Raw genomic sequence first — 113,562 nt, 5'->3', positions numbered from 1 at the left:
TTTTCCTGCTCCGGGATCACCTAATAAAACAATGTTGTCATAGTTGGCAAAGTCATCAAAGGTGAAGCTTTGGTCACTTTTCTTGGGTTGTGGCGCAATTTGAGGTACAAGCCTGTTTATCATTTTTGATGGCTTCCTAGCTAGGTGAGCAACTCCTTGATGATAAACATAAAGCTCGACTAAAAATAGGTGTTTTAGTAACCATCTTGCACAAGAGATATTTGAGTTACGGTGTTGAAGAGGCTGGCCGACTTCAACCAGCCCCAAACCACCTACAGCTTCACAATCTGCACCAGATTGGTGTGTTGCGGGTTGCCCTTGGCCAGCGGGGAAGGGCGATGGTGGGTCAGAATATTCACGCTGCCGCCGTGATCGACCTTATCGCCAAACATATCCGCCGCCAGCCAGGCGCCTTGGCCCATCGCCGTAACGCCGGGCATAATGCGTGGCGTTACCTTCGCCTGGATCTGCGTTTCGCCCCGGCCGTTAAAGACCTTCACCCGATCGCCGTTCTTGATGCCGCGCGCCTGCGCATCCAGCGTGTTGATCCACACCTCCTGCGGGCAAGCCTGCTGCAACACGTCAATGTTGCCGTAACTGGAGTGGGTTCTGGCCTTGTAGTGGTAACCAAACAGCTGCAGCGGATATTGGCTGCTCAGCGGATCTTCCCAACCTTCGAACCCGGCGGCATAGACTGGTAACGGGTGGATCACATCTTCTGGCGCCAACTCCCAGGTAGCAGCGATCTCCGCCAGCCGTTCGGAGTAAATTTCAATCTTGCCTGAGGGTGTTTTCAGCGGGTTGGCCTGCGGATCTTCTCTGAACTCCTTGAAGGCTACCACGTGCTCTTCCGGGCATTTGCGTTTATAAATGCCTGCGCTCTTCATCTCTTGATAACTTGGCATTTCCGGGTTGCGTTCGCGGGTTTTCTCACACAGGTATTCGATCCACTGCTGCTGGTTGCGCCCCTCGGTGAAGGTCGCTTCGGCCTGTGGCCCAACCCGCTTGGCAACCTCGGAAAGGATCTCGTAAATCGGGCGGCGTTCAAACTTGCGCGTGGTGGCGGGCTGGCCCAGGATCACGTAGCCCATATTGCCCGCGGACTCATGAGAGATCAGGTCTTCCTGCTCGGTTGGCATCAGGTCGGGCAGCAGAATGTCGCAATATTTGGCCGATGAGGTCATAAAGTGCTCGATGCCGACGGTCATTTCACACTTGCTGTCGTCTTGCAGGATCTGGTGGGTACGGCTGATATCACCATGCTGATTGATCAGCGTATTACTGGCATAGCACCAGATAAATTTGATCGGTACGTCCAGCTTATCTTTGCCACGGATGCCGTCACGCTTGGCGGTCATTTCTGGGCCGCGCATGATGGCATCGGTCCAGGTAAACACCGAAATCTTGGTCTGTACCGGGTTGGTCAGCATATCGAACCATTCCACGCCCAGATCGAAGCTGCCTTCGCGGCAGCCGGTATTTCCGCCGTTGATACCGACGTTACCGGTCAGGATCGGTAACATGGCAATGGCCCTGGCGGTTTGTTCACCGTTGGCGTGACGCTGTGGCCCCCAGCCCTGGCAGATATAGGCCGGTTTGGTCATGCCGATTTCGCGGGCCAGTTGGATAATGGTGTTGGCCGGTATCCCGGTGATACGAGCCGCCCACTCTGGCGTTTTGGTGATGCCATCGTCACCCTGGCCGAGGATATAGGCTTTGTAATGGCCGTTTTTTGGCGCGCTGCTGGGCAGGGTGGTTTCATCATAGCCTACGCAGTATTTATCCAGGAACGGCTGGTCCACCAGGTTTTCGCTGATCAACACATGGGCTATGCCTGCAACCAACGCCGCATCGGTGCCCGGGCGAATCGGCACCCACTGATCTTCACGGCCACCGGCGGTATCGGTATAGCGCGGATCGATGACAATCATCTTGGCGTTAGAGATTGCCCTGGCTTGCTCCAGATAATAGGTTACTCCGCCACCGCTCATGCGGGTTTCCGCCGGGTTATTGCCAAACAGCACCACCAGCTTGCTGTTGGCGATATCATCCGGGCTGTTGCCCTGCTGTGCGCCGTACAGATAGGGCATGGCGGCGGTGATCTGCGCTGTGCTGTAGCTGCCATAGCGGCTGAGGAAGCCACCGCAGGAGTTCATCAGGCGATAAGGCACGTTGGAGTTGGTGATATTGCCGCCGTCGACCCCGGTACCGTACAGCACGTGCACCGCCTCATTACCGTATTCCGCCAGGGTGTGCTTCAACTGGCCGCTGATGGTATCCAGCGCTTCTTCCCAACTGATGCGTTTGAATTTGCCTTCGCCGCGTTTGCCGACGCGTTTCATCGGGTATTTCAGCCGGTCCGGGTGGTTCATGCGGCGGCGGATAGAGCGCCCACGCAGGCAGGCACGCACCTGATGGTTGCCATAGTGATCGTTGCCGGTGTTGTCGGTTTCCACCCAGTATACTTCGTCATCCCGCACGTGCAGGCGCAGCGCACAGCGGCTACCGCAGTTTACGGTGCAAGAACTCCAGACCACCTTGTCTTCCGGCAGTTGGGCATTTGGCAACGGCTCGGCGGCAGCGATTTTACGGAAGGGCAACACCAGCCCGGAGGTGGCGGCCAGTAAACAGCCGGTAGCCGAGCCGGTTTTGATTAGCTTACGACGGCTGAACGGGTGATGAAGCAGGTCCGGGTTGTTGTTATCGTTCATGATAGTGCTCCCTGTGCTGGCCTATTTCGTTGCCGACGACGCCTGATGTCTAGTTTGCTATTAACCCATGATGTCTCGTGGCAAGATGTTTTAAGCCAGGCAACCGTAGTGTGATCTATTAAAAATGCTAACCTGTAGCGAATAAAGCTGTCTGCACTAATGAATTTGAATTGGTAATATTAGTCATGCAAATTCATCTCTCAGCCTGATAATTAAATTACCTCTTAATAAGTATACCCATGCGCGCGGCAGATGAAGTTTGCTTGAGGTCAAGTTTTAGCTTGTCGCAAGCGAATAAAGCGGGCTGGTTGCCTTTTCTCCACAGCAGCAAGCGTTGTTTTCAGGCTTGCGTCTCATTCTATAGCATATTTGGTTGGCAGAATTAGGGGATACTGATGAATTAAATCCAGCATCGATACAATATTGTTACGGCCTCGTGCAACATAAGCCCCCCATTACACGCGTGTTCGAGGGATTAGCAAAGTCATTCATTGGCTAATTCCCGATGGATTGCATGATGACCAATCCCCGTGAGCCGTCGCAGGGATAGGAAAAAACCGGTAAAAGGTCGACATCCTGCAACACCATTACCAAGCACTGCCCCGCTGATGACTCTGCAATAAAATTATAAACTAAAACGGCATATTACGTGTTTTCCTGCCCCCGCCTTTCCTATACTCACCACGCTTGATTGTGTCGTAAAGCTTATGCTGAGGCAGGGGGGATATTAATTGTTACAAAACTATGCGAGAGAATACATAATTATTCTTGTTGTTTGGTTGGTGTATTATTTAACGGCATTAGGATTTTTATTTAAAAGATAATGAGAGTTATTGTTATTTAAATACGTGCGCGAATAAATCCAGCAAGATAAATATGCAAGAAAAATATTTTTTGCTGAAGCGATTTTTCTCATGTTACGCAAATATTAACTGTTACCTCAGCAAAGGTTGATAAAGATCAACTCAGGGCAGCCGGAAAATAACAATATATTAACCACCCGCACACTGTGTTTACGGGCTTGCATGTCGGTCATCAACAGGGGATAGATAATAATGATAAGGGAAAATCAAACATTTTTCCGGGATGGCGTGAATCGCCGCGATTTTATGAAGTTATGTGCGGCACTGGCCGCCACCATGGGGCTCAGCACCAAAGCCGCCGCCGAAATAGCCCACTCGGTAGGTTCGCCACAGCGGCCACCGGTCATCTGGATCGGGGCTCAGGAATGTACCGGCTGTACGGAGTCCTTGTTACGGGCCACTCACCCAACGATCGAGAACCTGTTGCTTGACGTGGTTTCCATGGAATATCACGAAGTCCTCTCTGCTGCGTTCGGTGAACAGGCGGAAGAAAACAAGCACCGCGCGATTGAGCAATACAAAGGGAAATACGTGCTGGTGGTCGACGGCTCCATTCCGATGAAGGATGGCGGCGTCTACTGCATGGTGGCGGGTAAGCCGATCGTTGAGCATATCCGTAATGCGGCAGAGCACGCCGCTGCGGTGATCGCCATCGGCTCCTGTGCTGCCTGGGGCGGCGTCGCGGCTAGCGGACCTAACCCGACCGGCGCGGTCAGCCTGCAGGATATTTTACCCGGCAAAACCGTGATCAACATTCCCGGCTGCCCACCTAACCCGCACAACTTCCTGGCGACGGTGGCCCATATCATCACCTATCAACGGCCACCGGCTCTGGATGCTAAAAATCGCCCTGAGTTCGCCTATGCCCGTCTGATCCATGAAAACTGCGAGCGCCGTCCGCACTTTGACGCCGGGCGTTTTGCCAAACAGTTTGGTGATGAAGGTCATCGGCAGGGCTGGTGCCTGTATCACCTTGGTTGCAAGGGGCCAGAAACCTACGGCAACTGCTCAACGCTGGAGTTCTGCGACGTGGGCGGTGGCATCTGGCCGGTCGGGATCGGCCACCCCTGCTACGGCTGTAACGAGGAGGGTATCGGCTTTACCAAAGGGATCGCCCAGTTGGCTAGCGTCGAAAATCCTACCCCACGAAACGCCAAACCCGAAGTGGGTATCGTCGAAGGCGGGCATGTCAGCCCAACGGCGATGGGATTGCTTGGCGGTGTCGTCGGCCTGGTTGCCGGGGTCAGCCTGATGGCGGTGAAAGAGCTGGGGCGGCAGCAAAAAACGCAGCGTAAAGACGACGAGCAGCCGCCAAGCAAGGAGTAAGCCGTGAATCGACGTAACTTTCTAAAACTGACCTGCGGTGGCGCGATGTTGGCAGGGGTTGCCCCTGTGGCGCAGGCCGGGCCGGAGAACAAGCAGCCCATCCCCAACTCGCTGGGCATGCTGTATGACTCGACCCTGTGCGTGGGTTGCCAGGCCTGTGTCAGCAAATGCCAACGTATTAACCATACCGATGAACCGCATGGCGAAACCTATGCCTACGCGGGTACCGAAGCGACCTGGTCGAACAACGACAAGCTCAGCCCTTACACCAACAACATTATTCAGGTGTGGACCAGCGGAGACGGCAAGCACAAAGACCAGGTGGACAATGGCTACGCCTATATCAAAAAGCAGTGCATGCACTGTGTCGATCCTAACTGCGTATCCGTCTGCCCGGTCCAGGCGCTGCACAAAGATGCCAAAACCGGCATCGTGCATTACAACCCGGATGTCTGTACCGGTTGCCGCTACTGCATGGTGGGCTGCCCGTTCAACGTGCCGAAATACGACTACGACAACCCGTTCGGCAAGATCCACAAATGCGAACTCTGTAACCAGAAAGGCGTTGCCCGGCTGGATCAGGGCGGGCTGCCAGGCTGTGTCGAAGTCTGCCCAACCGGGGCGGTGATCTTTGGCACTCGCGAGCAGTTAATGGCCGAAGCCAAGCAGCGTCTGGCCAGTAAGCCCGGTGAAAATTACCGTTACCCGCGCCAAACCCTGCAGGGCAACGATCATTACGAACACCCGGTGCCGCATTACCAACCGCACCTGTATGGCGAGCACGAGGGCGGCGGAACGCAGGTGCTGGTGCTGACCGGCGTGCCTTTCGAGGATCTCGGCTTGCCAGCGCTGGAGGAGTTGTCAACCGGTGCGCGTTCCGAGCATATCCAGCACACGCTGTACAAAGGCATGGTGTTGCCGTTTGCCGCTCTGGCCGGGATCACCTTCCTGGTGCAGCGCAACCAGCGTAACGAGCGTCAGGACAAGAAGGAAGATAAACATGACGACGCATAAAACGCAGCCACTCGGCGGGCGGCTGGTGAGCTGGCCGGTGATGATGCTGGCACCGTTTGTGGTGCTGTGCCTGTTGCTGATCCTAAAACGTCTGGTGTTGGGGTTGGGCGATGTTTCCGATCTGAACGGTGGCTACCCATGGGGTATCTGGATCGCATTCGATCTGCTGGTGGGCACCGGTTTGGCCTGCGGCGGCTGGGCGTTGGCCTGGGCGGTGTATGTGTTCAACCGGGGGGAATATCACCCGCTGGTGCGGCCTGCGCTGTTGGCCAGCCTGTTCGGCTATTCGCTGGGCGGGCTGTCGATCACCATCGACGTCGGCCGTTACTGGAACCTGCCTTACTTCTATATCCCCGGCCATTTCAACACCTCGTCGGTGCTGTTTGAAACTGCGGTCTGTATGACGATCTACGTGGGTATCGTGGCGCTGGAGTTTGCCCCGGCGCTGCTGGAACGGCTGGGCTGGAAGGTGTCGCTCAAACGGCTCAACAAGGTGATGTTCCTGGTGATCGCCCTGGGCGCATTGCTGCCAACCATGCACCAATCCTCGATGGGTTCGCTGATGATTGCGGCGGGGATCAAAATCCACCCGCTGTGGCAAAGCTACGAAATGCTACCGCTGTTCTCGCTGTTGACGGCGGGGATCCTGGGCTTCTCGATAGTGATATTTGAAGGCTCGCTGGTGCAGGCCGGGCTGCGGGGGAAAGGGCCCGAGGAAACGCCGCTGTTTGCCCGCATGACCTACATCATCGATGGGTTCTTACTGCTGTTTATTGTGCTGCGCTTTGGGGAGCTGATCTGGCGCGGCAAAACGGACTATCTGTGGCATCTCGATCGCTTTGCCATCTCATTCTGGGTGGAAACGCTGTTGATGTTGGTGCCGCTGGTGATGTTCCGCTGGAAGCGTAACCGCCGCAACTCACGCCTGCTGTTTCTCGGTGCGCTGAGCATGGTCTGCGGGGCCTCATTCTGGCGGCTGAATTACGCGTTGCTGGCCTACGACCCTGGCAATGGCTACCACTATTTCCCGACGGCCAGCGAACTGCTGATCTCCATCGGCTTTGTGGCAATTGAAGTTTGTGCGTACATCCTGTTGATCCGGTTGTTACCGGTGCTGCCTGCGCATCAACATAATAATGAAAACAACCAGTTAGAGGTAGAGCATGAGCCAACGCATCACCATTGATCCCGTCACCCGTATTGAGGGCCACCTGCGCATCGACTGTGAAATCGAAGACGGCAAGGTGGTTAAAGCCTGGTCCTCCGGCACCATGTGGCGCGGAATGGAAGAGATCCTGCAAGGTAACGACCCGCGCGACGCGTGGATGATCGTCCAGCGGATCTGCGGCGTGTGCACCACCATTCACGCGTTAGCCTCCGTACGGACGGTGGAAAATGCGCTGGGGATGGAGATCCCGGTCAATGCCCAGTACATCCGCAATATCATTGCCGCCGCCCACAGCATTCACGACCATATCGTGCATTTCTATCAGCTCTCGGCGCTGGACTGGGTGGACGTCACCTCGGCGCTGAAGGCCGATCCGCAGAAGGCTGCCGATTTGCTCAGTGGCCTGTCTAGCTGGCCGTTGAACAGCGCTGCCGAATTCACCCGAGTGCAGCAGAAGATCAAGGATCTGGTCGCCAGCGGCCAACTGGGCATCTTCGCCAATGGCTACTGGGGGCACCCGGCTATGGCGTTACCGCCGGAGATAAACCTGATCGCCGTCGCCCACTATCTTCAGGCGCTGGAATGCCAGCGTGATGCCAACCGCGTAGTGGCAATACTGGGGGGTAAAACGCCGCATATCCAGAACCTGGCGGTGGGCGGGGTGGCTAACCCGATCAACCTCGATGCGCCTAGCGTGCTGAACCTCGAGCGCCTGATGTACCTGAAAACCTTTATCGATCGCCTGGGCGACTTTATCGAGCAGGTGTACTTGGTGGACAGCGCGGTGATCGCGGCGCATTACCCTGAGTGGCTAACCCTTGGCAAAGGCTCAGACTGCTATCTCTGCGTACCGGAGTTGCCGATCGATCGTAAAGGCGACCAGTTCCTGATGCCGGGGGGCTATCTGGAGAACGGCAAGTTCCGACCGATCGCCAACCAGCGCGATGAGTATCTGATCAAGGGTATTCAGGAGAGCGGCAAGCACGCCTGGTATCAGGACGATGAACCGCTGGCGCCGTGGGAAGGGCTGACGCGGCCTAAATATACCGGCTGGCAGGAAGATGGCAAATACTCCTGGGTAAAAGCGCCTACCTTCTACGGTAAAGCGGTAGAGATGGGGCCGTTGGCCTGGCTGATGTGTACCTTGCAAGCCGAGCACCCGCCAACCCAGAAATATTTTGCCAAGGTCAACAGCAATTACCAGGCCCTGACCGGCAAAGTGTTAACCGCCGATCAGTTGCCGTCGACCCTGGGCCGCATTGTCGGGCGTACGGTACATGCCTGCGTGCTGCATGAAACCCTGGGCCAGCAGTGGCAGGCGTTGGTGAGCAACATTGGCAGCGGCGACCACGAAACCTTTATCCCACCGAATATTCCGTTGACCGGTGAGATCCGGGGCGTGGGCTTTATCGAAGCCCCGCGCGGCGCGTTGTCGCACTGGGTGGTCATCAAGGACGGCAAGATCGCCAACTATCAGGCGGTAGTGCCCTCAACCTGGAACGCCGGGCCACGCAACTTTAACGATGAGCCCGGTCCTTACGAGCGCTCGCTGGTTGGCACGCCGGTGGCCGATCCTAGCAAACCGCTGGAGGTGGTGCGAACTATCCACTCGTTCGACCCGTGCATGTCCTGTGCGGTACATATTGTAGACACCACTGGCAATGAAGTGACCAGGGTCAAGGTGCTGTAATGAGAATCTTGGTATTAGGCATAGGTAATCTGTTGTTGGGCGATGAAGCGGTGGGCGTGCGCATCGTCGAAGCCCTTGAGCAGCGCTATCGCTTACCGGCCCATGTTGAGGTGCTGGACGGCGGCACCTCGGGGATGGAATTGATGGAAATGATGGCCGATCGCGATCATCTGATTGTGGCGGACGCGGTGTTGACCGGTGCTACTCCGGGCAGCGTCGCCGTGCTGTATGACGAAGAGATCCCGGCGCTGTTTACCCGTAAGGTTTCGCCCCATCAACTGGGGCTTTCCGACGTGCTGATGGCGCTGCGGCTGACGGATGAGTTTCCCCGTCGGCTCACCTTGGTGGGCGTGGTGCCAGAGTCGCTGGAGCCCGGAATTGGACTGAGCGCCGTGGTCAGCCAGGCGATTGAGCCAGCGTTGGCCCAGGTGTTGCTGGCGCTGCAAGAGAACGGTGTGGTGGCGGAGCCAAAAGAGGTGGCCAATGCAGACTGTGACTAACGGTTTTCAGCTCAACCCCAGCGCGCTGTTGGAAGCCGCCTTTCAGGCGATTGCCGACGGTGAGATGCAGGATTTGCCGTTTTTCCAACCGCAAATCCCGGTGCGTGCCTGTGGCTTTCAGCTGTTTGAACGGCAGTGGGTCGGCACCATTCTCACGCCGTGGATGCTTAGCTTGCTGGTGTTGCCCGGTCCTGAACAGGTTTGGCAACCCCATGCAGTGGGAGACAAGTTGGCGTTAAGCCTGCCTTGCGGCAGCGTGCGGTTCATCGTCGGTGAGATTGCGGGTTGCGGGCAATACCTGGCCTGTTCACTGATGTCTCTGTTGGATCGCCATCTGGGGGCCGAGCAGGCGCTGGCGTTGGCACAACAGAGCGCGCGGATGGCGCTTTCGCTACCGGTGGTGGATGGCAACATCCCCAGTAATCCGGGGCGCAGGGCGCTATTTGGCCTGTCACAGAGAACGGCATAGATGCATGAAATCAGCCTGTGCCTGAGCACGATGGAGTTGATTGAACAGCAGGCTCGGCAGCACGGAGCAAAACGGGTGACGGCGGTGTGGCTGGAAATTGGGGCGCTCTCCTGTATTGAAGAGCACGCGCTGCGTTTCAGCTTCGCCTCGGCATCCCGCCATACGCTGGCAGAGGGGTGCCAGTTATTGCTGGACTACCAGCCTGCACGCGCCTGGTGCTGGAGTTGCAGCATGAGCGTGCAGATTGAAAAACATGATGAAGGTTGCCCACAGTGCGGCAGCCACCAGTTGCGCGTTGAGAGCGGTGACAGCCTGCGGTTAAAGCAGCTGGAAGTGGAATAATTTTGAGGAGTGAATAACGATGTGTACGACTTGCGGTTGCGCCAGTGGCGAAAAAACCATCGAAGGTGACGAACATCATCACCACGACGACCACCATCATCACGACCATCATGATGCTCACCACCATCATCCTGATCATCATCATCACGACGGGGAACATCAAGCACCGGCAGGCATAGTGATCCATCACCATCATCACTATCACCATCAAGGCGATGTACATCACCATTACGCGGGTGTCGCTGCGGCGGAACGTTTTACGCCAGAGGTGCAACCGCATTCGCAAGACCTACACTATGGGCACGGCGAGGCGGGGAGTCACGCACCGGGTATCGGGCAGCGCCGTCTGGTGCAGATTGAACAGGACGTACTGAGCAAGAATAACCATCTGGCGGCCCACAACCGCGAACACTTTTCCGCGCAACATATTCTGGTGCTGAACCTGGTTTCCAGCCCAGGTTCGGGCAAAACTACCTTGCTAACGGCCACGCTGGAACGATTGGCGGGCAAATTACCCTGCGCGGTGATTGAGGGCGACCAGCAAACCAGTAACGATGCCGAGCGTATTCGCGCCACCGGCGTACCGGCCATTCAGGTTAATACCGGCAAGGGCTGTCATCTGGACGCGCAGATGGTACACGACGCGGCACACCGCCTGGATTTGCAGGATCACAGCCTGCTGTTTATCGAGAACGTCGGCAACCTGGTCTGCCCGGCCAGCTTCGATCTGGGCGAACGGCACAAGGTCGCGGTGCTGTCGGTGACGGAAGGGGAAGACAAGCCGTTGAAATACCCCCATATGTTTGCCGCCGCTACGCTGATGATCATCAACAAGATTGATCTGCTGCCCTATGTAAACTTCTCGGTGGAAAACTGCATCGCCTTTGCCCGTCAGGTTAATCCGTCCATCCAGGTGATCGCGTTGTCGGCCACCAGCGGTGAGGGAATGGATCTCTGGCTGAACTGGCTGGGAGAACAATAATGTGCCTCGGTGTGCCCGGTAAGGTGACCGCAGTCGGGGAGGATATCCACCAACTGGCCTGGGCCGACGTGTGCGGTGTGGCGGTCAGGATCAATATTGCGCTGGTCTGTGAAGGATCACCGCAGGAACTGATCGGCCAGTGGGTGTTGGTGCACGTCGGCTTTGCCATGAGCCTGCTCGATGAACAGGAAGCGCTGGAAACGCTGGCAGCATTGCAGCATATGCGCGCCGTCGGGCTGGCACGGGATGACGAGGATGCCAATGCGCTACGTTGATGAATTCCGCGATCCGGCGCTATGTCAGGCGTTGTTACGGCGCATCGAAACGCTGATGCTAGCCATTCCCCAGTCGCAGCGCCTGCCGTTACAGGTGATGGAAGTCTGCGGTGGCCACACCCACGCTATCTTCAAGTTTGGTCTTGACCAACTGTTGCCGGAAAGCCTGGAATTTGTCCACGGCCCCGGCTGCCCGGTTTGCGTATTGCCGATGGGGCGTATTGATAGCTGCCTGGAGATTGCCGCCCATCCGGAGGTGATTTTCTGCACCTACGGTGATGCGATGCGGGTTCCTGGCCGCAATGGGTCGTTGCTGGATGCTCGCCGCCGTGGTGCCGATATCCGGGTGGTGTATTCGCCGCTGGATGCGCTACAGCTGGCGGCGGATAACCCCCAGCGCGAAGTGGTGTTTTTTGGCCTGGGCTTTGAAACTACCATGCCCGCCAGCGCCTTAACGTTGCAGCAAGCCCGCCAGCGTCAGTTGAGCAATTTCACCCTGTTTTGCCAGCATATTACCCTGATCCCAACCTTACGCAGCCTGTTGCAGCAGCCCGATGTGCGCATCGACGGCTTCCTGGCACCGGGCCACGTGAGCATGGTGATCGGCAACGCACCCTATCAGTTCATCGCTGCGGATTATCATAAGCCGCTGGTGGTGACCGGCTTTGAGCCGTTGGACATTCTGCAAGGTTTGGTGATGCTGCTGGAGCAACTGCGTGATGGCCGCTGCGCGGTAGAAAACCAATACCGGCGCATCGTGCCCGAACAGGGCAATCTTCTGGCTCAGCGGGCGATGGCAGAGGTGTTTGGCCTGAAAGAGAGCAGCGAATGGCGCGGGCTGGGCGAGATTGCCCACTCTGGTGTGCAGATCAAACCGGAGTATGCGGATTTTGATGCCGAACTGCGGTTTAAGCCGCAGGCGCAGCGGGTAGCGGACGATCCGCGCTCGCGCTGTGGTGAAGTGTTGACCGGGCGCTGCAAACCGGATGCCTGCCCGCTGTTTGGCAACCAATGTACGCCAGAGAACGCCTTTGGTGCCTTGATGGTGTCCTCAGAAGGGGCCTGTTCGGCTTACTATCAGTATCGTAGGGAGACCGCGTAATGCGTGAAGTGAACAACGGGCGAGAAATTACCCTGGCCCATGGCAGCGGTGGCCGCGCCATGCAATCCCTGATTGAAGAACTCATGTTGCCCGCCTTTGCCAATCCGGCGTTAAATGCCCGGGAAGATCAGGCACGAATCTCACTGGATGAGCTCGCCATCTCGGGCGATCGTTTGGCCGTATCGACCGACAGTTACGTTATCGATCCTATTTTCTTCCCCGGTGGTGATATCGGCAAACTGGCGGTTTGCGGCACTGCTAACGACGTAGCCGTCAGTGGTGCCCAGCCGCGTTATCTGAGCTGCGCCATGATCCTGGAGGAAGGGTTGTCGTATGCCACGCTGGAACGCATCGTCCAGTCGATGGCCAGCTCGGCGCAGCAGGCCGGGATCCAGATTGTGACCGGCGATACCAAAGTGGTACCCCGCGGTGCGGCAGACAAAATCTTTATCAATACCACCGGGTTAGGAACCATCCCGGCTGGCGTCCACTGGGGGGCCGCTAACATCCGCCTGGGTGACAGCATTATCGTCAGCGGCACCTTGGGCGATCACGGCGCAACCATTCTGAATCTGCGTGAAGGGCTGGGCCTGGAGAGTGAATTAAGCAGCGATTGCGCGCTGCTGGCTCCGCTGATTGCTCCATTGTTACCGATTGCCGGAGTGCGCGCTTTGCGCGATGCGACGCGCGGCGGCGTGACGGCGGTGCTGCATGAGTTTGCCGCTGCTAGCGGCTGTGGCATGGCGATTTCGGAGGCGGCACTGCCGTTGAAACCGGCGGTGCGGGGGATTTGCGAACTGCTGGGGCTGGATGCGCTCAACTTTGCCAACGAAGGCAAGCTGGTGTTGGTGGTGGCATCCGAGGCTGAGGCTGAAGTGTTGGCTGCTCTGCATCAGCATCCGCTGGGGCGCGATGCGGCGGTGATTGGCCATACCACCGAGCGCCAGCAGGTGAGCCTCACCGGGTTGTTCGGGGTTTCCCGTCGGCTGGATCTGCCGTTGGATGAGCCTCTGCCACGGATCTGTTAGTGATTCGGTTGGCGGAAGCGTGTGGGTATTCCTAACCCTCCTACAGGGAGAGGGGACCGATCGAGTTTTCGTTTGTGGCAGAGGATCACTTGACCACAGCCGATGGTGAGGGATAACAGGACCCGCTAACGACACCAAAGCAGCTCCCTCTCCTTAGGGAGAGGGTTGGGGTGAGGGAGATACAGATTGATCACGATAACTGACCGAGGCTCCGAATCACCTTCTTCCCTTTTAGGAAGCGCGGAAAAGATCGCCAGGGCAACAGGAGAGTTAACACAACATGGCAGATTTTGAGCCGGAGAATATCGCCAGCAGCAATGGCCTTCGCCTGCGGATCAAGGGCAAGGTGCAAGGGGTCGGGTTTCGTCCCTATGTTTGGCTGCTGGCGCAGCGCTTTAACCTGCGCGGCGAGGTCAGCAATGACGGCGCCGGGGTGATCGTTAAGCTATGGCAATCACCCGCCATAACGGATTTTTTGCGTGTACTGCCGCAAGAGTGTCCACCCCTGGCGCGGATCGATAGCGTCACCTCTACACCTTTTAACTGGCCGCAGCAGCCAGCGAGTTTCACCATTGCCAGCAGCGGCGCGGGGCAAGTGGATACCCATATCGTGGCGGATGCGGCCACCTGCGATGCCTGTCTGGCAGAGCTGAACATGCCGCATAACCGGCGCTATCACTATCCGTTTATCAACTGCACCCACTGTGGCCCACGGTTTACCATTATCCGCCGGATGCCCTACGATCGGCCCAATACTTCGATGCAGCCTTTTCCGCTGTGCCCGCAGTGCCTGGCGGAGTATCAGGATCCTGCCGACCGTCGTTTTCATGCACAACCTACCGCCTGCCCGGAGTGTGGCCCGCACCTGTGGCTCAGCGATGCCACAGGCCAAACTACCGCCAGCGCCGATGACGCGCTGCAACTGGCCGCGCAGGCGCTGATTGCCGGGCAGATCGTGGCGGTGAAGGGGATCGGCGGTTTTCATCTGGCCTGTGACGCTACCAATCCTGCTGCGGTCCAGCGTCTGCGAGCTCGAAAACATCGCCCGGCCAAGCCCCTGGCGGTGATGATGCCGGATACCTGCTGGCTGCAACAATGTGTTCAGGTCGCGGAACCGACGGCACTGTTAAAGCTGTTGCGTAGCCCACCAGCCCCGATAGTGCTGGTAATGGCTCACCCGCAAAGTCCCTTGTGCGACGAGATTGCGCCGGGGCTCAATGAGATAGGGGTGATGTTACCGGCTAATCCGCTGCAACATCTGCTGTTGCAACAGGTTGCGCGGCCACTGGTGATGACCTCCGGCAACCCGGCAGGTAAACCACCAGCGCTGAGCAACCAGCAGGCACTGGAAGAACTCGCTGACGTGGCCGACGTCTGGCTGCTGCATAACCGCGAGATCGTCCAGCGAGCCGATGACTCTTTAGTCCGCTTGACCGATCAGGGCAGTGAGATGCTGCGTCGGGCACGTGGCTATGTCCCGGATGCGATGCCTCTCCCCCCTGGCTTTACCGCCCAACCGGCCATTCTGGCGCTGGGGGCCGACAGCAAGAACACCTTTTGCCTGCTGTGGGGTGACAAGGCGGTGGTCAGCCAGCATTTAGGCTCGCTGGGGGATGAAGCCACCCGGCAACAGCAGCAGCAACTGCTTGCGCTGTTTGGTGAAATCTACGGCGTGGTGCCGCAGGCGATCGCCATCGATGCCCACCCCGGTTATCTCAGCCATCAGCAGGGCCAGGTGTTGGCGGCAGAGCTGGCGATCCCTTGCGTCACCACGTTGCATCATCATGCCCATCTTGTTGCCTGCCTGGCAGAACATGGCTGGCCTCGCGACGGCGGTAAGGTGATTGGTCTGGCTTTGGATGGGCTGGGATATGGCCTTGACGGGCAACTGTGGGGCGGAGAATGTCTGCTGGTGGATTATCAGCATTGTGAGCATCTGGGCGGCTTGCCCGCAGTGGCATTGCCGGGGGGCGATGTTGCCGCCCGCCAGCCATGGCGCAACCTGTTGGCCCAGTTACAGCGTTTTGTCCCCGATTGGCAGACGTTGCCAGAGGCCGCGGCGATCCCTCAACCGCAGGCGACGATCTTACTGCGGGCGGTAGAGCGGCAAATCAACTCGCCGCTGGCCTCTTCGGCCGGGCGCTTGTTTGATGCGGTGGCCGCAGCATTGCAGATCGTGCCGCAACAACTTTCCTGGGAGGGTGAGGCCGCCTGTCAGTTGGAAGCTTTGGCATGGCAAAGTCCGCCTCATCAACCGCCGGTTTCGTTGCCGCTGCTCGATAATCAGCTGGATCTGGCCACCTTCTGGCGGCAATGGCTGGCCTATCAGGCCCCCGCGGCGCAGCGCGCTTATGCGTTTCATGTTGCCTTGGCCCAAGGGTTTGCCGCACTGGCCCGTAGAGCCATGCAGCAATACGGCATCAATACCGTCGTGCTGTCGGGTGGAGTCATGCATAACGTTCTGTTGCGGCAACTCTTGCTTCAGCAGTTGGACGGAACACAGGTCTTACTGCCATCCCGCCTACCAGCAGGAGATGGTGGGGTGGCCTTGGGACAGGCGCTGATTGCCGCCAACCGACTTATTTCAGGCAGGCATAAGGATGAATTTATAACGTAATCAACTGTTTTCACGAGTAAAACCACCACCTTCATTCACTAGAAAATTTAGGTATTCATTATGCGTATTAATGTCAAAGCTGTGGCTGTATCCCTACTGGCGCTGTTCCCCATGCTGGCCTTTGCCCATGTGGGCCATGACGGTGGCGCGCATCACGTATTAAGCTTTACCGAAGGCTTTATCCACCCGCTGACCGGGATGGACCATCTGGTCGCCATGGTTCTGGTGGGCATCTGGAGTGCCATGAACACCAAACGGTGGTGGCTGGCTCCGCTGGTGTTTGCCGGTTTATTGCTGACCGGTGCGCTGGTTGGCATGGCAGGTGTGACCGTGCCAGGCACTGAGTTTATTGTTGCCGCCTCGCTGCTGGGCATAGGGGTGATGGTTGCCTTACAGCTGAAACTGTCGGCGATAACGGGCGCGTTGATTATTGGCGCTTTTGCCATCTTCCACGGTCTGGCCCACGGCGCGGAGCTTTCTCATTCGGTGGCGGCGCTTTCCGGTATGGTGATTGCAACGGTGTTGCTGCACGTGGCTGGGTTGGGTATCGGCTATCTGCTGGCGTCTTCGTCTACGCATAGCGGCTGGGCGCGGGTGATTGGTGGCGGTTCATCGCTGCTGGGGATCGGCCTGCTCAGTGGAGTGATCTGAGTTTATCAATTTACTCACCACGGTTTGCTGGCAGTGACTTTGCAATAGCTGCCAGCAGTCACCCTGTTTATCTCAAAAAATAACAAGCGGCTGGATTTGTGCCTATTTTATAGTTAGATTCCCTGCACACCAAGTGCGCTTGGTACTGCGCTATCTTCCGCACAACTTTTAACTGCATGAGTTAATTCAAGAGTTACAGGGAACGTTGCTATGAACAGGGTTATAGGTTTACTTTCGTTATGCTTGGTTTCTTTTTCTTCTCTGGCCGATTGCCAGCCTTTCCTTGCCGATCTGGCTAAGCCCTTTGCCGCCAAAACCACCATGAATACCGAACTCTCCACCTGCAAGGTGTGGCCCTATGCTCCGGAAAAAACCATTGCGGTGCTGATGCTGGAGCCCAAGGAGGAGGCCCAACCCGATTTTACCGACTATGACGTCGCCGTTTTGGTGGTCGATAGCCAGTCCGGCAAGGTGCTGGCCAGCAAATATCATCCCAGGGCGATTATGGATGACGCCATCTATACCAGCAGCGTGACCATCGACACTGCGCGCTACCAATTATCTCCGGCGATACGCGCCTTCGGGGTGCGTTTTATCCACCGCGGCTCCTCCTCGGTCAATCCCATCAGCATCGAACGGCTTAACCTCTATACCCTGCAAGATCAGCAAGTCACTTTGGTGCTTAATAATCTGACCATGAATGAATATAGCGGTGAGTGGGATGGCCAGTGTGCCGGGGATTTCGCCGCGACCAATCGCGCATTGGCGCTTGGCAAGAGCGCACATAACGGCTTCCAGGATCTGCAGCTACAGACCATAGCGACGCACAAGGGGGCGAGCAGAAAAGGGGAGGATTGCGTGGAAAGCAACAAAGTCGTTGCCAAGACCCGCGTCGAGCTCAAGTTCGATGGTAAAGCCTATCCCGTAGAGCAGGATAAGTTGCTCGAACATCGTTTTTAGCAAAAATCCACCGTAAACCCTCGCCCAAAATAGCGCCCGTTAAGATAATAAACAGGTTAACGTTTGGCGCCTAAAAACGCCTCAGTCCTCCACCAGCACCTGTTGCAGCGCGGCTATCAGCTTGCGGTTGGCCGCTTCGCTCTTGATCGCTACCCGATAATAGTCGGTGGACAAGCCAGGGTAGTTGGCACAGTGGCGGATCAGGATGCGGTGCTGCAACAACGCCTGTTGCAGATCGTAGCCGGGGCGCAGGCAGCGTAGGAAAATATAGTTCGCCGCCCCTGGCCAGATACGCAAGTGCGGCAAGGCTGTCAGCGCGTCAAACAACCAAGCACGTTGCTCTGCCAGCCATTGGTGGGTTTGCTGGATGTAATCGAGATCGTCGAGGATCACTTCGCCGGCCAGTGCCGCATAGGCATTGATGGTCCAGGGTTCGCGCAGTTGTTTCATCTGTTCCAGGCCAACGCGATCGCTGCTGACCAGATAGCCAAGTCGCAGACCGGGAATGGCGAAGAATTTGGTCAGCGAACGCAGGATATAAAGGCGGGAATACTCTGCCATCTGCGGGATCAGGCCCGGTGTATCCGGCAGAAAATCGATAAAGGCTTCATCAACGATCAACGCAATATTGTGCTGGCGACAACAGGCGACAATGGCCTGCAACAGCGAGGGGTCAGGCATCAGCCCGGTCGGATTGTTGGGGGTGGCCAGGAACAGGCAGTCCGGTTGGCGCTCGGCCAGCACCTGCAGCAGCCGCTCATCGGGTTGAAAACCACCGGTTTCATCCAGCGGAAAGTCCTCGATCTGGCAGTCAATCCGCTGCAATGCCCGGCGGTATTCGGCAAACCCAGGCGTTAGGAGCAGCGCCGTGCGGGGGCGTAGCCGGTTCACTATGGCGTAAATCAGCTCGGTGGCCCCGTTGCCCGCCATGATATTTTCCGCCGGGCAGTGATGAACCCGTGCCAATGCCGCATGCAAACGCCGGTATTCGACGTCGGGATAGCATTCGGCGCTGGTCAGATGCTCGATAATCGCCGCCTTCAGGCTGGCGGGCATGCCCAATGGATTGATATTGGCGCTGAAATCAATCATCTCGGCCGGATCCAGACCGTTTTTCAACGCCATTTCCAGTACGTTACCACCATGTTCACTCACGGTTTTGCTATTCCCCTGTCAAATTTGCATGCAGGATAACACAGCGTAATCGCCGTTAATCCTGTGCAAACCAAGGTGAATGCCGGATCTAATGGCGTGTATTCGCGATATCAACAGGTTATTATGGCAAGGCCATTGTCGAGGCTATCGAGATGAAAACTAAGTGATAAATTGAAGCGTTGAGTTCATTGAACTGATAACGTTGTGATTAACCGTATTATTGCCAACTGGATATCCCACACCCTGCACGATGACAGGTTGTGGTTGGGAAGGGGGTGTAACTCCCCCGCAGCCCCCGCTGCTGTGATGCCGACGAGTCCGCTGCGCCACTGATCTGAGGATTGGGAAGGGAGTGGACGAGGATGACGCTAAGCCAGAAGACCGGCCAGTTGGTCACACGTTCAACACCTTCGGTGGGAAGGGGGTTGTCATGAGATACGTGCAGCTATATTGCACTGCTTGGTCGTATCCTTTTGACTCCCAAATCCCGCCCGAGAGGTCGGGATTTTTTTATGCCAGTAACCCACCATCAGGCTTTATCGTTCGTGGCTATAAGGTGCGTGCCATGACGCTGCTAGCCTGGTTCGCGGCCTTTCTGCTCGATAGCCTGTTAGGCGACCCGCCGCACTGGCCGCATCCGGTGCGCTGGATCGGTAACCTGATCACGGTGCTTCAACGCGCGATCCGCCGGATTTGCCATAGCGAGAGAGCGCTAAAACTTGGCGGCGGGCTGCTGTGGCTGGGCGTCGTCGGGTTGGTTTGGCTGGTCAGTTGGGGCTTGTTATCACTGATGCAGTATATCCACCCGTGGTTGGGCTGGCTGGCGGAAGTCTGGCTGATTTATACCCTGCTCGCCGGGCGTTGTCTGGAACAGGCTGCCATGGAAGTTCACCGGGCACTGCAAAGTGCCGATCTTGAGGAGAGCCGCCGCAAGCTGTCGTGGATTGTCGGGCGGGATACCTCACAACTGGAAGAACCGCAAATCACCCGGGCGGTGGTGGAGACGGTGGCAGAAAACAGTGTGGATGGCGTCATTTCGCCGCTGTTCTTTTTGCTGATAGGCGGAGCGCCGTTGGCGATGGCGTATAAAGCGGTTAACACCCTCGATTCAATGGTGGGCTACAAAACGCCGAAATACCGCGCTATTGGCTATGTGTCGGCGCGGATGGATGACTTCGCCAACTGGTTACCGGCGCGGCTTAGCTGGCTACTGCTGAGCTGTGCGGCTTGGCTGAATGGTTTGGACTTTCGCCAGGCGTTTCGCATTGGCTGGCGCGATCGCTATCAGCACACCAGCCCAAACTGCGCCTGGTCGGAAGCCACCGTGGCTGGAGCGCTGGGAGTGCGGCTTGGCGGTCCTAACAACTACTTTGGTCAGCGGGTCGACAAGCCGTGGATCGGTGAGGCTCGCAGGGAGATCGAGCTGGCAGATATTCCCCGCAGCACGCGTCTGATGATGACGGCCTCGCTGTTGGCTCTGCTGCTGTTTGCAGCGTTGCGCCTGCTATGGCTTGATGCTTGAAATAATAATTGTTTGCGCGGCTCAGCCAGCGCGACGTGGAGAATAAGTGATGAAACGGTGTGTGATGGTGCAGGGAACCGCATCCGATGTGGGTAAAAGTGTGCTGGTGGCTGGTCTGTGCCGGATCTTCATGCAGGATGGCTATCGCTGTGCGCCGTTCAAATCGCAGAATATGGCGCTTAACTCTGGCATTACCGCCCGTGGCGAAGAGATGGGCCGTGCGCAGATCTTTCAGGCCGAAGCCGCCAGTATCGCACCCGATGTGCGGATGAACCCGGTACTGCTCAAACCGACCAGCGATTGCCAGGCGCAGGTGGTGCTGATGGGCAAAGTGGCCTGCAATATGGACGCGGTCAGCTATCACGAGTACAAGCCGCAGTTACAGCAACAAATCAGCGAGGTGTATCACAGCCTGGCCAGCGGCTACGACATCATGGTGCTAGAGGGGGCAGGTAGCCCGGCGGAAATCAACCTGCGCGACCGCGACATCGTCAACATGGGCATGGCGGCGATTGCCGATGCGCCAGTGTTGTTGGTGGCGGATATCGACCGTGGCGGGGTGTTTGCCGCTATTTACGGCACACTGGCCCTGCTAGAGCCAGAAGAGAAAGCCCGAGTGAAAGGGGTAATCATCAATAAATTCCGTGGCGATATTGCCTTACTCTACTCGGGGCTGGAGCAGATTGAGGCGCTGACTGGCGTGCCGGTGCTGGGTGTGATGCCCTGGTTGAATATCGATCTGGAAGATGAGGATGGTGTGGCGTTGCAAAATGGTAAGTATGCCCCGACAGGCAGTAGCCATGAGCTGGACATCGCGGTGGTACAGCTGCCCTATATGTCCAACTTTACCGATTTTAATGCCTTGGCGGCCCAGCCGGACGTAGGGCTGCGCTATGTTTCGCACCCGGCGGCGCTGGCCGGTGCCGATCTGATCATCCTGCCGGGTAGCAAAAACACCCTCGGGGACCTGCAGTGGCTACAACAAAGCGGGTTGGCGGCGGCGTTGCAGGATCGGCATCAGGCCGGAGTGCAGATCGTGGGTATTTGCGGCGGCTACCAAATGCTCGGCAAGCACATTGTTGATGGCGTGGAATCCGGTTTGGAACAGATGGCGGGTTTGGGATTGCTGGATGTCACCACCCGCTTCGCACCGCAAAAAGTCACTACACAGGTGACAGCACAATGTGAGCCTGGGTTGCCCGGCCTCTGGTCTGGCTGTGGCGAGCAGGATATCGTTGGTTATGAAATCCATATGGGCACCACCCAGCTTGGCTCAGAGGCTACGCCTTTCTCCCGCCTTTCCCTACGTAACGGCCAACCGGACAGCGCTTTTGACGGGGCTGTTAACTCCACCGGTAACGTGCTGGGCAGCTATATTCATGGCCTATTCGACAGCGCACCTTTTTGCCGGGCGCTGCTAAACCAACTGCGCCAGCGTAAAGGGTTGCCGGTTTATGACGGCCCGGCTTTCGATTATGCCGATTATAAGCAGCAACAGTTTGATCTCTTGGCCGATAAGATGCGGGAACATATTGATATGAATAAAATTTACCGCTTGATGACCGAGCACCAACAAACGGGGCCCCAATGATCCTGATCACCGGCGGAGCACGCAGCGGCAAAAGCTCGCTGGCCGAAAGGTTAGCGAGCGGTGTCAGTGACAGGGTGTTGTATATCGCCACCTCGGTGGTCACCGATGAGGAAATGGCCGAACGGGTTAAGCTGCACCGCCAGGCCCGGCCTGCGCATTGGCGTACCTGGGAGGGGAGCCAGCAACTGGCCAGCGTGATCGACCAACAGGCGGCGGCGGGAGAGGCGGTGATCCTGGAGTGTATTACCACACTGATCGCCAACCTGATGTTTGACCTGACCGGGGAGACGCCGGTGGAAAGCATCGATTTTGCCGTGGTTGAAACGGCAATCCAACGGCAGATCGACGATCTGCTGGCCGCCTGCGCTCGCAGCCCGGCGGCGATCTATCTGGTCACCAACGAACTGGGGATGGGCATCGTGCCCGAAAACCGTCTGGCACGACACTTCCGTGATATTGCCGGGCGTGTTAACCAGCGTTTGGCCGCCGCTGCCGAGTCGGTGCTTTTGGTAATTTCTGGTATTGAGGTCAAGATCAAATGAGTTTGCGACTGTTTTGGGCCACCCTGCAATTGATGACGCGTATCCCGCTGCCTGCCAGTTGGACACAGGGATTAGCGATGGATAATTACCAGCGTGGCATCATCGGTTTCCCCTTGATTGGCCTGATCGTCGGTGCAATTGGCGGCGCCGTCTTCGCCCTGTTGGCTCCCTGGTGTGGGGTGCCGCTGGCGGCGTTGGGCTACGTGCTGGCGTTGGCTCTGGTAACCGGTGCCTTCCATCTCGACGGATTGGCCGATACCTGTGACGGCGTATTCTCGGCCCGCACTCGGGAAAAAATGTTGGAGATCATGCGCGACAGCCGCCTAGGTACCAATGGTGGGCTGGCGCTGATCTTTATCGTCGTGGCCAAGGTGTTGGTGATCAGCGAACTGGCACTGCGTGGTGTACCGATGTTGGCCACGTTGGCGGCAGCAGGAGTGGCTTGCCGGAGCCTGGTGGTATTGATGATGTATCGCCAGCCCTATGCCCGTGAGGGTAACGGGCTGGGGAACCTTTATATTGGCAAGATCAGCGGCGGACAAACGCTGTTCACTCTGGTACTAGGGGCCGCTTTGGTCACCTTGTTAGCGCATGGGCAGGGGCTGTTTGCGCTTGGCTGTGCGCTGATCGCCGTGCTGTTGCTGCGGGTCTATTTGCGCCGCCGTCTGGGTGGGCAAACGGGTGACACCCTGGGTGCGGCGATAGAAATTGCCGAGTTGATCTTCTTACTGGCACTGCTGTGAGTGGGCGCTATGCGGCTATTTTTGGTACGACACGGGCAAACGGCGGCGAATCGGCAGGGCGTATTTTGCGGCATGACCGACTTGCCGTTGACCGAACAAGGTGAGCAGCAGGCGAGGCAGATCGCACAATGGCTGGCCGAGGTGCCTTTTACCCAGGCGATCAGCAGTGAGTTAAGACGCGCCCGACATACCGCCGAGATCGTGCTTGGGCAGCGGGAACTGGTGATCCAACCCGACGGCGGCTTTAACGAAATGAATTTTGGTGACTGGGAGATGCGCCATCACCAGGATTTACAGCGGGAGGATAGTGCTGCCTGGGCCGACTGGGTGGCGGATTGGCAACTAGCCTGCCCGCCAGCGGGGGAGTCCTTTCCACTGTTTTCACATAGGATCGGCCAACAGGCCCAACGTCTGCTGAACGAACCGGGCGATGGCGATCGTCTGCTGGTGGCGCACCAAGGCTCTCTGAGCCTGCTGCTGGCCGGGCTGCTAAAGCTGCCTGCCGCTGGGATGTGGCATTTCCCGTTTATCCAGGGAGCCTACAGCGTGCTGGAGCTCAACCAGGGTTTTGTCACGCTAAAAGTATTTAACAGCCAGGCTCAATGGCAGCCTGCAAGCAGAGAATAAAGTTATGCAAACATTGTCATCGTTAATCGACCTGATTAAGCCGTTGGACGCGGCCGCCATGCAACAGGCAGCGGCAAAGATTGATGGCCTGCTTAAGCCACCGGGCAGCCTTGGCCGCCTGGAGCAGTTGGCAACCCAGTTAGCCGGGATGCGCGGTTTTAGTGGGATGGCCGCCAGCCGCAAACAAATCATCGTCATGATGGCCGATCACGGTGTTTATGCCGAAGGGGTGGCGGTGTCACCGCGTGAAGTGACGGTGATCCAGGCGCTGAATATGGTGAAAGGCAATACCGGCGTCTGCGTATTGGCCGCCAATGCTGGTGCCGAGGTAAAGCTGGTGGATGTTGGCATCGACAGCGAACCCTTGCCGGGCCTGATCGACATGAAAGTCGGACGCGGCAGCGCCAACATTGCGCGCGGTGCGGCGATGACGCGCCAGCAGGCGGAGGAGTTGCTGTTGGCCACGGCTCAACTGACGCTGGAACAGGCGGCGCTTGGGGTGAAACTGTTTGGCGTTGGCGAGTTGGGGATGGCTAATACGACGCCGGCCGCGGCGTTAGTCAGCGTCTTTACCGGCCGCGATCCGCAGGAAGTGGTCGGCATTGGAGCCAACTTCCCCAGCGATCGTTTGCACCACAAGGTGGATGTGGTGCGTCGGGCTATTGAGGTAAATCAGCCGGATACCCAAGATGCGCTGGACGTACTGGCGAAGCTGGGTGGATACGATTTGGTGGGAATGGCTGGAGTGATGCTGGGGGCTGCTGCGGCCGGTCTGCCGGTGATCCTCGATGGTTTTCTCTCTTATGCTTCTGCGCTGGCGGCCTGCGGCATTGCGCCTCAGGCTCGGGATTATCTGCTGCCGTCCCATTTCTCTGCGGAGAAGGGCGCAGCTGCGGCTCTTGAGCACCTGCAATTGGCACCTTATCTGCATCTGGATATGCGGCTGGGGGAGGGCAGCGGTGCCGCCATTGCCATGCATATCGTGGATGCGGCCTGCGTGATGTTTAATCAGATGGGATCCTTGGCGGACAGTAATATCGTAATTCCCGGTAGCGCGACCTGACCGGTTGATTAACTGAGCGAGCGCAGAATGCTGCGCCCGCTTGTTTCGCGTTCTTGGAACTAGGCGGTTTACAGGCTGGTTGCCCGGCCAAACAGGCGTTTAAACAGCCAGTAAATCACGCTGGCTGCCAGCAGTGAGTTAATGGTTGGCACGCCCCATTCCGTCACCAGGCCAATCACGCTACCGACGATGCTGGCGATAATCGCTGCCCAACCGATGAGCGGCGTTTCCTGCGGCAGTTGTCCAAGCTGACGGCTGGCGTCCAAGGCTGCCCGGTGGCTGCGCAGCAGGAAATAGTCTACCAGCATGACGCCGAGGATCGGTGGGAATACCACGCCCAGCACGGTCAGGAAATCCACAAACCGATCCAGGATCCCCAGAACCGAAAGCAGCGTGCCCAACAGACCGATAATCACCGTGGTTGCGGTGTATTTCAGCTTTTTACCGGTAATCCCTTCAACCGCATTCACCACGCCCAAGGACGACGAATAGAGGTTCAGATCGTTAACGCGCAGGGTGGAGAATACCACCACCAGCAAACCGATGCCGCCCGCACTCTGGGCCATGATCGTTACCACGTCTGCGGTGCCGAGCGTTTTGGCAATAAAAATCGCCAGGCCGTTAACCACGAATTCACCGGCAATAATGGTCAGCAGCGTAATGCCAAACACGTGACGTTTGTTTTTGGAGTAACGGGTCAGGTCCGGAGTCATCAGGCTGGCAACAATGGCGCCGCCGACCACGATGGTGATGCCCGCGCTGATGGTCAACGCTTCCCCCATCGGTGCCAGCAGAATGGCCTCATGCAGTTTCTGCCCAGAGAGGACGTTATAGGAAATAAAGAACACCAGCAGGATAAACAGCGGCACCGCAATACGAGCTGTGATGCGCAGCGCTTTAAAACCAAAAGCGACCAGCACCGTCAAAAACAGGCCGGAGAGTGAGGCTGACAGCGGGAAGCCCAGGCGATCGCCCAAGGCGAAGTTAAGCGATTTGGCAAAGATGGCGTTCTGAATGCCAAACCAGCCCAACAGGCTGACGGCCACTACCAGGCCGATAAGCACCGAGCCTATGCGGCCAAAGCCACACCAGCGAGCCAGCAGGCTGCCGGAAATGCCTTCTCTCATCCCGGCCAAACCTAGCCCGAACGTCACGACTCCAAAAATCAAGCTGCCAATAGAGATGGCGATAAAGGCATCGGTCAGGGTCATTGAGTTGCCCAATACGGCACCCAACATAAACTGGTCCAAGGCCGTTAGCATACCCATATGCACGATGGCGACGCTGAGGAAGGAGACCCTCTTATCCTGCGGTACCCGGCTCAATGGGTAGTCTTCAATTTTAATCACGATAATCTCTCGTTAACGTTTAAATAAATTGGATACCTTTTTCAATCAGGCGTCCTGGAATGTAGCTGTCTAAATTCACCTGTTTGCAATACTCTTCGAACTGCTGGAGCGTATGCACATCGGCTTTTTGGTAGATGTTGTAGATTCTATTTTCTATGGTTTTATTGCTGACGTCATATAACCTGGCAATCTCTTTGTTGGTGTAGCGTTGCAGCATCAAAAATATGATATCCAGCTCCGACTGGGTAAAAATCTGGATGCTGACTTCGGTGGTTAATATGCTGGGTTTTTGCTGGTTGATATATTTTAGTGGTGAAAAACTGTCCAGCGGACGGGCGTTCCACATGGTGCCAACCAGCTCTTCCTTGTCATTATAAATAGGCAATTTTTCGCTGATAAAGGGGACCAGGCTGTCGCTGCCGTACCAGAAGTGCGTCTCGATGACGGCTACGCGATCCCGCGTTCCTTCGGTTTTTCTATCGTGTTCTTGCAGGTCGGGGGCGAACTCTGCCCAATCGGCAGGGAATTCGGCATCAAGCTTGCCCGCAATATCGAAATTGAGAGGTGTGTTGGTATAAAGATAGGCCGCCTTATTCATATAAATATGGCGTGAAGATAAATCTTTAATGCCCCAAGGCTCATTTAAATGTTCCATCATGGTGATGAGACCTTTTAAATATAATTCATTGCTCTGCCAAAATGAATCCATTTGAACCCCTCATACTTCAGCGCTATCAGATGTTTTTCGCTAAATAGATGCGAGTATGGCGGTGCGCATAGCCCGCTAAGTTGCCATAAGGTTGGTACCCCAGTTTTTCGTAAAACGCCTGCGCCTGAAAACTGAAGGTATCGACATAGGCCATATGACAACCGCGCTTGACGGCTTCCTGTTCTGCCCGCAGCATCAGGTCACGGCCGTAGCCTTTTTTGCGATATTCGTCACCTACCCACAGGTACTGGACTTCTAATCCACCCCACCAGGTTCTGGCAACCAGCCCGGCTACGATCTGCCCGCTATCGTCGGTGACTGTCAGGAATAACGGATGAATATCTACCGCATCATACTGATGATTGTGCGCCCAGAGGCTATCAATCACAAACTCTTCGTCCTGCGGATTTGGAGTGTCCGTTACGTTAATCTTCATGGCTAATCCTTCCTTTTCATGCTAATAATTCAAATGTTCATTAAAGTGTCTGTATTGATTAGCTTTTGTTAACATTTATTGGTAATGATTACAAGGGTGTTTTTCACCTGTTTTCCTGGTGGCAAAAAATGGGTATGTTGTTGGCAAGAGACGGGAATAATTGACCTTTCTCAAGAGTATACCGAATAGAAAATATTGTGCTTCACCAGGGATACGCCCTTAAGGGCAGAGGGTAGTGACAAGAGCAAGCTAACTTGCCAACAGCACTATGCCTCACTGAACATGTAGTAAGATTTACCATCACTTCGCAGTAATGCATTGCGCAAAGTAGCGGATTAAACTCCGCTACTTTGCCGCAAAATCCGTGCCGTTATCGTATAATTACCTGTTAAGCACCGCGTTTCGTGGTGCTCCTCGCTTCAAGTGGCTCCACTGAGGTATTATGGCCGAGCGGCCCATTTCGCGGCCAGCTTGCAACAGGTGAGAAAGTATTGATGGCATTATGAAAACACTTAAGCCACGCCGCCCTCATGGGAGGTGGATCTATTACATTCTGCACGAAGATATTCTGTGGCCATGCCCAGTCAAATGGGAGTGGGAAGAGAATTTCGAGGCATGGTTGCCTTTTTACTATTCGCCCACCCTGGAGTTTGTGGCAGGCGATCCGGCGAAAGCCGTCAAGGTGACGAAGCCCCAAACGCCCGGCTTGCAGCCGAAACGCCTGGAGTGCGCTTGATTCGGGTATACCCGATGATTATTCAACCATTCCCTGAATGCCGATACTCGCCAAGCCATGCTATCCGGGCTGACACAACCCATCCCCAACGCACAACCGCTTTTCTGGCGGAACTCAATTGAGTAAATCGTGAACGGTACGGCGCACGTAGTGGGTCATCTGTGCCAGGTCTTCGGGCGCAACCGGGCCACCGCCAGCCAAGACGACCTGTTGCTCGATCTGAGTGATCTCTTGCTCAACCCGGTTGGCGATTTGCACCTTGACGATCTTGTCTACCGATGACAGCAGAACCTTCAATACCACTTTCAGCGCAATGTTTTCGCAGAATGAATCGTAGGAGTGGGCTGTTGGCGGCGCTTCTACCGCCGGCGGCGGCATGCGTGGGGCCATAGCCTTGAAACTGTCTACATTTTCAATAATAAGATCCATGTCTCTTATTAGTTCATCAAAATCTTTAGACACTGACTTATTTCCCTTTGCAGTACGCAAAAAATAGAACGCCTGGCTTTGGTTGGTGGACAGGCGGACACAGCTTGAATCGACCGGACGTTCAACGGGTGAGCGGTAGGCTGGTCGGCATTTTAACCCTGCTCGGGTTCCGCAAACAAGATAGGGATGATTGATGTTTTACCTTCTATGTATAACTACCAGTGATGATTTTTCGCTGACCATACAAAGTGTATTGCCGCGCGGAGCTCTGATAACCGGGGGGGATATGATAAAAAATGCGAAGGGTATTCAGATAAACGCTTAGACCGCAACCCGACAAGCGCCGCACAGGCTAAACTTGAGGGGCAGACATTCACACAGGGAGGAGATATGGAACCCGAACGCGGCATTAAGCGAGTGATACTTTCTGATGGTGCTATCAAACATGTGGTGGTTGAAGACGCTATGGGCAACGAGCGCACCCTGGCTGCCGTAGATTACATCTCTGAGGGGATACAGCCGCCGTTGGAAACGCTGCCGGAAGTTCCGGCCCAGGAAGAGTAAAAAGGTCCAGGAGGATTGGCTGTCAGCCCTCGGCACAGGACGGTGATTGCTGCTGCCAATCCGGCACGATATTGCCCATTGCTAGCCTTTTCCCCATACTGGCAGAAATTGTGTATTTTATTGCACCCAGCAGGAAGGGCAAGTCAGTGTCAACGGTCAAGCAAAACTCTACTCCCACGCTGTTTCTGAAGATCAAACCCCAAGAAGCCGTGCTGGTCTTTATCACCATGCTCTGGGGCGGCACTTTTTTGGCCGTGCATCAGGCCATGCTGGTCAGTGGGCCATTCTTTTTTGTCGGGCTACGTTTTGGCACCGCGACGTTGGCGCTAGTGCTGTTCTCTCTACGTTCGCTGCGGGGGATGACCTGGTACGAAATCAAGGCCGGAGTGTTTATCGGCACCTCGATCATGTTCGGCTATGGCCTGCAAACCATGGGGCTGCAAACCATCACCAGCAGCCAGTCGGCGTTTATCACCGCCATGTACGTGCCGATTGTCCCGCTATTGCAGTGGCTGGTTCTTGGCCGTATGCCGGGGATCATGTCCTGGATTGGCATTCTGCTGGCCTTCGTCGGGTTGATGCTGTTGAGTGGGCCAAGCAGTTCCAGCCTGGCATTCAGTGGTGGTGAATTCCTGACGTTGGTCAGTGCGCTGGCGATCGCCATCGAGGTGATTTTAATCGGTGCTTTTGCGGGCAAGGTTAACGTGCGGCGGGTGACCATTGTGCAGTTGGCTACTGCGTCGTTGTTATCATTTTTGATGATGGCTCCCACCGGGGAGTCGGTTCCGGCGTTTTCCAACTATCTGCTTTACAGCGCGGTAGGGCTGGGGATCGCCAGTGCGGTGATCCAACTGACGATGAACTGGGCACAACGCAGCGTTTCACCTACCCGTGCCACGGTTATTTATGCCGGTGAACCAGTATGGGCTGGGATAGTCGGCCGTATCGCCGGTGAGCGTTTGCCTGGGTTGGCGTTGATTGGCGCAGGGTTGATTGTGCTGGGGGTGATTGTCAGTGAGTTGCGTATTCGGCGTAAACCAAAGCCAGTAGAGTTGACATAGGTGCGGGCGCTGCATGCTGCACCTGTAAAAACGCCGCGTGAGAACGCGGCGTTGCAATAGCTAAGGTCAGGCCGCCTTTTTACGGCGCACAAACTGATAACCGATCCCCAGAATGATAAACCACAGCGGCGTGACGACCAGCGCCTGGCGTGTGTCCTCGCGCAGCGTCAGCAGCACCAACACGAATGCGAAGAACGCCATACATACCCAGCACATCAACTTACCGGCAGGCATCTTGTAGATCGATTTCTGGTGCAGTGCCGGGCGTTGCTTACGGTAGACCAGATACGAGCACAGAATGATGGTCCAGACGAACATGAACAGAATGGCCGACACGGTGGTGACCAGCGTGAATACGGTCATGACGTTCGGGATCAGATAGATCAGCACCACGCCGCCCAGCAGACAGATACAAGAGAAGGTCAGGCCGTTCGCCGGTACCGCACGTTTGGACAGGTTGGCAAAGGATTTAGGCGCATCGCCTTCCTGTGCCAGGCCGAACAGCATACGGCTGGTGGAGAACACGCCGCTGTTGGCGGAAGAGGCGGCAGAGGTCAACACCACGAAGTTGATCACGCTGGCTGCGGCTGGCAGACCAATCAGTACGAACAACTCCACGAACGGGCTCTTATCGGCCACCACCGAGTTCCAAGGCGTTACCGACATGATCACGATCAGCGCGAAGACGTAGAACATGATGATGCGGATCGGAATGGAGTTGATGGCGCGCGGCAGTACTTTTTCCGGATCTTTGGTTTCGGCCGCGGTGGTTCCCACCAGTTCGATACCCACAAAGGCAAACACCGCAATCTGGAAGCCAGCAAAGAAGCCGCTAATGCCTTTCGGGAACATGCCGCCGTCATTCCATAAGTGGGAGAAGGAGGCCACGCTGCCGGTTGGGGATTCGAAGTGCATCGCCACCATGACCAGACCAGCGATGATCAGGCCCACTATCGCGACGATTTTGATCATCGCAAACCAGAACTCCATCTCACCGAACATTTTCACCGTTGCCAGGTTCAGGCTGAGCAGCAGCAACACGCACAGTAAAGAGGCGATCCATTGGGAGAGATCGGGGAACCAGAACTGCGCGTAGGCGGTAATGGCCACCACGTCGGCAATGCCGGTGACCACCCAACAGAACCAGTAAGTCCAACCGGTGAAGAACCCTGCCCAGGGGCCGAGCAGATCGGCGGCAAAGTCGCTGAAAGATTTGTACTGCAGATTGGAGAGCAGCAGCTCGCCCATCGCGCGCATCACGAAGAACAGCATAAAGCCGATGATCATGTACACGAAGATGATGGAAGGCCCGGCCAGGCTGATGGTCTTACCGGAACCCATAAACAAACCTGTACCAATGGCACCGCCGATAGCGATCAGCTGGATATGTCGGTTTGAGAGGTTTCGCCTTAGGTGATCTTCTGATCCGGGCGTGGCGTCCACTGCTATTTTAGAATGATCTACCATCGTATGCTGTCCTGTTTTTACCTGTCATGAGTGGAATGGCGAGCTCTGAAGTGGCTCTTTTTTATCTGTATTAGCCGGTTTTTCCGACAAAAGTTAAGGTAACTCAATATCACCACCTTTGTGCAACATATTTACAACATAATGAGGTGGGATAAAAGCCGATTATTCTTTACTCAGGGGAGGCAAATCGGACGTCTAGGGAGCGGAAGATTACTCTTTACCACGGCAAATGAACAGTGCCGCTAGTGGTTATCTCCTTGATTAAACAGGGGCTTATAAAAGTCGCATGAAAAAAACTAATGCTAAGAGACGATTACACTAATCCTGATGCCTACCGGTGCTTGAGGGGCGTTAATAGTGGGTGTTGCACGGGGAGCAGTTGAGTTCTAATCAGTTTATTGCTGCAGCTGGCGCGGCTTGGCAGAGGATCGCCGGACGAGCAGCGTACATTTGGTTGGTTTTGCGGTTCAAATCACAAAAGTATAAATCATCGGTTGAGTAAAGGTGGCCAAAAGGTCGAGAAGCCACCAGCTACACCTGTTGATCACAAAAGCATCATAAATAGGTACAAGCTCCCATTGGCCAGCGGTAAGCTGTGTTCATCACGGTAATACAGAGAGGGGATTGAATATGTACAAGACCATTTTAGTACCGGTAGATCTTGCAGAAGACGTATTGACTGAACATGCGCTCGAACATGTGGAGTATCTGGCCAAGATGTCTGGAGCCAAGGTGCATTTCTTCCATGCCTTGCCGGATGCTTCGGCGTTTGTGACCGCCTATTCGTTTGGTATCAAAGAGTTTGAAAATCAGGCTGAAGTGAAGGCGGTGGAGGGGTTGAAGAAGCTCATGGCGGGGATCGATCTGCCGTTGGAGCGTCTTTCCTATACCATCAGCTTCGGTTCGCCACGTGACGAGGTGTTACAACTTGCCGAGGAAATCTCAGCCGATCTGATCGTGATTGGCTCTCGCCGTCCTAGTGTCAAAACCTACCTGCTCGGCTCAAATGCGGCCGCCATTGTCCGCCACGCCAAGATCTCGGTGATGGTAGTCCGATAATCAGTAGTTAGTCTTCATCAAACCCGGCCCGCGCCCTGCGGGCCAATGACCCCAAAGAAAACGGTGCTTGCCAGCAAGCCTGTGCAGATACTGCGCGAAAGGTCAGTTAATTCCTAATCTATAGGGCTATTTATTCGCGTCACGAACAATAACGAGGTAATAAAAATCCCACAACATTATTAATGATTAAATGGGACTAATCCTATTGTTGTTTTTTCAACTAATGATTAATGCGCTAGAATGAATGTTGGTTTGGTTAATGATAGAAAATATTCTGTTACGAAACTTATCATTCAACCGCTAAGGAGGGGCTCTAATTACATGCCAAACCGTTATCAGACCCCAAACGGGGGCCTGACAGCGCACCGATTATTGGCGGTAGGCGTGCTTGATCTGCTGAATACTATTCTTGAAGATTTCAGCCTGATCCGGGTCATCCACCTGAGCGGCAAAACGTTCCAGATTGATGATCACTTTACCGGCATCAGCCTGGCCAATTGCCTTTAATATCAACGTCAAAGTCGCTTTGAGGCAGGCAACTTCGGTGGCCAGCGCTTGCGGGTTTGCAGACGTAGTGAAGTCAACGTTGCTCATTTTATCTCCTGAATTTTAAGGCATAAGCCTGAAGTGAAATGTGAAATGTGGTTTGATGCACAACAACCCGCTGCCGACTCACCCAGGCAGACCCCGTGCCTCATTTAGGGCGCGGAGTATACCACAGCAACGGCGGTTCGTATCGCTGAGGCCGCGTGGCGAGGGCACGATGCCCGTGAGGGCAGGGTGGCAGGGCATTTTTTTGCGCTAGTGGTGTAATTCCTTTGCATACTCATTTATAGTTAGCGGCGGGCTGTGTGCTTTCGGATAACGTGGATTTTATAAAGTAATACTGGCTTAATTCGACGTGATGAATAACTATTTCATCTGCAAGCTATTGACATTTAGGCCGGTTATTTTCTATTGAAATGTCACCTTTTTCGCTGTCTACAACGGTTATGTATTCTGAATAAGGGTTTCCCTATAGCGGTTTGTACGTGATTAAAAATGGCGTAATTTTGTTATTTTTTTGTAATTCATATAGTTACGAGTGATAATTGGTGGGGTAGTTATTATCTGGTTTTGTGAAAACAGCGATTAATTTTCCCGCCAGAAGGCGTAAAATGGCGTATCATGGTGGTAATGTATTGAGCCTAATAGGCTTGATGATTTTTTATCCGCTAACCAGTGGTTTAATCGTAACAAAGGTGGCTCAGGGGTCGACAAACCTGGCCATAGTTAACCGAGAGTAAGTATTAATCTGTATTCATTCTTTGCTGAAAACCAAGTAATATCTGTTTAGATGACAGAGGCTGATTGATTGCGTTACTCCCTTATTTTGGAGAATTTTCCTTGATTAGCGTTCTTCTTGTTGATGACCACGAACTGGTGCGCGCAGGGATACGACGCATTCTTGAAGATATCAAAGGCATTAAAGTTGTTGGCGAAGCACAATGCGGTGAAGATGCCGTAAAATGGTGCCGCGGCAACTCTGTCGATATCGTTTTGATGGATATGAATATGCCGGGTATTGGGGGGCTGGAAGCCACCCGTAAGATTGTACGTTACACGCCCGATATCAAGGTCATCATGTTGACTATTCATACTGAAAACCCGTTGCCTGCCAAGGTGATGCAGGCGGGTGCGGCTGGCTATCTGAGCAAAGGTGCAGCACCCCAAGAGGTGGTTAACGCGATCCGTTCGGTACATGCCGGCCAGCGCTACATCGCTTCGGACATCGCCCAGCAAATGGCATTAAGCCAGTTGGAGCCGCAGGCGGAAAACCCGTTCAGTACCTTGTCTGAGCGTGAATTACAAATTATGTTGATGATCACTAAAGGGAAGAAAGTGAATGAGATTTCAGAACAGCTGAATCTCAGCCCTAAAACAGTGAATAGTTATCGTTATCGTATGTTCACCAAGCTGAATATCAGCGGGGATGTTGAATTGACCCATCTGGCGATCAGACACGGGCTGTTCAACGCGGAGACATTGTTAAGCAGTGAATGATCGTTTTGATGCACCGGCATTTCTTAAAACCGTAACCAGTCAGCCTGGCGTTTATCGCATGTATGATCTGACGGGGACGGTGATCTATGTGGGTAAAGCCAAGGACCTGAAAAAACGTCTCGCGAGCTATTTCCGCACCCAGGTCAGTAGCCGCAAGACGGAAACGCTGGTCAAAAATATCGCACAAATTGACGTTACCGTTACCCATACGGAAACCGAGGCGTTACTGCTGGAACATAATTATATCAAGCTGTATCAGCCCCGATATAATGTTCTGTTGCGCGACGATAAATCCTATCCGCTGATTTTTTTGAGTGCCGATAGCCACCCACGGCTGACGGTACACCGTGGTGCCAAGCATGCCAAAGGCGAATACTTTGGCCCGTTCCCCAATTCTTACGCCGTGCGTGAAACGCTGGCGCTGCTGCAAAAACTGTTCCCCGTGCGTCAATGCGATAACAGCGTCTACCGCAATCGCTCCCGTCCTTGCCTGCAGTATCAGATTGGCCGTTGTCTGGGGCCATGCGTTGCCGGTTTGGTGAGTGAGGAAGATTACCGCCAGCAAGTAGACTATGTACGCCTGTTTTTGTCCGGTAAGGATCAGCAGGTATTGCACCAGTTGATAGCACGGATGGAAAACGCCAGCAAACTGCTCAATTTTGAAGAAGCTGCGCGCATCCGCGATCAGATCCAGGCGGTACGGCGAGTGACAGAAAAGCAGTTTGTCTCGGGAGACAGCGACGATCTGGATGTGATCGGCGTGGCTTTCGATGCGGGTATGGCCTGCGTACATGTGCTATTTATTCGCCAGGGCAAGGTGTTAGGCAGCCGCAGCTACTTCCCGAAAGTACCGGGTGGTACAGAACTGAGTGAAGTGGTGCAAACCTTTGTGGGCCAGTTCTATTTACAAGGCAGCCAGGCGCGCACTTTACCAGCCGAGATCCTGCTGGACTTTACGTTACCGGAAAAAGATCTGCTGGCTAGCTCGCTAAGCGAACTGGCTGGGCGCAAGATCCAGATCCAGAGCAAGCCGCGTGGCGACCGTGCCCGTTACTTGAAGCTGGCGCGTACCAACGCTTCGACGGCGCTGGTCACCAAGCTTTCTCAGCAATCGACTATCCATCAGCGGCTGGCGGAACTGGCGAAAACGCTGAATCTGACCGAAATAAATCGGATGGAGTGTTTCGATATCAGCCACACGATGGGGGAGCAGACCGTTGCTTCTTGCGTGGTGTTCGACAGTAACGGCCCGTTGCGCTCGGAGTATCGGCGCTACAATATTACCGGTATCACGCCGGGTGATGACTATGCCGCGATGGCGCAAGTGCTGAAACGGCGCTATGGTAAAGCTCTGGAAGAGAGCAAGATCCCGGACGTCATCTTTATTGATGGTGGGAAAGGGCAGCTGGGTATGGCGATTGACGTGTTCAATTCGCTGAACGTGACCTGGGACAAGCACAAACCGTTGCTGATCGGTATTGCCAAAGGCAGCGATCGTAAAGCCGGGCTGGAGACGTTGTTCTTCGTCCCTGAGGGGGAGGGGATTTCGCTACCTTCGGACTCGCCGGCACTGCACGTGATCCAGCATATTCGTGATGACTCACACAACCATGCGATCACCGGCCATCGCCAGAAACGGGCGAAAGTCAAAAACACCAGCGCTTTGGAACTGATCGACGGCGTTGGGCCAAAACGGCGTCAGGTGCTGTTGAAGTATATGGGTGGACTTCAACCATTATTGAACGCCAGCGTTGAGGAAATTGCAAAAGTGCCGGGTATTTCACAAGCATTGGCAGAAAAGATCTACAATGCATTGAAACACTGAGGGCAATGTAGCAACATACTCTTAATTTCCACTCCAGCCAGATAGTTACCAGCATTATGCAATTGAATATACCGACTTGGCTTACCCTGTTCCGCGTAGTTTTGATCCCATTCTTCGTACTGGCGTTTTACCTGCCGTTCGTCTGGGCTCCGATGCTCTGTGCGGTCATTTTCGTGTTTGCTGCTGTAACCGATTGGTTTGACGGCTTTTTAGCCCGTCGCTGGAAGCAGACAACCCGCTTTGGTGCGTTCCTCGATCCGGTTGCCGATAAGGTGATGGTGGCGGTGGCCCTGGTGCTGGTAGCGGAGCATTATCACACCTGGTGGATCACTCTGCCTGCGGCAACCATGATCGCCCGCGAGATCATAATCTCGTCGTTACGCGAATGGATGGCGGAAATCGGCAAGCGCAGCAGTGTGGCGGTTTCGTGGATTGGCAAGGTGAAAACCATGGCGCAGATGATGTCATTGGTTGGCCTGTTGTGGCGGCCAGAGCCTACGGTGGAGTATCTGTCGTTCGGCTTGCTGTACATCGCCGCCGTGCTGACCTTCTGGTCGATGTTCCAATATTTGAACGCGGCACGCCGCGATTTGCTGGAACCTTGATCGAAGCGATGTAAAAATCGGCAAATGAACCTGGTGAGACAACAATTTTATTGACTCACCACGCCAGATAAGTAGAATGCATCGCATCAGACGGCAGCGGTGAGTTGCCAAAAGAGTTAAAAAAATCAGCAAGTTCTGATTAATGCGGGAATAGCTCAGTTGGTAGAGCACGACCTTGCCAAGGTCGGGGTCGCGAGTTCGAGTCTCGTTTCCCGCTCCAAATTTAGTAAAGCTGGTGATTACGAGCTTTAGCCTGCAAAGGCAAACAGAATTAAGGCGCGTTAACAAAGCGGTTATGTAGCGGATTGCAAATCCGTCTAGTCCGGTTCGACTCCGGAACGCGCCTCCAATTTTCCCGAGCCCGGGTGGTGAAATCGGTAGACACAAGGGATTTAAAATCCCTCGGCTTATGGCTGTGCGGGTTCAAGTCCCGCCCCGGGTACCAGGAAAATAAACTAAGAATAATCAAAGCAATATGTAGTAATGTCGTACCGCCGAGAGGCGGTTTTTTTGTGCCTGAAATCCGCTTGTCAGCTAAAAATAGCGCAATTATTACCTTCTATTTGGCGTTAATCACTCCTTTGCTGCCTGCATCATTATCCACCCAGACATCTTCCCCCTTGAGGCGGCGATCCCCTTGAATGGTATAAGTGATGGTGCCACTTCTGAACACCAGCGCGCCATCAGATTTCTTTGCTTTGACCTGCTTACCGTTGACCAAGACATGATCCTTGGCATCGATACTGATTGTCGCTACCGTGGCACCTGTCTGTGGGAATGTGGCAACCCACTCACCGGTATATGGGCTGGCACTGGTGTCAGCAGCGGGGGCGGTTCCAAAACCGGCCTTGGCATTCTCGGCCTTGGTTTTGTGAATGTCACAGCCTTGTGCCTCGGTCACTTGGGTGCAGCCGGAACGCTCAAGCTGCTGGGCAAATTTTGCGTTGATGGCGTGGGCCGGGGCGATACCAAATAGCGTAAGTGTCAGCATAACAGCTGCATTTTTTGACATTGTAGTTCCTCCTAAAATAAGCCGATCTATTGCCACGGAAACGGACTTGGTATCTCAGTGGCTGAGGGGCATATCTAAATCTAGCACTCAATAGCCCTTAACGCGATTCGACAAACAACGAGGCATTTTCTCAGTCGATGGTCGAATTCAATCACGGAGCGCTATGGCTTCTCTATCGTCGATTTATAAATTGAATGGATTCAGCCCGATTTCGTTGCCAGCGGTAACTGGTATGCTACAAGACTCGGCTATTCAATCAGGAGATGACGATGGAATTTGAAATTGAGATTATTAATCCGGCGAAACATCCAGAGCTAGCGGCCCAGCAGGTGGTTATCGAGTTGATCCGCGCTGGGAAAATTGACAACTCCTTTAATGGCGCCAAAGCGTTAAATACTTACCAAAATCTGGTGGAAAAGTATAAGGCATTAGCTGCTGAGCCCGGTACTGTTCAGGCTAAGGACAACGCTATAGAGCCTCCAGCCTCGGAGGCCAAGGTGGTTACAACGCAGAGTAAACCTGCAGTGGTTGCGGCCAAAGCAAAAAGCAATGCTTCCAAGCCCTCCGTAGAGACAAAAGTGAGAACCAAGGTATCGGCTCCAGCGGTTAAAGAGTCAACCGTTGCTGCAGAAGTCGTTGCCAAGCCAAAGAAAGCCAAACCAAATCCGACTACTGCCAAGAAAAAATAATTCTTCTATGCGCGGAGGTTCCAACGTTCGCGCAGCTTACTCAAGATTGGGCGCGGCAGCGCCCCTATGTATTGAATCGGTTGGATCAAACGACTATTGCGTAGGGACTATGCTGATGCCTTCTGCCGGTAGCGGCAGCGCCGTTTTATAGCGCACCTGCTTGAGGGCAAAGCTGGAGCGGATGTTGGCTACGCCCGGGATCTTGGTCAGATGATCCAGAATAAAACGCTCTAGCGCGCGAATATCGGGTACCAATACCCGCAACAGATAATCGGCATCGCCCGTCATCAGGTAACACTCCATCACTTCTGGGCGCTGATCAATGGCCTGTTCAAAGTTGCTGAGCGCACCTTCCACCTGCTTTTCCAAACTCACCTGAATAAATACGTTCACATGGAGCCCAAGCACCGCCGGTTCCAGCAAGGTCACTTGCCCCCTGATGATGCCCAACTCTTCCATGGCTTTTACACGGTTGAAGCAGGGGGTTGGGGATAGATTGACCGAGCGGGCAAGCTCCGCATTGGTGATCCGCGAGTTCGTCTGCATCGAGTTCAGAATGGCGACGTCTGTGCGATCAAGCTTCTTCATGTGAGAAAATTTACCCTTAAAATGTAATTTATGAGGTTAAAATGACTCATAAAAACCGATTTGATAGACATAATAAGAGAAAGTTTCCCCGGTTATCCAGATAAAATTAGCAGATTGAATGAATGGATGAGAAACCGCTGTGGATACTGAGGGTAAATACTTAACAGGCTCGCCAAACGTATCGAGCTACGCGCCCGATAGCGTGAAAATCAAGGGTGTCCTGCTGTTGGTTGGGGCCATTGTGATTTGGGGGGCGAATTGGCCGGTGATGAAGGCTGGGCTTTCTCATATGACGCCGATTTGGCTTTCTACTGCCCGATTTGTCAGTGGCGCGCTGTGCCTGTTTGCTCTGCAGATATTGACCAAGAAGCTGAGATTCCCGCCACGCAAGGATTGGCCGTTGGTGGTGAGCGTAGGGCTGCTGCAAATGCTGACATTTACCGTGCTTGGTGCCTTTGCCATGACCGAAGTGCCTGCTGGCCGATCCGCTATCCTGGCTTACACCACGCCGCTCTGGGTCACGCCTATCGCAGTGTTGTTTTTCCGTCAGTCGCTTTCACGTCGGCAATTGATGGGCTCATTGCTCGGTGGTGTAGGGGTCATTGTGTTGTTCAACCCGTTCACGTTTAACTGGGGCGATAAGGTTCTCATCGTGGCGAACCTGATGTTGCTTACGGCCTCCTTTGCCTGGGCGATGTGCATTTTGCACCTGCGTTATCATAAAGGGGTATGCAGCGCGTATGAGCTTGCTCCCTGGCAGATGCTGCTGGCCAGTGTACCGTTGGCGTTGATGGCTCGGGTATTCGAAGGGCCGTATACCGGCGATGGTTCTACATCATTAATCGAAATACTGCTGTTTATGGGGCCGCTGGCGACAGCGTTCTGCTTTGTTGCGGTGAATGCCGCCAGCATGTGGTTGTCGAGCACCAGCATGTCGACGGCGATGCTTGGGGTGCCGGTAATAGGCTTACTGATGTCCGTTATCTTTCTGGGGGAGCAATTGACTCTCACGCTGGGTATTGGCCTGCTGGTCATCATGTCCGGTATTTTTATTGTGACGGTAAAGCCATCGGCAAGTGGCATTAAGACTAGGTAGCGTTATCAGTATGGCCAAGTTACCTTGGCCAGCTTACGTCAGTGAGTTAGGCCTGTTCTAATCATTTCTCGCCCACCTTTCTCTGCTGGGCCGAAAGGGCTACTAACATCAGCCCCGTAAGCAATGAGATACCAATGATTAATTTCCATGCATCCGTGTAACCATAGCTTTGTATATACGCCCCCATCAAGATATACGTGGGCATTAAGCCAAGGCTCCGAATGGTGGTGATTATCCCGCTGATGCGCCCACGATGGCTGCGAGGAGAGTTATTGGCTAAATAAATCCCCTCCTTGGTGACGAGCAAGATCTCGCCGATGGTAAGGAAAAGCCAGGCAATAAACTGCATGGCAACCAGAGGGGATAGCAGGGTAATGCCATACCCCAATGCTAACGCAAACGCGGAAATGGCCAGACTTTTAATGTCGCAGATGTTGATGGTCATTCTGATAATCAACGGTGTCATCACCACCACCAAAATGCTGGCGAAAGTCATTAACTGGCCAAACAAGACAGGCCCTTGTTGGCCAAAAATATGGCTAAGGTAGAGCGGGGTAGTCATGGTCATTTGGTTTAACGAAAACCACAGCAGCATACATAACACGCCGAATACCAGCAACCGAGGCCTTTGCTTGAACACCTGCCATACAGAAGCCTCAGTGGCTTTTTCCAGTTCGGAGTGTTCCCGATGGTTTGTTGCCCGATTGTCGGCGGGATTATCGACATAGAATAAAACGATGACTACGCCTATTAGGCCAGCGAGACCATTGCCCCAAAAAATCCAGGCCGTGTAGTTCCAGAAAAGATAGCCAGCCAGAACCGGGCCAACCCCAGAGCCCAGATTGTAGGCAAGATAGCTTAACGACATCACCGCATTGCGATTGGCAGGGGTAGATAGATCGGCGACAAGGGCATTACTTGCCGGGAGGGCTACACCAAAAAAGAAGTAGCTGACAAAAAGCAACGCGGGTAGCAGGCTGTGCCAATCGGTAAAGAAACCACTCACGACCAAGATTATCGAACCGATGATCTCTCCCCAAATCATCATGTTCTTATGGCCGAAACTATCGGACATCTTGCCGCCGACCAGATTCCCCAAAAGATAGAATGCGGTGACTCCCATCGCCAGGCCGCCTGCCATGGTTGTTGAATAGCCTAGTTTTTGCGTTAGCAGCAGTACCATGAAAGGTATGATGAAATTGCCAAGACCAAGAACAAATCTGGCTAAGGCAATAAAATAGACGTCGTTTGGTAACCCTTGGTACATAGCGACGGGATTGAAAAGTCGGGCGGGCAAGGGCACCCCCTTAATCATTACTGTTGAAGTTAGGGGCGCAAAGCAATGAGGTATCCGAACCTGATAACTGCGGCCTTCCTGAAAAGTCATGGCAAGTTAGCATGTTCGAGGGGGGAAGCAAACAGAGCGAGGCGGCTGGCAAAATCTTGACCGGCTTCATGCTGCACCCATTGAGAGTAATAAAAAGGCCAGAGTCGTTACGCTAACGAGCTCTGGCCTGTTTGTTCACCGGGGAGAATTAATCCAGTTTTGGATGCTGGTCGATCAGCGTTTGCTTTTTCTTCTCCAAATCGGCGATTTGCTGGCTGATATCTTCGACTTTCTGCTCGATATTATCGTAAGTTTCCTGCAGCAGTTCTTTGGCTTCTGAGCGGTCAGAGGCGGCTGGAGCAGCACCGCGCAGCGGCTTGTTAGCCGTTTCTTTCATATACAAGCCGGTCACCAGACCAATCGCTGCCACCACCATCAGATAATAGGCTGGCATATACAGGTTACCGGTGCTCTCGACCAGCCATGCGGCCAGCGTTGGCGTGACGCCCGCAATCAGTACCGAGATATTGAATGAAATCGCCAGCGCGCTGTAACGGATGTGGGTTGGGAACATCGCAGGCAGAATGGAGGCCATCACCCCGATAAAGGAGTTGAGCAACACGGCCAGTATCAAGAGGCCAACAAAAATCAGGCCAATAACGTTACTGTTGATCAAGATAAAGCTAGGGATGGCCAGCAACAGCAGACCGACGCTACCGCCAATGATGAAGGGTCTACGGCCAATGCGGTCGCTGGTCATGCCGACCAGTGGCTGGACGAACAACATACCTAGCATGATGGCAATGATAATCAGCACGCCGTGGTCTTCGGAATAGTGCAGGTTATGCGACAGGTAGCTTGGCATGTAGGTCAGCAGCATGTAGTAGGTCACGTTGGTCGAGATCACGATACCTACGCACACCAGCAGGCTTCTCCAGTGCTTGGTGGCGATCTCTTTGAACGAGGTCTTCGGCGGGTTCTCAATTGCCGCACGGTCGTTCTGTTCCATTTTGTCCATATGCTGCTGGAACGCTGGCGTCTCTTCCAAGGCGTGGCGCAAATACAGGCCAATCACACCCAGCGGTGCTGCCAGGAAGAATGGAATACGCCAGCCCCAGTCGAGGAAGTTGGCCTCACCCACTATGCTGGAGATGAGCACCACCACACCTGCCCCTAATACGAAGCCGGCGATGGAGCCAAAGTCGAGCCAGCTGCCCATAAATCCGCGTTTACGGTCTGGCGAATACTCGGCCACAAAGATGGCTGCGCCAGAATACTCCCCGCCGACGGAGAAGCCCTGTGCCAGTTTGGCCAGCAACAGCAGGATAGGGGCCCAGATGCCAATCGAGGCGTGGGACGGGATCAGGCCGATACAGAAGGTACTGATCGCCATAATAATGATGGTGATGGATAACACTTTCTGGCGGCCGAATTTATCGCCCATGGCACCGAAGAAGACACCGCCCAAAGGACGTACCAGGAAAGGAACCGAGAAGGTGGCCAGAGCGGCAATCATCTGCACGCCAGGCGTGGCACCAGGGAAGAACACCTGGCCAAGTGCGTAGGCGACAAAGCCGTAAACACCGAAGTCAAACCATTCCATGGCGTTGCCTAATGCGGCGGCGGTAATGGCTTTCTTTAACTTGCTGTCATCAATAATCGTGATGTCATTAATCTGTAGTGGTTTATGCTTTTTTTTTCTTAGCTTCATAAATCATCCCATGCAAAATTGATCGTCGGCGAGTTCGTCGGCCCGCTCATTTTTATTGGTCAAGATATCAGTCAGGCTAATGTCACCTCTGTTTTGCAGATTGTCCTCGTGGTTTTTTTCTGAGAGTCTCATCACAATAAATAGGGTTTTAAACAAAAAATGTCATCCTTAGGATTAGTTTTTCTTGTCATATAGCTTAGCGTTATCTGGGATTTGAATCAAATCGAGTAAAAAATGTTATGTTTTTCAGTAGCTTTTACAGCAGGATTATCTGAGGGATGGGCCAATTTTCATCAATAAAGGGTGTTAAAACGTGTTCAGTATGTCTCCGAACACCTGTCTACAATGTCCCCGAACAGTACAGGAATGATACAGGGTTAAGGCCCCCTCACGAAGGAAAAATCAGGGGGCGGTGCTGCTAGCAGGTCGTCCGGTTAAGGCTTGCCGTCATAGCCATCCCAGTAAGTGGCGATAGCATTTTCGAGCAGGATCTCACGCTGTTTTTTCGGCGAGTCAGCAGTATAGGATTGATTAAACATCGTCGCCTTTTGCTCTGACTCAGGTAAAAAATCAGGGCTGCGGAACCCATTCACCCTTTGCTGTGCCTGTTCGCGGGTCAGCCCATCCTGGCGATCTTTTTTGCCTATCTGATAAAACTGCTCAAAGAATGGGATGGCGGCTTTCGTCGATTTTGAGATATCGGTGCGCGTGTCGGGGCCGAAATGTGCCTCCGCCAACTGGAAGGTGGCATGGCGGGCGTGTCTTTCAACGCTGTTTTGTGAGGCGGTGCAGGCGCAAAGCAATAACGTGGCTAACAACGGGATCGAGCGGTAATGTTTCGATAGCATGTGAAGCTCCTTGTTATAGGTATTGAAGGTTCCAGAGGATGTCCCGCTATTCTATCCCAGTAGCAACATATTGAAACCCATCATGATAGCGCAACCCTTGCTACACTTATTACAGGCAGCGTTGCCTGGTGAGTGGAGGTGGATATGTCTGATACCGAACTGCTTCAAGTGCTTTTGCAGCGTATAGAGGCATTGGAAGCCCGTGAACAGGCACTCACTGCGGCCTCCAATGCCTACCAAGCAATCATCACCACCCTATTAGGTAATATGGATAAAACAGCGTGCGACAAGGTGATTTCGATGATCGATCAGGCACATGAAATCGCCTATGTACGCGCTGCGCATCGCTGTGACGAACTGCAGAAACGTAAAATCAAGCAGGCGGATGATGTTGCACAGCGTATGTTTATGGTCGCGCAGGGGCAGGGAAGGGCATCACAGTCACGCTGATCCTATAACAGTTTGCGGTGAATAATGCAGGAATTGATCTACCTCAATAAACTGTCATTGTGATAGCTTGGGCTGAGATTGGTGATAGTCACGATGCACTGAGGCATTAAGGTATGGCGATGGATACGATTAAGAACATCCTGGTTGCAGAAATAGAACAGATTAACCGGCGGGAAGGGCGTGACGGTAAGCCACGTTTTAACAGCGAGTTTGCGCGTACCCACCGTTGGCTGTGTTTTGCCATGTTCGCTGGCTATTTTGCCGTGATCGCGGTGATGTACCCGGTGCCCTATATGGGGCTGTATTCGTTCCTGGGTTTTACTGCCTTTGTGCTGTTTATGTTTGCCATGCTGCTGATTGAAATCAAACCGGTTTACCGCTTTGAGGACATCGGCGTGCTGGATCTGCGTGTTTGTTACAATGGGGAATGGTACTTTACGCGCGCACTGTCGCCGCAGGCCATCCAGGCACTGTTGAACGAACCTACGGTGAGCAAGGTGTTGAAAACCCGTATGCAGGAAATCATCGCCAACAAGGGCGAGATTGATTTCTATGACGTTTACGATCTGGCCTATGCCAAAAGGTTAGCTACCCCGTCAGCGCCGCAGGCTGCGCTGAGCTGAATAGGTTGCACCGGTGTCGAGGTTGGTTATAATAGTTGTTGGTTATGAGACTATTCTTAGGAAATAGCGATGAGTGATGATATTTTTGATTTTGACATTGACGATGAATTAGCCAAAGCGGAAAAAAATGCGGCGCAGAAAGCCAGGGAAGTTCCTGAAATTCTTGAGGATGAAGAAGACTGCGAAGGCTGCAAAATCTGATTGAATTGCCAAAAAAACCGCTGCGGCGGTTTTTTTATGCCCGCTCGCCAGACATTGCCTCAATCCAGCAAAAAACCCCAGATCAACAGCCCGGCCACGGTGACGAGGCACAGGGCAGAAACGGTCAGCAGCACTTTTCCCAGTAAATCTTTCTCTTGTTGTTTTTGCATCAGGTGACATCATCCAAGTAGTATTCGATGGACCAAATCGGCGATACCCAAATCCAGTAAGGCAACGCTTAAAGCGATGACGGTCAAGGCTGAAAAGAACTTCGCTTTATTGCTCAAGATCTTATCCGACGGTAGATGTACCGCAAACGGCCCACCTCAACGCTGGGGTGGGCATTAATGACTGTCATTAAGAGTTATCCGGGCCGGATTAGTTCCCGCAACGGCATGGTTAATGGCGATTAACGGGTTAATCGGTAACGATCTTGACGCCTATTTTGCTGATTTGATTAGCATCCATTTCCGCGATAGTCCAGGTCAAACCATCCCATTCCACCTGATCCCCCACCACGGCTTCCCCCCCGATTAACCGGGTGATGAACTGGCCGAGCGTTTGCTGATCGTCCACGCCGTCTTGCAGATTCAGGCCGTAGACCTGAGAGATATCACTCAGGCGCGCATCGGATTGCAGAATGAAATCACCGAAGAACCGTTCATCCAGCGTAACCGTAGGCGCCTGGCTGAACAGTTTACCCAACGCAGGCAGATCGTGTTCATGGCCAATAACGCACAGGGTATCGCCTTCCAGCAAGCGGGTGCTGCCGCTAGGGTGTAACAGTTCTTTGCCACGGAACAGCGCGGCAATGTGCGTTCCCGGCGGCATCTTGAGTTCGCGCAGCGCCGCGCCAACGCACCAGTTTTCTGCACTTAGCTGATAGACAAACTGCTCCCATTGGTTTTCCTGATGAACATCCAGCCCCACGCGGGAGATCGGGGCTAATGCCGGTGGCACCACCACCTTGGCCTTTTTGGCGGCAAAGGACAGCGAAGTGCCCTGCAGCAGCAGTGAAACCAACACTACAAAGAACGCGACGTTAAAGAACAGATTGGCATTGGGTAGCCCGGCCATCATCGGGAACACCGCCAGGATCACCGGCACCGCGCCGCGTAACCCCACCCAGGAGATAAACATGCGCTCGCGCAGGTTGAAGTTGCGAAACGGCAGCAGGCCGATAAACACCGAAATCGGGCGGGCAAACAGGATCATCCACAGCGAGAGCAGCAGGGCAGGGATGGCGATAGGCAACAGGTCGTGCGGGTTAAGCAACAGCCCGAGCACCAGGAACATGCCGATCTGGCTCAGCCAGGCCAGGCCGTCGAAGGTTTGCACAATGCCGTGGTAGTTACGGATTGGACGGTTACCCAGCAGCAGGCCGCACAGATAGACCGCCAGAATGCCGCTGCCATCCAGAGCGGTAGTCAGGGCAAAGATCAATATGCCGCCGCTCACCGCCAGCAGCGGATATAACCCTTCCGCCAGCTTGATGTGGTTGATCAGCGTTATCAGCAACCAGCCTCCGCCCAGGCCAATCACGATACCCATGCCGAACTGTTGCAAGAGATGGACGATGAACATCCAGCTTAGCGAGGTTTCGCCAGCGGAAATCATGGCAATCAGGGTGATGGTTAAAAACACCGCCATCGGGTCGTTGCTGCCGGACTCAATTTCCAGCGTCGCGCTGACACGCTCGTTCAGCCCTTTGCCACCCAACAGTGAAAACACCGCGGCCGCATCGGTCGAGCCAATAATGGCGCCGATCAGCAGCCCCTGGATCAAATCGAGGTTAAACAGCCAGGCGGCGGCCAGGCCCGTCAGACCGGCGGTGATCAGTACGCCGATGGTGGCCAGTGACAATGCGGGCCACAGCGCGACACGAAAGGAGCTGACGCGGGTACGCATACCGCCGTCGAGCAGGATCACTGCCAGAGCCAGGTTACTGACCAGATAGGCGGCGGGATAGTTATCGAAGGCGATGCCACCAGGGCCGTCAACACCGGCCAGCATGCCTATCGCCAGGAAGATCACCAGAATGGGGATCCCCAGGCGTGAAGAGAAAGAACTGAGCAGAATACTTGCTCCCACCAACACGGCACCGATGATGAACAAGCTATTGATCGTGCTGGCATCCAAAATAATGTTCTCCTGCGAGTTGAGCTGAAAGGGGGGGCGCCAAAGCAAAGACACCGGGTCATAATAGCCTGTTTTTCCTGTGCAACGCCAAGGCTGATTGCCAAAAAACGGTGTCATTATGGCTGCTTGCCGCAAAATTTGATGAAATGAGAGTTGAAATGTGGGTATTGCTGCTTTTGTGCCTATTTATCAGCTCATTGAGGACGGCAGGAAACAGGTTATCGAGGAAAAACCATTAACCCCCCAGCAGGAGGCTTAATGGTTTACAGGCGGGAGGTTAGTGATCGAGTGATTGCAGGGCACGCTTGATTAATTCGGCTGCCAGTTTCCTTTCGGCCTCGGAGATCCCGTCCAGGTTGAGGCTGGAAAGCTCGGTTACCAATACGCTGCGATCTTTGCCGCTGATGGAAGAATCCAGTGCGGACAGCAGTCTACCCAAGATTTTCAGTAGTGTGGCGTTTTCTGCTACGGCTTCGGTTGCCGCGGTCGGTTTATCGGTCATTAAAAATCCTCTCTGTCGTGACGGAAGGGAAATGTTACCGGCGCACGCGATGGTGATGCGCCATCCCTTAGGGTTCGTGAGCCCAATCGCTACCGTAAGGCAGGGATGTGGATTTTTTCTTATGCACTGTAGTTATAACAACTCACCGCAATATGCTCCAGCACAACTTTGCATCAACGGGTCGCGATAGGTTGAGCAATAGGTGCGCTGACCACCGATCAATTATAGCTAAGCGGGCACAGCATGCGGCGTTCCTACGAGGGTGAAGGGTGTCATGTTAGCAGGGCGCTGCAAGCAACGCCCTTACACGGGAGATTAGGCTTTACCAGAGAACAGGAAGCGTAACAGCGGGATACGCTTGTGCACCTCATATAACAGGAAGGCACAGGCAAAGACGAACACCAGACCCAGCAGGAAACCCAGCAGATTATTATCGATCAGCGGAGTCACAAAGGCGCCGTATATCAGCGTCAGCGGATGGTGAACCAGATAGATAAACAGCGAAGCGTTGACCAGATAGGTAATGCGAGGAGAATGGAAATCGAGCAGCGCATGGCCAAATGCGAACACCACGTTGGCCATCAGGATCCCGAGCACGGCTTTGATCATGATTTCCAGTTCAAACCCAAAGCTGCTGTGCGCCAGCAGTTTCTGGTTGAGCATGTAGGCTACCAACAGCAGCAGTGAGCCCAGTACGGCTGGCCACGAGGGCGTGAGGAACACCGCTTTCAGCCATGAATACTTAAACGCGTAGGCTCCCACAATGAAGAAAGGCAAGTAGAACAGGGTTTCCATCACCACGAAGTTGAACAGGCCGTTAGACAGTAAATGCGGGGCGGTGATTAAAATAATGCGATGAAACACGCCGTATATAAAGGCATACAATAAAAACCACAATGAGATATTGCTGAGAGTGGTCATTTTATTTATTGGCCGCGGTGCCATCGGCGTTTTTATCGCCTTAATTTTTTTAAACAGATAAAAACAGGCGCAGGTCAATAAGCACAAGGTTAATAAAAACCATAGATGGGAGACCAACTCCCAAACCGCCACGTTTATTTTTTGTTCAGGGGTGAAATCATCCCAGCCGGTTAATTTATCGGTGTAGTTCTTGAGTAAAAAAAACTGTGGCAAGGTAATCAATGGGATAGAACTCAACAGCGGAATGGCAACCCGCTCCAGGCGTACCTTCAACCAGCGGTGACTGTCATAGCGTTCGTACAGCATGTAGGAGAAGTAGCCGGAGATAATGAAGAACACCTGCATGCGAAAGGCGTGAATAAAGTCGTTCAACACCGTTAGCGAAAACGACGGGGTCGCGCTGTTTACCGCCCACGAGTGGCTGGAGTAAATCAGAGAAAGATGAAAAGGAATGCCCAGCAGCATCAAATAGGCCCGGATCGAATCCAGGAAAAACTCGCGCTGGTTAGTGCTGTTAGTCATAGGTTACCGCTGGTGGTTGCATCAGGGGAGTGTAAACCCGCTTAATAAGTCGGCAATGAGGGAATCGCAAACTCAAACCCTACTATAGCGACCGACATTTTTCCATAGCGTCTTGGAGCACGGCTTGCTACGCTGCACAACTGCTTAAACTCTAAGCCGTAAACATCAGCACACGTTTATCATGTTGTCGGCGAGCAGAATAATCCATTAATATGGATTTTGAATATTTTGAGCACACGAATAGGGGGGGATGTGCTAGTAAATCTATTATCAAAAAAACCACGCGCCACGAGCGTACGTTGGTTAGGTGCTACCGTTTTATGCACGTTGTTGAGTTCGCAGGCATGGGCTTTTTCTATCGACGATGTGGCCAAACAGGCACAGGATCTGGCAGGAAAAGGCTTTGAAGCCCCGAAGAGCAACCTTCCTTCTCAGTTTCGCGATATGAAGTTCGCGGACTATCAGCAGATCCAGTTCAATCACGATAAAGCCGTGTGGAGTAAGCTGAAAACCCCTTTCAAGCTTGAGTTCTACCATCAAGGGATGTACTTCGACACGCCGGTTACCATCAACGAGGTCACGGCCACCTCCGTCAAAGAGATCAAATACAGCCCTGACTATTTCAACTTTGGCCCCGTCAAGCACGATCCTGACTCGGTGAAGAAACTCGGTTTCGCCGGGTTTAAAGTGCTCTATCCGGTCAACAGTGCGGATAAGAACGACGAAATCATGAGCATGCTGGGTGCCAGCTATTTCCGCGTGGTGGGTAAAGGGCAGGTTTATGGGCTTTCTGCTCGTGGGCTGGCTATCGATACCGCCTTGCCATCTGGCGAAGAGTTCCCGCGTTTTCGCGAGTTCTGGATCGAACGTCCTAAGCAGGGCGACAAGCATCTGGTGATTTATGCCTTGCTGGATTCTCCACGTGCTACCGGCGCTTACCGTTTTGTGGTTTACCCCGGCCGCGATACCACGGTAGATGTCCAGTCCAAAGTGTTCCTGCGCGACAAGGTGGGCAAGTTGGGTATGGCACCGTTGACCAGCATGTTCCTGTTCGGGCCGAGCCAGCCTTCGCCAACGCTGAACTACCGCCCGGCGCTGCACGACTCCAACGGTCTGTCTATCCATGCCGGTAACGGCGAGTGGATCTGGCGTCCGCTGAACAATCCTAAGCACCTGTCGGTCAGCACTTACAGCATCGAAAATCCGAAAGGTTTTGGTCTGCTGCAGCGTGGTCGCGATTTCCGTGATTACCAGGACCTGGACGACCGTTACGATCTGCGTCCAAGCGCTTGGGTTGAGCCGCGCGGCGATTGGGGCAAGGGCAAGGTTGAGCTGGTAGAGATCCCAACCGCGGATGAAACCAACGATAACATCGTGGCGTTCTGGACGCCGGATGTGTTGCCTGATGCAAAAACGCCGTTGGCCTTGAATTACCGCCTGTACTTCACTCGCGACGAAGAGAAGCTGCATTCACAGGATATCGGCTACGTGGGTAAAACCATGCGTTCAACCGGTGATGTGAAGCAGTCAAACCTGATCCGCGAGCCGGACGGCAGCGTGGCGTTCCTGGTTGACTTCGTCGGCCCAGCACTGAAAGCGCTGGATGCCAATACGCCGGTGGCTTCTCAGATCAGCATTGGTGACAACGGCGAAATGGTGGAAAACAGCGTTCGCTATAATCCGGTCACCAAAGGCTGGCGTTTGACGGTGCGTTTGAAAGTGAAAGACGAGAAAAAGCCGGTAGAAATGCGTGCTGCGTTGGTCAACGGTGACAAGACCCTGTCGGAAACCTGGAGCTATCAGCTACCTGCCAATGAATAAGTCTACTGAAACTGCCCAGGAATATCTTGCGGCAATGCCCCTGACCGATGAGCGGTCAGGGGTGCTCAAACAACAAGTGATGGCGGGTGATACCTCGGCACTGGAGGCTTTGCATCGTCAGATGGGAGCCTCTGATGTCAATGTGGCGTCGCTGCCTGCCGATGACATTGCCCTGGCTTCGGTCAAGTCGCGCATCATCCAGGCTTGGCCAGATGCTGTCGATGACGACGATTTTGATTGTGACCCGGAAGGGCGCACCATCCTGAAAGCCACGCCGCCGGTAAAACGTACCACCATGTTCCCCGAAGCCTGGCGCACCAACCCGGTGGGGCGTTTCTGGGATACTCTGCTGGGCCGTAAGACGCACAATCGTCATGCCAGCAAAGAAGAAGCCGAGGCGGAAAACCGCTGGCGTATTGTCGGTTCAATGCGCCGTTACGTGCTGTTGATCCTGATGTTGGTGCAAACCGGCATTGCCACCTGGTACATGAAAACCATCCTGCCTTATCAAGGTTGGGCGCTGATCGATCCTATCGCCATGTTCGATCAAGATCTGATGCAGTCGATGTTGCAAATATTACCTTATCTTTTGCAGACCGGTATTCTGATCCTGTTTGCCATTCTGTTCTGCTGGGTCTCTGCGGGTTTCTGGACTGCGCTGATGGGGTTCCTGCAACTGCTGATTGGCAAAGATAAATACAGCATCTCTTCGACTATCAAAGGGGATGAGCCGATCGATCCAACGCACCGTACCGCGTTGATCATGCCGATCTGTAACGAAGACGTTGAACGGGTATTTGCCGGGTTGCGGGCAACCTACGAGTCGGTGAAGACGACCGGTCAGCTTGAGCATTTCGATATCTATGTGCTGAGCGACAGTTACGATCCCGATATCTGCGTCGCCGAACAGAAAGCCTGGATGGAGCTGTGCCGCGATGTTGAGGGCCACGGACGTATCTTCTACCGCCGTCGCCGCCGTCGTGTGAAACGTAAAAGCGGCAACATCGACGACTTCTGCCGTCGTTGGGGTGGTGAGTACAGTTACATGGTGATCCTGGATGCGGACAGCGTGATGAGCGGCGAGTGCCTCACTGGTCTGGTACGCTTGATGGAAGCTAACCCGAACGCCGGTATCATCCAGTCTGCACCAAAAGCCTCAGGCATGGATACGCTGTATGCCCGTGTGCAGCAGTTCGCCACGCGCCTCTATGGCCCGTTGTTCACCGCTGGTCTGCACTTCTGGCAGTTGGGCGAATCCCATTACTGGGGTCATAACGCCATCATCCGGGTGAAACCCTTCATCGAGCACTGCGCGTTGGCACCGTTGCCGGGTGAAGGCTCGTTTGCCGGTTCCATCCTCTCCCATGACTTTGTGGAAGCCGCATTGATGCGTCGTGCTGGCTGGGGCGTGTGGATCGCCTACGATCTGCCGGGCAGTTATGAAGAGTTACCGCCGAACCTGCTGGACGAGCTGAAACGCGACCGCCGCTGGTGTCATGGTAACCTGATGAACTTCCGCCTGTTCCTGGTAAAAGGCATGCATCCGGTACACCGCGCGGTGTTCCTGACCGGGGTCATGTCCTACCTGTCGGCACCGTTGTGGTTTATGTTCCTGGCGCTGTCCACCGCGTTGCAGATAGTGCATACGCTGGTGGAACCGCAATACTTCCTGCAACCCCGGCAGTTGTTCCCGGTGTGGCCACAGTGGAAGCCAGAACTGGCGATTGCGCTGTTCTCCACCACCATGGTGCTGCTGTTCTTACCAAAGTTGCTGAGTATCGTGCTGGTCTGGGCAAAAGGCTCGAAGCAGTACGGCGGGCCGATCCGGCTGCTGATTTCCATGCTGATGGAAGTGATGTTCTCAGTGCTGTTGGCACCGGTGCGCATGTTGTTCCATACCGTGTTTGTGGTCAGCGCGTTCCTGGGCTGGGAAGTGGTGTGGAACTCGCCGCAGCGTGATGATGATGACACCCCTTGGGGCGAAGCCTTCAAGCGTCACGGTTCGCAAATGCTGTTGGGGCTGGTTTGGGGCGGCGGCATGGCATTGCTGGATCTGAACTTCCTGTGGTGGCTGTCACCGATCGTCTTCTCGCTGATCCTGTCACCGTTTGTTTCGGCGTTGTCGAGCCGCGCTACGCTCGGTCTCAAGAGCAAGCGAGCCAAGCTGTTCCTGATCCCGGAAGAGTACGATCCGCCGCGTGAACTGGTTGCCACAGATACCTATCTGCAACTTAATCGCCAGCGTGCCTTGCGCAATGGCTTTATGCATGCGGCGGTGGACCCGTCCTACAATGCCTTGGCTGCCGCGCTGGCAACGGCTCGTCACCATCTGCGAACCATTATCGATCGGGCGCGGGAAGAGCGGGTGAACGAGGCGCTGGAAGTAGGGCCAGAGAAGTTGGCAAAAGCCAAACGCCTTGAGCTGTTAAGCGATCCGGTGGCGTTGTCACGCCTGCATCAGCGCATTTGGCTGCTGCCGCAGGGCGAGGCCTGGCGCGAACATTATCGGCAGTTACCGCATAATGAACTGGCTCACCCCGTCGGCCAACGCTAACGGTTAGTATTAATTAAAGGGGAATGCGCACTGCGTGTTCCCCTTTTTCGTTTCAATCTCAATAAAGCTTGGATGTTGAAAATGGCTTCACTAGTCCGTCTGGCACTGTTGGCCGCTATGGCGACGGCATTATCTGGCTGCGGTAGCATTATCAGCCGCACGGTGCCTGGTGCAGGCCACGGGCACCAATATTATCCAGGGGTGCAGTGGGATTTGCGTGATACTCCCTGGCGCAGCGTTATGGTGATTGATGTACCGCTCTCGCTGGTGGTGGACACCTTTATGCTGCCGTTTGATGCGCAGCACGGGCCTTACGAATAGGTCTTAGCCTCTGGTTGCAAAGACCACCAACTGATAGCTTTGGTGATTGCAGTGGAAAGTGGTCAACGCCGTCATTCCCATGCCAGCGACATGGGCGGCGAGCGAATGCGGGTTATCCTCACTAACAAACAGCGCGCCAACGTCAAAATCCTGCTGAGTTCGCGCTTTCACCGCGGCAAACAACTGGCGTAGCACGCCTTTTCCCCGCCAATCGGCACTCAGGCATACCGGGCCGTACAGAAATACCCGCTGTTGATCCAATGCCTGGTCTTGAAAGCGCTGCGTGGCCAACGTGTTTAGCATGGCATCCACTACTGGTGGCCGTGGTTGGGCGTCGGTTGGCATCAGGCAGACAAAACCAGCCAACTGTTCCTCTTCGATAGCGATCAAAATACCCAGGCCGTTATTGATGCTTGCCAGCTGTTTTTCGTTCATCTGCGAGACGATAAAACCCTGTTGCCGCTGCTGGGCGTTGAGGTTCTCTGGGGTGTTTTGCGCCTGTAGAGCCAGAATTGCGGGATAATCACCGGGAACCGCTTGCCTGATGAGCATGATACCTGCCTGTGTTAAGGGGAGAATGTAGCAGCATGCAATGCGTAGCCAGGGTCGTCAAGGCGAGGGTGGGCAACCAGGTGCCCACCCAACGGGCTCAACGTTCATCCCATTCGTCGGCAGCGCTCTGGCCCTCTTCGGTATCCAGCGGCGGATCGAGCTGAAAATCCCCTTCCTCCCACTCATGCAGCGTATTTTCGTTGATCCACTCGGCGCGGATCTCAATCTCGTCGTAGTCACCGTCAAAAATGGCCTGGGCGGCAGCGCCGCTGCGCATCGTCATGCATTCGACAGACTCACCTTCTTCTTCGAAAAACTCGGCCTGCCACATCGTGTCGCCATCCAACATGATGTATTTTTGCAGGTTAAACTGTTGAGGTACCGGCGGCTCATCATCACCGCCTTCCGCCGTTTCGATAAACTCCTCGCGAGCGGCTTCGATTGCTTCTTCCAGCGTGGCATACAGGCTCATGCTCATCTCCTTTTTCAATCATCTTGGGGGACACCAGCATTAATTGTTGTCGCATCGCCGCAGGATGCAAATTTTTTGTTGTCCGTTTTGCGACGATAGTTGTCCATCAGCCGGGAGACGCCTGGCTACGGGCAGGAAATAATGGCTACACCCTTTGGTCTGTAGGAGAATCAGGATGTTAGCCAACCCAGCAAGCAAGTACCGGCCGTTCCCGGCCATCGATTTACCCGATCGTCAGTGGCCGGGGCACACCCAGCAGCAGGCACCGCGCTGGTGTTCCAGCGATCTGCGTGACGGCAATCAGGCGTTGGCCGAGCCGATGGATAACGCTCGCAAGCTACAGTTCTATCAACTGTTACTGGCCTGCGGGTTTAAGGAAATCGAGGTGGCATTTCCTTCCGCATCGCAAACCGACTTTGACTTTGTGCGTCACTTGATCGAGCAACGGCTGATCCCGGATGACGTCTCAATCCAGGTGCTCACGCAGTCGCGCGACGATCTGATCGATCGCACGATGGAGTCGTTGCAAGGGGTTCCACGTGCCATCGTGCATCTGTATAACGCCACCGCCCCGATGTTTCGCGATATCGTTTTCAAGCAGGACAAGGCCGCTACCGTGGCGCTGGCGGTGAATGGCGCACGCCGTATTCGCCAATGGTGCGATCGGCATCCGGAAACTGACTGGTGTTTCGAGTATTCGCCGGAGACCTTCTGCTTTACCGAGCTGGAGTTTGCCCTGCAAATTTGTGAGGCGGTGGCAGACGTGTGGCAACCTGAACGCCAGCGGCCCATGATCATCAACCTGCCGGCCACCGTGGAGATGAGTACCCCGAACATTTATGCCGACCAGATCGAATGGTTCTGTCGCCACTTCAGCCAGCGGAAGCAAGTGACCATCAGCGTGCATCCGCATAACGATCGCGGTACCGGTGTCGCTTGCGCCGAGTTGGCCATGCTGGCGGGGGCAGACCGAGTGGAAGGCTGCCTGTTTGGCAACGGCGAACGCACGGGCAATGTCGATCTGGTGACGTTAGCGCTCAATTTGTACACCCAGGGCATCGCGCCAGGGCTGGACTTCAGCCGGTTGAAAGAAGTGGTTGAAGTGGTGGAACAGTGCAACCAGTTGCCGGTGCATCCGCGCCATCCTTATGCCGGGGAGTTGGTGTTTACCGCGTTCTCGGGCTCGCATCAGGACGCCATCAAGAAAGGTTTCGCCGCCCAACAGCAGCGTGAAGATGGGTTATGGCAGGTGCCTTATCTGCCGCTCGACCCGGCAGACGTGGGATGCAGCTATGAGGCGGTGATCCGCGTTAACAGCCAGTCTGGCAAGAGCGGGGCCGCCTGGCTGCTGGAGCAGAATCATGGATTGCGCTTGCCGCGTGGCTTGCAGATCGACTTCAGCAAAGTGGTGCAACAGGCCACGGATGAAAGCGGCAAGGAAATGACGGTGGCGGAGATCTGGCGGCTGTTTCGCAACAGCTACGGATTGGTGGAACAGCCGCGTTTGCAACTGCTTAGCTATCAAACGCAAAGCCAGGGTGGGGCGGCTTACAGCTTTACGGCGCAGGTAGCTCTGGCAGGAGAACCAATGCAGCTGCAAGGTAGCGGGAACGGGCTGTTGTCCAGCGCGGTAGATGCGCTCTGCCAACGCTTTGGCCTGGTGCTGGCTATCGACGACTACCATGAACATACCCTGGGCCATCAGAGCCATAGCCGGGCAGTAACCTATATCCGGTGTACGCCAGCAAAAGGGGAGGCAATTTACGGTGTTGGGATTGACGCCGACTCGGCCAGCGCCTCGCTCCAGGCACTGTTCAACGTGGCTGGCCGCTGTTTGCCGTGATCGCTGGCTGAGCCTGGGCAAAATAGGTGCTGGGGGAAACGCCAAGCAGGCGGCGGAACATGGCGCTAAACGCACTGGGGCTGTCATAGCCCAGATCCAAAGCCACCTCCAGCACCGACCTTCCGGCGGCCAGGGCGTTGAGCGCCGCCAGCAGGCGGGCACGACGTACCCAGTCACTAAAGCGCAGGCCAGTCTCACGTTGGAAGCGACGGGACAGCGTACGGCCACTGACGTTGATGTGCTGCGCCGCCAGCTCCAACTCCCAAGGCTGTGCCAAAGATTGCTGAATGTGTTGGCACAGGGCCAATAAGACGCCATCGCGTGGTTCGGGAAGGTGCAGGGGCAGGATCGGCAGCATACGCAACTCATCGAGGATCAGTTCCATAATGCGTTCTTCGCGTCCGCCGGGCCGGTAGCCGGGCTGAATACTCATCGCGCTGATAATCAGTTCACGCAATAAGGGGGAAATCTGCACAACCTGGCACTGAGCAGGTAAGTCGGCACGGGCCAGGGGATCGACGAACAGCGTGCGTGCCGCCACGTTACCGCTAAAACGCAGGTTATGTTCCACTTTGGCTGGTAACCAAACGCCACGGCCTGGGGGAACGACCCAACTGCCTACGCGCGTATTCACCTGTACTACGCCGCTAAGGCCATGGATCAGTTGAGCGCAGTTGTGGCAATGATCCGGTTCGCTATCACCATCCTGATAGTCTTTTGAAAATGGCACGATAGACTGATTCTCTGGGAGAAAATCGACGTTAAACAGCATTGTTCCTCCTCTGGATCCTGATGGCGTGTCTATTGCAGCATGCCATGTCTTGCCGCTACCGCAAAGCGCATTTCCTGTACGCCGTTTTGTCATGAAACGGCTTAGGCTAGCAGTTTGCCAACGGGAGGAAGTATGGAACTTGCCAACGCGGTGTTACGGATCGCCCGGCCCACCGACCATTTGGCCGCGATTGCCAACATGTATTGCCAGGGCCTGGGGTTTGAACAACTGGGTGAGTTTGCAGATCACCAGGGGTTCGATGGCATTATGCTTGGTCATCCGCACCATGCCTATCATCTGGAGTTCACCCATCATCGTGGTGTGCTGGTTGGGCGAGCGCCTACACAGGACAACCTGTTGGTATTTTATGTGCCGGAGGTTGCAAGTTGGCAGAGAGGGTGCGATCGGATGCTAGCCAGTGGCTTTGAGCGCGTGCGGGCGTACAACCCTTATTGGGACGTACATGGGCAAACGTTTGAAGATTTGGATGGCTATCGCGTGGTGTTGCAAGCACGTGCTTGGCAGGCATAAAAAAAGCCAGCGCTTTGCGCTGGCTTAAGGCTGATTACTTAGTGTCTATCAGGCGTGCGTAACCGGTTTGTCACCGCTTTTACCCTGGGTGTTTTCCAGCATGCGGCGGATCGGGACAATCAGCAGGATAAGCACGGCAGCACAGATCACCAGCGCAATAGAGCAGCGGGCGAACAGGGTTGGCAGCATATCCAACTGATCCGCTTTCACATGGCCACCGATCAAGCCGGCGGCCAGGTTGCCCAGCGCACTGGCACAGAACCACAGGCCCATCATCTGGCCACGCATTCTATCCGGTGCCAGAAGCGTCATGGTTGCCAGGCCAATCGGGCTCAGGCAAAGCTCACCCAGCGTCAGCATCAGGATACTGCCCACCAGCCACATCGGTGACACGCCAGCGCCACCGTTGCCCAACACTTGTTGCGCGGCCAGCATCATCAGGCCAAAGCCTGCGGCGGCAAACAGAATACCGATCACGAATTTGGTGATGCTGCTCAGGCGGATTTTGTTACGAGCCAGAGCCGGCCAAGCCCAACTGAAGATTGGCGCCAACAGGATAATGAACAATGCGTTAATCGATTGGAACCATACCGCTGGGATCTCGAAGTCGCCGATCATGCGGTTGGTGTAATCGTTAGCGAACAGGTTGAACGAGGTCGGTTTCTGTTCGAAGGCCGACCAGAAGAAGGCGGCAGAAATCAGCAGGATAAAACAGACCAGCAGACGAGCACGCTCTTTGCGGCTCAGGCCAGCAAAGAAGAACAGGTAGATAAAGTACAGCGTGACCGAGGCGGCGATGACGTAAACCAGCATACTGGCAACGGCGACCGGGTTAATCACGATGATGCCTTGAGAGATCATAATCACGATCGCGGCAACGCCCACGGCCAGTGCAATCAGCCAGGCACCCACGCCATTTTTCTTGGCAACCGGGCTATTCCAGGTTGAATCCAGGCCCACTTCGCTGTCATAGCGCTTCATGGCCGGTACGGCGAACACCCGGAAAATCACCAAGGCCACCAACATCCCGATACCCCCGATGCCGAAGCCCCAGTGCCAACCGTGTGAACGGATCAGCCAGCCGGAAATCAGCGGGGCAATAAAGGAGCCCATGTTGATGCCCATGTAGAACAGCGAGAAGCCACCGTCACGGCGCGCATCGCCTTTCTTGTACAGGGTTCCAACCATCACCGAAATACAGGTTTTGAACAGGCCGGAACCGAGCACGATAAACATCAGGCCGACGAAGAACAGGTCGTTGCCCATAATAGCGGACAGGGCAATCGACAGGTGGCCCAGAGCGATCAGGATTGAACCATACCAAACGGCTTTTTGCTGGCCTAGCCAGTTATCGGCTAACCAGCCACCCGGCAGTGCCGCCAGGTACATACTGCCAGCAAAGATACCGACGATCGCCGAGGCGTTTTCTCGCGCCAACCCCATCCCGCCGTCATAAACCGTGGCGGCCATAAACAGGATCAGTAACGGACGAATGCCATAAAACGAGAAGCGCTCCCACATTTCAGTGAAGAACAGCGAGCCGAGAGGATATGGATGGCCGAGGAACGTCCGGCTTTCTTTCTGATTAACAGAGGATTGCATAAAGTCTTCCCAATATAATGTGCTGCGCGCTGGCAGCAGATACTGTGGTATGTCTGTGTCTGTAAGTGAGGAAATCCCGCTGATGCGGATTACCTGACAAAACCTTAGCCGCAGCGCCTATTAAGCTTGAAAACCCTGCAGGCCATTTTATTCACTTGGTCAGAATGTTACTTCTAGCGTGATATTATTTAACCATTTGATAACTGAATGGTGGCTTTGTCTAGTACCTGTATCCCATTTTTTAGACGAAAAGTCGACAAACATCTACTTTATTGGTTTTTATGTTGGCTGTGGCGTTATTTCCATTGACAGGTGGTTTATTGCTCTGTTTGTGATTTTTATGTCTAAAAACAAGGTGTTAATAATATTATTCTTAGAGATTGGGGCAGCGTCTTAGCGGGAAGGTAACAATAATAAAAGTAAGGGAAACGGGGCTTGGGTAATATTTATCAGAACAACTGGCGATAAATAGCGCTATTACTCTTCTTGCAACGTGTCTTCACGCATTCTCGCTGGCCGCCGTTGCAAACACCACCAGGAATAGAACGCGTTAAATAGCACCACCAGCGCCGTCATGCAAAATACCGCGCGGAATCCATAGCTGGCAGAAACGGCAGCGCCGAGCAGTGGGCCGCTAACGTTACCGATATCCCGGAAAGATTGGTTATAGCTGAATATTCGCCCGGCAACCTGATTGGTACAGTTATAGATCAACAAGGTTTGCACCGCAGGCAGCAGTGCGCCATCGGCAGCGCCGAGCAGGAAGCGCAATACGCCGAGTTGCCAGGGTGTCTGGACAAAGGCCATTGGGATCAGCAACAGCACGGAAATCACCAGCATAAACACCAGAATCCGCTCCGGGCCGATTCTGTCGCCCAGCTTGCCCAGCCGTGGCGCACTCATCAAGGCGGCAACGCCGGGTACCGAGGCGATCAAACCACTGACAAACGCCAGGTTGCTGATGTTGCCCGCCAGTTCACGCACGTAAAGCGTGAGGATAGGTGCAATCGAGCCAGTGGCGATCTGGATGATCATGGTGGTGATAAACAGGCTGAGGATCAGCTTGGGGCTTTTGAGCGAGGCAAATACCTGGCGCGCATGCAACATGTCTTTTTTCTGCACCGGAGTGAACTGTTCCCGTACGCAGAACAGCGTCAGCAGGAAACAGATAAACAGCACCGCAGCGGTGATGAAGAACACGGGGCGCAGGCCATATTGGTCAGCCAGCAAACCGCCAATCAATGGGCCAATCAGGGCACCGCTGACGCCGCCGGTCGATAGGGTGCCCAGTGCCCAGCCGCTGCGATGGCGGGGCACCTGGGTAGCAATCAGCGCATTGGCGTTGGGAATAAAGCCGCCGAGCAGCCCCAGTACCGCGCGCAGCGCCAGAAACTGCCAGATGTTTTGCGCCATGCCCATCAGCACCATCACAATGCCCATTCCTAGCGCAGAACGCAGCAACATCAGCTTACGCCCACGGCGATCGGCCAGGCTGCCCCAGAATGGTGAGGCAATGGCGGAGAACAGGAAGGTGATACTGAATACCAATCCAGACCACATATTCAGCGACTGATGGCCGGTAACGCCAAGAGCTTCAACGTACAGCGGCAGGAACGGCATGATCAGGCTAAAGGCCGCACCGGTCAGAAAGCAGCCCAGCCAGGTGATGAACAGGTTACGTTGCCAATTGATAGGTTCTGCTGCCGGGGCCATAGGTTTCCGTGCGGGAAGAGATGCCTGACGATCGCGCAAGGCAAAAAAGTTAGCCTGGTAAGTATGCGCTTAATAACGCAGGTTATCAATTGAGCAGCTGTGTGATTTTGCGTGAAAATGAAATAAAGTTTTAAAACGGAGAATGACAATTATTCCCGCGCAGGGCAACGCGGGAATGGAGGGTTCAGGCACCGGCCAAGGCTTCGAATCCGGCGCTGGTCGTGGTGAGAGCGACGTTTGTCACCTCATAATTGGCCACGGCAACGAAGGGATCTTCTGCCAGGATGGCATCCAGCTTGGTGCGTTCCATATCTTTTACCAGGATCACGCCGCCGGTACGTGGGTTCTTACGGCCAGAGGCAATAAAGCTGCCGGCTTGAAAATAGTGCTTCAACCAGGCGATATGCCCTTCAAGATGGCTTTCTACTTCTTCAATCGGGCGGTGGTAGGTCAGGCTGACGATATACATAGAAGCTCCTGTTGCTGGGAAAGTGACAATATCATGCGGGCCATGTCGGCCCGTAGTGATTAATAGAGAGAAGGCTCACCTTCTGGGCGGGTCTTGAAGCGGCGGTGTAGCCACATATATTGGTCCGGTGCCATCAGGATCTCTTTTTCTACCACTTTGTTCATGAAGGCCGCAGCCTCGACTTCGTTATCCAGCGGGAAGTTTTCCACCGCTGGCTGCATGATGAGTTCGTACCCTTTGCCTTCTGGCAGGCGGCGAGGCGTAAAGGGAATGATCGCCGGTTTCCCCATGCGTACCAACACATAGCTGCCGGTGGTGGTCGCTGCTTTTTCTACAGCAAATAGCGGGGCAAACACGCTGCTGCGCGGGCCGTAGTCATGATCCGGTGCGTACCAGATGATCTCACCCTGTTTCAAGGCGCGGATCATCCCTTTGACGTCTTTACGATCCAGCATGGATTTGTTCGAGCGCATACGGCCCCAGGTCTGTAGCCAGTCCATCAGCTTGTTGTCGTGTGGACGGTAGACGCCGATCCCCGGATTGTGGATGCCAAAGATACGAGCACCCAACTCCAGCGTCAGGAAGTGCAGGCCGATCAGCAGCACCCCTTGATGATTGTCCCGTGCCTTTTGAATGTGCTCCAGGCCGCTGACGCTGAACCAGCGCTCGATACGCCAGTTGGGCCAGAACCAGGCCATGCCGGTTTCAAACAGCCCCATCCCCACGGATTCGAAGTTCTTGGCGATCAACGCATCACGCTCGGCTCTTGGCATATCCGGAAAGCACAGTTCCAGGTTACGCTCGGTTATCGCTCGCCGGCGTTTGAGGAAACGCATTGAAAAGCGACCCAACCCGGTCCCCAAACGATAAATAATCGGGTATGGCAGCAGGACCAGCAGGTAGAGTAAGGCGATGCCAAACCAGGTAAGCCAGTAGCGCGGATGCAGTAAAGATCGATTGAAAGAAGGAACTTGCGTCATGGGTTCTCAGCTTAGAAGCAGTCATTTAACAGTAATAACAGATAAAATGCATAGACACGTCGAGTTGCCATAAGTCGTGTTGTGGGTCGCCATCAGAGTTTTTTGCTGACCACGGGTTGCTTGAACGACTCGGTCTATGCGATGGTTTTCTGCCGTTTATAGTAGCGTATTGTGACATTTTTCTTATGTAACAGGAAAACTCACCGCATTAAAACACCCTTTTTAGGCCTAAATCAGGTGCGGTTGCTGGTTTTTTGGTCAGGCGAGGTAAGAATCGACCTATAATGCAGGCAGTGTTTTATTCGTTTATTGTTTCAGGAGGTAACTATGTTGGCATCATGGTTAAGCGCTGGGCTATTGGTGATTGGTGGATTACTTGGCTGTCTTGGTGCCTATATGCAGTACAACCCTTTATTAGTTGTAGCGGGGATCGGGTTGCTGGCTGGAGCGGCTATTTCCGGGGCTACTGAATGGTCAAGCGGGTGCTAAACACCCGCTTGAGGCCGTTTTAATGGTCTTTGAACAATCCTTTCACCCTGTGTGGTTCCGAGCGCCAATACTGTGGCGGAGCCTGCACTTGGGCCCCCAGTTTTGCGGCCGCGTGCCAGGGCCAGCGGGGGTTATAGAGAATACCGCGCGCTAGCGCGACCATATCGGCCTGACCGGTGGCGACGATCGCTTCTGCCTGCTCCGGTTCGGTAATCAACCCCACGGCGATGGTTGGTATCCCTACTTTATGTTTGATGGTTTCGGCAAAGGGTACTTGGTAGTTCGGCCCCACCGGGATTTTTTGCTGCGGCGACAGGCCGCCGCTGGAAATATGAATGTAATCGCAGCCCAATTCCTTTAAAGCACTGGTCAGTTCAACGGACTGCTGTTCGTTCCAGCCTCCTTCAACCCAGTCACTGGCGGAGATCCGCACCCCAAGCGCTTTATTGGCCGGGAAGACTGCCCGCACCTCGCTGAAAATCTCCAGCAACAATCGCATACGATTTTGCAGACATCCGCCGTATTGATCGGTGCGCTGATTGGCCAGCGGGGAAAGGAACTGATGCAACAGGTAACCATGGGCCCCGTGCAGTTCGATCAGATCGAAACCGAGACGATCGGCGCGCCTTGCCGCTGCAACAAACTGTGCCTTCAACTGCTCAATGTGCTCCAGGCTCATGGCTTGTGGAGCCTCATCCAGAGGGTTAAAGGGCTGGGCAGAGGCAGAGAGCGTTTGCCAACCCCCCTCACTCTTGGCCAGTTGGGCTCCGCCTTGCCACGGAAGGGCGCAAGAAGCTTTGCGGCCAGCATGCCCCAGTTGGATCCCCAAAGGCATGGTGGCGTGTTTTTTTACCGCCTGCACCACGTCTGCAAGTGCCTGTTCGGTGGCGTCGTCCCACAGGCCCAGATCCCCCGGAGAAATACGTCCTTCCGGTGAAACCGCAGTGGCTTCCACAATCAGCAAACCTGCCCCGGAAAGGGACAGATGGCCGAGGTGCATTGTATGCCATTCGGTGGCTTTGCCGTTGTCGGCAGAGTACTGGCACATGGGGGCGATAATGATGCGGTTAGGCAATCGCAGTAGCCCCAGGGTGATCGGAGTAAACAGCTGGCTCATAATTTCCTCATGGTCCGTCAAAATTCGTTGCTACAACTTGCACTAGGCTTATCGGTATTTGCTAATAACGTCAAGCTTTGTGCGGAAATCATTGCCACTGGGTTAATGCTGTGTTGCAGTCTATTTTCGGGTATGATGTGCGCCGCGCGCGGGCCAACGGCTCGTGGGCACTCAATCAGTCACCTCCCGAAAGACAGGAAAGTACACCATGCCAGTGTTACATAACCGAATTTCTAATGAGGAACTGAAGGCGCGTATGCTGGCCGAAACCGAGCCACGCACCACAGTTTCTTTTTATAAATATTTCACCATTGACGATCCAAAGGCATTTCGCGATAGCCTGTATATTCAGTTCGATAAACTGAAGGTGTTTGGCCGTATCTACGTGGCTAAAGAGGGCATCAATGCGCAGATCAGCGTGCCGCAGAGTCACTTTGACGCGTTCAAAGCCGTGCTGTTTGCTTCGCATCCGGCTCTGGATCAGGTACGCCTGAATATTGCGCTGGAAGACGATGGCAAATCCTTCTGGGTACTGCGTCTGAAAGTGCGTGAACGTATTGTGGCCGATGGGATTGAAGATGAGACCTTTAATCCTGCCAATGTGGGTGAGTATCTGCAGGCCGATCGTGTTAACCAGATGATCGACGATCCGAATACGGTGTTCGTTGATATGCGTAACCACTATGAGTACGAGGTTGGGCACTTTGAGAAGGCGATCGAAGTGCCTTCCGACACGTTCCGCGATCAGCTACCGATGGCGGTAGAGATGCTACAGGAGCAGAAAGACAAAAATATTGTCATGTACTGTACCGGTGGGATCCGTTGTGAGAAAGCCAGCGCCTATATGCTGCATAATGGCTTCAAAAACGTCTATCACGTGGAAGGCGGTATTATCGAATATGCCCGCAAGGCGAAGGCTCAAGGGTTGCCACTGAAGTTCATCGGCAAAAACTTTGTGTTTGACGAGCGCATGGGGGAACGTATCTCAGAGGACGTGATTGCCAACTGCCATCAGTGCGGTGCGCCATGTGATACTCACACCAACTGCCTGAACGACGGCTGCCATCTGCTGTTTATCCAGTGCCCAAGCTGTGCCGAGAAGTTTGCTGGCTGTTGCAGCGAGACCTGCCGTGAAGAATTGAAACTACCGCGTGAAGAACAGCGAGCCCGCCGGGCTGGCCGCGAGAATGGCGTGAAAATCTTCAATAAGTCCAAAGGGCTGTTGCAAACCACCATGCATATCCCAGAACCGAAAGAGTAGGGTGTTGCTCGTAGGATAGAAATAGGGCGCTGAAATTCAGCGCCCTTGTTGTATACAGAATGTATTACTTCTCGCGAACGCCTTCGACCGAGATGATCAGCTCAACTTCTTGAGAAGCTGGGCCCAGGTCGGTGGTGATGCCAAAGTCTTTCAGCTTGATTTTACCGTTGGCTTCGAAACCGGCGCGGTAACCGCCCCAAGGATCCTTACCTTCGCCGACCAGTTTGGCTGCCAGCGTGACCGGCTTGGTCACGCCGTTCAACGTCAGGTTGCCGACTACGGCATAACCTTCACCGTCTTTTTTCACTTCGGTAGAGGTAAAGGTGGCCTGCTTGTTCTTTTCAACGTTCAAGAACTCGGCGCTACGCAGGTGTTTGTCACGCTCAGCGTGGTTGGTGTCTACGCTGGCTGTGTTGATGGTTACGTTGACTTTATCGTTAGCCGGGTCTTTCTCATCGAAGGTAAAGCCACCGTCAAAATCTTTGAAAGAACCATAAATCCAGCTGTAACCCAGATGCTGGATGCGGAATTCGATAAAGGCGTGCTGGCCTTGTTTGTCGATTTTATAATTGGCAGCCAGGGCGGAACCGGCGTTTAACAGCAGAGCGCCCGCGGCCAGGCCTAATACGGTTTTCTTCAACATAGCAATATCTCCATAAATCCAAAGGGTTAATCGGTGCTGCGACCCAGCATCCGTTTCAAAGTAACATCACCATCAATGAAGTGATGTTTAAGCGCAGCAAGGGCGTGCAGTACCGAAAGCACGACGACGGCCCAAGCCAGATAAAGATGGATAGTCCCGGCGGTATCGGCCTGCTGTGGCAAACCGGTCACGCTGGCTGGTACGTCAAACCAGCCAAATACGCTGATTGCCTGACCATCGGCGGTCGAGATCAGGTAGCCACTGATCAGGATGGCGAATAGCACGGTGTAAAGCGCGATATGGGCGAGTACGGCACTGATATGCGTAAGACGGCTATAACTGGCCAGGGGCTTGGGCGGCGGCGAGATAAAGCGCCAAACCACTCGTACCACCATTACGATAAACAGCAGCGTGCCAATACTTTTGTGGATCTCCGGCGCCTGGTGATACCAAACGTCGTAGTAACCCAGCGTCACCATCCATAATCCGAGGGCAAACATGCCGTAAACGGTCAGTGCCACCAGCCAGTGGATCAGTACAGAAACGTGACCAAAGCGGTCTGCGGTATTTTTCCAGAGCATCAGTTTTCCTTACAAAACTCATTTACCGACAGCAATACTTAAACTTTAAGAAACATAAATCAATAATAAATTTAACTAAGTGAGTTCATAAAAATATTAATCAGTAGATTTGTTTGAGTTGTGGCAAGTTGGTCAAAGGAATCGTTGGAGAGGGCGTTTTTTTAGCAATGCGGGGGAAACGCTGGCCAATTGAAATCTATCGACTTTATTCTTCATTGTCAGCTTTTGTCATTTTTCGTAAATACCACCAGAAACCTTGGCAAATAATTGAATAACGACTAGCGCCGATTATTTGTTCGCCCTGTCTACCAAGATTAATTTAATTCCTTCAGCAACTTGAGGGTAATATGCCTGCGACAGCAAGGAATAATTTGCTAACATGTATTTATCAACGGCTCAGGCGGGCCTGTATCTCACAAGGAAATTTCATGGGCATACCCGAGTTTAATGACCGCAAGCTACGTTTGATCATGATGCTGGCCATGCTGGTGGTGATCCTGGCTGGCATAAAGGCGGCGGCAGATATTGTGGTGCCATTCCTGCTGGCGGTGTTCCTGGCCATCGTGTTAAACCCGCTGGTGCTGCTACTGGAACGCTTTCGTGTACCCAGAGCGCTGGGGGTGACGCTGTTGGTGATTGCCATCGTCGTGCTGTTGCTGACCTTGATCGGTATGCTGGGTGCTTCATTAAATGAGTTTGCTCGCTCCTTGCCGCAGTATCGGGGCATGATGCTGGAGAAGCTGAGTGAACTGCAATACCAGGCGCAACGCTTCAATCTGGATCTTAACTTCTCGGCAGAAGCGGTGGTCAAATACGTCGATCCTGGTGCCACTATGAACCTGGTGACCCGCCTACTGGGGCATCTTTCCGGGGCCATGACCAGCATCTTCCTGTTATTGATGACGGTGGTCTTTATGCTGTTTGAGGTGAAGGTATTGCCCTTTAAGCTGCAGCAGGCGCTGGATAATCCCACCGAAGGAATGGCCACTATCCGCCGTGCCTTGCAAGGGGTCACACACTATCTGGTGATCAAGACCGCCATCAGCCTGGCAACTGGTCTGATCGTCTGGGGCTTTCTGAGCTGGGTTGGCGTTCGTTTTGCCTTTATCTGGGGCATGATGGCGTTTATGTTCAACTATGTACCCAATATTGGTTCGATCATTGCTGCTATTCCGCCGCTGATCCAGGCTTTGCTGTTTAACGGTTTTGCCGATGCGGCCGTGGTGGCTGCGGGCTATATTCTGATCAACCTGATCATCGGTAATATGCTGGAGCCGCGGATCATGGGCCGTGGTTTGGGGCTTTCTACGCTGGTGGTGTTCCTTTCCCTGATCTTCTGGGGCTGGCTGATGGGGCCCGTGGGGATGTTGCTTTCGGTCCCCTTGACCATTATCGCGCGCATCACGTTGGAAACCATGGATGGAGGGCGCAAGGTGGCCATGCTCCTCGGTGATGGGCGCCAGATAAACGAAATCACGCCGAAATGAGGCTTAAACGGCAGCCCGCAGTTCTAACGAAGCCGAACCCACCGGCTTAAAGGTGGTGGGTTCTGGCGGATAGAAATAGCGCAGTATGTTATACAGTGAATAAAATTCCAGCCGGTTGCGCACGTTGATTTTCTCGGTGATATGGCGTTTATGTACGTACACCGTATGGGCGCTGATCTGTAATTTCTTGGCGATGCGATAATTCGGCATTTCGGACATCCAATAGCGCATTACCGTCAATTCTTGCGGGCTGAAAAGCGAATGAACCTCTTCATCCTTCATTAGTTCACTTGGGATTTTACTTAGCGTTTTTAGCGCAATCGGTAGCACGGCCTTGTTGAATAAAAAAGTATTGCTGGCAATGCGCAGCGGGCTTTCACTGTAGGGATAAGGAACATCCAGATAAATATATACCGTTGCACGCCACGCCGCCGTGATAAACGCTGAAAGCAGTTGATTATCTGTTGTACAGCGGCAGTAGTTGGTCAGATTCACCAAAATATGGCTGGGTTTGAAACTGTCCAGTAGAGGGAGCGCGGTGTCGATGTCTGGGCAGCAGTTTACTGACGCAAACACGTTGTCAGTAAAGTGGCTGGCGATCCCAATACGAGTGAAACAGCATTCGTCCACAACGAGTAGTTTCATGGTGACGTCCTTGTTGAAGATACAAAACGGGCTAGAGCCTAATTATGTAAAATAGGCCTTACCCGGTTGTGGGATCAATTCGGAAATCCAGTGGCTATAGGAAGATATTTCCGTCTATAGACTATTTTTCATTAATATCAGTATATTGGCGGAATTTCATTGTCGGAGGGTTCCCCTGCCGCTGGCCAGAACGGGGCTAACAGGGGATTGAACGGTCAGAAACGCCGCAGGCTGAAGGGCGTGATATCCAGGGATGAAGGCTTATCTTGCGCAAACAGCGCGGCTATCTCACCCAGTACACTAGCAAACTTAAAGCCGTGGCCACTTAGGCCGGTGATCACCATCAACTGTTGGCAGTCAGGCAGGGTGTCGATGATAAAGTCTTCATCCGGGCTCATATCATAGCTACAGGCTTCACCGTGTAGACAGACGCCAAGCCCAGGCAGGAAGTGGCGCAGAAAGCCGAATACTTCGCTACCGTCGCTGGCCAGGGAGCCGAACGGCTTACGCTGATCTGCTGTCTCCATCGGTTGTCCACCATCATGTTTTCCGACCTTTAAGCCGTCATTCTCGGAGGGGAAACCGTAATAGTGGCAGCCGTCTTGCGCTTCAACGGTGAAAGCCGGAAAGCGGTTGTTTTCGCTGTAACGGCCATCTGCCTGATACCAGGAAAACACTTTACGCACCGGTGAAACAGGAAGCTGCGGTAACAGATTTTTGACCCAGGTTCCCGCGCAGACCACGGCTTTACGGCCTTGGTAGCGCCCCTCGGAAGTAACGACCTCAACTCCTTGCTCGATTGGCTCGATGGCGGTTACCGGGCAATTAAACAGTTGGGCGCAGCCTGCTTCTCTGGCCAATTTGACGTAGCTGGCAACAATCAGTTCCGAGCGCAGTATTCCTGCATCTGGTTCGAACAGGCCGACGTAACCTGTTGGCGTAGTGAATTCTTGCCAGCGTTGTTGGATCTGTTCGGCGCTCAGTAACTCGGTATTGAGGTTAAAGTTTTTGGCACTGCGCTGCGCCGTGGTGACAAACTCACTGTCTTGTGGCCCCAGGGTGAGCACGCCACAGGGATGAAACAGTTTTTCGCCGCTTTTCTGTTCTAATCCGTTCCACAGTGCCTGGGCGCGCAGCAGAAAAGGCACATATTTTTCGCCCTCGCCGTAGGCATGGCGGATGATACGGGTATCGCCGTGGTGGCTGCCCTGACGATGCGGGGGGAAAGCGCTGTCGATCATTAAGACCTTAAGGCCTGCGGTTGTCGCATAGTAGCCTGCAGCAGCCCCAACCGAGCCGCTACCCACGATGATCAAGTCATATTCCACGTGCCATGTCCTTTCTTTGATGTGTCGCTGATGGCGGATATGATAAGAGTTTGCTGGCGGCAATGCACCATGAACCGATGCGAGTCGATACAAAAGAAAAGGCGCCGGTTAATTGCCGACGCCTTAGCGGTTGAGGGTGAATGGGTTAATGTTTTCTTCGATCAAGGTCTAAATAATCCGTAGATTCTATCTTGGCGATGCCAGCCTCTAAAATATTGATCAATTGGCGGGCAACGTCTGTGGTGAGCCAAAGAGTCCGATCCACTTGCGCTTCTTCGGCTGTTTGGTCTAGTGAAGACAGGTAATGAAGGCGAATCATCATGGCATCATAAACATCGACGGTACTGATATCCCAGCCAACAAGCGGATGTGTCTGTATTACTTCATCATTTCTGTCCATAAAGACCCCTTATCAAGTAGTGACTAGCTGGAGTTACTAACGAGGATCAATGCGTCTCATCTTCATGGTGAGCTTTTACAGTATACGCATCCGAGATCTGACGTGGGGTGTTTTCCTGCGGTTTATTGCAAATAAATATTTTTTGCTCAAGTAATCGGCAAAGGGTAGGGGCAGCTGCATGCTGCGCCCGTTCAAATATTACTCTTCGGCTGCAGGAGGAAGTTGCACGTGCGCATGACTTTCTAATTCGGCTGCCAGATGGGCGAAATGCTTTTGCATTTCAGGATCGCGGTTCTGATTTTGTGCTTCCAGTTTCAGGCTGTGGATCAGCAACTGGTTGGCTTTGTCATTCAAGCCGAAAGACAAATAAGAGAAAGCGACCTCGAGCACGCTCAGCCGCCGTTTTTGATCGGCGATCAGGGCCAGCAACTCGCCAAAGGTCATCGCTTCTTCGGGCTTGCCTTTATCCGGAACCATTCTTTACACCTTTGTTGCACCATAAGTCGTCTAATCATTACAGACCACAAGTGCTGTTTCTTCCAGGGAAAAGGGCAATACGGCGGAAACAAAAAAGCCGGAGAGCGACCCCCGGCAACAACTACATTGCAGAATTATTCTGCACTGAACCAATCGTCGGCACTTTCCCAGGTTTCCTGGAGTATCTCCTCGATCAGGTCTTTATCTGTTTTGGCACCGCCCATTACGGAAAGGCCATTGGCACCGGCATAACGGATTTGGACGGTAGTGTCAGGAAACTGGCGATTGACCCGTTTACTGAATTCGCCGGTCAGGGCTTCGATAGCCCCCGGCGGCAGTGGTTTGGTTTTATCTATAGTGACTTCAACACGCATAATTGCCCCCGGAACTGTATACTGGATATTTATACAGTTAACTGACGCCGGAGGCAAGAGCAGAAATAAAATATTTAGCAGTCGGTCACTGACCAGTTGATGGTTTCACCGGCCAGGAAGGGCACCACGGCTTCATTACCCAAAGTTATCTCCTCTGGCTGGGCCACAGGCAGGCGTTGCAGCGTGATAAAGTCCTGGTTCACCGGCAAGCCGTAGAAGCGGGGACCATTCAGCGAGCTGAAGGCTTCCAGATGCTCCAGCGCGCCTAATTGTTCAAACACGGTCGCGTAGGCGGGCATCGCGTTCGGGGCGTTAAATACTCCTGCACAGCCACAGCTGGTCTCTTTACGGTGTTTGGCATGAGGTGCCGAGTCGGTGCCGAGGAAGAAGCGGTCACAGCCGCTGGCAACGGCGCTGCGTAACGCTTCCTGATGGATGTTACGCTTGAGGATCGGCAGGCAGAACAGATGCGGCCGGATCCCGCCAACCAGCATGTGGTTGCGGTTAAACATCAGGTGCTGTGGCGTAATGGTAGCACCAAGGAAACGATTGCCTTCCTGCACGTACTGAGCGGCTTCCCGGGTGGTGATATGCTCGAAGACGATTTTTAATTCCGGGAACTGGCGGCGTACCGGCTCCATCACCTGTTCGATAAAGCGAGCCTCACGATCGAAGATATCTACGCTAGCATCGGTGACTTCGCCATGGATCAGCAGCGGCATACCGATCTTCTGCATCTGCTCAAGCAGGGGATAAATCCCGGTCACATCGCTCACGCCGTGGCTGGAGTTGGTAGTGGCGTTGGCTGGATAGAGTTTGGCGGCGGTGAACACCCCTTGCTCAAACCCGTTGACCAGTTCCGCCGCAGCCAGTGAATCCGTCAAGTAGCAGGTCATCAACGGCGTGAAGTCATGTTCTGCGGGGAGGGCTGCCAGAATACGTTCACGATAGCTACGTGCTGCGGCAATGGTGGTGATCGGTGGGGCCAGATTCGGCATCACAATCGCCCGGCCAAACACCTGACTGGTATAGGGCAGAACCGTTTTCAGCATGTCGTCGTCACGCAAATGGATATGCCAGTCGTCAGGGCGGCGGATTTTCAGGGCTTGGGGTTGTGCGGTCATGGTGCAGAGCTCCGGCGGTCAAAAAATCTTAATAAAAGCGAATAAACGAGGGTTATTCACGCCGGGGTGAAAGGATAAGCGGAAAACGTTTTGGATGCATCTGTTAGTTAATGACAAGTTGAAATCAATTGGCTTGCTAGCTCAGGGCAACTTGAGGCATTGGACATTAAGAAACTGAAAAGGATGGCCCGAATGTTCAGTGGTAAGAAAAAACCCGCCATCTAGGCGGGTTTTTTATGGCAGGGATTAACTTAGTCGTTAACCGGCTGCGGTTTGGTCGCTGGAGCAGTGGCCTGATTAGCCGCTGCATGGCCGCCAGCAGAACCTTTTCCGTCAAAGTTGAAGGAAGGGCGCTGCCACTCGCTGGTCTTCGCGGCTTCCGGCTGATAATCCGGCGCAGGCGCTTTGGTCATCGGGGCGGTAGCGATATGCTTGTAGAGCGCCGGTTGCGGTTGTGCAACCACTGGGGCCGCCTGCACAGGAGCTGGAGCAGCCTCTGGCTGTGCTGGCTCGACTTCTGGCTCTGCGGTTACAGTAGCCTCTGCAGGGGCTGCTACGACGGCTTCCACTACAGCTTCTTCAACTACAGACTCTTGCACCACGGGTTCAGCGATAACCGGCTCAGCTTGTACTGCAGCATCTGTAACCGTCTCATCTTCAGTTGTTTCACTGACAACGGTTTCATCTACCACAACAGCGGCTGACTCGGCAGCGACGACAGCGTCGGCTACTGTTTCAACAGGTGCAGTTTCTACCGGGGCTTCAACTACCGGTGTTGCCACCGATTCAGCCACTACCGAAGCGGTTTCAACTACGCTTGGCGCTTCGTTGACCACAGGCTGAACAGGAGCGGCTTCAACAGCCACCGGTGCAGCAGCAACGGCGACGGTTTCAACTGCCACTGGCGCTTGAGCTTCTTCGTGTTCAACGTAGACGGCTGCTTGTGCCACAGGATAGCTGACCCAAACTTTGCCTGAAGCCATCTCTGGTGAGGCAAACGCCCCGGCCAACGGCATTGGCGACTGGTTCGGATAACGCTCGTCACGATAGCGACGACGACGCTGACCACTGACGCGCAGATGGCGTGGAGAACGACGAGAGCGACGTGGCATGCCGTTTTCACCGTTACCACGGTTGTCAGCTTGCGCATCATCTTCAGACTGGGCCGCAATGGTCTGTGGCAACAGTTTAACGCTCTCCGCCAATACCGGAGCCTGGTTTTCTTCAACCTTGGCGACCGGCGTCTTAGGCGCTAACAGTTCTTCAGCGGCGCGATGCAGTTCTTCTTCCGCCGACAGGACGCGAACTTTCTGCGCGAGTGGGCGGCGTTGACGACGCTGCGTTGGCTGCTGATGACGGTCTTCATCTTCGTCATTGCTATGGCTGGCAACAACGACTTCCGCAGTTTCTGGCACTTTGACATCTTGCGGAGCCTGACGTTTTTCTTCCTGACGACGGCGTTGACGCTCGGCACGTTGTTCACGGCGCTGTTGCTGATCTTCGCGCTGTACCTTGGCTGCTTCTTCAGTCTGCACTTCGGTGTTGACAGCCGTTGGTGCAGTCTGTTGCTGTGCGTTACGGCGGTTGTTGCGGCGCTGGTCGTCACGGTTTTCACGTGGTTCACGCGGCTCGCGATTTTCGCGTGGTTCACGGTCACCACGTTCACGGTTGTCACGCCCTTCGCCACGTTCTTTACGCTCGCCACGTTCACCTTTACGGCCAGAACCCTGGCGGCGTTGGCCACGACGATCCTGACGACGGTTGTCGCTGTCTTCCGTTTTCTCAGCTACGACCGGTTTAGCTTCAACCACCGGCGTTTCTTCACCGGCGAACAGGGACTTCAAGCCACCGAACAGACGGCTCAACAGGCCAGGTTTGGCTTCAGCAGCAGGAGTTGATACAACTGCCGGTTTGGCGGCAACCGCAGGCTTGCTAACCACAGGATCTTCTTCCTGCGGTGGAGCATCCTGTGACAGAGAGAAGGAAGCCAGAGCCGGTTGCTCGCGTTTGCGCTCAACTGGCGCATCATCCTGCGGCTGGGCCATTTCTTCTTCATGCAGCTTCGGCAGCAGGTAGCTCAGGGTTGGTGTTTCTTCACCCTTGCGTACGCGCAGCACGGAGTAATGCGGAGTTTGCATCTGATCGTTTGGCACGATGATCGCTTTCACGCCACCCTGGCGCTTCTCGATCGCGCTGACAGAATCACGTTTTTCGTTCAGCAGGTAGGAAGCAACCTGAACCGGCACGATGGCGTGAACTTCTTTGGTGTTCTCTTTCAGCGCTTCTTCTTCGATCAGGCGCAGAATAGACAGCGCCAGCGATTCGTTATCACGGATGGTGCCGGTACCGGTACAGCGCGGGCACACGTGGTGGCTGGATTCACCCAGTGACGGGCTGAGGCGCTGACGGGACATTTCCAGCAGGCCGAAGCGAGAGATACGGCCAATCTGAATGCGGGCACGATCCTGGCGGACGGCATCGCGCAGACGGTTTTCCACTTCACGCTGGTGACGAACCGGGGTCATATCGATAAAGTCGATGACGATCAGGCCACCCAGGTCGCGCAGGCGCAATTGGCGAGCGATTTCATCTGCCGCTTCCAGGTTGGTATTGAATGCGGTTTCTTCGATGTCGCCACCGCGGGTTGCACGCGCGGAGTTGATATCGATAGCGGTCAAGGCTTCGGTGGTGTCGATCACGATGGAACCACCGGAAGGTAGACGCACTTCACGTTGGAACGCGGATTCGATCTGCGATTCGATCTGGTAATGGCTGAACAGCGGGATTTCGCCACTGTACAATTTGATCTTGCTGCTGAAATCCGGACGGCCCAAGGCAGCGATGTGCTCTTTGGCCAGATCGAGTACCTTCGGGTTGTCGATCAGGATTTCGCCGATGTCTGGGCGCAGGTAGTCGCGGAATGCTCGCACGATAACGTTGCTTTCCTGGTGGATCAGGAACGGAGCAGGGCGGCCTTCGGCGGCTTTTTTAATCGCTTCCCAGTGCTTGAGGCGGAATGACAGGTCCCATTGCAGAGCGTCAGCAGATTTGCCAACGCCAGCGGTACGGACAATCAGCCCCATGCCGTCTGGCAATTGCAGCGAGGAGAGCGCTTCTTTCAGTTCGGTACGGTCGTCACCTTCGATGCGGCGGGAAATACCACCGGCACGCGGATTGTTCGGCATCAGAACCAGATAGCTACCGGCCAGGCTGATGAAGGTAGTCAAGGCTGCGCCTTTATTACCCCGTTCTTCTTTATCAACCTGAACGATGACTTCCTGGCCTTCACGCAGCACATCTTTGATGTTTGGGCGACCATGGGAAGAGTAATTGCTTGGGAAGTATTCGCGAGCGATTTCTTTTAGCGGGAGGAAACCATGTCGTTCAGCGCCGTAATCAACGAACGCGGCCTCAAGACTAGGTTCAATTCGAGTGATTTTGCCTTTGTAAATATTCGCTTTTTTCTGCTCATGGCCAGGGCTTTCAATATCCAGATCGTACAGCCGCTGTCCATCTACAAGGGCAACACGCAACTCTTCCTGCTGAGTTGCGTTAATCAACATTCTTTTCATCTTAACTTACTCGTTTTTTTTACATTATCGACAAAGCTGCGGGCAAAATAACCTCATGGCCAGGTTAAAACCGAAAACCCCGTGTCTTCTCGCAAAGCCGTCAACCTCACGGTTGTCGCCTGCATAGGGGCGCATTATCTCGGTAAGCCTGTATTTCTTTGTGAAACACAGCGCTTTTGACTCAGGGAATAGCCTCTGATTTATGTTGACAGATCTGATTCCATTTGCCGGCCAAGCTGCAACCCGCAGCCCGCTAATTGTTTGATTTCACATTACGTCTTACGCCATTGCTGCGTTTTTGTGCAACCAGACAAACTGTATAATTCCGCAATTCTCCTCGTTTCAAGGGGATCGGCACGGAAAGTTACAGCATTATTCCATTGCAAGCACCTTTATAGCAAGGTGACTTTTCCTTAACTATGATCGAAACCGCAAACGATCAACCTGGCTTGCTGCCTTATTGTTCGCTGGCGTTTCTTTCACAGTCTGAGAGACAGTTAAGCACATAAAAAGAGGTGGCGCTATTGACGCGCTCTATTTAGAATCCCGCCCCATGAAAACGAACATTCCCGCAGTACAATTAGTGACGATTTCTGACGACGAAGCCGGTCAGAGAATCGACAATTTTTTGCTTGCCCGCCTGAAAGGCGTGCCGAAGAGCATGATTTACCGCATCGTGCGCAAAGGCGAGGTGCGGGTCAATAAAGGCCGCATCAAGGCTGAATATAAACTGGCAGCGGGCGACGTGGTGCGCATTCCTCCGGTTCGGGTCGCCGAACGTGAAGATGCACCGGTTTCCGCCAAGCTGGACAAAGTTGCTGCCCTGGCGGATTGCATCCTTTATGAGGACGATCACCTGCTATTGCTGAACAAACCTTCGGGAACGGCGGTGCACGGCGGTAGCGGCCTGAGTTTTGGCGTGATCGAAGGATTGCGGGCATTACGTCCGGAAGCACGTTTTCTGGAGCTGGTGCACCGTTTGGATCGCGATACCTCCGGCGTGTTGATGGTGGCCAAGAAGCGTTCGGCGCTGCGTTCGCTGCACGAGCAACTGCGCCTTAAGGGGATGCAGAAGGATTATATGGCGTTGGTGCGCGGCGAGTGGCAGTCGCACTGCAAAGCGGTGCAAGCACCGTTGCTGAAGAATATTTTACAGAGCGGGGAGCGCATTGTCCGCGTCAACAGCGAAGGCAAACCTTCGGAGACCCGCTTCAAGATCGAAGAACGCTTTGAACATGCCACGCTGGTGAAGGCCAGCCCGATCACCGGGCGTACCCACCAAATTCGCGTGCATACCTTGCATGCCGGGCATCCGATCGCCTTTGACGATCGTTATGGTGACCGGGAGTTCGATCGCCAATTGGCGGGCACCGGCCTGAAACGCCTGTTCCTGCATGCGGCGGCGCTGCGCTTTGAACATCCAGCTACCGGCGAAACGATGCGCATCGAAGCGCCGATGGATGACGAACTGCGTCATTGCCTGCAGGTATTGCGCCAGCGGACCGCCGCAGCAAAAAAATAAACCCCGACAAAGTGAGCCGTTGTGGAATTTGTTAGGGCCGAACATATTCGATCGTAGGGGCGCCGCATGCTGCGCCCACTTATACCAGCGGGTTGATCCCTTCAGCCCGCAACATCTCCAGCAATGCGATCAGCGGCAGGCCAATCAACGCATTCGGGTCGCGGCCCTCCAACTTCTCAAACAGCGCAATCCCCAAACCTTCACTCTTGAAGCTGCCCGCACAAAAGAGCGGTTGCTCGAGACGCACGTAGGTTTCTATCTCCACTTCGCTCAACGTACGGAAATGAACGTGGAAAGGTTCACATATCACCTGTAGGCGTTGGCTACGGCTATTATAGAGCGCCAAACCGGTATAGAAGGTCACCTGCTTGCCGCTGGCCTTACGTAGCTGCTGGCGGGCGTTCTCTTCGCTATGGGGCTTACCGGTGATTTCCCCGGCGATCACGCAGACCTGATCGGAACCGATAATCAGATAATCAGGGTAGGCCGTGGCCAGCGCCTGAGCCTTGGCCGCCGCCAGGCGCAGCACCAAAGCCTCGGCACTTTCCCCGGGCAGCGGTGTTTCATCGGTTTGCGGTGCTGCACAAATAAAGGGCAGGTGCAGCTTCTCCAACAGCTGCTGGCGGTAGATTGACGTTGAAGCGAGTAAGAGTCTTTGCATAATTTTTTCCACAAACCGTAGCGTAAATATGTCGGTCATCTTAAACTGTCGGCCGCTCTGGAAGCGAATATTGGTGAAAGGTGCCGTTTTAGGGCCTTTTTCTTTGACTCTATGACGTTACAAAGTTAATATGCGCGCCCTATGCAAAAGGTAAAATTACCCTTGACCATTGATGCGGTACGTACCGCTCAGAAACGCCTGGACTATGTTGGTTCCTATGCGCCTGAGCTGGTTACACGTGTTGCCGACTCCGTGGTCAGTGTGGACAGTGATGTCGAAGTGCAGTTGTCGTTTGATATTGATAACCAGCGCCTCGCGGTGATAACAGGGCATGCGGACGTCGCGGTAACGCTGATGTGTCAACGCTGTGGTGTCCCGTTTGCACATCAGGTCCACACAACATATTGTTTTAGCCCGGTCGTCAATGATGAGCAGGCTGAGGCATTACCGGAAGCGTACGAACCGATCGAAGTTGACGAGTTTGGCGAAGTCGATCTGTTGGCAATGATTGAAGACGAAATTATTCTTTCACTGCCTGTCGTTCCGGTACATGAATCTGAACACTGTGAAGTGTCCGAAGCGGACATGGTGTTTGGCAAACTGCCTCCTGAGGCGGAGAAACCAAATCCATTTGCCGTATTAGCCAGTTTAAAGCGTAAGTAATCGAGGAGTAAGGTCCATGGCCGTACAACAAAATAAACCAACCCGTTCCAAACGTGGCATGCGTCGTTCACACGATGCCCTGACCACCACCACCTTGTCTGTAGATGCGACTTCCGGTGAAACTCATCGTCGTCACCACATCACTGCCGACGGTTTCTACCGCGGTCGCAAGGTTATCGGCTAAGTCAGCGATACTTTGACTCGTCTAACCCTGGCGTTAGATGCTATGGGCGGGGATTTCGGTCCCTGCGTCACAGTGCCTGCTTCATTGCAGGCACTGGCCTCTAATTTACAGCTTCATCTCCTGTTAGTCGGCGATCCCGACGTCATCTCCCCGTTACTTGCCAAAGCCGATCCGTCTGTCCTGGAACGCTTGCAAGTCGTACCTGCCGAATCGGTTATTGCCGGTGACGCCAAGCCTTCACAAGCGATCCGGGCCAGCCGAGGTACCTCTATGCGTATTGCGCTGGAGTTGATTAAAAGCGGTGAGGCGCAGGCTTGTGTCAGTGCAGGGAATACCGGGGCGTTGATGGGGCTGGCCAAGCTGCTGATCAAACCGTTGGACGGCATTGAACGCCCGGCGTTGATGACCGTGATACCTAACCAGCAGCGCGGTAAAACCGTGGTGCTGGATCTGGGGGCCAACGTAGAGTGCGATAGCACGATGCTGGTGCAGTTCGCGGTCATGGGAGCAGTGATGGCGGAAGAGGTATTGGGTATCGCGCAGCCACGTGTGGCACTGCTCAATATCGGCGAAGAAGAAACCAAAGGACTGGATAATATCCGCGAAGCCTCCGCCGTACTTAAAAAAACGCAGGCAATCAACTATATTGGTTATCTGGAAGGCAACGACCTGCTCACTGGTAAAACCGATGTGATGGTCTGCGACGGCTTTGTCGGCAACGTCACTCTGAAAACCATGGAAGGTGTGATAAGACTGTTCTTGTCGCTACTCAAGTCATCCTCCGAAGGGGGAAAACAGGCGTGGTGGTTAAAATTGTTGGGTCGTTGGTTACAAAAAAGGGTGGCAAGGCGTTTTGGTCATCTGAACCCCGACCAGTATAATGGTGCATGTCTGTTAGGATTGCGGGGAACCGTGATTAAGAGCCACGGCGCTGCAAACCAAAACGCGTTTGCGGTGGCAATCGAACAGGCTGTACAGGCGGTGCAGCGGCAAGTTCCGGACAGGATTGCTGCGCGCCTTGAAGCTGTATTACCCAAGAGTGACTGATCGTTCATGTATACAAAGATTCTCGGTACGGGGAGTTACTTACCCGCACAAGTGCGCACCAACGCTGACTTAGAAAAAATGGTGGATACGTCTGACGAGTGGATCGTGACTCGCACCGGTATTCGTGAACGTCGTATCGCTGCCCCGGATGAAACCGTGGCAACCATGAGCTTCCACGCTGCGTCTCACGCGCTGGAAATGGCGGGTGTGGCTAAAGAAGATATCGGCCTGATCGTGGTGGCGACCACCACCTCAAGCCATGCGTTCCCAAGTTCTGCCTGCCAGGTGCAACAGATGCTGGGCATTCAGGACTGCGCGGCGTTTGATATTGCGGCGGCCTGTGCTGGCTTTACCTACGCCTTGAGCGTGGCCGATCAGTACGTCAAGAACGGCGCGGTAAAGCATGCGCTGGTGATCGGCTCAGATGCGCTGTCGCGCACGCTCGATCCAGAGGATCGCGGCACCATCATCCTGTTTGGCGACGGTGCGGGCGCGGTAGTGCTGGGGGCCTCTGAGGACCAGGGCATTATCTCTACCCATCTGCATGCGGATGGCCGCTATGGCAATCTGCTGGCGCTGCCAAATAAAGATCGTCAGAACCCGGATCAGCCTGCCTACGTCACGATGGCGGGCAACGAAGTGTTTAAAGTGGCAGTCACCGAACTGGCACATATCGTTGATGAAACGCTGAAGGCCAACGAGCTTGACCGCAGCGAACTGGATTGGCTGGTTCCGCATCAGGCCAACCTGCGCATCATCAGCGCAACGGCAAAAAAACTGGGTATGGGGATGGAGAAAGTGGTGGTGACGCTCGATCGTCACGGTAACACCTCTGCCGCCTCGGTACCTGCAGCGCTCGACGAAGCCGTACGCGACGGGCGCATCCAGCGTGGTCAGTTGGTGTTGCTGGAAGCATTCGGCGGTGGCTTTACCTGGGGCTCGGCGCTGGTTCGTTTTTGATTCAACAGGAATAAAAAAATGACGCAAACTGCATTTGTTTTTCCAGGCCAGGGTTCACAAACCGTTGGCATGTTGGCCGATTTGGCCGCACAGTTTCCCATTGTGGAACAAACTTTTAGCGACGCTTCTGCGGCTTTGGGTTACGATCTGTGGCAGTTGGTACAGACTGGCCCGGCAGAAGAGCTGAATAAAACCTGGCAGACACAGCCAGCGTTGTTGGCGGCCTCCGTTGCCATCTTTCGTGTCTGGCAGCAGCAGGGCGGTAACATGCCTGTGATGATGGCCGGCCACAGCCTGGGTGAATACTCGGCGCTGGTGTGTGCCGGTGTGCTGGATTTTGCTGCGGCAATCCGTTTGGTAGAGCTGCGCGGCAAACTGATGCAGGAAGCGGTACCAGAAGGTACTGGTGCCATGTACGCCATCATCGGTCTGGATAATGCCTCGATTGCCAAAGCCTGTGAGGAGTCAGCTCAAGGCCAGGTAGTTTCACCGGTGAACTTCAACTCTCCGGGGCAGGTCGTTATCGCGGGCAACAAAGAAGCGGTTGAGCGTGCAGGTGCAGCTTGCAAAGCAGCCGGTGCCAAACGTGCACTGCCGTTGCCGGTGAGTGTGCCTTCGCACTGCGCACTGATGAAACCGGCCGCCGATAAGCTGGCTGTAGCGCTGCAAGACATTACCTTCAACGCGCCGACAGTACCGGTAGTCAATAACGTTGATGTACGCGCAGAGACCGCGCCAGAAGCTATCCGCAGTGCGTTGGTTCGCCAGCTGTACAGCCCGGTACGCTGGACGGAAAGCGTAGAATTTATGGCGGCAGAGGGTGTGACTCTGCTGTTGGAAGTGGGCCCGGGCAAAGTGCTGACCGGCCTGACCAAACGCATTGTCGACACCTTGACGGCGGCAGCGGTTAACGATACTGCCAGCCTGTCTGCGGCGTTGGAACAGTAAAAGAGGATAACCATGAGCTTCGAAGGGAAAATTGTCCTGGTCACCGGCGCAAGCCGCGGTATTGGCCGGGCTATTGCAGAGTTGTTTGTTGCACGTGGCGCCAAGGTTATCGGCACCGCTACCAGCGAGAGCGGTGCTGAAGCCATCAGCAGCTATCTGGGTGAGAACGGCAAAGGCTATATGCTAAACGTGGTTGATGCTCAATCTATCGACAACGTTTTGACCTCGATTCGTGCGGAATTTGGCGAAATCGACATTTTAGTGAATAATGCCGGGATTACGCGTGATAACCTGCTGATGCGAATGAAGGATGATGAGTGGCAGGATATCCTGGACACCAATCTGACTTCCGTATTCCGTCTGTCAAAAGCGGTAATGCGAGCTATGATGAAAAAGCGGTTTGGCCGTATCATCTCTATCGGTTCCGTTGTTGGTACCATGGGGAATGCAGGGCAGGCTAACTACGCGGCGGCTAAAGCCGGTCTGATTGGTTTTAGTAAGTCTTTGGCACGTGAGATCGCTTCACGTGGCATTACGGTCAACGTCGTGGCTCCTGGCTTTATTGAGACGGACATGACACGGGCGTTGACAGAAGATCAACGCGCAGGCATTTTGACTCAGGTTCCGGCTAGCCGGCTTGGGGAAGCTAAAGAAATCGCCAGCGCTGTTGCATTTTTAGCCTCTGACGAGGCCAGCTACATCACCGGTGAAACGTTACATGTCAATGGCGGCATGTATATGATTTAAAAAATGCGAAAACTATTTGCGTTATTTGAGGTAAAAACCGCAAAATAGCGTAAAATCGTGGTTTGACCAGCCGGGATTTAGTTGCATCTTTTTCAACATTTTATACACTACGAAAACCATCGCGAAAGCGAGTTTTGATAGGAAATTTAAGAGTATGAGCACTATCGAAGAACGCGTTAAGAAAATCATTGTTGAGCAACTGGGTGTTAAGCAGGAAGAAGTATTGAACAACGCTTCTTTCGTTGAAGACCTGGGCGCTGATTCTCTTGACACCGTTGAGCTGGTAATGGCTCTGGAAGAAGAATTCGACACCGAAATTCCAGACGAAGAAGCTGAGAAAATCACTACTGTGCAAGCAGCTATTGATTTCATCAACGCTAGCCAGCAGTAAGCGAACATATCTAGGCGGTCACTCGACCGCCTAAGTTTTTTCTATCCCTAGCGTCATATTTTCCCTCCTTGGAGGACAAACGTGTCTAAGCGTCGAGTAGTTGTGACCGGACTGGGCATGTTGTCTCCTGTCGGCAACACGGTAGAGTCCACATGGAATGCTCTTCTTGCCGGTCAGAGTGGCATCAGCCTGATCGACCATTTCGATACTACTGCCTATGCAACGCGCTTTGCTGGCTTGGTAAAGAATTTTAACTGTGAAGATTTCATCTCGCGCAAAGATGCGCGCAAGATGGATGCTTTCATTCAATATGGCATCGTCGCCGGCATGCAAGCCATGCAGGATGCGGGGCTGGATATCAACGAGGCGAACGCCAATCGTATTGGTGCCGCTATCGGCTCTGGTATCGGTGGCCTGGGGTTGATTGAAGAAAACCATAGCTCACTGGTTAACGGTGGCCCACGGAAAATCAGTCCGTTTTTTGTGCCCTCGACCATTGTGAACATGATTGCCGGTCACCTGACCATTATGTACGGCATGCGTGGCCCAAGTATTTCCATCGCTACCGCCTGTACCTCAGGTGTCCATAACATTGGCCATGCCGCACGTATCATTGCTTATAATGATGCCGATGTGATGCTGGCCGGTGGCGCAGAAAAAGCCAGTACCCCTCTGGGTGTCGGCGGCTTTGGGGCGGCTCGTGCGCTCTCAACCCGCAATGACAACCCACAGGCCGCAAGCCGCCCCTGGGATAAAGACCGTGATGGTTTTGTCCTGGGCGATGGTGCGGGGATGATGGTGCTGGAAGAGTACGAACACGCAAAACAACGCGGTGCGAAAATTTACGCCGAAATTGTCGGGTTTGGTATGAGCAGCGATGCCTACCACATGACATCGCCACCGGAAAACGGTGCCGGTGCCGCCTTGGCGATGGAAAACGCACTGCGTGATGCAGGTGTGACAACGTCACAGATTGGCTATATCAACGCGCATGGCACCTCGACGCCGGCCGGTGATAAAGCCGAAACCCAAGCGGTGAAATCCGTATTTGGTAGCGATGCCAACCGGGTAATGGTCAGCTCCACTAAATCGATGACCGGTCACCTGCTGGGTGCCGCAGGGGCGATTGAGTCGATCTTTACCGTGTTGGCTCTGCGCGATCAGGCGGTTCCACCTACCATCAATCTGGATAATCCGGATGAAGGTTGCGATCTGGACTTCGTACCACACGAAGCGCGCCAGACCAAAGATATGGAGTTCACGCTGTGTAACTCCTTCGGCTTCGGTGGCACTAATGGTTCGCTGATTTTCCGTCGCGTATAATTATTGCCAACTTAAGTTGATAAAGGCCCGGTGCATTTTGACCGGGCTTTTTTTATGGCGCCTGGCCGTTTTATCGTAGTATGCGCCTGTTATGCTGTAGTGATAACACAGTGAGGAAACGCATGTACTGGATAAATGGACAACAACATGACGCCCTGGCAGCCAGCGATCGCGGTTTGCAGTTTGGCGATGGCTGCTTTACCACCGCCAGGGTGGTGGATGGCAATATCGATCTTTTCCCTTGGCATCTCGAGCGCATGCAGCAGGCGGCGCAGAGGTTGCTACTGCCTGCGGTGGACTGGGCGGCATTGGAACTTGAGATGCGCCATGCGGCAGGATCTCTCTCCCTTGGCGTGGTCAAAGCGATACTGACCAGAGGCAGTGGCGGACGAGGCTACAGCCCGCGCGGCTGCGCTGCTCCTACACGGATCGTTTCACGCAGCACCTATCCCACGCATTACCTGTCATGGCGTGAAGAAGGGATCAGCCTGGCGCTCAGCCCGGTTGCGCTGGCACGTAATCCGCTGTTGGCTGGCTTGAAACACCTTAACCGCCTGGAGCAGGTGTTGATCCGCGCACATCTTGACCAGGCCGATGCCCATGAGGCACTGGTGCTTGACACTGCGGGTATGCTGGTGGAATGCTGTGCGGCTAATTTGTTCTGGCGCAAAGGAAAAAACGTCTTTACGCCAAATCTGGATCAGGCCGGTGTCGCCGGTGTGATGCGCCGCCGCGTGATTGAACTTCTGGCGGGCAGCGAGTATCTACTGCATTACGTCAGTGAACCGCTAGAGACGCTGGCCGATGCGGAGGAAATGCTGATATGCAACGCGCTGATGCCGTTGCTGCCGGTGAATAGGGCACAATCATGGCGCTACCCTTCGCGCCAACTGTATGATTTTTTGCGACCACACTGTTAATGATGGCTGATCGATGAAGAGAAAAAAGCTCAAGATTGTTGTACTGCTGCTGCTCCTGGCGTTGGCTTCGCTGTATTGGGGACATCAGCGGATTGAACGCTTTGCCGATACTCCGCTGGCGATTGGGCAGGAAACCTACTTCAAACTGCCCGCAGGCACTGGCCGTGTGGCGCTTGAAGGGCTGCTGGTACGTGACAAGCTGATCCACAATGGCCGTTGGTTCCCGTGGTTACTGCGCCTGGAGCCGGAACTGGCCGAATTCAAGGCTGGTACCTACCGTTTAACCCCGGGGATGACGGTGCGCCAGATGCTGAAACTGTTGGCGAGCGGCAAAGAAGCCCAGTTCAGCGCGCGTTTTATCGAGGGTTTGCGTCTGAAAGATTGGCTGCAGGTGCTGCAAGAGTCCAAATACGTCAAGCATACCCTGGCAGGTAAAAGCGAGGCGGAGATCGCCAAGGCGCTGGGGCTGCCGGAAGGTGGCGTGCTGGAAGGTCGTTTGTATCCAGATACCTATCTCTATACGGCGGGAACCACCGATCAGGCATTGTTAAAGCGCTCGCAGTTGCGGATGTACAAGGCATTGCAGGACGTTTGGCATGCGCGAGACACCAGCTTGCCCTACAAAACGCCGGAAGAGTTGTTGACGATGGCTTCGATCGTTGAGAAAGAGACTGCCGTAGCGGAGGAACGCACCAAGGTTGCTTCGGTGTTTATCAATCGCCTGCGTTTGGGCATGCGTTTGCAAACCGATCCTACCGTGATCTACGGCATGGGCGACAGTTACACCGGTAACATCACCCGTAAGGATCTGGAGACGGCAACGCCCTATAACACCTATGTGATCAGTGGCCTGCCGCCAACGCCGATCGCCATGCCGAGCCGTGCTTCACTGGAAGCTGCTGCCAATCCGGCTAAAACCGATTATTTGTACTTTGTTGCCGACGGAAAGGGTGGTCATACGTTCACCACCAACCTGGCAAGCCATAATGCTGCGGTGCGTGTCTATCGGCAGGTACAAAAGGAAAAGAATGAAAAGTAACTTTGTAGTGATCGAAGGGTTGGAAGGCGCGGGTAAAACCACCGCGCGCAATACCGTGGTCAACGTGCTTAACGAGCAGGGTATTAACGACATTGTGTTTACCCGTGAACCGGGCGGTACGCCACTGGCGGAGAAGTTACGCGAGCTGTTTAAATGCGGTGCAGAGGGCGATTTGCCAACCATCAAGGCGGAACTGCTGATGATATATGCCGCGCGGGTGCAACTGGTGGAAACCGTGATCCAACCGGCGTTGGCGCGGGGAGCCTGGGTGGTTGGCGATCGTCACGACCTTTCCGCGCAAGCCTATCAGGGCGGGGGCCGGGGAATCGACCCACATTTGATGAGCTCGCTGCGTGATACGGTATTGGGTGACTTCCGTCCCGACCTTACCCTTTATCTCGACTTACCTCCGTCGGTGGGCCTGCAAAGGGCGCGCGCGCGTGGAGAGTTGGACCGTATTGAGCAAGAAGCGCTGCCGTTCTTTGAACGTACCCGTGCGCGCTATCTTGAACTGGCGGCGCAGGATGCGAGCATCGTTACCATAGATGCGGCACAAACGCTGGAACAGGTCACCGCCGATATTCGCAAGGTGGTTGTACAGTGGCTGCAACAGCAGGAAGGGGCGTAATGAACTGGTACCCGTGGCTTAACGCTCCCTATCGTCATTTGGTGGGGCAGTATGCGGCTGGGCGTGGCCATCACGCATTACTGCTGCATGCGGCGGTGGGCAACGGCGATGCTGAGCTACTCTATGCCCTTAGCCGGTGGCTGATCTGCCAAAAGCGCAACGGTGAAAAGAGCTGCGGTGAGTGTCACAGCTGCCGGTTGATGCTGGCAGGCAACCACCCGGACTACCACGTGCTGGCCCCGGAAAAGGGCAAAAGTAGCCTGGGTATTGAACCGATCCGCCAAGTGATTGAGGTCCTCTATTCCCATGCCCAGCAGGGGGGCGCCAAGGTGGTGTGGCTGTCGCAGGCAGAACTGTTGACCGAGGCCGCGGCCAACGCCTTGCTGAAAACCTTGGAAGAGCCTCCGGCCAATACCTACTTCCTGCTAGGTTGCCGTGAGCCCTCAAGCCTGCTGGCGACTCTGCGTAGTCGCTGTTTCTACTGGCATCTGGCCAGCCCGGATGAACAGCTGAGTCTGCAATGGCTTAACCGCCAGGGCGCGGGCAATCCGGTCGATCGTCTGACCGCATTACGCCTGCATGACGGTGCTCCACTCGCTGCCGAACAGCTGCTGCAACCGAATCGCTGGCAACAGCGGGCCGCACTGTGTAACGCCTTGAGCGCTGCTCTGCCGCAGTGCGATATGTTGGCCCTGTTGCCGGCACTGAATTATGACGACGTGGCGGACCGGCTACACTGGCTATGTTCGATGCTGATGGATGCGATGAAATACCAGCAGGGTGCCGCGAGCTATGCTCTGAATCAGGATCAACTGCCGCTGGTCCAGCAGTTGGCCAGCCGTTTGAGCAGCGTTTCGCTCCAGCAAATCATGCAACAGTGGCTTAACTGCCGCCATCAATTACTCAGCGTGGTTGGCGTTAATCGCGAGCTGTTGCTGACAGAACAGTTACTCGGTTGGGAGCAGATGCTCGGCGCTACCGGTTACTCATCCCCTCACTCGTTGTAAAAGAGTTAATTATCATGTTATTAGTAGATTCTCACTGCCACCTCGACAGCCTGGACTTCGCCACCTTGCACCACAGCGTGGACGATGCCCTGGTCAAAGCCAAAGCGCAGGATGTGGGCTTTGTACTGGCGGTTGCCACCACGCTGCCGGGTTATCAGGCGATGACCCAACTGATCGGTCAACGTACCGATGTCGCCTTCTCCTGCGGCGTTCATCCTTTGAATCTGGAAGGGGGCTACGATTATACCGAACTGCGCACTCTGGCTGCGGCAGAGCAGGTGGTTGCCCTGGGGGAAACTGGGCTGGATTACTTCTATCAACAAGACAATATCCCGTTGCAGCAAGAGTCGTTCCGTCAACATATTCGTATTGGCCGGGATCTCAACAAGCCGGTGATTGTGCATACGCGTGACGCGCGTGACGATACGTTGGCCATTCTGCGCGAAGAGAACGCACAGGATTGCGGCGGCGTGCTGCATTGCTTCACCGAAGATTTGCCAACGGCGAAAGCCTTGCTCGATCTGGGCTTCTATATCTCGTTCTCCGGCATTGTCACTTTCCGTAACGCCGAGCCGCTGCGCGAGGTAGCCCGCTATGTGCCATTAGATCGCATGCTGGTGGAAACCGACTCGCCATACCTGGCGCCGGTACCTCATCGCGGCAAAGAAAACCAACCCGCCTATGTGCGCGACGTTGCAGAATACCTGGCCGTATTGAAGGGCGTCAGCCTGGAAAATCTGGCGCAGGCGACTACCGCCAACTTTTCACGTTTGTTTCACATCGAACTCTGATCCTTCGTCTAGGCTTAGCGAACCGCTGGCGATAATCTAATTCTTTTTAAGCTCGTAATTAATCCTCGAAACGGGTAATGTTCCCATCCGTTTCAGGGGAGAAGCCGGGCAAATTTTCATCTTTCTTCACAAAAAGCAGACGATTTTTGAAAAATGGCCGGTCAGATTCATCGAAACGTGACTGTCATCAAACATTGTTCAGGGTATTTATTTTACTCTGCGTAAAAATTAAAGGGGTGCTCAGACACCCTGAAAATGCAGGGGTTTTCTCTCCCCCCTCTGCAACGCGAAAATTCGCGAGAAGTAGCAAAGCACTATTACTCAGGAGCACACTCAACTATGTTCAAGAACGCATTTGCCAACCTGCAAAAAGTAGGTAAATCGCTGATGCTGCCGGTTTCCGTATTGCCTATCGCAGGTATCCTGCTGGGCGTCGGTTCCGCCAACTTTAGCTGGCTACCTCTGGTAGTCTCTCACGTGATGGCGGAAGCCGGCGGTTCCGTATTCGCCAATATGCCGTTGATCTTCGCTATCGGTGTTGCCCTGGGCTTCACTAACAACGACGGCGTTTCTGCATTGGCCGCGGTAGTGGCTTACGGCATCATGGTGAAAACCATGGCCGTAGTTGCGCCATTGGTGCTGCATTTGCCAGCCGAAGAGATTGCGGCCAAACACCTGGCGGATACCGGTGTGCTCGGGGGGATTATCTCCGGCGCCATTGCTGCCTACATGTTTAACCGCTTCTTCCGCATTCAGTTGCCAGAATACCTGGGCTTCTTTGCCGGTAAGCGTTTTGTGCCGATCATCTCAGGTCTGGCCGCTATCATTCTGGGTGTGATCCTCTCCTTCATCTGGCCGCCAATCGGTACGGCTATCCAGACCTTCTCCGAATGGGCCGCTTATCAGAACCCAGTGGTGGCATTCGGTATCTACGGTTTTGTTGAGCGTGCGCTGGTACCGTTTGGTCTGCACCACATCTGGAACGTTCCGTTCCAAATGCAGATTGGTGAATATACCAATGCGGCCGGTCAAGTGTTCCACGGCGACATTCCGCGTTACATGGCGGGTGACCCAACTGCGGGTATGCTGTCTGGTGGCTTCCTGTTCAAAATGTATGGTCTGCCTGCTGCTGCGATTGCCATCTGGCACTCAGCCAAGCCGGAAAACCGTGCCAAAGTCGGCGGTATCATGATTTCCGCTGCGCTGACCTCGTTCCTGACCGGTATTACCGAGCCGATCGAGTTCTCCTTCATGTTTGTTGCGCCGATCCTGTACGTAATCCATGCGATCCTGGCCGGTCTGGCGTTCCCAATCTGTATTCTGTTGGGTATGCGTGACGGTACCAGCTTCTCACACGGTCTGATCGACTTCATCGTACTGAGCGGCAACAGCAGCAAAATCTGGCTGTTCCCAATCGTTGGTGTTATCTACGGTCTGGTGTACTACACCATCTTCCGCGTGCTGATTGCCAAACTGGATCTGAAAACCCCTGGCCGTGAAGACAATGCTTCCGAGCAGGTGGCTCAGGGTGGTTCTGAAATGTCTGCTGCGCTGGTTCAGGCATTCGGCGGTAAAGAGAACATCACCAACCTGGATGCCTGTATTACCCGTCTGCGTGTTAGCGTGGCCGACGTATCCAAGGTTGACCAGGCTGGTCTGAAGAAACTGGGTGCTGCCGGTGTGGTTGTGGCTGGCTCAGGCGTTCAGGCGATCTTTGGTACCAAATCCGACAACCTGAAAACCGATATGGATGAATACATCCGTAATCACTGATTCAGGTAGGGGAGTTAATGGGGAGGCTTAGGCCTCCCTTTTTTTATGGTTTTAATTATGATTTATAACGATATTTTATTTTAAGTGTCCACATTTTGACATTTGTGAATGTATTGAATTGATTTCCAGGCATGAAAAAACCCGCCGAAGCGGGTTGGTACTAGAATTCTAGGCCCATCTGATCATCACCCAGGTGCCCAGGGTGAAAGAGCTCTCTTGGCAGCTCTGCGCCTTCGGTAGGTTTGGCGTCAGTCAGTACCTTTTCAACCTCTTGCAAGGTGGTAAAGCAGGTGCCGCAAAGCATGTTTTGGCACTGGTGGTAATTGCGCTGCGTTCTCTCTGACAGCCGCAAGCTGGTGCGGGTTCTGGCTACAGCGTTGCACTTAAAACATCTCATCATATCGGCATTCTCCCCGATATTTACTATTACTGTCAGTATATCACCGTTAGGCGATAGAACACGCTTTCGGTTATTCACCCTGATTATTTTCCTCTGGCATCATATCAACATCGGTTATCTTCACTTCCAATGTGAGCCCGGTAATAAATCCATTCTCATCAATAGTGTGAGTCACTTGGGTAATTATCCAATCGGCATTATCGATCTGCGGCTTAAATCCCATGACCCTTGCGTGCAACTCAGGGAACAGATCGGCGCGCCCCTCGGCCAGGGTAATGGAAAACTCCGCCGCCCCCCGTTGGAGCTGCCGCCATTTTGCTGCCGCTGCACGTCGTGCGGCCCGCTCGGTCTTGAAGGTTGTACGCATCACAAACGTATTACCCTCGGCACCCTCTAAATAGCTCCCCTCCTTGCTGCTTGATGCCGGTTCTTTTTTCTTTGGTGTGGTCTTTTTCTTCCTGGGTTTACGGGTGATCTTGGTGGGGCGTGTCTTGCCGAAGTCCAGATCCAACCAGTAAGCAGTAACGCCGGTATAGGCGTCGCGGTCTGCCATACGAAAGGCGTGGCGGTCGCCGGATGCGCGGGTGATGGTGATAATGGGTAGTAACTTGCCGCTGGCGGATACCGCTTTACCTGGCCAGATGAACAACAACATGCCGTTTTTGATGGTAGCGATAGCGCCCAACATCTCAGCCATTCGAGAAAGAAAGCTGATATCGCTCTCGTTGGTCTGGTCAGCGTGGTCGATCTCGACGTTGGCCAAATCCTCACTGACGGCAGCGCGTAAATCGTAACGTGTCGCCAGCGTGGCCACCAACTTACCGACGGTGATGTCCTTCCAACTCTGCTCCCGCTTGACGTTGAACGTATCGCGAAAATCGGCACTGCGGGCGGTGATGATCAATTGATCTGGCGGCCCCTGGTGCTGTATCTCATCGACAACAAAAATCCCCTTGGGTGTCAGCGTCTCGCCGCGCCAGCCGATGGCCAGCGCAATGGCGGTTCCCCTGGAGGGCAGATTCAGCAGGTGATCGGTGTCGTCAAGGGTGAGTTCCAGTGTGTCAGCCTCAAAGCCGCGGTTATCTGACAGGGATAGGCTTATCAGGCGGTCATTGACTGCCGTCACTGTCTTTCCGTTGATGGCAATGTCGAAGGCTGGCGCCCGGTATTCATCAATGCTGAAATCCATACTGCTCACTCTGCCGTAACCGTTTATCGCATCTTCCGATGGTATGACAGGCGAAGTAACCCGGCTGTGATTGTAGGGTGCTTGAGACAATGCTCATTGCGTGTTCTGCGCGCGCGAGGCGGCGATGATGGCGGAGCCTATTAAATTACAGGGGTTATCCTATGAGCGATTTTCATCATGGCGTGACTGTGAATGAAAGCGTTAATTCATCCACGATCATCACTGATGTTGCGTCTGCTGTCATTGGCGTAGTTTGCACGTCAGATGACGCCGATGCCGATGTGTTCCCGCTAAATACGCCGGTACTGCTCACGCGGGTGCGCACCGTTCTCGGCAAGACCGGGACGACGGGCACGCTAAAAACCGTGCTGACCGCCATCTCGCAGCAATCCAGTCCGCCGACGATTGTCATTCGCGTGGAGGAGGGGACGGACGAAACCGAAACAACCGAGAATGTGATCGGCGGCGTGGGTGCCGACGGTCGTTACACCGGTCTTTTTGCCCTGCTGGTTGCCGAAATGCGAACCGGCATGAAGCCGCGTATTCTTGGCGCGCCTGGTCTGGATTCGCTACCGGTTGCACAACAACTGGCAACTTTCGCGCAGGAGTTGAAGGCGTTTGCTTACGTCAGTACCGGTGACAGCGCCACGATTGCAGAGGCTAAAGAGTACCGTGCCAATTTCACTCAGCGCGAGGTAATGATCATTTACCCTGATTGGCTGGCCTACGACACCAAAGCTGGTGTTAACGTCGTTGTCCCGGCAACCGCGTATGCGTTGGGACTGCGGGCCCGCATTGATGCGCAAATCGGTTGGCATAAAACGCTATCCAACATCGCTGTTAACAATGTGGTTGGCACGTCCCAGGATATTTATTTCGCGTTGCAAGGGACGGATACCGACGCGGATGCGCTGAATGCCGAACACATCACCACGCTGATCAAGCAAGACGGTTTCCGCTTCTGGGGTAACCGTACGGCGGATAAAGAAACCTTTATCTTTGAGTCGTATACCCGCACCGCTCAACTGATCGCTGACACGATCGCCGAGGCGCATTTCCCGTATATCGATAAGCCGCTTACGCCTGGCCTGGCGCGCGACATTATCGACGGCATTAAGCGCAAGCTTTCCGCCTGGGTTACCGCCGGTCGTTTGCTTGGCGCTGATGTTTGGTATGACACCGACCTTAATACCACGGATTCATTGAAGGTCGGCAGGCTTACGATCAAGTACCGCTATACCCCCGTCCCCCCACTCGAACACCTGGTGTTGGAGCAGGAGTTTACGGACGAGTATTTCGCTACCTTTGCCAACGCCGTAAACAGTTAAGGGGATCGTCATGGCACTACCGCGTAAATTGAAGTTGTTTAACTACTACCTCAACGGCAATAGCTATCTTGGCCAGGTGAGGAGGTCACGTTGCCTAAGTTCACGGTCAAGACCGAGGACTATCAGGGGGGCGGGATGCTGGGATCGGTGGCCGTTGATCTCGGCTTTGAGCCTGGCGCTCTGGATATGGAAGTTACCATGGGCGGCATCATGTTCGAGCTGATGACGCAATACGGCATCCCTAACGCTGATGGTCTGCAATCGCGCTTTGCGGGTTCCTATCAGGCCGAAGACAGCGGCGACGCAATTCCGGTTGAAGTCCAGACGCGTGGCCGTTTTGTTGAGATTGACACCGGTAATGCGAAGCAGGGGGAGAACACGCAGCATAAGTATTCGCTGAAAAATACCTACTGCAAGCTAACGCATAACGGCACCGTGCTGATCGAGCTCGATATCATCAACATGATTTACATCGTCAACGGCGTTGACCGCATGGCGCAGCACCGGGCCAATATCGGCCTGTAATCACGTATTAAACCCTTATGCCAGCCTGCGGCAGTGGGCTGGCCTAACTTGCTGTATGGAGATATCTCATGAGTGAATCTATTACCCTGCAAACACCTATCAAACGTGGCGAAACACTGATCGCGGTGGTGTCCATCACGGACACCATGAAACAGGCGGGCAGTCTGCGCGGCCTGAAACTGATTGATGTGATGAACAGTGATGTCGACAGCCTGATCACGCTGTTGCCACGCGTCACCGAGCCCGCGCTCACGCCGGTGGAAATTGCCGGAATGGATACCTGGGACTTTGCGCAGATGGCGCTGGGTGTGTCGGCTTTTTTACAGCCTACCTCTGTGGAAAACAAGACCCCGGAGCCCGCGTCGAAATCAAAATAAACAGCGTTGAGGATGCCATCGCCGACATCGCGACTATTTTTCATTGGCCGCCGCCCGATCTCTGGTCCATGTCCCTAGTGGAGCTGGCTGAATGGCGAGAACGGGCGGCGCTCCGCAGCGGTAACACAGAAGAAGAGTAATCTATGGCCGACCGCAAACTACAGATACAAGTGGCTTTGGGGGCGGTCAATAACCTGAGTCGCCCTCTTGATGCGGCACAAAAGAGCAGTGCCGCACTCGCCAGCCAAATCAAAAACACCCGTGCCAGTATCAAGCAACTGTCTACCTCGGCAGACAGTTTTGACAAGCTCAGCGCCGCCAGTGCCAAGACGACGGCGCGCATTGAAAAAATTCAACGTGCTGCCGATGCAGTCCGATCGCTTGAAAACCCTACCCAGAAACAGATCGCCGCCGTCCAGCGTTGGGATGAGCGCCTGGTAAAACTGCGTGGAACTCAGGAAGGGCAGATCCAACGCCTGGTGCGCCTGCGTGGTGAACTGAAACAGCACGGTGTGTTTGTCGATAAGAACAGCAACGCCACTCAGGCGGCCGCTCGCTATACGGAGCAATACAACCGCCAACTCGCTGAACAAGAAAGACGGCTCAAGCAAATCGGTGATGCCCGATCCCGCTACACAGAGGGGCGGGAATTTATCAGTAATCTACGGGGCGCGGGCACGTCTGCCTTGATGGTCGGTGCGGCAATAGGCGCGCCGATTGCCCTGATCACCCGGCGATACGGCTCACTTGAAGACGCCATGAAAGGCGTTGCAAAGCAGGTTGACGGTCTACTCACCGACGATGGCCAGCGCACGGCGCGCTATTACGAAGTGCAAAAACTCATTCAGGAAGCGGCGGCAGTCACACCGCTGCCGGGTGGCGGCCTGGATTATGCGGCGCTGATCGAGGGCGGTGGCCGCATGGGGGTGGCCAAGAAGGATGACACCTGGGCGGATCAGCGGCGTGACCTGTTGGCGTTTGCGGATACCGCCGCCAAAGCGTCCAAGGCGTTCGAATTGCCAGCGGGTGAACTGGCGGAAGATCTCGGCAAAATCGCCAACCTTTACCGCATACCGATCAAAGATATTGAGTCGCTGGGCGATGCGATCAACTACCTGGATGATAACGCGCAGTCCAAGGGCGCGGATATTATCGACGTACTGAAACGCATGGGGGGTAACGCCGAGCGCATGGGTTATAAGCAGGCGGCTGCTCTCGGTTCGACGTTCCTGTCACTCGGTACTGAGCGGGAGCTTGCCGCCAGTGCCTCCAATGCGATGGTGCGCGAGCTGTCCATCGCCAGCATGCAAAGCGACAAGTTTACCGAGGCGCTGAATGTCCTGGGTATTAACGCCAAAAAACTTGAAGTGTCTATGGCCACGGACGCGATGGGGACTATTCGCACCGTGCTTAATGCGGTCAGCAAGTTGCCGGAAGCCGACCGCCTGAAAGTGCTGACGCAGCTTTTCGGTAAAGAGTTCGGTGATGATGCGGCGAAGCTGGCCAACAATCTGGGGGAACTTGATCGGCAACTGGCTCTCCTTGAGGGCACCTCTGCGCGTGGGTCGATGGCACGTGAGGCGAATATCGATAAGGACTCCCTCTCGTCGCAATGGGGACTGCTAAAGGCTGGGTTGAGTGGACTTGCAGAAGCCCTTGGCAGCACGTTGCGGCCACAACTGATGGCACTGATGGCGTGGGCTCAGAAGTGGCTGACGTCGGCGCGAGCATGGGTGGCGCAGAATAAAGAGACAGTCGGGACGGTGGTTCGTCTTACTGCGGCGATTGCCGGTCTGTCTGTTGGGTTCGGGGCTCTACTGATCACGACGGCAACGATACTCAACCCCCTGATGGCGATACGGTTGGCATTCAGCCTTATTACCGGCGGTGGCGCACCAGGTGCGGTGGGCTTGCTTGCGCGTGCATTCGTGTTCTTACGGACATCAATGCTGGGCATTTTTACCTCCCCCCTTGTTGCACTGCGTGCTCTTGGCTCCAGGTTGTTGTGGCTGGTTAATTCCCCACTACGGCTACTTAATAGCAGCTTTGGCTGGGTGTTTCGCGGTGTCATGATTTTGCTCAGTGGGCTTACCTGGCCAATTGTCGCGATTGGCGCAGCGCTCACGGCGGTGGGGTTGACCGTTTATAAATATTGGGAACCCATCAAGGCGTGGTTTTCGGGGTTCTGGTCTGGGTTGGTGGAGTCTACCGCCGGTATTCGCAGCGCACTGTTACCGTTAGCTCCGACTTTTGATGCCATAGGGCGTGCGCTTGGCTGGGTGTGGGAAAAGCTAAAAGGCGTATGGGACTGGTTTACCCGGTTATTAACCCCCGTGAAATCAACACGCGAGGAACTCGATAAAGCGACGGAGTCGGGTAAAAAATTCGGTATGGCGTTAGGGGAGGCCATCTCGATGCTATGGGCGCCGTTCGCGTGGTTGCGTGAGCAGATCACCTGGGTATTGGAAAAGCTCAACGCGATCCCTGAACAGGCTGAGCGCATCCGTATTGCAGCGGCGCGCGCCAATGGCATGAATAACGCGATGCCGAATGGGGAGCACACCCCTAAACCGGCAGTAATGCGTATATGGGATGCGAAGGCAAAAAAATGGACAACGCAGGAATGGAAGCCTAACGCAGCCATTAAGGCCGGAGAGGATAAACCAGCAGAGAACCCACCTCCCAAGCCTCCCGCTATAAAGCCAGCAGGTGCAATCTGGGGTAAGAACCCGGACAGCGGCAAGTCAGGGGCGGGAGCGGGGGCGGGTAAAGAGGCCGAGAAGAGGGATCCCAACAAGCTCGGCGATATCGTCTTCAAGAACGTGGCGCCGCATATTGCCCTTGCATCACCCTACCTGACCGCGCAGCGTGAGCAGGCGCGGGCGATCAATGGGTTAACCAAGGCGGCAGATGCGCTGCGCAAATCAACGACGGGGCTGGACAAGTTCGGCAGTATCGGGCTTGGCCAGGGGAGTTTTGCCGGGGTGTTTGCTGAACCGCAAAAGCAACAGACTAGCCTACTTACTCAACTGCGAATGGCGGCAAGTGGTATGCTCCAACGCGCCCAGGATTGGATTGGTGGCGGTACTCAGTTGGCATTTTCGGGGGCGGGTGCCGTTCTTGCCTCGCAAGCCAACCAACGCACGTTGCTGGCCCGCCCGGCAGCGACAACGATCGAGGGTAACACCTATCACCTGTCGTTTGATTTAAAAGAAGCCGGCCAGCTTGATGAGCGCAAGATCGCGATGCTGGTCAAAGAGCAGATCACCGATATTGAGCGGCAGAAGGCCATGAAAAACCGCTCACAACTGCGGGACCGCGAATAAACCAAAGGGGGTTATATGTTGCGAATGCCTATGATGATGGTGCTTGGTTTGTTCGTGTTCATGCGTTCAACGGCGCCTTACCAAACGTTGGCGCAGGAGCGTACCTGGCGGCATGCGAAAAATGATCGCGTTGGCCGTTCACCTAAGTATCAGTATGTCGGTCCCGGAGAAGATAAGATCACACTGTCTGGCATCCTATACCCGGAGATCACCGGAGGCGATATCTCGCTCGGCCTGTTGCAAACTATGGCGTTTACCGGCTCTGCCTGGCCGTTGATTGAGGGGACGGGTGCCATTTACGGGATGTATGTGATCACGTCGATTCAGGAAACGCGCACCGAGTTTTTCAAGGATGGCAAGGCCCGCAAGATTGAGTTTACTCTCAACCTTGAGCGTGTCAGCGAGGACTTACGCGAGGCGTTGGGCGATCTGTCATTGAGCCTGGATAAGATACTGTAGGTGGGACTGACTGTGCTGGCCATCCTGGCGGCACAGTCAGTTTTATCTTTACTGCAGGGAGTTTACGAGGCTGTTACCTGTAGGTTTGTGTTGGATGTGTATTGCATTGTGTAGGTATATCCTGCTAATGCCTGGAATTGACTTCCACCATTTACCGTGCCCTCCCTCACTTTTACATACCCAACGCCCGCCGTAATTTTCAAGGTAAACGCTGTTAATTGATTATATTCGCTAGGGTTTGGGAATATCATATCGGCAACAGTGTTAAACCCTATACTAATAAAGTCATAGTTGTCTGGCATGTACCATGCACCAACACCATGATTGTTTATGTACATTTTTCTCCCCATGATCCTGCCAGTATCGCCTAGCAATCTGAGTGAACCATCGTTTTCCGGGAAGTATGCAGGGTGTTCGTCTTTTACATCAAAGTCATATGAGCTTTGATCGGTGATTATTGGGCCAGCCTTACACCTGTTTCTAAAAATGAATGGTCTCTGGTTGTAAATTGACGGATCGCTATTGGATATTCTTACGTTAGAGAAGAACGTCTTCCCTCCGCTAATTCCGTGTTTTCTTACTGAAGATCCTCTCCCATTATCATAAATAACCAGATCTATGAGGTTATGCTCCCCATTTTCCTGACCGATTATTCCATTTCCACCATTTTTCCCTATCGACCCAGAGACAACCAACCCCTTGCTTCCAGATAAATCTGTAAACCCATCATCACCATTAAACTCAAATGTATCATCAAATTTTGCATCATGTTGGTTTGACGGGAAACCTGCCGCAGTGAGGCTTCCACAGTTGAATGTCACCCCTCGAATGCCGTTATTTGAATAGGTGTTACCTTGCGAGCGTATTTTGTGTGCAGCCCCTTCAAACCGAGCGCCATCACCTGCATTGAACTTAAAGTTGTTGCCAATAATATTAAAGTTATCAATGGCGGTATGACACATCATGCCGTGCATTCTTGCATTAAAACCATTTCCGTATAAAACCCATATATTGCGCAGTCGGTTATCTTTACCGCCAGCACCGGCGACCGGTTCAAAATGAACATTATGTCCGACAGTTGCAGCCCTGCCGTTGGCGTTTTGCAATGACCCTGAAAATTGAATGTCGAAATTTTTGATTCTAATCGTATCGCCCGTAATAGGTACTACGCCAGACTGCCAGCAATGTCGCATGTTTTTAGCGATTATTTCAATATCGTAAGGGATGCCATCATCGAGAGACGGAACACCATCTTCGATATAATGCCGCACAACAATGCCGTGACCAGGATAATGGTCAATGCCATCAGAGACGATGCGTAGGAACTTACATCCTGCGCCAATGCGTACTGCACAATCATCTATGTAGCCTGACGGCATGATAGTGCCTTGCATGTTACCCCGTATTTTTGGTAAATGAATTTCACCCGTAGAGTTTGTTATTGTTATGGCTGTAATACGTCCAACTCCCTCTGGCAGTGAGAATGTTGCTTCGCTAAAGTCAGCAAACCCCTTGAATCCATCAATATTAATAACGTAGTTATAGGTCATCCATGACTCAAAGCCAGATGATGGGCGATTGAAGTTTTTAAGTAAATAGTTCCCCTTCGCTGAACCTATTTTTACATGCGCATTAAAAAGACGTTGCAATGCATCGGTATCGGTATCCTCATCACCACCTAGTGCGCCAAAATCCTCGGGAACAAACTCGATTTTTAATGACTTCCATCTAGCACCAAGGGTTGTAACAAAAACGCTTCCTCCATTATCGGGGGTGGTTGAGTCACTGGCGTCATGCCAGAAATTGCCAGCACCATGACTCACGCTTAACTGCGCCGCCCATCCCCCATGATAGGAGGCTAAGGCGATCACCTGGTCTGGCTGGGTTGGCTCTGTTGCGCGTAATTCATCTACATTCTCACAGCGGCCGATAAGTTTCTCCGCATCTGGCCTGCTCAGAGCTTCAATTATTTTTGAATAGGAACCATTTTCAGCGTTTATCACCTCCATGACCCTATCGTCAACATATTGCCTTGTTGCCAGTACAACTGCCGGATCTATCTTGACCGTCACGCTTGATGTGTTACTGACGATGATCACCATGCGTACAATCTGGGTGCGGCCTGAGCCTTCCTGCAAGTGCGGCTTATAGGTTTCCGGGCAGTTGGATAGAGCTACTAGATCACCGTCCTCGTCATACAGGCCGACTTCTTTAATCCACCAACCGCCCACGTTTTCTGGGATGACCTGCTCAACGATGATCTGCGCGTCGTTGAGTGGATCAATCGACAATCGATTTATCGGGGCACGGCGGCGCTCGTTAACAAGGGCGGTCTGGTCTGGTGTTGGTGAAGGGAGTGATCCGCCGCCATCACCGACGGCCATCTCGGTAATATTGAGTTTGATGCCCAGCGCAGCCGCGTTGGTAATTTTCGCAACGCCAATATTGGTTAATAACGCAAAGTATCTAGCGCTCATCGGTCACACTCACTGTATCAATTAAATGGATCGCCGCACCGGCGTAGGTTTCTGGTGATCCCACTTCCAGTAATTCAGGGAAATAGGGGTAAATGGTCAGCTCATCACCCAGATAATTAGCCGCCCCCACATAAAGCGGGGCGACTGTTTTCAATCGTATGGCAAGGCCAATCAGGTGGCGGCTGCGTGGTTTTGCGCTATCGATCAAGCGCTCGACCTCGTCATGCATGGCTTCGGTAATACCCTGATCCATAACATCAACGATAGCGCGCCAAGTACCTGGCGCGTCCCCGGTTTCCCACCACTCTGTAGGGGATAACTCAAACCCGAGCGGCATGATGGCGCGGCGAACGGCGCCCATAGTCCCCTTGCGCTGGTGCAGCACAAAGGCAGCTTTGACAACGGCGCGCTTGGTGGCCTCTGACCATGAGTCATCCCAGCGATCAACAGAGCGCGCCCAGGCCAAATAAGGCAACAGGGCAACAGGGCAGGTGTCAGGGTTCCAAGTGTCCCGCAATGGAACCGGGATATCATCAATGCCCGCGCAAGCCTGCGCGACGTTGCGCTCAAAAGGTGAAGCGGAGATCGGGAGTAGGCTATTCATCTGTACCCCCAACGGTTATCTGGTAGTCAGTGCAGTAGGCGGCCTGCGTGCGATCGAGCACCACATCTTCCAGTGGGGAGGCCAATTCAACACGCTGAACCCCCTCCGCATGCAATGCGGCGTAGATAGCCGACAGGCGAATATCACGCCCTAAGCGCCGCTGCTGGCTGATGTATTCCACCAGGCGCGCCTGTGCATTCTCCCTGACGGGTACAGCCTCCGGGCCGGGAAAGAGAAAGAGCATGGCATCGATACGGTAGCTTACGATGCTGGCAGACTGGATCAGCAACCGATCGGCAACGGGGCGGATCTCTTCGCTGTTAAGGGCCTTGTCAACGAGAGCGAGCAACTCATCGGATGCGGTGCCGTCACCCTCTCGGGATAACACCGTGATCGTGACGTTCGCGGGCGAGGGGCTCAAGGCGCTGGCGTCCGCTACGCGACCGTCCGCACTCACAGCATGGAATTCATAAGCCCCGGTTGGCCCGGCTACTGACATCCCCTCGAACGCCGCCGGGATGCGCAGGCGAAAATCACTGTCTGACTCCATGACTGCCGCCACTGGCGGGATGGCTGCATCATCGGCGGGGGTGATCACCAGCCGTTCCACGTTGTTGTTGGCACCGAGATGATCTAGATCACTGAGCTGTGAATAGGCCACCATGCCCGCCAGTGCGGCCTGATTGACACGCTGGCGCAACAGCAACTCACGGTAGGCGTTTTCCTGCAACAGCTTGACCAGCGGCTCAGACTCCAGTTGCAGTGTCTTGGCGATAGCGTCCCGCTCGACTCCTTCCGGGTACAGCGCAAGCAGCCGGTTTTTGTTCGACTCGAATAGCACTTCGAAGCTGAGCTCTTCAATTACCACGGGGGCAGGGAGGCGGGACAGGTCGATCACGCTCATAGACCGGCCTCCAGAGGGATGTCCAGGCTAAGGGGGTGATTGCTGCTACTGATCCTGCCTATCAACCTGGCGGCCAAGTGCGCATCATCGCCGCTCAGGGTGATGGAAGAGAGCGCGATCCGCGGCTCCCACTGCAACACCGCGCTGTAAATGGCCGACATCACCTTAAGCTGTGTTGCGGGGTTCTGCGGGTTATCCAGCAGAGAGAAAATCAGAGAGCCATAGGCTCTACGCTGGATCCGTGAGCCGATTGGCGTGCAGACAATGTCGGCAACAGATTGCTTGATATGGGCCATGTCCGTCATGGCGTGACCTGTGCGGCTATTCATTCCTAGATAGGCTGTCATACCGGATCCCCGCTAATATCGTCGCCCGCTTTAACGCCGCTGTGACCATGGCGGTCAACGGTGATGCCATTGGAGGTCATCTTGCCGCCACCCTGGGTAACCTCACCGTTAACGATGGCGTCACTGTTAATGCGTAGCCCGGTGCCGGAGGTTTTGCTGTTAAAGGCAGTATCGGCGTTGAAAACGATGCCTTGCGCATTAAAGGCAATGTCCTGCGCATTGAAAACCATGCTTTTTGAAGAAATACGCAGCGTGCCGTTTGCATCAATACGCAAATCCACCACGCCCGTTATATCGCCGGTGCTGCTCGCGGGGTCGTAGCAGAAAGTGGCGCCATCTGGGTAGCGGGTCAGGTTTACTACCGGGTTATCACTGGGAGCGGGGGCGCTGTCGCCATACAAGCCAAGGAGTGCAACAGCGGTGGTAAGCTCCCCGTTCGCTGCTAAAACGACGACTTGCTCACCGACCGTTGGTGCCCACCAGGTGACGGCATTACCCGCACGCAGTGCCAGCCAGGGGATCCAGGTGGTGACCAGTTCACCGGTGGCGATACGTACACGCGGCGGATCCATTTGGACACTGTCAACAGTACCAAAGCGAATGAGGTTAGCCAGGCGGCGCAGGATTTCGGCGATATCGTTCATGAGTTACCGGCAGTGACGAAAAGTATGCCGGTATTGTTGCCCCCTCGCGCGCGGGCAGGCAACGCGGGGGCATTGTAGGAGGGCTGCTACAAGCAGTTATCGCTGCTTATCGATAATGAAGTCGAAAACAGCATCCAGCATCAATTCCCGATCCTGCGGAGTGACGCCCAACAGTTCTCGCAGTGGGTAGCGCATGCGCACGCTAGGGTTGACCTGATCCTCAAGGCCAAGCTGATGCACGTTCGCTATCTGAGCGGCCACGCCATCAAAACCGACAACGGCAGAATTTCCAGAGGCTCTAGCGCGCAGAAATGAGGCGGTGCGCAGGCGGCGGAACATGGGTTGAGGTTTTCTAACGCGCTTTGTGGTAGTGGCCGTCTCAACCGAGATGTAACGCTCAATACGGTTGCGCAAGAAAGTACGAATTGCGCCGCGCTTGTTATCCCAGCCGGTGATCCGGTCGTGCCCGCGCTTCCAGTTCTTGAGGTCGCGCAACTCACCAAAGTAGATAAAGCGCAGGCGCTGTTGCGTGACTTCGGTGCGTGGGCTGCGCGCCTGGTACTTGGTGCCGTCGGTGTTCTGCTGTTGGGCAATGCGCTGTTGCTGCCCTTTGCGCAGTGTCTGCGCCAACTTCTTGACCATCAGGCGACGGCGTGCTGGTTCGACATTGCGCAGCATGTCTTGCAACTCTTTTTCGAGCTGCGCCAGATCGTTGTTGTTACTCATGATTTACCGCCTAGTTGCTGACTTACCCAGGTGTTAACCATTTCCCCCGCGCTGTCTAGCGTCCATTCACTGACATCGGCATAGGGATCGTGAGGGGGTTCAGTGCGGTGCGTGACAATCAGCTCACTGTCTTTCTTGGTGACAATCGCCGCCTCGGTCAGTTGCAGGATGATCAGCAGGTCAGCAGTTCCGTTGTCCAGAATATCGACCTTGAATTTAACCCCCGTCTCGCGCAAGTCTGGGTTGAAGTGCAGATCCGGCTGGTGCTCACGGATCCACAACTGCACCGGTAGGACGACGGTATCCACATTGTGGGGGTAATCCATCACCAGCAGGTTGGTCTGATAGCGGTATTCGTGCGACAGGGATTTTTGCCCGGTGGAAACAATCGTTCCCTCGCTAACCCAGATGGCCAGCGAGTCTGGGTTCATTCGCAGGTAGGCATTGGCGGCGCTGATGGCCTCACGCAATAGGTTGGGTTTTAGCATGGTGTTCTCCTTCGCCTGCAGCACAGTTATTTTTGGCTATGTCTGCCGGTATGGCCAAGACAGTCATTTTTGACTGTGATCGATAGTGTCCCCGGATGAGCGCGCCTTTTCAGCTGCCCGGATGGCCGCCAGGCGGTTATTGGCCTGTTCAATGACATCAAGCAACATCGGCAACCATTCAACCGCCTGCGCGTAACTCAATCGCCTGGCGGTAGGGGCACCAGTATTGGCGTGGTCAGACTGGATGGGAGGGGCTGGCAGGGCGACGGCACGTAACCGATGGGTGAAGTGGAGCAGCCGGTCACTAACATCACCAGGCAGATACTGCACAGCGCAAGGCTCTTTTTTAATGAGGGTGCGTATTTCGGTGCGCACGGTGTCGTTTTTGGCGCTGGCTTGGTGGTTGTCATGCTCGGTAGCCTCGGAAATGGTATTGAAAATGCGTGACGTGGCGGCCTGGGTGCTGATGATGGCGCGGGATTTCTTAAGGTCTATATCTAGCGTGCTGACCTGTTTCGCCAAGTTGGCGTTACTTTTACGCAGTAGCTTGGCGTCAACGAACAGCGCGACAATCAACAACAGTCCCGCCACGGTAAGCCAACGATTCATGATGATGCCCCGCTTAAACAGTGGGCCATTTCGGTATTTCTGCGGATCTCGAGGCCACGCAGGCGTTTGCCGCCGGAGTAGGAAAAATCGGGGATGCGTTGACACATGGCAGGCCAGTTTTTTGCCTGCGCATATTGGTAGATTTGCGTGGGCCGCTTGGCATTACTGTTCCAGCGGATCCCTGCACAGCCCAGGTTAAACGCCAAGGATGTCATGGCCTCAAAAGTAGGCTGTGGCATTTCTCGGCCATTAAACCTGCTATTGACGCAACTCTCGGCGGTCTTGATGTCGTCTACCCATCGGCGGGCGATCTCTTCATCACTGTAGCGCTTTTCCGGGTTCACATTTCCAGTGCTTCCCACGCCTATGGTTAATACGCCAGCAGGGCAGTGGTAAGGGTCACGGATACACCCCTCGGCATTTCCTATCAGGGACAGGCCAGCCTCACCGGTTCGGATCTCACCCAAGAACAAGGTTAGCACCAGTGCAATGATCGCCGTGACCGAGCAGCCTGCCAGTTGTTTTTTACTCACGATATTCCCCTTTGAATGCCTGGCGCTTTTGCTCGTACTCAAGTTCGAACATCTTGATATGCCAGGCGTGTTCCGCAGCCCTGCGGGCCTCTTCACGGCGTTTGTAATAGCGGTTGGTCAAGTAGGTGCCCAGACCGGTAAGGATCCCGACCAATACCGCCCATTCATTGAGGGAGAGCCCCCCAAAAATTGCTAACAGCAGTGACCAGACGTAGGACGCTGCGGAGCTGTACTTTTCCATGAGAGAGGCTCTAAAAGGCATGATGATTAGTCCCAAAGCTGGATCATTTGCGTGTCCGTTGCCTGCTCAACCTGGTTCGGCAATTCAACCGGTGTTCCTGTTGGCAGTATCGGGCCCAGCTCGGCCAGGTGTGGATTAGCGGTTAACACCGCTTCCAGTGCGCCCGCCAGCGCGCCGTAATAGCGATAACAGAGGGCATCCAGCGTGTCGCCTTGCACGGCCATGACACGCATTACACCAACTCCGCGATGCCGCGCTGATTACCCTGAATATCCTGGATCGCCCAACGTGCGTCGCGCCACAGATCGGTAATGGTGGTGCTTAGCTTCTCGGCGAGGTTGTCACCGTCGCCGGTGGTGTCCACATCCCTGCGGCGCTCAACCAGGTTGGCCTTGGTGTGGCAATACACTGCGCGCCGGTAACGCTGGATCAGCACCGACTCACCGTCGATCTGCTCATCATCGCTGACGGGGACATCCGTCAACGCTTCAAAACCTGCGGCCTGCTGTTTTACCCGCCATTCGGCCAGCTCGTTGTTGACGTTGGTCATGGCTTCAATCGCAGCGTGGCGCAGGCGCTCGGTGGTGACTTGCCCATCAAGGCGCATGACCTTGCGCAGATCCCCCAGGGAGATATCTAGCCAGAATGCGGCGTTGGTGATGAGGGTATCGGTATCGCTCGGCGTGTCGCTAGCCGGGCGAGCCGGTTCTGTCGCTAAAAAGCTCATCTCGTCACCTCAAAAAAGGCGGGCGGTGGACGCCACAAACAGAGAGATCTCTTTGTGGACGTGCCGCCCTGACGTGCGGGGCACGATACGTTAAGCGCGGGGCTTTTTGCCTGGCGCGGCTGTTTTTTTACTTGCTGCGGGCTTTTTCGGTGCTGGCGCCTTTGCAGTGGCCGGAGCGTCCTGCATCTCGCCTGCGGCGTCGGTGGTAATTTCAGGCAGCGAACTGCCGCTACCATCACCTTTAACTGTGCTACTTCCCTCGCCACCGGCCTCGTCTAACGAGGCTTTGCTGATGGCGCGGATCAGGTTCTGCACGTCCTTCACGACGCCGATATTGGCATTAAGCGCCATGGCACGCTGCAACCAGCTCAGTGAGGCGGCGAGGTCTGGCTCCTCTGTCTTGTCACGCAACGTGAAACCAATCGCCTTGTAGAGTTTGGCGCGCGCCTCATCAGGCATATCAAGGCCATCAGTCAGCCGCTCGATACGCAACAGAATATCCAGGCTGACCGGGGCGCTGGCAGTATCGCCAATCTTGAAGTGGCTCAAGGCGGCGTCGGCAATTTCATCAACAATCAGACAGGCCGCGCCGCGCTCGTAATGGTCTGGCAGTGGGATGCCGTGACGGATCACATACTCGGCCAACGGCAACGCCGTGCCGTAGTTACCTGCATCGATATGCCAAATCATGCAGGTAGTGACAATCTCGTCAGCCTGGCCGCTATCGGCTTTTAAAACGCCCTCTAGCCAGCCCTCATAGGCGGGCAGAAGCTCTTTTTTCAGCTCCACTTTGGCTTTGACCGACTCGATCCGCTTGAGTCGGCGCTTGTCGTTTTCCAGACGGAAAAGCTGTTGCTCGTATGCGGTTTCAGACTGGCGCAAGGGTGCGTCCACATCGCCACGGCGCTGCGCCATGACGCTTTCAAAATGCCTGCGTGCAGGTGTCAACATAATATGCCCCGTTAGTGTGTTATGGGGCGGCGTCAGGCGCCGCCCGGTTCCCGGCGTTACTCGGCAGGGGTAATGTCTTCGATCAGACAGCCGCAGCCGTAATCCTCAATGACATAGGCATCGTTGCTTGATTCATAGGTCGCAATGCGATCCCATTCCGGTTCGTCCTTGATCATCCGGCGGTGTGTATCTTCCTGCCAGTAGATCGAGAGGTTGTCGAAACGGGTGATCAGCATCGCGTTGGGAGGGAAATACGGCACCCGATAGGTGGGCATTGCCCCGATCTGCTGTTGGGACAGCAATACCTTTCCCGCCAATGCCTCGGTGTTCGGATTGGTTTTGCTGAGGGTGTTCAGGATGGGGAAATAACGGTCAGACAACAGATTGCGGCCGCAAATCACAACCAGATCGGTATCATCCTGGAACCAGGGATCGATCAGGCTGTTAACGGCGTCATAGGCCAGCGCGTCGAGGTTGCCATAATCGCCGGTGGCGATAATGACGTTGTCTTGATCGCGTGACGTGATGGTCTTCCCCGCCAATACGCGCTGCGGTGACTCCAGGCGATACTTTTGCAGCCAGCCGACGTTTACGTCCTGCAACAGCGGGTTTTGCGCCTTATTGGACTTGGCGGCGCGCGTAACCCCGTTCAGACCGATCATGATGCGATCCAGCCCTCGGCGCTTAACGATCTGGTTGGTAACGCGGGCCTGGAAGTCTTTGAACTTCGCCCAGGCGTCCAGACGCGCATAGCGAATGAATGTATCGCTGTTGGTCTGCTCGCAACGGTATTTACCGCTGTCCAGACTTTCAACGCTGGCAGGCTGACGGCGCTCGACAGTGGTGTCCGTCGTGCTGGCGATAGGATCATCGACACCCAGACCGAGTTTTTCACCCTCCTGCTCTGAGACGGGGGAAATGTTGATGCGGGTCAGGAATTCGCTACTTTGCTGAATGCGGTCTTCCAACGTCTGAGTGATGGACGGATCAACGGAAAACTTGGCCATGACCGAACTCACTGGGACGTGGTTGAGTTCGGCCTGTCGGCTCAGATATTGGTCATACTTGACGCGTGTTTCGTTTTTCATGGGTTTTTCCTGTCAACAATGGGCTAATAGCGCCGCTTAGCAGTCGGTCAGCTCTGACTGATCGCCCTCGGTGTGGCTACCGGCTGCGGGTGGGCGTTTTTTCCCTGGCTCAGGTTGACGGCTCAGAGATTCGGTAAGCGTGCTGAGGTCGATGGTCAACTTGGCAACGGACTGTTTCAGTGTGGTGTTTTCGTTTTCAATCGCTGACAGCCGGGTTTGACCGTCCAGCAGTTCCTTTTGGCTCAGTGCGATTTGCTCAACGGCCTGCTGGATCTGACTGATATCACCGGTGGTTTTTTGCTGGTTGCCGGTCAGGATCCCCTTAATCCGATTGAAAAATTGCATGCCGGTATCTGCCGGAGCCGGGGCGGTTTCTTCCAGTTCGATGCTTAAATCCATCGTTTCATCAACTGCAGCAATCAGGCATTCGGCATGCTGCTTGCGGCCGGTGAGCGGGTTGTCTTTTGCCTTTGAGCAAAACTCCAGCATTTCTGTGCCCAGGCTGGCGGGGGTGTCCGTGAGGGCTAAGCCCATCAGGTAAGCGCCGCCGGTATGCTCGAATTGCGGATGAAACTGGATTGATGGGTAAACCTTCTGGCGCTTCTTGTTCAGAGCGATCAGATCGTCGGTAGCGTCAATCTGTGCATACAGCGCCAATTTGCCTTTGAGTGGCCCGTCTGCGATCACCTCGGTTTTCAGCGGGGCTAGAACATCGCCATAGGCACGGAACACGCTATCGGGGGCGTAAGCTTTGATGTGCTCCAAATCGACGCGGGCGCCATACAGTGCCGGGTCATAAGTGGACGCGATGTCCAATAGGTCGCGTTTGAGGATGGCGCGACCGTCAGTCGTACCGCCTTCGACTGCAACGCGAAACATTTTGGTTTTCTTACCCATCTGGTAGCCCTCCGGGCGTGTTAATGTGAGATGGCAACGAGCCAGGGCTTTATCATTACCCTTGGGCTTATCCCTCTCAATTCCTTGCGGTTGTAGGGCTCCCGGTACAATTCAACGCAATACCTCCCCGTTCCCCGCGCGCGATAGTCTGAGTGCATGAAAACAAATGTCACCGATCCCCGCCGACAGGCGCAGACCTTATATTGGTCGGGATATTCAATCCCTTACATCGCGGAGCTGACCGGCGTTAAGCCGCCGACGCTGTACTCATGGCGTCGACGCGATACCTGGGACGACGTTGCGCCGCTTGACCGTGCCCGGATCACTACCGAGGCGCGCTATCAGATGCTGATCAGCAAAGACGTCAAGAGCGGGCGGGATTTCAAAGAGATTGACCTTCTGGGGCGGCAGTTGGCCCGCTTTGAGCGACGCGTGCAGGATGAGAAGCAAGCCGAGAAGAAGAAGGCACCTAAAAACCACTTTACAGATGAGCAGATCACCGAACTGCGCGCCCTGTTTTTCAACAGCCTGTATGAGCATCAGCGCCGTTGGTACAAATACGGCAGCAAGCGTAACCGCAACATTCTGAAATCGCGCCAGATTGGCGCTACCTGGTACTTCGCCCGCGAGGCGCTGATCGATGCGCTGGAAACCGGCAGGAACCAGATTTTCCTATCAGCCAGCCGGGCGCAGGCGCACCAGTTCCGGCGCTATATCATCGCGTTTGCGCGTGAGATTGGTGTCGAGCTGAAAGGCGATCCGATGGTGCTGTCAAACGGCGCAACGCTCTATTTCCTTGGCACGTCGGCGGCGACGGCGCAGTCCTACAGCGGCAACCTGATTTTTGATGAATATTTTTGGGTCAGCAACTTTATCAACTTGCGCAAAGTGGCGGCGGCTATGGCCTCGCACACCCACTGGCGCCGGGTTTACTTCTCCACGCCTTCCACCGAAGAACACGAAGCGCACGGATTCTGGACGGGTGCCGGGTTGCAGTCGTCGAAGAAGAAAGCCGATCGGGTAGAGATAGACGTTAGTCACAAGGCGCTGAAAAACGGCAAGGTTTGCGCCGATGGACAGTGGCGACAGATCGTCACCATTCGCGATGCGATTGATAGCGGGTTTAACCTGGTCAACCTTGACGAAATCATGCAGGAAAACAGTACCGAAGATTTCGACAATCTCTATATGTGCGAATTCACCACGGGCGACCAGCGGCCCTTTGGCTATGACGAGCTGATCCGTTGCGGCGTTGATGCCTGGGACCCCGGCAACCCTGCGGCCTAGAAGGACTGGAAACCTTACGCAGCGCGTCCGTTCGGTGATCGCGGCGTCTGGCTGGGGTATGACCCCAACGGGGACGGGGAGGGCGGGGACAGTGCCGGGTTAGCCGTTCTGGCGCCACCAATGGTGCCAGGCGGTAAATTCCGCGTGCTGGAAGCATTGCAACTGCGCGGCATGCCGTTCGAGGAGCAGGCCGAAGAAATCCGCAAAGTAACCAAGCGGTACAACGTGCAGTTTATTGGCATTGACGGGACGGGTATTGGTAAAGCGGTTTACAACATCGTGAAGGGTTTTTATCCAGCGGCGGTGAAGTTTGATTATACGCCAGCACTGAAAGCCTCCCTGGTACTCAAGGCGCAAATGGTTATCCGGCGCGGGCGGTTTGAATACGATGCAGGACTCCAGGTGGTTGCGCGTTCATTCCGTACCATCCGGAAAAAAGTCACACCTGGCGGCATGGTGACCTACGCGTCGGACAGGACGAAAGGGGCCAGTCACGGCGACGTAGCTTGGGCCATCATGCATGCCCTATATAATGAGCCTATCGGCACCGAGTCCGGCGGCACCGGCAACAGCTTTGTAACGGAGTTTTAAACGTGAGCCGAAACCGCAACAGGAAGAATCTGCGCAACATGCAGAACCATGCGCGAGAAGTGACACTCGATCCGTTTATGGAGGCGGCCGCCGCACCACAACAGCCTATTGGTGATATCCAGTCGTTTACGTTTGGTGATCCCAACCCGGTATTGAGTCAGCGCGACCTGCTGGATTGCATGGAATGCGCCAATAATGGCCAGTGGTATGAGACGCCGATCAGCTTTTACGGCCTGGCGCGTACGCTGCGGGCGGCTGTTCATCATGAGTCGGCTATCATGTTCAAGCGCAACGTGATCATGAGTTGCTTTCAGCCTCACCCGATGCTGAAACGCCAGGCAGCGGAGTCGTTTATTCTGGATCAACTGGTGTTCGGCAATAGCTATCTTGAGCTAGTAAAAAACATGCTTGGCCGACCACTGGAACTGCGGCATGTCCCGGCCAAGTACATGCGCCGAGGGGTGGATCTGGATCAGTATTTCCTGGTGACCTACTCGAAACCCGATCACGCGTTTACCCCTGGCTCGGTGTTCCATCTGATTGAGCCAGATATCAACCAGGAGATTTACGGCCTGCCGTCCTACATGGCTGCGATACAGTCGGCACTGCTCAACGAAGACGCCACGCTGTTTCGCCGTAAGTATTACATCAACGGGAGCCATGCTGGGGTGATCGTCTACCTGTCCGATGCTATCCAAAATCAAAGTGATGTTGATGCACTCAAGCGCACGCTGACCGATGCGCGCGGGAAGGGGGCATTTAAAAACGTGTTTGTCTATGCTGCAGGCGGCAAGAAAGATGGCTTGCAGATTATGCCGTTTAGCGAGATCACGGCGAAAGATGAGTTTAGCGGTATCAAGAACGTCACGCGTGATGACCTGCTGGCCGCGCACCGAGTGCCCCCGGTACTGATGGGTATCATGCCGAATACCAATGGTGGCTTTGGTGATGTAGAGAAGGCGGCGAAGGTGTTCGCCATCAATGAATTGGCGCCGCTTATGTCGCGCCTGAAAGGTCTTAACGAATGGATTGGCGTTGAAGTCTTCCGGTTTGATCCGTATGCCCTGATCGAAGCGGCAGGAGGGCCGCCTCCTCGCACCTAAGATCACTCAAAAATATCTCCCATCATCTCGCCCGCAACCCTCGCGGGCGGCGTCTCGCACGCCCAGCCTGACCCTGCAACCCTCGACCTGACACCCCTCCGGCCCGACCTGACACCCCTCCGGCCCGACCTGACACCTGTCTCTTATACACATCTC

General features: G+C 54.4%; 112 protein-coding genes, 3 tRNA genes, 3 pseudogenes and 1 riboswitch (1 of these 119 running past the window's edge). Of the genes and pseudogenes, 66 read left to right on the top strand and 52 right to left on the bottom strand.

The features are described from left to right. Positions 1–267, bottom strand: partial view of a hypothetical protein gene (locus tag A6U95_RS15870; RefSeq protein ID WP_139102378.1) — the 5' portion only. It extends 180 nt beyond the left edge of the window; the window shows 267 of its 447 coding nt (coding positions 1–267); its start codon is at positions 265–267; the stop codon falls past the left edge of the window. 5 nt (positions 268–272) lie between these two features. Further along, the gene (gene ynfF, locus A6U95_RS15865; RefSeq protein ID WP_065685148.1) at positions 273–2,711 is read right to left on the bottom strand and encodes a selenate/tellurate reductase subunit YnfF; all 2,439 of its coding nucleotides are present in this window, start codon (positions 2,709–2,711) and stop codon (positions 273–275) included. Between the two features lie 1,055 nt (positions 2,712–3,766). Here ynfF and hybO point away from each other — a divergent pair. The 14 genes from hybO to A6U95_RS15795 all read left to right on the top strand — a co-directional run bounded on the left by hybO (position 3,767) and on the right by A6U95_RS15795 (position 17,698). Then, positions 3,767–4,900: a hydrogenase 2 small subunit gene (gene hybO / locus A6U95_RS15860; protein WP_065685147.1), complete on the top strand. Its 1,134-nt coding sequence runs from the start codon at positions 3,767–3,769 to the stop codon at positions 4,898–4,900. A gap of 3 nt (positions 4,901–4,903) precedes the next feature. Continuing rightward, positions 4,904–5,914: a hydrogenase 2 operon protein HybA gene (gene hybA / locus A6U95_RS15855; protein WP_065685146.1), complete on the top strand. Its 1,011-nt coding sequence runs from the start codon at positions 4,904–4,906 to the stop codon at positions 5,912–5,914. Then, positions 5,901–7,100 (top strand): Ni/Fe-hydrogenase cytochrome b subunit, encoded by a 1,200-nt coding sequence (hybB, locus tag A6U95_RS15850; protein WP_065685145.1) that lies wholly within the window; start codon positions 5,901–5,903, stop codon positions 7,098–7,100. Before hybA ends, hybB begins: the two co-directional genes overlap by 14 nt. Then, on the top strand, positions 7,078–8,772 hold the full coding sequence (hybC, locus tag A6U95_RS15845) for a hydrogenase 2 large subunit (protein WP_065685144.1): 1,695 nt from the start codon (positions 7,078–7,080) through the stop codon (positions 8,770–8,772). The genes hybB and hybC overlap by 23 nt, the downstream gene beginning before the upstream one ends. Continuing rightward, positions 8,772–9,272 (top strand): HyaD/HybD family hydrogenase maturation endopeptidase, encoded by a 501-nt coding sequence (locus tag A6U95_RS15840; protein ID WP_065685143.1) that lies wholly within the window; start codon positions 8,772–8,774, stop codon positions 9,270–9,272. Before hybC ends, A6U95_RS15840 begins: the two co-directional genes overlap by 1 nt. Then, complete coding sequence (gene hybE, locus A6U95_RS15835; RefSeq protein ID WP_065685142.1) at positions 9,256–9,741, top strand: hydrogenase-2 assembly chaperone; 486 nt, start codon at positions 9,256–9,258, stop codon at positions 9,739–9,741. Before A6U95_RS15840 ends, hybE begins: the two co-directional genes overlap by 17 nt. Continuing rightward, positions 9,742–10,083 carry a hydrogenase maturation nickel metallochaperone HypA gene (hypA, locus tag A6U95_RS15830; protein ID WP_065685141.1) on the top strand — a complete coding sequence of 114 codons (342 nt, stop codon included), beginning with the start codon at positions 9,742–9,744 and terminating at the stop codon, positions 10,081–10,083. A gap of 19 nt (positions 10,084–10,102) precedes the next feature. Next, on the top strand, positions 10,103–11,065 hold the full coding sequence (hypB, locus tag A6U95_RS15825; RefSeq protein WP_065685140.1) for a hydrogenase nickel incorporation protein HypB: 963 nt from the start codon (positions 10,103–10,105) through the stop codon (positions 11,063–11,065). Continuing rightward, positions 11,065–11,340 carry a hydrogenase maturation factor HybG gene (hybG, locus tag A6U95_RS15820; RefSeq protein WP_024486886.1) on the top strand — a complete coding sequence of 92 codons (276 nt, stop codon included), beginning with the start codon at positions 11,065–11,067 and terminating at the stop codon, positions 11,338–11,340. Before hypB ends, hybG begins: the two co-directional genes overlap by 1 nt. Next, the gene (gene hypD, locus A6U95_RS15815) at positions 11,327–12,442 is read left to right on the top strand and encodes a hydrogenase formation protein HypD (protein ID WP_065685139.1); all 1,116 of its coding nucleotides are present in this window, start codon (positions 11,327–11,329) and stop codon (positions 12,440–12,442) included. The genes hybG and hypD overlap by 14 nt, the downstream gene beginning before the upstream one ends. After that, positions 12,442–13,470 (top strand): hydrogenase expression/formation protein HypE, encoded by a 1,029-nt coding sequence (gene hypE, locus A6U95_RS15810; protein WP_065685138.1) that lies wholly within the window; start codon positions 12,442–12,444, stop codon positions 13,468–13,470. Before hypD ends, hypE begins: the two co-directional genes overlap by 1 nt. Before the next feature lie 280 nt (positions 13,471–13,750). Further along, positions 13,751–16,087 (top strand): carbamoyltransferase HypF, encoded by a 2,337-nt coding sequence (hypF, locus tag A6U95_RS15805; RefSeq protein WP_065685137.1) that lies wholly within the window; start codon positions 13,751–13,753, stop codon positions 16,085–16,087. Positions 16,088–16,147: 60 nt separating this feature from the next. Continuing rightward, on the top strand, positions 16,148–16,738 hold the full coding sequence (locus tag A6U95_RS15800; RefSeq protein WP_024528480.1) for a HupE/UreJ family protein: 591 nt from the start codon (positions 16,148–16,150) through the stop codon (positions 16,736–16,738). A 210-nt stretch (positions 16,739–16,948) separates the two neighbouring features. Further along, the gene (locus tag A6U95_RS15795; protein WP_065685136.1) at positions 16,949–17,698 is read left to right on the top strand and encodes a hypothetical protein; all 750 of its coding nucleotides are present in this window, start codon (positions 16,949–16,951) and stop codon (positions 17,696–17,698) included. 81 nt (positions 17,699–17,779) lie between these two features. Here A6U95_RS15795 and cobD read toward each other — a convergent pair whose 3' ends face one another. Further along, positions 17,780–18,853, bottom strand: a complete 1,074-nt coding sequence (gene cobD / locus A6U95_RS15790; protein WP_065685135.1) for a threonine-phosphate decarboxylase CobD — start codon at positions 18,851–18,853, stop codon at positions 17,780–17,782. 211 nt (positions 18,854–19,064) lie between these two features. Next, positions 19,065–19,258: riboswitch (cobalamin riboswitch) on the top strand. Positions 19,259–19,418: 160 nt separating this feature from the next. On the opposite strand from cobD, the gene cbiB reads away from it, so the two are divergent. From cbiB to cobT, 6 genes are read left to right on the top strand one after another with little or no spacing between them, the layout of a single operon-like run. Further along, a complete protein-coding gene (cbiB, locus tag A6U95_RS15785) occupies positions 19,419–20,375 on the top strand; it encodes an adenosylcobinamide-phosphate synthase CbiB (protein WP_065685134.1) in 957 nt (318 codons plus the stop codon). Positions 20,376–20,424: 49 nt separating this feature from the next. Continuing rightward, positions 20,425–21,966, top strand: coding sequence for a cobyric acid synthase (locus A6U95_RS15780; protein ID WP_065685133.1), 1,542 nt, complete (start codon positions 20,425–20,427; stop codon positions 21,964–21,966). Then, on the top strand, positions 21,963–22,508 hold the full coding sequence (gene cobU, locus A6U95_RS15775) for a bifunctional adenosylcobinamide kinase/adenosylcobinamide-phosphate guanylyltransferase (RefSeq protein WP_065685132.1): 546 nt from the start codon (positions 21,963–21,965) through the stop codon (positions 22,506–22,508). Before A6U95_RS15780 ends, cobU begins: the two co-directional genes overlap by 4 nt. After that, positions 22,505–23,251 carry an adenosylcobinamide-GDP ribazoletransferase gene (cobS, locus tag A6U95_RS15770; RefSeq protein ID WP_065685131.1) on the top strand — a complete coding sequence of 249 codons (747 nt, stop codon included), beginning with the start codon at positions 22,505–22,507 and terminating at the stop codon, positions 23,249–23,251. Before cobU ends, cobS begins: the two co-directional genes overlap by 4 nt. Positions 23,252–23,260: 9 nt before the next feature. Beyond that, on the top strand, positions 23,261–23,878 hold the full coding sequence (locus A6U95_RS15765) for an adenosylcobalamin/alpha-ribazole phosphatase (protein WP_065685408.1): 618 nt from the start codon (positions 23,261–23,263) through the stop codon (positions 23,876–23,878). A gap of 4 nt (positions 23,879–23,882) precedes the next feature. Next, the gene (gene cobT, locus A6U95_RS15760) at positions 23,883–24,941 is read left to right on the top strand and encodes a nicotinate-nucleotide--dimethylbenzimidazole phosphoribosyltransferase (protein WP_065685130.1); all 1,059 of its coding nucleotides are present in this window, start codon (positions 23,883–23,885) and stop codon (positions 24,939–24,941) included. Between the two features lie 68 nt (positions 24,942–25,009). Here cobT and A6U95_RS15755 read toward each other — a convergent pair whose 3' ends face one another. From A6U95_RS15755 to A6U95_RS15745, 3 genes are read right to left on the bottom strand one after another with little or no spacing between them, the layout of a single operon-like run. Continuing rightward, the gene (locus A6U95_RS15755; protein ID WP_065685129.1) at positions 25,010–26,290 is read right to left on the bottom strand and encodes a cytosine permease; all 1,281 of its coding nucleotides are present in this window, start codon (positions 26,288–26,290) and stop codon (positions 25,010–25,012) included. A gap of 19 nt (positions 26,291–26,309) precedes the next feature. Next, complete coding sequence (locus A6U95_RS15750; RefSeq protein ID WP_065685128.1) at positions 26,310–26,999, bottom strand: PAS and helix-turn-helix domain-containing protein; 690 nt, start codon at positions 26,997–26,999, stop codon at positions 26,310–26,312. A gap of 25 nt (positions 27,000–27,024) precedes the next feature. Continuing rightward, positions 27,025–27,435, bottom strand: coding sequence for a GNAT family N-acetyltransferase (locus A6U95_RS15745; RefSeq protein ID WP_065685127.1), 411 nt, complete (start codon positions 27,433–27,435; stop codon positions 27,025–27,027). A 502-nt stretch (positions 27,436–27,937) separates the two neighbouring features. Between A6U95_RS15745 and A6U95_RS15740 the strand changes: the two genes are divergently transcribed. Further along, the gene (locus tag A6U95_RS15740; RefSeq protein ID WP_065685126.1) at positions 27,938–28,171 is read left to right on the top strand and encodes a hypothetical protein; all 234 of its coding nucleotides are present in this window, start codon (positions 27,938–27,940) and stop codon (positions 28,169–28,171) included. 114 nt (positions 28,172–28,285) lie between these two features. On the opposite strand, the gene A6U95_RS15735 is transcribed toward A6U95_RS15740, so the two are convergent. After that, complete coding sequence (locus A6U95_RS15735; protein WP_024528493.1) at positions 28,286–28,600, bottom strand: hypothetical protein; 315 nt, start codon at positions 28,598–28,600, stop codon at positions 28,286–28,288. 390 nt (positions 28,601–28,990) lie between these two features. Between A6U95_RS15735 and A6U95_RS31220 the strand changes: the two genes are divergently transcribed. Continuing rightward, complete coding sequence (locus A6U95_RS31220) at positions 28,991–29,164, top strand: hypothetical protein (protein ID WP_021804758.1); 174 nt, start codon at positions 28,991–28,993, stop codon at positions 29,162–29,164. A 146-nt stretch (positions 29,165–29,310) separates the two neighbouring features. After that, the gene (locus A6U95_RS15730; protein ID WP_065685125.1) at positions 29,311–30,225 is read left to right on the top strand and encodes a DMT family transporter; all 915 of its coding nucleotides are present in this window, start codon (positions 29,311–29,313) and stop codon (positions 30,223–30,225) included. A gap of 66 nt (positions 30,226–30,291) precedes the next feature. Here A6U95_RS15730 and cycA read toward each other — a convergent pair whose 3' ends face one another. Continuing rightward, positions 30,292–31,692 carry a D-serine/D-alanine/glycine transporter gene (gene cycA / locus A6U95_RS15725; RefSeq protein ID WP_024486730.1) on the bottom strand — a complete coding sequence of 467 codons (1,401 nt, stop codon included), beginning with the start codon at positions 31,690–31,692 and terminating at the stop codon, positions 30,292–30,294. Between the two features lie 630 nt (positions 31,693–32,322). Here cycA and A6U95_RS15720 point away from each other — a divergent pair. Next, positions 32,323–32,751, top strand: a complete 429-nt coding sequence (locus A6U95_RS15720) for a universal stress protein (RefSeq protein WP_021178353.1) — start codon at positions 32,323–32,325, stop codon at positions 32,749–32,751. Between the two features lie 369 nt (positions 32,752–33,120). On the opposite strand, the gene A6U95_RS15715 is transcribed toward A6U95_RS15720, so the two are convergent. Then, a complete protein-coding gene (locus A6U95_RS15715) occupies positions 33,121–33,345 on the bottom strand; it encodes a DUF2594 family protein (protein WP_021178352.1) in 225 nt (74 codons plus the stop codon). 792 nt (positions 33,346–34,137) lie between these two features. Between A6U95_RS15715 and uvrY the strand changes: the two genes are divergently transcribed. The 6 genes from uvrY to A6U95_RS15685 all read left to right on the top strand — a co-directional run bounded on the left by uvrY (position 34,138) and on the right by A6U95_RS15685 (position 37,669). Beyond that, positions 34,138–34,794: a UvrY/SirA/GacA family response regulator transcription factor gene (gene uvrY / locus A6U95_RS15710; protein ID WP_065685124.1), complete on the top strand. Its 657-nt coding sequence runs from the start codon at positions 34,138–34,140 to the stop codon at positions 34,792–34,794. Next, positions 34,787–36,619 carry an excinuclease ABC subunit UvrC gene (gene uvrC / locus A6U95_RS15705; protein WP_021178350.1) on the top strand — a complete coding sequence of 611 codons (1,833 nt, stop codon included), beginning with the start codon at positions 34,787–34,789 and terminating at the stop codon, positions 36,617–36,619. Before uvrY ends, uvrC begins: the two co-directional genes overlap by 8 nt. 56 nt (positions 36,620–36,675) lie before the next feature. Further along, positions 36,676–37,224: a CDP-diacylglycerol--glycerol-3-phosphate 3-phosphatidyltransferase gene (gene pgsA, locus A6U95_RS15700; protein WP_021804755.1), complete on the top strand. Its 549-nt coding sequence runs from the start codon at positions 36,676–36,678 to the stop codon at positions 37,222–37,224. 144 nt (positions 37,225–37,368) lie between these two features. Further along, positions 37,369–37,444 (top strand) — tRNA-Gly (locus A6U95_RS15695). Positions 37,445–37,499: 55 nt separating this feature from the next. Then, a tRNA-Cys gene (locus A6U95_RS15690) sits at positions 37,500–37,573 on the top strand. 10 nt (positions 37,574–37,583) lie between these two features. Beyond that, a tRNA-Leu gene (locus tag A6U95_RS15685) sits at positions 37,584–37,669 on the top strand. Between the two features lie 114 nt (positions 37,670–37,783). Here the strand turns inward: A6U95_RS15685 and A6U95_RS15680 are convergent. Continuing rightward, positions 37,784–38,236, bottom strand: coding sequence for a hypothetical protein (locus A6U95_RS15680; protein ID WP_065685123.1), 453 nt, complete (start codon positions 38,234–38,236; stop codon positions 37,784–37,786). Positions 38,237–38,505: 269 nt separating this feature from the next. Between A6U95_RS15680 and A6U95_RS15675 the strand changes: the two genes are divergently transcribed. Next, positions 38,506–38,925, top strand: a complete 420-nt coding sequence (locus A6U95_RS15675) for a hypothetical protein (protein ID WP_065685122.1) — start codon at positions 38,506–38,508, stop codon at positions 38,923–38,925. A gap of 93 nt (positions 38,926–39,018) precedes the next feature. On the opposite strand, the gene A6U95_RS15670 is transcribed toward A6U95_RS15675, so the two are convergent. Then, on the bottom strand, positions 39,019–39,513 hold the full coding sequence (locus tag A6U95_RS15670) for an Lrp/AsnC family transcriptional regulator (protein ID WP_065685121.1): 495 nt from the start codon (positions 39,511–39,513) through the stop codon (positions 39,019–39,021). Positions 39,514–39,652: 139 nt separating this feature from the next. Here A6U95_RS15670 and A6U95_RS15665 point away from each other — a divergent pair, with 139 nt between their 5' ends. Continuing rightward, positions 39,653–40,609: a DMT family transporter gene (locus tag A6U95_RS15665; RefSeq protein ID WP_074423357.1), complete on the top strand. Its 957-nt coding sequence runs from the start codon at positions 39,653–39,655 to the stop codon at positions 40,607–40,609. 61 nt (positions 40,610–40,670) lie between these two features. Here the strand turns inward: A6U95_RS15665 and A6U95_RS15660 are convergent, their stop codons facing one another. The 3 genes from A6U95_RS15660 to A6U95_RS15650 form a co-directional block, all read right to left on the bottom strand. Continuing rightward, positions 40,671–41,996, bottom strand: a complete 1,326-nt coding sequence (locus A6U95_RS15660) for an MFS transporter (RefSeq protein WP_230326679.1) — start codon at positions 41,994–41,996, stop codon at positions 40,671–40,673. A 148-nt stretch (positions 41,997–42,144) separates the two neighbouring features. Further along, positions 42,145–43,647, bottom strand: coding sequence for a glycine betaine/L-proline transporter ProP (gene proP / locus A6U95_RS15655; RefSeq protein WP_024528512.1), 1,503 nt, complete (start codon positions 43,645–43,647; stop codon positions 42,145–42,147). A 434-nt stretch (positions 43,648–44,081) separates the two neighbouring features. Continuing rightward, positions 44,082–44,495, bottom strand: coding sequence for an Exc2 family lipoprotein (locus tag A6U95_RS15650; RefSeq protein WP_065685120.1), 414 nt, complete (start codon positions 44,493–44,495; stop codon positions 44,082–44,084). 144 nt (positions 44,496–44,639) lie between these two features. Between A6U95_RS15650 and A6U95_RS15645 the strand changes: the two genes are divergently transcribed. The 3 genes from A6U95_RS15645 (at position 44,640) to A6U95_RS31720 (ending at position 45,769) form a co-directional block, all read left to right on the top strand. Continuing rightward, a complete protein-coding gene (locus tag A6U95_RS15645) occupies positions 44,640–44,945 on the top strand; it encodes a hypothetical protein (RefSeq protein ID WP_065685119.1) in 306 nt (101 codons plus the stop codon). Between the two features lie 119 nt (positions 44,946–45,064). Beyond that, positions 45,065–45,568 carry a YlaC family protein gene (locus tag A6U95_RS15640; RefSeq protein WP_065685118.1) on the top strand — a complete coding sequence of 168 codons (504 nt, stop codon included), beginning with the start codon at positions 45,065–45,067 and terminating at the stop codon, positions 45,566–45,568. A gap of 69 nt (positions 45,569–45,637) precedes the next feature. After that, entirely contained in the window at positions 45,638–45,769 is a 132-nt protein-coding gene (locus A6U95_RS31720; RefSeq protein WP_021178340.1) for a hypothetical protein, read from the top strand. 417 nt (positions 45,770–46,186) lie between these two features. Here A6U95_RS31720 and A6U95_RS15635 read toward each other — a convergent pair whose 3' ends face one another. The 3 genes from A6U95_RS15635 to mdoC all read right to left on the bottom strand — a co-directional run bounded on the left by A6U95_RS15635 (position 46,187) and on the right by mdoC (position 49,853). Beyond that, positions 46,187–47,908, bottom strand: coding sequence for a potassium/proton antiporter (locus A6U95_RS15635; RefSeq protein WP_065685405.1), 1,722 nt, complete (start codon positions 47,906–47,908; stop codon positions 46,187–46,189). Positions 47,909–48,185: 277 nt separating this feature from the next. Beyond that, positions 48,186–48,410, bottom strand: coding sequence for a hypothetical protein (locus tag A6U95_RS15630; protein ID WP_021178338.1), 225 nt, complete (start codon positions 48,408–48,410; stop codon positions 48,186–48,188). 315 nt (positions 48,411–48,725) lie between these two features. Continuing rightward, positions 48,726–49,853, bottom strand: coding sequence for a glucans biosynthesis protein MdoC (gene mdoC / locus A6U95_RS15625; RefSeq protein ID WP_065685117.1), 1,128 nt, complete (start codon positions 49,851–49,853; stop codon positions 48,726–48,728). Positions 49,854–50,105: 252 nt separating this feature from the next. On the opposite strand from mdoC, the gene A6U95_RS15620 reads away from it, so the two are divergent. The 3 genes from A6U95_RS15620 to A6U95_RS15610 all read left to right on the top strand — a co-directional run bounded on the left by A6U95_RS15620 (position 50,106) and on the right by A6U95_RS15610 (position 54,549). Continuing rightward, the gene (locus tag A6U95_RS15620; RefSeq protein WP_083196385.1) at positions 50,106–51,674 is read left to right on the top strand and encodes a glucan biosynthesis protein G; all 1,569 of its coding nucleotides are present in this window, start codon (positions 50,106–50,108) and stop codon (positions 51,672–51,674) included. Further along, positions 51,667–54,228 carry a glucans biosynthesis glucosyltransferase MdoH gene (gene mdoH, locus A6U95_RS15615; RefSeq protein WP_065685115.1) on the top strand — a complete coding sequence of 854 codons (2,562 nt, stop codon included), beginning with the start codon at positions 51,667–51,669 and terminating at the stop codon, positions 54,226–54,228. The genes A6U95_RS15620 and mdoH overlap by 8 nt, the downstream gene beginning before the upstream one ends. 72 nt (positions 54,229–54,300) lie before the next feature. Next, entirely contained in the window at positions 54,301–54,549 is a 249-nt protein-coding gene (locus A6U95_RS15610) for a YceK/YidQ family lipoprotein (RefSeq protein ID WP_065685114.1), read from the top strand. Positions 54,550–54,552: 3 nt separating this feature from the next. Here the strand turns inward: A6U95_RS15610 and A6U95_RS15605 are convergent, their stop codons facing one another. Continuing rightward, positions 54,553–55,101 carry a sortase-like acyltransferase gene (locus A6U95_RS15605; protein ID WP_065685113.1) on the bottom strand — a complete coding sequence of 183 codons (549 nt, stop codon included), beginning with the start codon at positions 55,099–55,101 and terminating at the stop codon, positions 54,553–54,555. A 97-nt stretch (positions 55,102–55,198) separates the two neighbouring features. After that, positions 55,199–55,573, bottom strand: coding sequence for a MysB family protein (locus A6U95_RS15600; protein ID WP_024485685.1), 375 nt, complete (start codon positions 55,571–55,573; stop codon positions 55,199–55,201). A gap of 175 nt (positions 55,574–55,748) precedes the next feature. Here A6U95_RS15600 and leuA point away from each other — a divergent pair, with 175 nt between their 5' ends. Next, the gene (gene leuA, locus A6U95_RS15595) at positions 55,749–57,416 is read left to right on the top strand and encodes a 2-isopropylmalate synthase (protein ID WP_065685112.1); all 1,668 of its coding nucleotides are present in this window, start codon (positions 55,749–55,751) and stop codon (positions 57,414–57,416) included. Here the strand turns inward: leuA and A6U95_RS15590 are convergent. Next, positions 57,388–58,188, bottom strand: a complete 801-nt coding sequence (locus tag A6U95_RS15590; RefSeq protein ID WP_065685111.1) for a helix-turn-helix transcriptional regulator — start codon at positions 58,186–58,188, stop codon at positions 57,388–57,390. The two genes, leuA and A6U95_RS15590, sit on opposite strands and share 29 nt — an antisense overlap. A gap of 132 nt (positions 58,189–58,320) precedes the next feature. Here A6U95_RS15590 and A6U95_RS15585 point away from each other — a divergent pair, with 132 nt between their 5' ends. Further along, the gene (locus tag A6U95_RS15585) at positions 58,321–58,719 is read left to right on the top strand and encodes a VOC family protein (RefSeq protein WP_065685110.1); all 399 of its coding nucleotides are present in this window, start codon (positions 58,321–58,323) and stop codon (positions 58,717–58,719) included. 48 nt (positions 58,720–58,767) lie between these two features. Here the strand turns inward: A6U95_RS15585 and A6U95_RS15580 are convergent, their stop codons facing one another. The 4 genes from A6U95_RS15580 to A6U95_RS15565 form a co-directional block, all read right to left on the bottom strand. After that, positions 58,768–60,321 carry a peptide MFS transporter gene (locus A6U95_RS15580; RefSeq protein ID WP_037374874.1) on the bottom strand — a complete coding sequence of 518 codons (1,554 nt, stop codon included), beginning with the start codon at positions 60,319–60,321 and terminating at the stop codon, positions 58,768–58,770. 477 nt (positions 60,322–60,798) lie between these two features. Next, on the bottom strand, positions 60,799–62,034 hold the full coding sequence (gene mdtG / locus A6U95_RS15575) for a multidrug efflux MFS transporter MdtG (RefSeq protein ID WP_065685109.1): 1,236 nt from the start codon (positions 62,032–62,034) through the stop codon (positions 60,799–60,801). Positions 62,035–62,218: 184 nt separating this feature from the next. Next, positions 62,219–62,503 carry a YciI family protein gene (locus A6U95_RS15570; protein WP_024486560.1) on the bottom strand — a complete coding sequence of 95 codons (285 nt, stop codon included), beginning with the start codon at positions 62,501–62,503 and terminating at the stop codon, positions 62,219–62,221. Positions 62,504–62,562: 59 nt separating this feature from the next. Then, a complete protein-coding gene (locus tag A6U95_RS15565; protein WP_065685108.1) occupies positions 62,563–63,483 on the bottom strand; it encodes a Kdo(2)-lipid IV(A) acyltransferase in 921 nt (306 codons plus the stop codon). A gap of 327 nt (positions 63,484–63,810) precedes the next feature. Between A6U95_RS15565 and A6U95_RS29815 the strand changes: the two genes are divergently transcribed. Then, complete coding sequence (locus A6U95_RS29815; RefSeq protein ID WP_074423356.1) at positions 63,811–63,972, top strand: histidine kinase; 162 nt, start codon at positions 63,811–63,813, stop codon at positions 63,970–63,972. A 19-nt stretch (positions 63,973–63,991) separates the two neighbouring features. On the opposite strand, the gene A6U95_RS15560 is transcribed toward A6U95_RS29815, so the two are convergent. Continuing rightward, a complete protein-coding gene (locus tag A6U95_RS15560) occupies positions 63,992–65,089 on the bottom strand; it encodes an NADH:flavin oxidoreductase/NADH oxidase (RefSeq protein WP_065685107.1) in 1,098 nt (365 codons plus the stop codon). A gap of 208 nt (positions 65,090–65,297) precedes the next feature. On the opposite strand from A6U95_RS15560, the gene A6U95_RS15555 reads away from it, so the two are divergent. Next, entirely contained in the window at positions 65,298–66,350 is a 1,053-nt protein-coding gene (locus A6U95_RS15555) for a rhodanese-related sulfurtransferase (RefSeq protein WP_065685106.1), read from the top strand. Between the two features lie 64 nt (positions 66,351–66,414). Here the strand turns inward: A6U95_RS15555 and A6U95_RS15550 are convergent, their stop codons facing one another. Then, entirely contained in the window at positions 66,415–66,993 is a 579-nt protein-coding gene (locus tag A6U95_RS15550) for a YceI family protein (RefSeq protein WP_024528533.1), read from the bottom strand. A 26-nt stretch (positions 66,994–67,019) separates the two neighbouring features. Beyond that, positions 67,020–67,574 carry a cytochrome b gene (locus tag A6U95_RS15545; RefSeq protein ID WP_021804727.1) on the bottom strand — a complete coding sequence of 185 codons (555 nt, stop codon included), beginning with the start codon at positions 67,572–67,574 and terminating at the stop codon, positions 67,020–67,022. A 428-nt stretch (positions 67,575–68,002) separates the two neighbouring features. On the opposite strand from A6U95_RS15545, the gene A6U95_RS15540 reads away from it, so the two are divergent. Then, positions 68,003–69,061, top strand: a complete 1,059-nt coding sequence (locus A6U95_RS15540) for an AI-2E family transporter (protein ID WP_065685105.1) — start codon at positions 68,003–68,005, stop codon at positions 69,059–69,061. A gap of 3 nt (positions 69,062–69,064) precedes the next feature. Here A6U95_RS15540 and A6U95_RS15535 read toward each other — a convergent pair whose 3' ends face one another. From A6U95_RS15535 to rne, 7 genes are all read right to left on the bottom strand, one after another. Beyond that, on the bottom strand, positions 69,065–69,706 hold the full coding sequence (locus A6U95_RS15535; protein ID WP_065685104.1) for a LuxR C-terminal-related transcriptional regulator: 642 nt from the start codon (positions 69,704–69,706) through the stop codon (positions 69,065–69,067). A 215-nt stretch (positions 69,707–69,921) separates the two neighbouring features. Then, complete coding sequence (solA, locus tag A6U95_RS15530; protein ID WP_065685103.1) at positions 69,922–71,034, bottom strand: N-methyl-L-tryptophan oxidase; 1,113 nt, start codon at positions 71,032–71,034, stop codon at positions 69,922–69,924. Between the two features lie 145 nt (positions 71,035–71,179). Next, positions 71,180–71,434, bottom strand: a complete 255-nt coding sequence (gene bssS, locus A6U95_RS15525) for a biofilm formation regulator BssS (RefSeq protein ID WP_024485935.1) — start codon at positions 71,432–71,434, stop codon at positions 71,180–71,182. Positions 71,435–71,632: 198 nt separating this feature from the next. Continuing rightward, positions 71,633–71,911 (bottom strand): hypothetical protein, encoded by a 279-nt coding sequence (locus A6U95_RS15520; protein ID WP_065685102.1) that lies wholly within the window; start codon positions 71,909–71,911, stop codon positions 71,633–71,635. Between the two features lie 134 nt (positions 71,912–72,045). Next, positions 72,046–72,285, bottom strand: coding sequence for a DNA damage-inducible protein I (gene dinI, locus A6U95_RS15515; RefSeq protein ID WP_021178315.1), 240 nt, complete (start codon positions 72,283–72,285; stop codon positions 72,046–72,048). Between the two features lie 74 nt (positions 72,286–72,359). Continuing rightward, positions 72,360–73,409 carry a dihydroorotase gene (pyrC, locus tag A6U95_RS15510; protein WP_065685101.1) on the bottom strand — a complete coding sequence of 350 codons (1,050 nt, stop codon included), beginning with the start codon at positions 73,407–73,409 and terminating at the stop codon, positions 72,360–72,362. A gap of 251 nt (positions 73,410–73,660) precedes the next feature. Beyond that, positions 73,661–76,981: a ribonuclease E gene (gene rne / locus A6U95_RS15505; protein ID WP_065685100.1), complete on the bottom strand. Its 3,321-nt coding sequence runs from the start codon at positions 76,979–76,981 to the stop codon at positions 73,661–73,663. Positions 76,982–77,534: 553 nt separating this feature from the next. Here rne and rluC point away from each other — a divergent pair. Beyond that, complete coding sequence (gene rluC / locus A6U95_RS15500; protein WP_024485939.1) at positions 77,535–78,503, top strand: 23S rRNA pseudouridine(955/2504/2580) synthase RluC; 969 nt, start codon at positions 77,535–77,537, stop codon at positions 78,501–78,503. A 79-nt stretch (positions 78,504–78,582) separates the two neighbouring features. Here rluC and A6U95_RS15495 read toward each other — a convergent pair whose 3' ends face one another. Next, positions 78,583–79,164 carry a nucleoside triphosphate pyrophosphatase gene (locus A6U95_RS15495; RefSeq protein WP_065685099.1) on the bottom strand — a complete coding sequence of 194 codons (582 nt, stop codon included), beginning with the start codon at positions 79,162–79,164 and terminating at the stop codon, positions 78,583–78,585. Positions 79,165–79,305: 141 nt separating this feature from the next. Between A6U95_RS15495 and yceD the strand changes: the two genes are divergently transcribed. The 14 genes from yceD (at position 79,306) to ptsG (ending at position 91,585) form a co-directional block, all read left to right on the top strand. Then, positions 79,306–79,827, top strand: a complete 522-nt coding sequence (gene yceD / locus A6U95_RS15490; protein ID WP_024485941.1) for a 23S rRNA accumulation protein YceD — start codon at positions 79,306–79,308, stop codon at positions 79,825–79,827. 16 nt (positions 79,828–79,843) lie between these two features. Next, positions 79,844–80,011, top strand: coding sequence for a 50S ribosomal protein L32 (rpmF, locus tag A6U95_RS15485; RefSeq protein WP_004943042.1), 168 nt, complete (start codon positions 79,844–79,846; stop codon positions 80,009–80,011). Positions 80,012–80,023: 12 nt separating this feature from the next. Beyond that, positions 80,024–81,058, top strand: a complete 1,035-nt coding sequence (gene plsX / locus A6U95_RS15480) for a phosphate acyltransferase PlsX (RefSeq protein ID WP_024528541.1) — start codon at positions 80,024–80,026, stop codon at positions 81,056–81,058. A gap of 6 nt (positions 81,059–81,064) precedes the next feature. After that, positions 81,065–82,018 (top strand): beta-ketoacyl-ACP synthase III, encoded by a 954-nt coding sequence (locus A6U95_RS15475; protein ID WP_065685098.1) that lies wholly within the window; start codon positions 81,065–81,067, stop codon positions 82,016–82,018. A gap of 18 nt (positions 82,019–82,036) precedes the next feature. After that, a complete protein-coding gene (fabD, locus tag A6U95_RS15470) occupies positions 82,037–82,966 on the top strand; it encodes an ACP S-malonyltransferase (RefSeq protein ID WP_065685097.1) in 930 nt (309 codons plus the stop codon). Positions 82,967–82,978: 12 nt separating this feature from the next. Further along, positions 82,979–83,713, top strand: a complete 735-nt coding sequence (gene fabG, locus A6U95_RS15465) for a 3-oxoacyl-ACP reductase FabG (protein ID WP_024528544.1) — start codon at positions 82,979–82,981, stop codon at positions 83,711–83,713. Between the two features lie 154 nt (positions 83,714–83,867). After that, the gene (acpP, locus tag A6U95_RS15460; protein ID WP_004719003.1) at positions 83,868–84,104 is read left to right on the top strand and encodes an acyl carrier protein; all 237 of its coding nucleotides are present in this window, start codon (positions 83,868–83,870) and stop codon (positions 84,102–84,104) included. Between the two features lie 81 nt (positions 84,105–84,185). Next, complete coding sequence (fabF, locus tag A6U95_RS15455) at positions 84,186–85,427, top strand: beta-ketoacyl-ACP synthase II (protein WP_024485943.1); 1,242 nt, start codon at positions 84,186–84,188, stop codon at positions 85,425–85,427. 122 nt (positions 85,428–85,549) lie between these two features. Further along, a complete protein-coding gene (gene pabC / locus A6U95_RS15450; RefSeq protein WP_065685096.1) occupies positions 85,550–86,347 on the top strand; it encodes an aminodeoxychorismate lyase in 798 nt (265 codons plus the stop codon). Between the two features lie 13 nt (positions 86,348–86,360). After that, positions 86,361–87,386 (top strand): endolytic transglycosylase MltG, encoded by a 1,026-nt coding sequence (gene mltG, locus A6U95_RS15445; RefSeq protein WP_065685095.1) that lies wholly within the window; start codon positions 86,361–86,363, stop codon positions 87,384–87,386. Continuing rightward, positions 87,376–88,014, top strand: a complete 639-nt coding sequence (gene tmk / locus A6U95_RS15440; RefSeq protein WP_065685094.1) for a dTMP kinase — start codon at positions 87,376–87,378, stop codon at positions 88,012–88,014. The genes mltG and tmk overlap by 11 nt, the downstream gene beginning before the upstream one ends. Continuing rightward, positions 88,014–89,021 (top strand): DNA polymerase III subunit delta', encoded by a 1,008-nt coding sequence (holB, locus tag A6U95_RS15435; RefSeq protein ID WP_065685093.1) that lies wholly within the window; start codon positions 88,014–88,016, stop codon positions 89,019–89,021. The genes tmk and holB overlap by 1 nt, the downstream gene beginning before the upstream one ends. A gap of 14 nt (positions 89,022–89,035) precedes the next feature. Then, positions 89,036–89,812, top strand: a complete 777-nt coding sequence (locus A6U95_RS15430) for a metal-dependent hydrolase (protein ID WP_065685092.1) — start codon at positions 89,036–89,038, stop codon at positions 89,810–89,812. Positions 89,813–90,151: 339 nt separating this feature from the next. After that, positions 90,152–91,585 carry a PTS glucose transporter subunit IIBC gene (ptsG, locus tag A6U95_RS15425; RefSeq protein WP_024485949.1) on the top strand — a complete coding sequence of 478 codons (1,434 nt, stop codon included), beginning with the start codon at positions 90,152–90,154 and terminating at the stop codon, positions 91,583–91,585. A 160-nt stretch (positions 91,586–91,745) separates the two neighbouring features. On the opposite strand, the gene A6U95_RS15420 is transcribed toward ptsG, so the two are convergent. Both A6U95_RS15420 and A6U95_RS15415 read right to left on the bottom strand, forming a co-directional pair. Beyond that, positions 91,746–91,982, bottom strand: coding sequence for an ogr/Delta-like zinc finger family protein (locus tag A6U95_RS15420; protein WP_337925193.1), 237 nt, complete (start codon positions 91,980–91,982; stop codon positions 91,746–91,748). Positions 91,983–92,055: 73 nt separating this feature from the next. Beyond that, entirely contained in the window at positions 92,056–93,174 is a 1,119-nt protein-coding gene (locus tag A6U95_RS15415; RefSeq protein ID WP_065685091.1) for a contractile injection system protein, VgrG/Pvc8 family, read from the bottom strand. A gap of 161 nt (positions 93,175–93,335) precedes the next feature. Between A6U95_RS15415 and A6U95_RS15410 the strand changes: the two genes are divergently transcribed. The 6 genes and pseudogenes from A6U95_RS15410 to A6U95_RS15390 all read left to right on the top strand — a co-directional run bounded on the left by A6U95_RS15410 (position 93,336) and on the right by A6U95_RS15390 (position 99,189). Next, on the top strand, positions 93,336–94,502 hold the full coding sequence (locus tag A6U95_RS15410; protein ID WP_065685090.1) for a phage tail sheath subtilisin-like domain-containing protein: 1,167 nt from the start codon (positions 93,336–93,338) through the stop codon (positions 94,500–94,502). Between the two features lie 10 nt (positions 94,503–94,512). Next, a pseudogene (locus tag A6U95_RS15405) lies at positions 94,513–95,027 on the top strand (phage major tail tube protein). 68 nt (positions 95,028–95,095) lie between these two features. Next, entirely contained in the window at positions 95,096–95,404 is a 309-nt protein-coding gene (locus A6U95_RS15400) for a phage tail assembly protein (RefSeq protein ID WP_065685089.1), read from the top strand. Beyond that, positions 95,395–95,544, top strand: a complete 150-nt coding sequence (locus tag A6U95_RS29805; protein ID WP_074423370.1) for a GpE family phage tail protein — start codon at positions 95,395–95,397, stop codon at positions 95,542–95,544. The genes A6U95_RS15400 and A6U95_RS29805 overlap by 10 nt, the downstream gene beginning before the upstream one ends. Before the next feature lie 3 nt (positions 95,545–95,547). Next, entirely contained in the window at positions 95,548–98,730 is a 3,183-nt protein-coding gene (locus tag A6U95_RS15395) for a phage tail tape measure protein (RefSeq protein WP_065685088.1), read from the top strand. 30 nt (positions 98,731–98,760) lie between these two features. Then, positions 98,761–99,189 (top strand): phage tail protein, encoded by a 429-nt coding sequence (locus A6U95_RS15390; protein WP_065685403.1) that lies wholly within the window; start codon positions 98,761–98,763, stop codon positions 99,187–99,189. Between the two features lie 2,000 nt (positions 99,190–101,189). Here the strand turns inward: A6U95_RS15390 and A6U95_RS31495 are convergent. The 15 genes and pseudogenes from A6U95_RS31495 to A6U95_RS15315 form a co-directional block, all read right to left on the bottom strand. Beyond that, positions 101,190–101,666, bottom strand: a pseudogene (locus A6U95_RS31495) (phage tail protein); the annotation flags it as partial. After that, positions 101,656–102,270, bottom strand: a complete 615-nt coding sequence (locus A6U95_RS15380) for a phage tail protein I (RefSeq protein WP_065685087.1) — start codon at positions 102,268–102,270, stop codon at positions 101,656–101,658. The pseudogene A6U95_RS31495 and the gene A6U95_RS15380, both read right to left, overlap by 11 nt. Further along, a complete protein-coding gene (locus A6U95_RS15375; RefSeq protein WP_065685086.1) occupies positions 102,263–103,174 on the bottom strand; it encodes a baseplate J/gp47 family protein in 912 nt (303 codons plus the stop codon). The genes A6U95_RS15380 and A6U95_RS15375 overlap by 8 nt, the downstream gene beginning before the upstream one ends. Further along, positions 103,171–103,521, bottom strand: a complete 351-nt coding sequence (locus A6U95_RS15370; RefSeq protein ID WP_065685085.1) for a GPW/gp25 family protein — start codon at positions 103,519–103,521, stop codon at positions 103,171–103,173. The genes A6U95_RS15375 and A6U95_RS15370 overlap by 4 nt, the downstream gene beginning before the upstream one ends. After that, on the bottom strand, positions 103,518–104,165 hold the full coding sequence (locus tag A6U95_RS15365) for a phage baseplate assembly protein V (protein WP_065685084.1): 648 nt from the start codon (positions 104,163–104,165) through the stop codon (positions 103,518–103,520). Before A6U95_RS15365 ends, A6U95_RS15370 begins: the two co-directional genes overlap by 4 nt. A gap of 96 nt (positions 104,166–104,261) precedes the next feature. Next, positions 104,262–104,891, bottom strand: coding sequence for a phage virion morphogenesis protein (locus tag A6U95_RS15360; RefSeq protein ID WP_065685083.1), 630 nt, complete (start codon positions 104,889–104,891; stop codon positions 104,262–104,264). Continuing rightward, the gene (locus A6U95_RS15355) at positions 104,888–105,379 is read right to left on the bottom strand and encodes a phage tail protein (RefSeq protein ID WP_065685082.1); all 492 of its coding nucleotides are present in this window, start codon (positions 105,377–105,379) and stop codon (positions 104,888–104,890) included. Before A6U95_RS15355 ends, A6U95_RS15360 begins: the two co-directional genes overlap by 4 nt. Before the next feature lie 63 nt (positions 105,380–105,442). After that, positions 105,443–105,988: a DUF2570 domain-containing protein gene (locus A6U95_RS15350; protein WP_065685081.1), complete on the bottom strand. Its 546-nt coding sequence runs from the start codon at positions 105,986–105,988 to the stop codon at positions 105,443–105,445. Next, positions 105,985–106,521, bottom strand: a complete 537-nt coding sequence (locus tag A6U95_RS15345; RefSeq protein ID WP_065685080.1) for a lysozyme — start codon at positions 106,519–106,521, stop codon at positions 105,985–105,987. The genes A6U95_RS15350 and A6U95_RS15345 overlap by 4 nt, the downstream gene beginning before the upstream one ends. After that, positions 106,514–106,762: a phage holin gene (locus A6U95_RS15340; RefSeq protein ID WP_065685079.1), complete on the bottom strand. Its 249-nt coding sequence runs from the start codon at positions 106,760–106,762 to the stop codon at positions 106,514–106,516. Before A6U95_RS15340 ends, A6U95_RS15345 begins: the two co-directional genes overlap by 8 nt. Before the next feature lie 26 nt (positions 106,763–106,788). Then, positions 106,789–106,995, bottom strand: coding sequence for a tail protein X (locus A6U95_RS15335; protein WP_065685078.1), 207 nt, complete (start codon positions 106,993–106,995; stop codon positions 106,789–106,791). Continuing rightward, on the bottom strand, positions 106,995–107,489 hold the full coding sequence (locus tag A6U95_RS15330; RefSeq protein ID WP_065685077.1) for a head completion/stabilization protein: 495 nt from the start codon (positions 107,487–107,489) through the stop codon (positions 106,995–106,997). The genes A6U95_RS15335 and A6U95_RS15330 overlap by 1 nt, the downstream gene beginning before the upstream one ends. Before the next feature lie 90 nt (positions 107,490–107,579). Further along, a complete protein-coding gene (gene gpM, locus A6U95_RS15325) occupies positions 107,580–108,440 on the bottom strand; it encodes a phage terminase small subunit (RefSeq protein WP_065685076.1) in 861 nt (286 codons plus the stop codon). Positions 108,441–108,496: 56 nt separating this feature from the next. Beyond that, on the bottom strand, positions 108,497–109,528 hold the full coding sequence (locus A6U95_RS15320) for a phage major capsid protein, P2 family (protein WP_065685075.1): 1,032 nt from the start codon (positions 109,526–109,528) through the stop codon (positions 108,497–108,499). Between the two features lie 36 nt (positions 109,529–109,564). Next, a complete protein-coding gene (locus tag A6U95_RS15315; protein ID WP_241810666.1) occupies positions 109,565–110,407 on the bottom strand; it encodes a GPO family capsid scaffolding protein in 843 nt (280 codons plus the stop codon). Positions 110,408–110,581: 174 nt separating this feature from the next. Between A6U95_RS15315 and A6U95_RS15310 the strand changes: the two are divergent. Then, a pseudogene (locus A6U95_RS15310) lies at positions 110,582–112,303 on the top strand (terminase family protein). Between the two features lie 77 nt (positions 112,304–112,380). Continuing rightward, entirely contained in the window at positions 112,381–113,406 is a 1,026-nt protein-coding gene (locus A6U95_RS15305) for a phage portal protein (RefSeq protein WP_083196407.1), read from the top strand. The last annotated feature ends 156 nt before the right edge of the window (positions 113,407–113,562 follow it).

Origin of the sequence: Serratia sp. 14-2641 (assembly GCF_001692375.1) — a bacterium.
Lineage (GTDB): Bacteria > Pseudomonadota > Gammaproteobacteria > Enterobacterales > Enterobacteriaceae > Chania > Chania fonticola_C.
This window is presented reverse-complemented; position numbering and strand designations above follow the sequence as displayed.

What these genes read in the sequence shown, in the direction of transcription:
- A6U95_RS15590 (WP_065685111.1), bottom strand. Translation starts at nt 58,188, where the DNA reads ATGCTGTTTAACGTCGATTTTCTCCCAGAGAATCAGTCTATCGTGCCA.
- A6U95_RS15795 (WP_065685136.1), top strand. Translation starts at nt 16,949, where the DNA reads ATGAACAGGGTTATAGGTTTACTTTCGTTATGCTTGGTTTCTTTTTCT.
- A6U95_RS15585 (WP_065685110.1), top strand. Translation starts at nt 58,321, where the DNA reads ATGGAACTTGCCAACGCGGTGTTACGGATCGCCCGGCCCACCGACCAT.
- A6U95_RS15565 (WP_065685108.1), bottom strand. Translation starts at nt 63,483, where the DNA reads ATGACGCAAGTTCCTTCTTTCAATCGATCTTTACTGCATCCGCGCTAC.
- A6U95_RS15735 (WP_024528493.1), bottom strand. Translation starts at nt 28,600, where the DNA reads ATGGATCTTATTATTGAAAATGTAGACAGTTTCAAGGCTATGGCCCCA.
- tmk (WP_065685094.1), top strand. Translation starts at nt 87,376, where the DNA reads ATGAAAAGTAACTTTGTAGTGATCGAAGGGTTGGAAGGCGCGGGTAAA.
- pgsA (WP_021804755.1), top strand. Translation starts at nt 36,676, where the DNA reads ATGCAATTGAATATACCGACTTGGCTTACCCTGTTCCGCGTAGTTTTG.
- A6U95_RS15365 (WP_065685084.1), bottom strand. Translation starts at nt 104,165, where the DNA reads ATGAACGATATCGCCGAAATCCTGCGCCGCCTGGCTAACCTCATTCGC.
- A6U95_RS15650 (WP_065685120.1), bottom strand. Translation starts at nt 44,495, where the DNA reads ATGCTATCGAAACATTACCGCTCGATCCCGTTGTTAGCCACGTTATTG.
- A6U95_RS15350 (WP_065685081.1), bottom strand. Translation starts at nt 105,988, where the DNA reads ATGAATCGTTGGCTTACCGTGGCGGGACTGTTGTTGATTGTCGCGCTG.
- A6U95_RS15320 (WP_065685075.1), bottom strand. Translation starts at nt 109,528, where the DNA reads ATGAAAAACGAAACACGCGTCAAGTATGACCAATATCTGAGCCGACAG.
- A6U95_RS15765 (WP_065685408.1), top strand. Translation starts at nt 23,261, where the DNA reads ATGCGGCTATTTTTGGTACGACACGGGCAAACGGCGGCGAATCGGCAG.
- hybC (WP_065685144.1), top strand. Translation starts at nt 7,078, where the DNA reads ATGAGCCAACGCATCACCATTGATCCCGTCACCCGTATTGAGGGCCAC.
- A6U95_RS15305 (WP_083196407.1), top strand. Translation starts at nt 112,381, where the DNA reads ATGGAGGCGGCCGCCGCACCACAACAGCCTATTGGTGATATCCAGTCG.
- hybG (WP_024486886.1), top strand. Translation starts at nt 11,065, where the DNA reads ATGTGCCTCGGTGTGCCCGGTAAGGTGACCGCAGTCGGGGAGGATATC.
- A6U95_RS15670 (WP_065685121.1), bottom strand. Translation starts at nt 39,513, where the DNA reads ATGAAGAAGCTTGATCGCACAGACGTCGCCATTCTGAACTCGATGCAG.
- A6U95_RS15745 (WP_065685127.1), bottom strand. Translation starts at nt 27,435, where the DNA reads ATGAAGATTAACGTAACGGACACTCCAAATCCGCAGGACGAAGAGTTT.
- hypE (WP_065685138.1), top strand. Translation starts at nt 12,442, where the DNA reads ATGCGTGAAGTGAACAACGGGCGAGAAATTACCCTGGCCCATGGCAGC.
- hybB (WP_065685145.1), top strand. Translation starts at nt 5,901, where the DNA reads ATGACGACGCATAAAACGCAGCCACTCGGCGGGCGGCTGGTGAGCTGG.
- A6U95_RS15360 (WP_065685083.1), bottom strand. Translation starts at nt 104,891, where the DNA reads ATGAGTAACAACAACGATCTGGCGCAGCTCGAAAAAGAGTTGCAAGAC.
- leuA (WP_065685112.1), top strand. Translation starts at nt 55,749, where the DNA reads ATGTTAGCCAACCCAGCAAGCAAGTACCGGCCGTTCCCGGCCATCGAT.
- A6U95_RS15330 (WP_065685077.1), bottom strand. Translation starts at nt 107,489, where the DNA reads ATGAGCTTTTTAGCGACAGAACCGGCTCGCCCGGCTAGCGACACGCCG.
- A6U95_RS15410 (WP_065685090.1), top strand. Translation starts at nt 93,336, where the DNA reads ATGAGCGATTTTCATCATGGCGTGACTGTGAATGAAAGCGTTAATTCA.
- A6U95_RS15600 (WP_024485685.1), bottom strand. Translation starts at nt 55,573, where the DNA reads ATGAGCCTGTATGCCACGCTGGAAGAAGCAATCGAAGCCGCTCGCGAG.
- ptsG (WP_024485949.1), top strand. Translation starts at nt 90,152, where the DNA reads ATGTTCAAGAACGCATTTGCCAACCTGCAAAAAGTAGGTAAATCGCTG.
- rne (WP_065685100.1), bottom strand. Translation starts at nt 76,981, where the DNA reads ATGAAAAGAATGTTGATTAACGCAACTCAGCAGGAAGAGTTGCGTGTT.
- A6U95_RS15475 (WP_065685098.1), top strand. Translation starts at nt 81,065, where the DNA reads ATGTATACAAAGATTCTCGGTACGGGGAGTTACTTACCCGCACAAGTG.
- A6U95_RS15535 (WP_065685104.1), bottom strand. Translation starts at nt 69,706, where the DNA reads ATGAAACTACTCGTTGTGGACGAATGCTGTTTCACTCGTATTGGGATC.
- A6U95_RS15640 (WP_065685118.1), top strand. Translation starts at nt 45,065, where the DNA reads ATGGATACGATTAAGAACATCCTGGTTGCAGAAATAGAACAGATTAAC.
- yceD (WP_024485941.1), top strand. Translation starts at nt 79,306, where the DNA reads ATGCAAAAGGTAAAATTACCCTTGACCATTGATGCGGTACGTACCGCT.
- A6U95_RS31720 (WP_021178340.1), top strand. Translation starts at nt 45,638, where the DNA reads ATGAGTGATGATATTTTTGATTTTGACATTGACGATGAATTAGCCAAA.
- rluC (WP_024485939.1), top strand. Translation starts at nt 77,535, where the DNA reads ATGAAAACGAACATTCCCGCAGTACAATTAGTGACGATTTCTGACGAC.
- A6U95_RS15520 (WP_065685102.1), bottom strand. Translation starts at nt 71,911, where the DNA reads ATGGTTCCGGATAAAGGCAAGCCCGAAGAAGCGATGACCTTTGGCGAG.
- A6U95_RS15610 (WP_065685114.1), top strand. Translation starts at nt 54,301, where the DNA reads ATGTTGAAAATGGCTTCACTAGTCCGTCTGGCACTGTTGGCCGCTATG.
- A6U95_RS15645 (WP_065685119.1), top strand. Translation starts at nt 44,640, where the DNA reads ATGTCTGATACCGAACTGCTTCAAGTGCTTTTGCAGCGTATAGAGGCA.
- pyrC (WP_065685101.1), bottom strand. Translation starts at nt 73,409, where the DNA reads ATGACCGCACAACCCCAAGCCCTGAAAATCCGCCGCCCTGACGACTGG.
- A6U95_RS15540 (WP_065685105.1), top strand. Translation starts at nt 68,003, where the DNA reads ATGGGCATACCCGAGTTTAATGACCGCAAGCTACGTTTGATCATGATG.
- A6U95_RS15430 (WP_065685092.1), top strand. Translation starts at nt 89,036, where the DNA reads ATGTTATTAGTAGATTCTCACTGCCACCTCGACAGCCTGGACTTCGCC.
- dinI (WP_021178315.1), bottom strand. Translation starts at nt 72,285, where the DNA reads ATGCGTGTTGAAGTCACTATAGATAAAACCAAACCACTGCCGCCGGGG.
- A6U95_RS15580 (WP_037374874.1), bottom strand. Translation starts at nt 60,321, where the DNA reads ATGCAATCCTCTGTTAATCAGAAAGAAAGCCGGACGTTCCTCGGCCAT.
- hypA (WP_065685141.1), top strand. Translation starts at nt 9,742, where the DNA reads ATGCATGAAATCAGCCTGTGCCTGAGCACGATGGAGTTGATTGAACAG.
- bssS (WP_024485935.1), bottom strand. Translation starts at nt 71,434, where the DNA reads ATGGACAGAAATGATGAAGTAATACAGACACATCCGCTTGTTGGCTGG.
- A6U95_RS15660 (WP_230326679.1), bottom strand. Translation starts at nt 41,996, where the DNA reads ATGACTTTTCAGGAAGGCCGCAGTTATCAGGTTCGGATACCTCATTGC.
- A6U95_RS15355 (WP_065685082.1), bottom strand. Translation starts at nt 105,379, where the DNA reads ATGCTAAAACCCAACCTATTGCGTGAGGCCATCAGCGCCGCCAATGCC.
- cycA (WP_024486730.1), bottom strand. Translation starts at nt 31,692, where the DNA reads ATGGTAGATCATTCTAAAATAGCAGTGGACGCCACGCCCGGATCAGAA.
- A6U95_RS15570 (WP_024486560.1), bottom strand. Translation starts at nt 62,503, where the DNA reads ATGTATATCGTCAGCCTGACCTACCACCGCCCGATTGAAGAAGTAGAA.
- A6U95_RS15315 (WP_241810666.1), bottom strand. Translation starts at nt 110,407, where the DNA reads ATGTTTCGCGTTGCAGTCGAAGGCGGTACGACTGACGGTCGCGCCATC.
- A6U95_RS29815 (WP_074423356.1), top strand. Translation starts at nt 63,811, where the DNA reads ATGTTGGCATCATGGTTAAGCGCTGGGCTATTGGTGATTGGTGGATTA.
- A6U95_RS15780 (WP_065685133.1), top strand. Translation starts at nt 20,425, where the DNA reads ATGAAACGGTGTGTGATGGTGCAGGGAACCGCATCCGATGTGGGTAAA.
- A6U95_RS15550 (WP_024528533.1), bottom strand. Translation starts at nt 66,993, where the DNA reads ATGTTGAAGAAAACCGTATTAGGCCTGGCCGCGGGCGCTCTGCTGTTA.
- cobS (WP_065685131.1), top strand. Translation starts at nt 22,505, where the DNA reads ATGAGTTTGCGACTGTTTTGGGCCACCCTGCAATTGATGACGCGTATC.
- A6U95_RS15715 (WP_021178352.1), bottom strand. Translation starts at nt 33,345, where the DNA reads ATGAGCAACGTTGACTTCACTACGTCTGCAAACCCGCAAGCGCTGGCC.
- A6U95_RS15370 (WP_065685085.1), bottom strand. Translation starts at nt 103,521, where the DNA reads ATGACAGCCTATCTAGGAATGAATAGCCGCACAGGTCACGCCATGACG.
- acpP (WP_004719003.1), top strand. Translation starts at nt 83,868, where the DNA reads ATGAGCACTATCGAAGAACGCGTTAAGAAAATCATTGTTGAGCAACTG.
- hypF (WP_065685137.1), top strand. Translation starts at nt 13,751, where the DNA reads ATGGCAGATTTTGAGCCGGAGAATATCGCCAGCAGCAATGGCCTTCGC.
- ynfF (WP_065685148.1), bottom strand. Translation starts at nt 2,711, where the DNA reads ATGAACGATAACAACAACCCGGACCTGCTTCATCACCCGTTCAGCCGT.
- fabD (WP_065685097.1), top strand. Translation starts at nt 82,037, where the DNA reads ATGACGCAAACTGCATTTGTTTTTCCAGGCCAGGGTTCACAAACCGTT.
- A6U95_RS15555 (WP_065685106.1), top strand. Translation starts at nt 65,298, where the DNA reads ATGCCAGTGTTACATAACCGAATTTCTAATGAGGAACTGAAGGCGCGT.
- mdoC (WP_065685117.1), bottom strand. Translation starts at nt 49,853, where the DNA reads ATGACTAACAGCACTAACCAGCGCGAGTTTTTCCTGGATTCGATCCGG.
- A6U95_RS15415 (WP_065685091.1), bottom strand. Translation starts at nt 93,174, where the DNA reads ATGGATTTCAGCATTGATGAATACCGGGCGCCAGCCTTCGACATTGCC.
- gpM (WP_065685076.1), bottom strand. Translation starts at nt 108,440, where the DNA reads ATGTTGACACCTGCACGCAGGCATTTTGAAAGCGTCATGGCGCAGCGC.
- mdtG (WP_065685109.1), bottom strand. Translation starts at nt 62,034, where the DNA reads ATGGCCCCGGCAGCAGAACCTATCAATTGGCAACGTAACCTGTTCATC.
- A6U95_RS15400 (WP_065685089.1), top strand. Translation starts at nt 95,096, where the DNA reads ATGAGTGAATCTATTACCCTGCAAACACCTATCAAACGTGGCGAAACA.
- A6U95_RS15335 (WP_065685078.1), bottom strand. Translation starts at nt 106,995, where the DNA reads ATGCGTGTCATGGCCGTGCAAGGCGACACGCTGGATGCCCTCTGTTAT.
- A6U95_RS31220 (WP_021804758.1), top strand. Translation starts at nt 28,991, where the DNA reads ATGGAACCCGAACGCGGCATTAAGCGAGTGATACTTTCTGATGGTGCT.
- A6U95_RS15840 (WP_065685143.1), top strand. Translation starts at nt 8,772, where the DNA reads ATGAGAATCTTGGTATTAGGCATAGGTAATCTGTTGTTGGGCGATGAA.
- A6U95_RS15675 (WP_065685122.1), top strand. Translation starts at nt 38,506, where the DNA reads ATGGAATTTGAAATTGAGATTATTAATCCGGCGAAACATCCAGAGCTA.
- hypD (WP_065685139.1), top strand. Translation starts at nt 11,327, where the DNA reads ATGCGCTACGTTGATGAATTCCGCGATCCGGCGCTATGTCAGGCGTTG.
- A6U95_RS15340 (WP_065685079.1), bottom strand. Translation starts at nt 106,762, where the DNA reads ATGGAAAAGTACAGCTCCGCAGCGTCCTACGTCTGGTCACTGCTGTTA.
- proP (WP_024528512.1), bottom strand. Translation starts at nt 43,647, where the DNA reads ATGAAGCTAAGAAAAAAAAAGCATAAACCACTACAGATTAATGACATC.
- hybE (WP_065685142.1), top strand. Translation starts at nt 9,256, where the DNA reads ATGCAGACTGTGACTAACGGTTTTCAGCTCAACCCCAGCGCGCTGTTG.
- A6U95_RS15720 (WP_021178353.1), top strand. Translation starts at nt 32,323, where the DNA reads ATGTACAAGACCATTTTAGTACCGGTAGATCTTGCAGAAGACGTATTG.
- rpmF (WP_004943042.1), top strand. Translation starts at nt 79,844, where the DNA reads ATGGCCGTACAACAAAATAAACCAACCCGTTCCAAACGTGGCATGCGT.
- A6U95_RS15800 (WP_024528480.1), top strand. Translation starts at nt 16,148, where the DNA reads ATGCGTATTAATGTCAAAGCTGTGGCTGTATCCCTACTGGCGCTGTTC.
- A6U95_RS15420 (WP_337925193.1), bottom strand. Translation starts at nt 91,982, where the DNA reads ATGAGATGTTTTAAGTGCAACGCTGTAGCCAGAACCCGCACCAGCTTG.
- A6U95_RS15605 (WP_065685113.1), bottom strand. Translation starts at nt 55,101, where the DNA reads ATGCTCATCAGGCAAGCGGTTCCCGGTGATTATCCCGCAATTCTGGCT.
- A6U95_RS15395 (WP_065685088.1), top strand. Translation starts at nt 95,548, where the DNA reads ATGGCCGACCGCAAACTACAGATACAAGTGGCTTTGGGGGCGGTCAAT.
- pabC (WP_065685096.1), top strand. Translation starts at nt 85,550, where the DNA reads ATGTACTGGATAAATGGACAACAACATGACGCCCTGGCAGCCAGCGAT.
- cobU (WP_065685132.1), top strand. Translation starts at nt 21,963, where the DNA reads ATGATCCTGATCACCGGCGGAGCACGCAGCGGCAAAAGCTCGCTGGCC.
- A6U95_RS15740 (WP_065685126.1), top strand. Translation starts at nt 27,938, where the DNA reads ATGAAAACACTTAAGCCACGCCGCCCTCATGGGAGGTGGATCTATTAC.
- cbiB (WP_065685134.1), top strand. Translation starts at nt 19,419, where the DNA reads ATGACGCTGCTAGCCTGGTTCGCGGCCTTTCTGCTCGATAGCCTGTTA.
- hypB (WP_065685140.1), top strand. Translation starts at nt 10,103, where the DNA reads ATGTGTACGACTTGCGGTTGCGCCAGTGGCGAAAAAACCATCGAAGGT.
- A6U95_RS15750 (WP_065685128.1), bottom strand. Translation starts at nt 26,999, where the DNA reads ATGGATTCATTTTGGCAGAGCAATGAATTATATTTAAAAGGTCTCATC.
- cobT (WP_065685130.1), top strand. Translation starts at nt 23,883, where the DNA reads ATGCAAACATTGTCATCGTTAATCGACCTGATTAAGCCGTTGGACGCG.
- holB (WP_065685093.1), top strand. Translation starts at nt 88,014, where the DNA reads ATGAACTGGTACCCGTGGCTTAACGCTCCCTATCGTCATTTGGTGGGG.
- A6U95_RS15680 (WP_065685123.1), bottom strand. Translation starts at nt 38,236, where the DNA reads ATGTCAAAAAATGCAGCTGTTATGCTGACACTTACGCTATTTGGTATC.
- A6U95_RS15545 (WP_021804727.1), bottom strand. Translation starts at nt 67,574, where the DNA reads ATGCTCTGGAAAAATACCGCAGACCGCTTTGGTCACGTTTCTGTACTG.
- A6U95_RS15630 (WP_021178338.1), bottom strand. Translation starts at nt 48,410, where the DNA reads ATGACCGATAAACCGACCGCGGCAACCGAAGCCGTAGCAGAAAACGCC.
- mltG (WP_065685095.1), top strand. Translation starts at nt 86,361, where the DNA reads ATGAAGAGAAAAAAGCTCAAGATTGTTGTACTGCTGCTGCTCCTGGCG.
- A6U95_RS15375 (WP_065685086.1), bottom strand. Translation starts at nt 103,174, where the DNA reads ATGAGCGTGATCGACCTGTCCCGCCTCCCTGCCCCCGTGGTAATTGAA.
- fabG (WP_024528544.1), top strand. Translation starts at nt 82,979, where the DNA reads ATGAGCTTCGAAGGGAAAATTGTCCTGGTCACCGGCGCAAGCCGCGGT.
- A6U95_RS15560 (WP_065685107.1), bottom strand. Translation starts at nt 65,089, where the DNA reads ATGAGCCAGCTGTTTACTCCGATCACCCTGGGGCTACTGCGATTGCCT.
- hybO (WP_065685147.1), top strand. Translation starts at nt 3,767, where the DNA reads ATGATAAGGGAAAATCAAACATTTTTCCGGGATGGCGTGAATCGCCGC.
- A6U95_RS15380 (WP_065685087.1), bottom strand. Translation starts at nt 102,270, where the DNA reads ATGAATAGCCTACTCCCGATCTCCGCTTCACCTTTTGAGCGCAACGTC.
- A6U95_RS15495 (WP_065685099.1), bottom strand. Translation starts at nt 79,164, where the DNA reads ATGCAAAGACTCTTACTCGCTTCAACGTCAATCTACCGCCAGCAGCTG.
- mdoH (WP_065685115.1), top strand. Translation starts at nt 51,667, where the DNA reads ATGAATAAGTCTACTGAAACTGCCCAGGAATATCTTGCGGCAATGCCC.
- A6U95_RS15390 (WP_065685403.1), top strand. Translation starts at nt 98,761, where the DNA reads ATGATGATGGTGCTTGGTTTGTTCGTGTTCATGCGTTCAACGGCGCCT.